106 protein-coding genes and 8 pseudogenes (2 of these 114 only partly in view) are annotated in these 111,876 nt (G+C 72.0%); 55 read left to right on the top strand and 59 right to left on the bottom strand.

What is annotated here, in order from left to right:
* From ACFYQA_RS13085 to ACFYQA_RS13095, 3 genes are all read right to left on the bottom strand, one after another.
* Window position 1, bottom strand: partial view of an alcohol dehydrogenase catalytic domain-containing protein gene (locus tag ACFYQA_RS13085; protein ID WP_388915792.1) — a 1-nt sliver only. The gene continues 1,046 nt to the left of window position 1, outside the view; only 1 of the gene's 1,047 nt is visible here; its start codon straddles the left edge of the window (only 1 of its three bases is visible, at window position 1); the stop codon falls past the left edge of the window.
* An 88-nt stretch (window positions 2-89) separates the two neighbouring features.
* Window positions 90-1,652, bottom strand: coding sequence for an AAA family ATPase (locus ACFYQA_RS13090; RefSeq protein WP_388915795.1), 1,563 nt, complete (start codon window positions 1,650-1,652; stop codon window positions 90-92).
* Between the two features lie 22 nt (window positions 1,653-1,674).
* Window positions 1,675-2,550 (bottom strand): universal stress protein, encoded by an 876-nt coding sequence (locus tag ACFYQA_RS13095; RefSeq protein WP_388915798.1) that lies wholly within the window; start codon window positions 2,548-2,550, stop codon window positions 1,675-1,677.
* A 187-nt stretch (window positions 2,551-2,737) separates the two neighbouring features.
* Between ACFYQA_RS13095 and ACFYQA_RS13100 the strand changes: the two genes are divergently transcribed.
* The gene (locus ACFYQA_RS13100) at window positions 2,738-3,547 is read left to right on the top strand and encodes a universal stress protein (protein WP_388916137.1); all 810 of its coding nucleotides are present in this window, start codon (window positions 2,738-2,740) and stop codon (window positions 3,545-3,547) included.
* A 159-nt stretch (window positions 3,548-3,706) separates the two neighbouring features.
* Here ACFYQA_RS13100 and ACFYQA_RS13105 read toward each other — a convergent pair whose 3' ends face one another.
* Window positions 3,707-3,952 carry a hypothetical protein gene (locus ACFYQA_RS13105; protein WP_388915801.1) on the bottom strand — a complete coding sequence of 82 codons (246 nt, stop codon included), beginning with the start codon at window positions 3,950-3,952 and terminating at the stop codon, window positions 3,707-3,709.
* 18 nt (window positions 3,953-3,970) lie between these two features.
* Between ACFYQA_RS13105 and ACFYQA_RS13110 the strand changes: the two genes are divergently transcribed.
* From ACFYQA_RS13110 to ACFYQA_RS13130, 5 genes are all read left to right on the top strand, one after another.
* Window positions 3,971-4,225, top strand: coding sequence for a hypothetical protein (locus ACFYQA_RS13110; RefSeq protein ID WP_388915804.1), 255 nt, complete (start codon window positions 3,971-3,973; stop codon window positions 4,223-4,225).
* An 11-nt stretch (window positions 4,226-4,236) separates the two neighbouring features.
* Window positions 4,237-4,521: a DUF1876 domain-containing protein gene (locus tag ACFYQA_RS13115; RefSeq protein WP_388915807.1), complete on the top strand. Its 285-nt coding sequence runs from the start codon at window positions 4,237-4,239 to the stop codon at window positions 4,519-4,521.
* Window positions 4,522-4,649: 128 nt separating this feature from the next.
* Entirely contained in the window at window positions 4,650-5,120 is a 471-nt protein-coding gene (locus ACFYQA_RS13120; protein ID WP_388915809.1) for an Hsp20/alpha crystallin family protein, read from the top strand.
* Window positions 5,121-5,259: 139 nt separating this feature from the next.
* Window positions 5,260-6,141, top strand: a complete 882-nt coding sequence (locus tag ACFYQA_RS13125; RefSeq protein ID WP_388915812.1) for a pyridoxamine 5'-phosphate oxidase family protein — start codon at window positions 5,260-5,262, stop codon at window positions 6,139-6,141.
* Between the two features lie 15 nt (window positions 6,142-6,156).
* Window positions 6,157-7,149 (top strand): Acg family FMN-binding oxidoreductase, encoded by a 993-nt coding sequence (locus ACFYQA_RS13130; protein WP_388915819.1) that lies wholly within the window; start codon window positions 6,157-6,159, stop codon window positions 7,147-7,149.
* 70 nt (window positions 7,150-7,219) lie between these two features.
* On the opposite strand, the pseudogene ACFYQA_RS13135 reads toward ACFYQA_RS13130, so the two are convergent.
* Together ACFYQA_RS13135 and ACFYQA_RS13140 are read right to left on the bottom strand one after the other, a co-directional pair.
* Window positions 7,220-7,438: pseudogene (locus ACFYQA_RS13135) on the bottom strand (TrkA C-terminal domain-containing protein); the annotation flags it as partial.
* A 199-nt stretch (window positions 7,439-7,637) separates the two neighbouring features.
* Entirely contained in the window at window positions 7,638-8,039 is a 402-nt protein-coding gene (locus ACFYQA_RS13140) for a hypothetical protein (RefSeq protein WP_388915822.1), read from the bottom strand.
* Between the two features lie 151 nt (window positions 8,040-8,190).
* Between ACFYQA_RS13140 and ACFYQA_RS13145 the strand changes: the two genes are divergently transcribed.
* The 3 genes from ACFYQA_RS13145 (at window position 8,191) to ACFYQA_RS13155 (ending at window position 10,542) form a co-directional block, all read left to right on the top strand.
* Window positions 8,191-9,501: a cation:proton antiporter gene (locus tag ACFYQA_RS13145; RefSeq protein WP_388915825.1), complete on the top strand. Its 1,311-nt coding sequence runs from the start codon at window positions 8,191-8,193 to the stop codon at window positions 9,499-9,501.
* A gap of 268 nt (window positions 9,502-9,769) precedes the next feature.
* On the top strand, window positions 9,770-10,138 hold the full coding sequence (locus ACFYQA_RS13150) for a carboxymuconolactone decarboxylase family protein (protein WP_388915828.1): 369 nt from the start codon (window positions 9,770-9,772) through the stop codon (window positions 10,136-10,138).
* On the top strand, window positions 10,135-10,542 hold the full coding sequence (locus ACFYQA_RS13155) for an SHOCT domain-containing protein (RefSeq protein ID WP_386397296.1): 408 nt from the start codon (window positions 10,135-10,137) through the stop codon (window positions 10,540-10,542). Before ACFYQA_RS13150 ends, ACFYQA_RS13155 begins: the two co-directional genes overlap by 4 nt.
* A 75-nt stretch (window positions 10,543-10,617) precedes the next feature.
* On the opposite strand, the gene ACFYQA_RS13160 is transcribed toward ACFYQA_RS13155, so the two are convergent.
* From ACFYQA_RS13160 to ACFYQA_RS13170, 3 genes are all read right to left on the bottom strand, one after another.
* Window positions 10,618-11,292, bottom strand: a complete 675-nt coding sequence (locus ACFYQA_RS13160) for a CBS domain-containing protein (RefSeq protein ID WP_388915831.1) — start codon at window positions 11,290-11,292, stop codon at window positions 10,618-10,620.
* A 130-nt stretch (window positions 11,293-11,422) separates the two neighbouring features.
* Window positions 11,423-12,058, bottom strand: coding sequence for a V-type ATP synthase subunit D (locus tag ACFYQA_RS13165; RefSeq protein ID WP_388915834.1), 636 nt, complete (start codon window positions 12,056-12,058; stop codon window positions 11,423-11,425).
* Window positions 12,059-12,309: 251 nt separating this feature from the next.
* Window positions 12,310-12,669, bottom strand: coding sequence for a SpoIIE family protein phosphatase (locus tag ACFYQA_RS13170; RefSeq protein ID WP_388915836.1), 360 nt, complete (start codon window positions 12,667-12,669; stop codon window positions 12,310-12,312).
* Window positions 12,670-12,843: 174 nt separating this feature from the next.
* Between ACFYQA_RS13170 and ACFYQA_RS13175 the strand changes: the two genes are divergently transcribed.
* The 6 genes from ACFYQA_RS13175 to ACFYQA_RS13200 all read left to right on the top strand — a co-directional run bounded on the left by ACFYQA_RS13175 (window position 12,844) and on the right by ACFYQA_RS13200 (window position 19,138).
* Window positions 12,844-13,059, top strand: a complete 216-nt coding sequence (locus ACFYQA_RS13175; RefSeq protein ID WP_326755691.1) for a hypothetical protein — start codon at window positions 12,844-12,846, stop codon at window positions 13,057-13,059.
* Between the two features lie 128 nt (window positions 13,060-13,187).
* A complete protein-coding gene (locus ACFYQA_RS13180) occupies window positions 13,188-14,081 on the top strand; it encodes an SDR family oxidoreductase (RefSeq protein WP_388915839.1) in 894 nt (297 codons plus the stop codon).
* Between the two features lie 351 nt (window positions 14,082-14,432).
* The gene (locus tag ACFYQA_RS13185) at window positions 14,433-15,575 is read left to right on the top strand and encodes a polyprenyl synthetase family protein (RefSeq protein ID WP_388915842.1); all 1,143 of its coding nucleotides are present in this window, start codon (window positions 14,433-14,435) and stop codon (window positions 15,573-15,575) included.
* Window positions 15,572-17,152: a phytoene desaturase family protein gene (gene crtI, locus ACFYQA_RS13190; RefSeq protein ID WP_388915845.1), complete on the top strand. Its 1,581-nt coding sequence runs from the start codon at window positions 15,572-15,574 to the stop codon at window positions 17,150-17,152. Before ACFYQA_RS13185 ends, crtI begins: the two co-directional genes overlap by 4 nt.
* Window positions 17,139-18,134 (top strand): phytoene/squalene synthase family protein, encoded by a 996-nt coding sequence (locus ACFYQA_RS13195; protein WP_388915848.1) that lies wholly within the window; start codon window positions 17,139-17,141, stop codon window positions 18,132-18,134. Before crtI ends, ACFYQA_RS13195 begins: the two co-directional genes overlap by 14 nt.
* Entirely contained in the window at window positions 18,131-19,138 is a 1,008-nt protein-coding gene (locus tag ACFYQA_RS13200) for a DUF5914 domain-containing protein (protein WP_388915850.1), read from the top strand. Before ACFYQA_RS13195 ends, ACFYQA_RS13200 begins: the two co-directional genes overlap by 4 nt.
* A 99-nt stretch (window positions 19,139-19,237) precedes the next feature.
* Here the strand turns inward: ACFYQA_RS13200 and ACFYQA_RS13205 are convergent, their stop codons facing one another.
* From ACFYQA_RS13205 to ACFYQA_RS13250, 10 genes and pseudogenes are all read right to left on the bottom strand, one after another.
* Window positions 19,238-20,785: an FAD-dependent oxidoreductase gene (locus ACFYQA_RS13205; RefSeq protein ID WP_388915853.1), complete on the bottom strand. Its 1,548-nt coding sequence runs from the start codon at window positions 20,783-20,785 to the stop codon at window positions 19,238-19,240.
* Window positions 20,782-21,513: a methyltransferase domain-containing protein gene (locus ACFYQA_RS13210; RefSeq protein WP_388915856.1), complete on the bottom strand. Its 732-nt coding sequence runs from the start codon at window positions 21,511-21,513 to the stop codon at window positions 20,782-20,784. Before ACFYQA_RS13210 ends, ACFYQA_RS13205 begins: the two co-directional genes overlap by 4 nt.
* A complete protein-coding gene (locus tag ACFYQA_RS13215) occupies window positions 21,510-22,733 on the bottom strand; it encodes a lycopene cyclase family protein (protein ID WP_388915859.1) in 1,224 nt (407 codons plus the stop codon). Before ACFYQA_RS13215 ends, ACFYQA_RS13210 begins: the two co-directional genes overlap by 4 nt.
* On the bottom strand, window positions 22,730-23,440 hold the full coding sequence (locus ACFYQA_RS13220; protein ID WP_388915862.1) for an SDR family NAD(P)-dependent oxidoreductase: 711 nt from the start codon (window positions 23,438-23,440) through the stop codon (window positions 22,730-22,732). Before ACFYQA_RS13220 ends, ACFYQA_RS13215 begins: the two co-directional genes overlap by 4 nt.
* A gap of 325 nt (window positions 23,441-23,765) precedes the next feature.
* A pseudogene (locus tag ACFYQA_RS13225) lies at window positions 23,766-24,083 on the bottom strand (transcriptional regulator); the annotation flags it as partial.
* 7 nt (window positions 24,084-24,090) lie between these two features.
* Window positions 24,091-24,669: a Dps family protein gene (locus ACFYQA_RS13230; RefSeq protein WP_388915865.1), complete on the bottom strand. Its 579-nt coding sequence runs from the start codon at window positions 24,667-24,669 to the stop codon at window positions 24,091-24,093.
* Between the two features lie 224 nt (window positions 24,670-24,893).
* Complete coding sequence (locus tag ACFYQA_RS13235; protein WP_388915868.1) at window positions 24,894-26,066, bottom strand: hydroxylase; 1,173 nt, start codon at window positions 26,064-26,066, stop codon at window positions 24,894-24,896.
* A gap of 28 nt (window positions 26,067-26,094) precedes the next feature.
* Window positions 26,095-26,934 carry an alpha/beta fold hydrolase gene (locus ACFYQA_RS13240; RefSeq protein WP_388915871.1) on the bottom strand — a complete coding sequence of 280 codons (840 nt, stop codon included), beginning with the start codon at window positions 26,932-26,934 and terminating at the stop codon, window positions 26,095-26,097.
* Window positions 26,935-27,009: 75 nt separating this feature from the next.
* Window positions 27,010-28,431, bottom strand: coding sequence for an MmgE/PrpD family protein (locus tag ACFYQA_RS13245; RefSeq protein ID WP_388915874.1), 1,422 nt, complete (start codon window positions 28,429-28,431; stop codon window positions 27,010-27,012).
* Window positions 28,432-28,792: 361 nt separating this feature from the next.
* The gene (locus tag ACFYQA_RS13250) at window positions 28,793-29,560 is read right to left on the bottom strand and encodes an IclR family transcriptional regulator (protein WP_388915877.1); all 768 of its coding nucleotides are present in this window, start codon (window positions 29,558-29,560) and stop codon (window positions 28,793-28,795) included.
* A 249-nt stretch (window positions 29,561-29,809) separates the two neighbouring features.
* On the opposite strand from ACFYQA_RS13250, the gene ACFYQA_RS13255 reads away from it, so the two are divergent.
* From ACFYQA_RS13255 to ACFYQA_RS13300, 10 genes are all read left to right on the top strand, one after another.
* Entirely contained in the window at window positions 29,810-30,781 is a 972-nt protein-coding gene (locus tag ACFYQA_RS13255) for an ABC transporter substrate-binding protein (protein WP_388915880.1), read from the top strand.
* Window positions 30,778-31,659 carry an ABC transporter permease gene (locus tag ACFYQA_RS13260; protein WP_388915883.1) on the top strand — a complete coding sequence of 294 codons (882 nt, stop codon included), beginning with the start codon at window positions 30,778-30,780 and terminating at the stop codon, window positions 31,657-31,659. Before ACFYQA_RS13255 ends, ACFYQA_RS13260 begins: the two co-directional genes overlap by 4 nt.
* Window positions 31,656-32,444, top strand: a complete 789-nt coding sequence (locus ACFYQA_RS13265) for an ABC transporter permease (protein ID WP_388915886.1) — start codon at window positions 31,656-31,658, stop codon at window positions 32,442-32,444. The genes ACFYQA_RS13260 and ACFYQA_RS13265 overlap by 4 nt, the downstream gene beginning before the upstream one ends.
* Window positions 32,441-33,244, top strand: a complete 804-nt coding sequence (locus ACFYQA_RS13270) for an ABC transporter ATP-binding protein (protein ID WP_388915888.1) — start codon at window positions 32,441-32,443, stop codon at window positions 33,242-33,244. Before ACFYQA_RS13265 ends, ACFYQA_RS13270 begins: the two co-directional genes overlap by 4 nt.
* Complete coding sequence (locus ACFYQA_RS13275; protein WP_388915891.1) at window positions 33,237-34,436, top strand: flavin reductase family protein; 1,200 nt, start codon at window positions 33,237-33,239, stop codon at window positions 34,434-34,436. Before ACFYQA_RS13270 ends, ACFYQA_RS13275 begins: the two co-directional genes overlap by 8 nt.
* Window positions 34,437-34,484: 48 nt before the next feature.
* A complete protein-coding gene (locus ACFYQA_RS13280) occupies window positions 34,485-35,363 on the top strand; it encodes a VOC family protein (protein ID WP_388915894.1) in 879 nt (292 codons plus the stop codon).
* A 30-nt stretch (window positions 35,364-35,393) separates the two neighbouring features.
* Complete coding sequence (locus ACFYQA_RS13285; protein ID WP_388915897.1) at window positions 35,394-36,560, top strand: hydroxylase; 1,167 nt, start codon at window positions 35,394-35,396, stop codon at window positions 36,558-36,560.
* Window positions 36,560-37,492 (top strand): alpha/beta fold hydrolase, encoded by a 933-nt coding sequence (locus ACFYQA_RS13290; RefSeq protein WP_388915900.1) that lies wholly within the window; start codon window positions 36,560-36,562, stop codon window positions 37,490-37,492. Before ACFYQA_RS13285 ends, ACFYQA_RS13290 begins: the two co-directional genes overlap by 1 nt.
* Window positions 37,493-37,562: 70 nt before the next feature.
* Window positions 37,563-38,423, top strand: a complete 861-nt coding sequence (locus ACFYQA_RS13295) for an alpha/beta fold hydrolase (RefSeq protein ID WP_388915903.1) — start codon at window positions 37,563-37,565, stop codon at window positions 38,421-38,423.
* 142 nt (window positions 38,424-38,565) lie between these two features.
* Window positions 38,566-40,035: a 4-hydroxyphenylacetate 3-hydroxylase family protein gene (locus ACFYQA_RS13300; RefSeq protein WP_388915905.1), complete on the top strand. Its 1,470-nt coding sequence runs from the start codon at window positions 38,566-38,568 to the stop codon at window positions 40,033-40,035.
* A 228-nt stretch (window positions 40,036-40,263) separates the two neighbouring features.
* Here the strand turns inward: ACFYQA_RS13300 and ACFYQA_RS13305 are convergent, their stop codons facing one another.
* Window positions 40,264-41,628 carry an MFS transporter gene (locus ACFYQA_RS13305; RefSeq protein ID WP_388915908.1) on the bottom strand — a complete coding sequence of 455 codons (1,365 nt, stop codon included), beginning with the start codon at window positions 41,626-41,628 and terminating at the stop codon, window positions 40,264-40,266.
* Window positions 41,629-42,089: 461 nt separating this feature from the next.
* Here ACFYQA_RS13305 and ACFYQA_RS13310 point away from each other — a divergent pair.
* Window positions 42,090-42,867 (top strand): annotated as a pseudogene (locus tag ACFYQA_RS13310) (aldo/keto reductase).
* A 21-nt stretch (window positions 42,868-42,888) separates the two neighbouring features.
* Here ACFYQA_RS13310 and ACFYQA_RS13315 read toward each other — a convergent pair.
* The 5 genes from ACFYQA_RS13315 to ACFYQA_RS13335 form a co-directional block, all read right to left on the bottom strand.
* Window positions 42,889-43,350, bottom strand: a complete 462-nt coding sequence (locus ACFYQA_RS13315; protein ID WP_388915911.1) for a pyridoxamine 5'-phosphate oxidase family protein — start codon at window positions 43,348-43,350, stop codon at window positions 42,889-42,891.
* A gap of 86 nt (window positions 43,351-43,436) precedes the next feature.
* Window positions 43,437-45,320, bottom strand: a complete 1,884-nt coding sequence (locus tag ACFYQA_RS13320; RefSeq protein ID WP_388915914.1) for a LamG-like jellyroll fold domain-containing protein — start codon at window positions 45,318-45,320, stop codon at window positions 43,437-43,439.
* A 372-nt stretch (window positions 45,321-45,692) separates the two neighbouring features.
* Entirely contained in the window at window positions 45,693-45,848 is a 156-nt protein-coding gene (locus ACFYQA_RS13325) for a hypothetical protein (RefSeq protein WP_388915917.1), read from the bottom strand.
* Window positions 45,849-46,158: 310 nt separating this feature from the next.
* Window positions 46,159-47,412: a helix-turn-helix transcriptional regulator gene (locus ACFYQA_RS13330; protein ID WP_388915920.1), complete on the bottom strand. Its 1,254-nt coding sequence runs from the start codon at window positions 47,410-47,412 to the stop codon at window positions 46,159-46,161.
* Between the two features lie 151 nt (window positions 47,413-47,563).
* Window positions 47,564-49,204, bottom strand: a complete 1,641-nt coding sequence (locus ACFYQA_RS13335; protein ID WP_388915923.1) for an IucA/IucC family protein — start codon at window positions 49,202-49,204, stop codon at window positions 47,564-47,566.
* 105 nt (window positions 49,205-49,309) lie between these two features.
* Here ACFYQA_RS13335 and ACFYQA_RS13340 point away from each other — a divergent pair, with 105 nt between their 5' ends.
* From ACFYQA_RS13340 to ACFYQA_RS13350, 3 genes are read left to right on the top strand one after another with little or no spacing between them, the layout of a single operon-like run.
* Window positions 49,310-50,824, top strand: a complete 1,515-nt coding sequence (locus tag ACFYQA_RS13340; protein WP_388915926.1) for an IucA/IucC family protein — start codon at window positions 49,310-49,312, stop codon at window positions 50,822-50,824.
* A 58-nt stretch (window positions 50,825-50,882) separates the two neighbouring features.
* Entirely contained in the window at window positions 50,883-52,157 is a 1,275-nt protein-coding gene (locus ACFYQA_RS13345) for a VWA domain-containing protein (protein WP_388915929.1), read from the top strand.
* Window positions 52,157-52,990, top strand: coding sequence for a hypothetical protein (locus tag ACFYQA_RS13350; RefSeq protein WP_388915932.1), 834 nt, complete (start codon window positions 52,157-52,159; stop codon window positions 52,988-52,990). The genes ACFYQA_RS13345 and ACFYQA_RS13350 overlap by 1 nt, the downstream gene beginning before the upstream one ends.
* Window positions 52,991-53,123: 133 nt before the next feature.
* On the opposite strand, the gene ACFYQA_RS13355 is transcribed toward ACFYQA_RS13350, so the two are convergent.
* Complete coding sequence (locus ACFYQA_RS13355) at window positions 53,124-53,792, bottom strand: winged helix-turn-helix transcriptional regulator (protein ID WP_388915935.1); 669 nt, start codon at window positions 53,790-53,792, stop codon at window positions 53,124-53,126.
* A gap of 89 nt (window positions 53,793-53,881) precedes the next feature.
* Between ACFYQA_RS13355 and ACFYQA_RS13360 the strand changes: the two genes are divergently transcribed.
* Entirely contained in the window at window positions 53,882-55,090 is a 1,209-nt protein-coding gene (locus tag ACFYQA_RS13360) for a pyridoxal phosphate-dependent aminotransferase (RefSeq protein ID WP_388915937.1), read from the top strand.
* 135 nt (window positions 55,091-55,225) lie between these two features.
* On the opposite strand, the gene ACFYQA_RS13365 is transcribed toward ACFYQA_RS13360, so the two are convergent.
* A complete protein-coding gene (locus ACFYQA_RS13365) occupies window positions 55,226-56,566 on the bottom strand; it encodes an MFS transporter (protein ID WP_388915940.1) in 1,341 nt (446 codons plus the stop codon).
* Window positions 56,567-56,852: 286 nt separating this feature from the next.
* A complete protein-coding gene (locus ACFYQA_RS13370) occupies window positions 56,853-57,644 on the bottom strand; it encodes an IclR family transcriptional regulator (protein WP_388915943.1) in 792 nt (263 codons plus the stop codon).
* Window positions 57,645-57,820: 176 nt separating this feature from the next.
* Between ACFYQA_RS13370 and ACFYQA_RS13375 the strand changes: the two genes are divergently transcribed.
* Window positions 57,821-58,495: a hypothetical protein gene (locus ACFYQA_RS13375; protein ID WP_388915946.1), complete on the top strand. Its 675-nt coding sequence runs from the start codon at window positions 57,821-57,823 to the stop codon at window positions 58,493-58,495.
* A 59-nt stretch (window positions 58,496-58,554) separates the two neighbouring features.
* Complete coding sequence (locus ACFYQA_RS13380) at window positions 58,555-58,977, top strand: acyl-CoA thioesterase (protein WP_388915949.1); 423 nt, start codon at window positions 58,555-58,557, stop codon at window positions 58,975-58,977.
* 250 nt (window positions 58,978-59,227) lie between these two features.
* On the opposite strand, the gene ACFYQA_RS13385 is transcribed toward ACFYQA_RS13380, so the two are convergent.
* The 3 genes and pseudogenes from ACFYQA_RS13385 to ACFYQA_RS13395 form a co-directional block, all read right to left on the bottom strand.
* On the bottom strand, window positions 59,228-59,461 hold the full coding sequence (locus tag ACFYQA_RS13385; protein WP_388915952.1) for a hypothetical protein: 234 nt from the start codon (window positions 59,459-59,461) through the stop codon (window positions 59,228-59,230).
* A 328-nt stretch (window positions 59,462-59,789) separates the two neighbouring features.
* Window positions 59,790-59,936, bottom strand: a complete 147-nt coding sequence (locus tag ACFYQA_RS13390) for a hypothetical protein (protein WP_388916156.1) — start codon at window positions 59,934-59,936, stop codon at window positions 59,790-59,792.
* Window positions 59,937-60,097: 161 nt separating this feature from the next.
* A pseudogene (locus ACFYQA_RS13395) lies at window positions 60,098-60,343 on the bottom strand (helix-turn-helix domain-containing protein); the annotation flags it as partial.
* Window positions 60,344-60,590: 247 nt separating this feature from the next.
* On the opposite strand from ACFYQA_RS13395, the gene ACFYQA_RS13400 reads away from it, so the two are divergent.
* The 4 genes and pseudogenes from ACFYQA_RS13400 to ACFYQA_RS13415 form a co-directional block, all read left to right on the top strand.
* Window positions 60,591-61,349 (top strand): right-handed parallel beta-helix repeat-containing protein, encoded by a 759-nt coding sequence (locus tag ACFYQA_RS13400; protein ID WP_388915955.1) that lies wholly within the window; start codon window positions 60,591-60,593, stop codon window positions 61,347-61,349.
* Window positions 61,350-61,453: 104 nt separating this feature from the next.
* Window positions 61,454-61,648 carry a hypothetical protein gene (locus ACFYQA_RS13405; RefSeq protein WP_388915958.1) on the top strand — a complete coding sequence of 65 codons (195 nt, stop codon included), beginning with the start codon at window positions 61,454-61,456 and terminating at the stop codon, window positions 61,646-61,648.
* 55 nt (window positions 61,649-61,703) lie between these two features.
* Window positions 61,704-61,903 (top strand): annotated as a pseudogene (locus ACFYQA_RS13410) (MFS transporter); the annotation flags it as partial.
* Window positions 61,904-62,010: 107 nt separating this feature from the next.
* Window positions 62,011-62,298: pseudogene (locus tag ACFYQA_RS13415) on the top strand (hypothetical protein); the annotation flags it as partial.
* A 93-nt stretch (window positions 62,299-62,391) separates the two neighbouring features.
* Here the strand turns inward: ACFYQA_RS13415 and ACFYQA_RS13420 are convergent.
* From ACFYQA_RS13420 to ACFYQA_RS13445, 6 genes are all read right to left on the bottom strand, one after another.
* Window positions 62,392-63,771, bottom strand: coding sequence for an 8-oxoguanine deaminase (locus ACFYQA_RS13420; protein ID WP_388915961.1), 1,380 nt, complete (start codon window positions 63,769-63,771; stop codon window positions 62,392-62,394).
* A 29-nt stretch (window positions 63,772-63,800) separates the two neighbouring features.
* Window positions 63,801-64,721: a factor-independent urate hydroxylase gene (pucL, locus tag ACFYQA_RS13425; RefSeq protein ID WP_388915964.1), complete on the bottom strand. Its 921-nt coding sequence runs from the start codon at window positions 64,719-64,721 to the stop codon at window positions 63,801-63,803.
* Window positions 64,722-64,726: 5 nt separating this feature from the next.
* Entirely contained in the window at window positions 64,727-65,134 is a 408-nt protein-coding gene (uraH, locus tag ACFYQA_RS13430) for a hydroxyisourate hydrolase (protein WP_388915967.1), read from the bottom strand.
* A gap of 13 nt (window positions 65,135-65,147) precedes the next feature.
* Window positions 65,148-65,675 carry a 2-oxo-4-hydroxy-4-carboxy-5-ureidoimidazoline decarboxylase gene (gene uraD / locus ACFYQA_RS13435; protein WP_388915969.1) on the bottom strand — a complete coding sequence of 176 codons (528 nt, stop codon included), beginning with the start codon at window positions 65,673-65,675 and terminating at the stop codon, window positions 65,148-65,150.
* 202 nt (window positions 65,676-65,877) lie between these two features.
* The gene (locus ACFYQA_RS13440; protein ID WP_388915972.1) at window positions 65,878-66,246 is read right to left on the bottom strand and encodes a helix-turn-helix domain-containing protein; all 369 of its coding nucleotides are present in this window, start codon (window positions 66,244-66,246) and stop codon (window positions 65,878-65,880) included.
* On the bottom strand, window positions 66,243-66,494 hold the full coding sequence (locus ACFYQA_RS13445) for a hypothetical protein (protein ID WP_326755635.1): 252 nt from the start codon (window positions 66,492-66,494) through the stop codon (window positions 66,243-66,245). The genes ACFYQA_RS13440 and ACFYQA_RS13445 overlap by 4 nt, the downstream gene beginning before the upstream one ends.
* 576 nt (window positions 66,495-67,070) lie before the next feature.
* Between ACFYQA_RS13445 and ACFYQA_RS13450 the strand changes: the two genes are divergently transcribed.
* Window positions 67,071-67,304: a hypothetical protein gene (locus tag ACFYQA_RS13450; protein ID WP_388915975.1), complete on the top strand. Its 234-nt coding sequence runs from the start codon at window positions 67,071-67,073 to the stop codon at window positions 67,302-67,304.
* Here the strand turns inward: ACFYQA_RS13450 and ACFYQA_RS13455 are convergent.
* The 3 genes and pseudogenes from ACFYQA_RS13455 to ACFYQA_RS13465 form a co-directional block, all read right to left on the bottom strand.
* Entirely contained in the window at window positions 67,284-67,766 is a 483-nt protein-coding gene (locus tag ACFYQA_RS13455; RefSeq protein ID WP_388915978.1) for a zinc ribbon domain-containing protein, read from the bottom strand. The two genes, ACFYQA_RS13450 and ACFYQA_RS13455, sit on opposite strands and share 21 nt — an antisense overlap.
* 29 nt (window positions 67,767-67,795) lie before the next feature.
* Window positions 67,796-67,975 (bottom strand): hypothetical protein, encoded by a 180-nt coding sequence (locus ACFYQA_RS13460; protein ID WP_388916159.1) that lies wholly within the window; start codon window positions 67,973-67,975, stop codon window positions 67,796-67,798.
* 26 nt (window positions 67,976-68,001) lie between these two features.
* Window positions 68,002-68,094: pseudogene (locus ACFYQA_RS13465) on the bottom strand (helix-turn-helix domain-containing protein); the annotation flags it as partial.
* 289 nt (window positions 68,095-68,383) lie between these two features.
* Between ACFYQA_RS13465 and ACFYQA_RS13470 the strand changes: the two are divergent.
* Window positions 68,384-70,069 carry a ribonuclease J gene (locus ACFYQA_RS13470; protein ID WP_386401982.1) on the top strand — a complete coding sequence of 562 codons (1,686 nt, stop codon included), beginning with the start codon at window positions 68,384-68,386 and terminating at the stop codon, window positions 70,067-70,069.
* Between the two features lie 92 nt (window positions 70,070-70,161).
* Window positions 70,162-70,890, top strand: coding sequence for a spermidine synthase (locus ACFYQA_RS13475; RefSeq protein WP_388915981.1), 729 nt, complete (start codon window positions 70,162-70,164; stop codon window positions 70,888-70,890).
* A 153-nt stretch (window positions 70,891-71,043) separates the two neighbouring features.
* Here ACFYQA_RS13475 and ACFYQA_RS13480 read toward each other — a convergent pair whose 3' ends face one another.
* From ACFYQA_RS13480 to ACFYQA_RS13495, 4 genes are all read right to left on the bottom strand, one after another.
* A complete protein-coding gene (locus tag ACFYQA_RS13480) occupies window positions 71,044-71,535 on the bottom strand; it encodes an AAA family ATPase (protein WP_388915984.1) in 492 nt (163 codons plus the stop codon).
* 413 nt (window positions 71,536-71,948) lie between these two features.
* Entirely contained in the window at window positions 71,949-72,191 is a 243-nt protein-coding gene (locus ACFYQA_RS13485; protein ID WP_388915987.1) for an acyl carrier protein, read from the bottom strand.
* Between the two features lie 623 nt (window positions 72,192-72,814).
* Window positions 72,815-73,843 (bottom strand): cytochrome d ubiquinol oxidase subunit II, encoded by a 1,029-nt coding sequence (locus ACFYQA_RS13490; protein ID WP_388915990.1) that lies wholly within the window; start codon window positions 73,841-73,843, stop codon window positions 72,815-72,817.
* A 103-nt stretch (window positions 73,844-73,946) separates the two neighbouring features.
* The gene (locus ACFYQA_RS13495) at window positions 73,947-75,272 is read right to left on the bottom strand and encodes a cytochrome ubiquinol oxidase subunit I (protein ID WP_388916140.1); all 1,326 of its coding nucleotides are present in this window, start codon (window positions 75,270-75,272) and stop codon (window positions 73,947-73,949) included.
* 954 nt (window positions 75,273-76,226) lie between these two features.
* Between ACFYQA_RS13495 and ACFYQA_RS13500 the strand changes: the two genes are divergently transcribed.
* The 4 genes from ACFYQA_RS13500 (at window position 76,227) to ACFYQA_RS13515 (ending at window position 79,277) form a co-directional block, all read left to right on the top strand.
* Window positions 76,227-77,096, top strand: a complete 870-nt coding sequence (locus ACFYQA_RS13500; protein ID WP_388915993.1) for a TIM barrel protein — start codon at window positions 76,227-76,229, stop codon at window positions 77,094-77,096.
* 47 nt (window positions 77,097-77,143) lie between these two features.
* Complete coding sequence (locus ACFYQA_RS13505) at window positions 77,144-78,064, top strand: 2-hydroxy-3-oxopropionate reductase (protein WP_388915996.1); 921 nt, start codon at window positions 77,144-77,146, stop codon at window positions 78,062-78,064.
* Between the two features lie 53 nt (window positions 78,065-78,117).
* The gene (locus ACFYQA_RS13510; protein ID WP_386401979.1) at window positions 78,118-78,357 is read left to right on the top strand and encodes a hypothetical protein; all 240 of its coding nucleotides are present in this window, start codon (window positions 78,118-78,120) and stop codon (window positions 78,355-78,357) included.
* A 161-nt stretch (window positions 78,358-78,518) separates the two neighbouring features.
* Window positions 78,519-79,277 carry a TIGR04222 domain-containing membrane protein gene (locus tag ACFYQA_RS13515; RefSeq protein ID WP_388916000.1) on the top strand — a complete coding sequence of 253 codons (759 nt, stop codon included), beginning with the start codon at window positions 78,519-78,521 and terminating at the stop codon, window positions 79,275-79,277.
* Window positions 79,278-79,408: 131 nt separating this feature from the next.
* Here the strand turns inward: ACFYQA_RS13515 and gcl are convergent, their stop codons facing one another.
* Window positions 79,409-81,193, bottom strand: coding sequence for a glyoxylate carboligase (gene gcl, locus ACFYQA_RS13520; RefSeq protein ID WP_388916003.1), 1,785 nt, complete (start codon window positions 81,191-81,193; stop codon window positions 79,409-79,411).
* 296 nt (window positions 81,194-81,489) lie between these two features.
* On the opposite strand from gcl, the gene ACFYQA_RS13525 reads away from it, so the two are divergent.
* Both ACFYQA_RS13525 and ACFYQA_RS13530 read left to right on the top strand, forming a co-directional pair.
* Window positions 81,490-82,278, top strand: a complete 789-nt coding sequence (locus ACFYQA_RS13525; protein ID WP_388916006.1) for a hypothetical protein — start codon at window positions 81,490-81,492, stop codon at window positions 82,276-82,278.
* A gap of 52 nt (window positions 82,279-82,330) precedes the next feature.
* Window positions 82,331-82,852, top strand: a complete 522-nt coding sequence (locus ACFYQA_RS13530) for a GNAT family N-acetyltransferase (protein ID WP_388916009.1) — start codon at window positions 82,331-82,333, stop codon at window positions 82,850-82,852.
* Window positions 82,853-82,885: 33 nt separating this feature from the next.
* Here the strand turns inward: ACFYQA_RS13530 and ACFYQA_RS13535 are convergent, their stop codons facing one another.
* Together ACFYQA_RS13535 and ACFYQA_RS13540 are read right to left on the bottom strand one after the other, a co-directional pair.
* On the bottom strand, window positions 82,886-84,556 hold the full coding sequence (locus tag ACFYQA_RS13535; RefSeq protein WP_388916012.1) for an AMP-binding protein: 1,671 nt from the start codon (window positions 84,554-84,556) through the stop codon (window positions 82,886-82,888).
* Window positions 84,553-86,232 carry an AMP-binding protein gene (locus tag ACFYQA_RS13540; RefSeq protein WP_388916015.1) on the bottom strand — a complete coding sequence of 560 codons (1,680 nt, stop codon included), beginning with the start codon at window positions 86,230-86,232 and terminating at the stop codon, window positions 84,553-84,555. Before ACFYQA_RS13540 ends, ACFYQA_RS13535 begins: the two co-directional genes overlap by 4 nt.
* 514 nt (window positions 86,233-86,746) lie before the next feature.
* Between ACFYQA_RS13540 and ACFYQA_RS13545 the strand changes: the two genes are divergently transcribed.
* Window positions 86,747-89,587, top strand: coding sequence for an AAA family ATPase (locus ACFYQA_RS13545; protein ID WP_388916018.1), 2,841 nt, complete (start codon window positions 86,747-86,749; stop codon window positions 89,585-89,587).
* Window positions 89,588-89,867: 280 nt separating this feature from the next.
* Window positions 89,868-89,996, top strand: a complete 129-nt coding sequence (locus tag ACFYQA_RS13550) for a hypothetical protein (RefSeq protein ID WP_388916021.1) — start codon at window positions 89,868-89,870, stop codon at window positions 89,994-89,996.
* 150 nt (window positions 89,997-90,146) lie between these two features.
* Here ACFYQA_RS13550 and ACFYQA_RS13555 read toward each other — a convergent pair.
* Window positions 90,147-90,485: pseudogene (locus tag ACFYQA_RS13555) on the bottom strand (DNA glycosylase AlkZ-like family protein); the annotation flags it as partial.
* Window positions 90,486-90,906: 421 nt separating this feature from the next.
* Here ACFYQA_RS13555 and ACFYQA_RS13560 point away from each other — a divergent pair.
* Both ACFYQA_RS13560 and ACFYQA_RS13565 read left to right on the top strand, forming a co-directional pair.
* Window positions 90,907-91,032, top strand: coding sequence for a hypothetical protein (locus ACFYQA_RS13560; RefSeq protein WP_350848990.1), 126 nt, complete (start codon window positions 90,907-90,909; stop codon window positions 91,030-91,032).
* A gap of 80 nt (window positions 91,033-91,112) precedes the next feature.
* Entirely contained in the window at window positions 91,113-91,553 is a 441-nt protein-coding gene (locus tag ACFYQA_RS13565; RefSeq protein ID WP_386401971.1) for an SRPBCC family protein, read from the top strand.
* Window positions 91,554-91,593: 40 nt separating this feature from the next.
* Here ACFYQA_RS13565 and pucD read toward each other — a convergent pair whose 3' ends face one another.
* From pucD to ACFYQA_RS13580, 3 genes are read right to left on the bottom strand one after another with little or no spacing between them, the layout of a single operon-like run.
* Window positions 91,594-94,044, bottom strand: coding sequence for a xanthine dehydrogenase subunit D (gene pucD / locus ACFYQA_RS13570; protein ID WP_388916025.1), 2,451 nt, complete (start codon window positions 94,042-94,044; stop codon window positions 91,594-91,596).
* Window positions 94,041-94,697, bottom strand: a complete 657-nt coding sequence (locus ACFYQA_RS13575) for a (2Fe-2S)-binding protein (protein ID WP_388916028.1) — start codon at window positions 94,695-94,697, stop codon at window positions 94,041-94,043. Before ACFYQA_RS13575 ends, pucD begins: the two co-directional genes overlap by 4 nt.
* Window positions 94,697-95,587: an FAD binding domain-containing protein gene (locus tag ACFYQA_RS13580; RefSeq protein ID WP_388916031.1), complete on the bottom strand. Its 891-nt coding sequence runs from the start codon at window positions 95,585-95,587 to the stop codon at window positions 94,697-94,699. The genes ACFYQA_RS13575 and ACFYQA_RS13580 overlap by 1 nt, the downstream gene beginning before the upstream one ends.
* A 429-nt stretch (window positions 95,588-96,016) precedes the next feature.
* On the opposite strand from ACFYQA_RS13580, the gene ACFYQA_RS13585 reads away from it, so the two are divergent.
* Both ACFYQA_RS13585 and ACFYQA_RS13590 read left to right on the top strand, forming a co-directional pair.
* Complete coding sequence (locus tag ACFYQA_RS13585; RefSeq protein ID WP_388916034.1) at window positions 96,017-97,777, top strand: PucR family transcriptional regulator; 1,761 nt, start codon at window positions 96,017-96,019, stop codon at window positions 97,775-97,777.
* 247 nt (window positions 97,778-98,024) lie between these two features.
* Window positions 98,025-98,792 carry a hypothetical protein gene (locus ACFYQA_RS13590; RefSeq protein ID WP_388916038.1) on the top strand — a complete coding sequence of 256 codons (768 nt, stop codon included), beginning with the start codon at window positions 98,025-98,027 and terminating at the stop codon, window positions 98,790-98,792.
* A 104-nt stretch (window positions 98,793-98,896) separates the two neighbouring features.
* On the opposite strand, the gene ACFYQA_RS13595 is transcribed toward ACFYQA_RS13590, so the two are convergent.
* On the bottom strand, window positions 98,897-99,772 hold the full coding sequence (locus ACFYQA_RS13595; RefSeq protein WP_388916040.1) for a GntR family transcriptional regulator: 876 nt from the start codon (window positions 99,770-99,772) through the stop codon (window positions 98,897-98,899).
* 179 nt (window positions 99,773-99,951) lie between these two features.
* Between ACFYQA_RS13595 and ACFYQA_RS13600 the strand changes: the two genes are divergently transcribed.
* Both ACFYQA_RS13600 and ACFYQA_RS13605 read left to right on the top strand, forming a co-directional pair.
* The gene (locus ACFYQA_RS13600) at window positions 99,952-100,854 is read left to right on the top strand and encodes a (2Fe-2S)-binding protein (RefSeq protein ID WP_388916043.1); all 903 of its coding nucleotides are present in this window, start codon (window positions 99,952-99,954) and stop codon (window positions 100,852-100,854) included.
* A gap of 305 nt (window positions 100,855-101,159) precedes the next feature.
* Window positions 101,160-102,203 (top strand): DUF2637 domain-containing protein, encoded by a 1,044-nt coding sequence (locus tag ACFYQA_RS13605; RefSeq protein ID WP_388916046.1) that lies wholly within the window; start codon window positions 101,160-101,162, stop codon window positions 102,201-102,203.
* A 117-nt stretch (window positions 102,204-102,320) separates the two neighbouring features.
* On the opposite strand, the gene ACFYQA_RS13610 is transcribed toward ACFYQA_RS13605, so the two are convergent.
* Together ACFYQA_RS13610 and ACFYQA_RS13615 are read right to left on the bottom strand one after the other, a co-directional pair.
* A complete protein-coding gene (locus tag ACFYQA_RS13610) occupies window positions 102,321-102,743 on the bottom strand; it encodes an ATP-binding protein (protein WP_388916143.1) in 423 nt (140 codons plus the stop codon).
* Between the two features lie 334 nt (window positions 102,744-103,077).
* Complete coding sequence (locus ACFYQA_RS13615) at window positions 103,078-103,722, bottom strand: hypothetical protein (protein ID WP_388916049.1); 645 nt, start codon at window positions 103,720-103,722, stop codon at window positions 103,078-103,080.
* Window positions 103,723-103,954: 232 nt separating this feature from the next.
* On the opposite strand from ACFYQA_RS13615, the gene ACFYQA_RS13620 reads away from it, so the two are divergent.
* Window positions 103,955-105,484 (top strand): helix-turn-helix domain-containing protein, encoded by a 1,530-nt coding sequence (locus ACFYQA_RS13620; RefSeq protein ID WP_388916052.1) that lies wholly within the window; start codon window positions 103,955-103,957, stop codon window positions 105,482-105,484.
* A 25-nt stretch (window positions 105,485-105,509) separates the two neighbouring features.
* On the opposite strand, the gene ACFYQA_RS13625 is transcribed toward ACFYQA_RS13620, so the two are convergent.
* Window positions 105,510-107,252 carry a pyruvate dehydrogenase gene (locus ACFYQA_RS13625; protein WP_388916055.1) on the bottom strand — a complete coding sequence of 581 codons (1,743 nt, stop codon included), beginning with the start codon at window positions 107,250-107,252 and terminating at the stop codon, window positions 105,510-105,512.
* Between the two features lie 76 nt (window positions 107,253-107,328).
* Window positions 107,329-108,774 carry a protein phosphatase 2C domain-containing protein gene (locus ACFYQA_RS13630; RefSeq protein ID WP_388916058.1) on the bottom strand — a complete coding sequence of 482 codons (1,446 nt, stop codon included), beginning with the start codon at window positions 108,772-108,774 and terminating at the stop codon, window positions 107,329-107,331.
* Window positions 108,775-108,962: 188 nt separating this feature from the next.
* Between ACFYQA_RS13630 and ACFYQA_RS13635 the strand changes: the two genes are divergently transcribed.
* Window positions 108,963-109,445, top strand: a complete 483-nt coding sequence (locus ACFYQA_RS13635) for a DUF456 domain-containing protein (RefSeq protein ID WP_388916061.1) — start codon at window positions 108,963-108,965, stop codon at window positions 109,443-109,445.
* A 17-nt stretch (window positions 109,446-109,462) separates the two neighbouring features.
* Here ACFYQA_RS13635 and ACFYQA_RS13640 read toward each other — a convergent pair whose 3' ends face one another.
* The 3 genes from ACFYQA_RS13640 to rsgA form a co-directional block, all read right to left on the bottom strand.
* A complete protein-coding gene (locus ACFYQA_RS13640) occupies window positions 109,463-109,984 on the bottom strand; it encodes a methylated-DNA--[protein]-cysteine S-methyltransferase (protein WP_388916147.1) in 522 nt (173 codons plus the stop codon).
* 41 nt (window positions 109,985-110,025) lie between these two features.
* Window positions 110,026-111,429, bottom strand: a complete 1,404-nt coding sequence (locus ACFYQA_RS13645) for an AlkA N-terminal domain-containing protein (RefSeq protein ID WP_388916150.1) — start codon at window positions 111,427-111,429, stop codon at window positions 110,026-110,028.
* A 127-nt stretch (window positions 111,430-111,556) separates the two neighbouring features.
* Window positions 111,557-111,876, bottom strand: the final stretch of a protein-coding gene (rsgA, locus tag ACFYQA_RS13650) for a ribosome small subunit-dependent GTPase A (protein WP_388916064.1). The gene runs 832 nt beyond the window's last position; 320 of the gene's 1,152 nt are visible here — the last part of the coding sequence; its start codon lies off the right edge, out of view — the gene reads right to left on this strand; it ends in the stop codon at window positions 111,557-111,559.

Raw genomic sequence — 111,876 nt, forward strand, 5'->3', positions numbered from 1 at the left:
TGGGGGCTCCCTCCTTCGCCGTCTCCTCTCCACCGTCGCCCTGGAAAGGCTCCCGGGCAACACGGAAGGCCCGCACCGCCTCGGTTCCGTCAGTGCGACTGCGTGTAGGGGCGGCGGAAGACGGGGGCCTGGCCGGTGCCCCACGGGCGCAGGGCTGCCAGCGCACGGACGGCCGCGGCCTCCAGGGGGCCGCTGGTGTCGACCGTGACGGCCTCGGGCCACGGTGGCTCCTCGGCCGCCATGGCGGTGGCGACGGCGAGGTCGGCATCGGACGCAGATGCTCCTGGGGCGCGAGAGGTGAGGCGCGCAGCCGACACGTCGCCGGGGACCTGGCAGTGCAGGGCCACCAGGTCGGCACTGGTGCGTTCGGCCGTGCGCAGGGCTGCTTCGCGTTGTCCCGCGTCGGACCAGGTGGCGTCGAGGACGACGGACTCTCCCGAGGACAGCAGGGCGGACGCACGGTCGAGCAGGGCGGCGTAGGTCCTGGCGGTCCACTCCGGTGTGTACAGCCCTTCGCCGTAGCCGGCCGCCGCGGGCTGCTCCGCCGGGATGCCGGCCAGCTCCTTGCGGAGGCGGTCGCTGCTGAGCAGGGTCACCCCCAGGCGGTCGGCCAGGGCCCCGGCGAGCGTGGATTTCCCGCTGCCCGGCAGCCCGCCCACCAGCGTCAGACCGACGGCGGAGGTGCGAAGGTGTCGCAGCGTCGCCGTGACAAGCCGCCGGGACGCCGCCTCGGCACCGGGCGCGCCTTGACGTGACTGGATCAGGGAGACCTTGGCGCGGACGAACGCACGGTAGGCCACGTAGTGGTGCCACAGGGAAGGGGGCGCGGGGTCGCCGGAGTACTCGCTGTACCGGGCGAGGAGGCAGGCGGCGGATTCCGGGGCGCCGAGCTGTTCCAGGTCCATGGCGAGGAAGGCGGCGTCGTCGAGGCCGTCGACGAAGCGGAGGCGGTCGTCGAACTCCAGGCAGTCCAGGATGCGGGGGCCGTCGTCGAGGCAGAAGACGTCCTCGGCCAGCAGGTCGCCGTGACCGTCGACGATCCGTCCTTCCCGGACGCGTGTGTCGAACAGGTGCTCGCGGCCGACGAGATAGCGGCGCACCAGCCGCTCGACCTCGTCGATGCCGTCGGGCAGGGGGATGTCGTCGGCCAGGGCACGGACCTGCCCGAAACTCGCTTCCCACCTCGATGCCAGAGCGTCGCGGGTTCCCTGTACGTCCACTTCCGGGCCGCGGCGCGCGTCCGCGTGGCGTGCGGCGAGCTGCCGGGCCACGGTCCGCAGGGCGTCGTCGACGGCGGCTCCCTCTCGTACCAGACGGGACAGGCGGCGGTCCGCCGGCATGCGGCGCATCACGACGAGCGGTTCGGCCGCGTCCGTATGCGGCAGCCGGATCTCTCCCAGGCCCAGGTAGACGTCCGCGGCGAAGCGGCGGTTGAGGGCGAGCTCCTGTTCGCAGGCGGCCCGGCGGGCCGCCACCGTGGTGTAGTCCAGGAACTTCAGATCGACCGGTTTCTTGATCTTGTAGGCGTGATCGCCGAAGAGGAGCACGATCGCGGTGTGCGTCTCGTGCAGCTCCGCGCGCGGAAACGTCGCACCATCGGGGCCGGGGCCCGGACGGAGTACAGACGCGTCGGTCCGGTGTGCGGCTGTCATCGCTTCCTTCGGGGCATCGGGCTCAGTCATGGGGGACGACGGCGACAGGGCGGCGTGCGTGAGGGATGGCGGCCTGGGCGACGGGGCCCGGACGAGGTGCCGGAATGCGGCGGTGCCGGCGCCGGCCGATGATCAGCAGCCCGGCGCTCCCGGCGGACCGCAGGACCGCCCTGGCGGGGCTTTCCAGCCCGATGTTGTCGGCCACCCCCACCCGCGGGTACTTCTCGAGCCAGAGGTGAAGGACCTGGTCCAACTGCTTCCTCGCGTCCTGCGTGATCCCTTCGGCGACGTCGTGGTCCGCCCTCCAGGGGACGTAGGCGTGGACGGGCAGGCTCCGGCCGTGGACGGCCCGCAGCGGCACGTTCCGCGCCGAGGCCTCGGCGAACGCGAACCCGAGCGGGCCGTCGCAGGGGCCGTGCAGCTTCAGCGCGAGCACGGCATCGCCTGTCCCCCCGGGTGCGGCCGGTGGTGCCTGCGCGCGGGATTCGGCACGGACCAGGACGACCGGCCGCTCGGCCCGGGCTACGACGGACATGCTGATGTCGCCGAGGAAGCAGCTCTCGACGAGCTCCAGCCCCCGCGACCCGAGCACGGTCGTCTCGGACTCCGACGCCGCGTGCGGCAGTGCGTCCCGGGCCTCGTCGGCGACCAGGTTTCCGACGATGGCGAGACCGGGTTGGCGCCTCTGGAGTTCCGCCTGTGCGTTGTGCACCAGCCGGTTCGCCCAGTAGTTCTGGTCGATTTCGGAGGGCACCTTGGTGGGTTCCGGCGCGAGCATGGGCCACGCGTGCAGCAGACGCAGGGTGAGATTGCGGCGCTCGGCCTCGTCCGCGGCCCAGCGGGCGGCGGAAAGACTCTCGGGTGAGCCGTCGAGGCCGACCGTGATCACTGGCTCCATGGCGCCTGCCTCCATCTCGTAAGAAACTGGACATGACGATGACCGGGGTCACCCCTCCGGAAGCGTCGGCAGACCGCGCAGCGCCGCCGCTCATTCGAGAGTTACCGCAAACCCCTCTGCGGCGCACTCGGACCCGAAGCGGGCCGGCACTCGAAGGGTGGAGTCCGGCAAGGGATGAGGTATGGCTGTGTTGGTTCCCCTGGTGGTCGGGGTCGACGGGTCGGAGTCGAGCCTGGAGGCGGTGGACTGGGCCGTCGACGAGGCGGACCGGCACACGGTGCCGCTCCACCTGATGCACGCGGCGGCGCCGGGCCAGGACGCGTCCGGCCCGATCACCGCCGCCTCGCAGCGGGCCGGAGGGGGCGCCACCGGCGTGCGGCTGTCGAGCGAGGTACTGCGCGACGACGCGGCCTCCGCCCTGGTCGGCGAGGGACACAAGGCCTTCGCGCTGGTGCTCGGGTCCAGTGGGGTCGGAGAACTCACCGGGCTGCTCCTGGGTTCGGTCAGCCTCGCCGTGGTGGCGCGGGCGGACTGCCCTGTCATCGTCGTGCGTGGCTCGCAGGAGCACCGGGCCGGCAGGTTCGGGAGCGTGGTCGTGGGGGTCGAGGACGGTGAGGGAAGCGACACAGCCGTGGAGTTCGCCCTCCGCGAGGCTCATGTACGGCGCTGCGAGCTCGTGGCGGTCCACGCCTGGAGTGCGCCGCTCGGCGCACTCTCCGAACCTCTGCCCGGGTCGTGGTACGCCCTCGAGGCGCACCGTCGCCCGCCGGCACAGGTGCTCGACGACGCTCTGCGCGGCCCTGCGAAGCAGTACCCTGACACCGCCGTGACGTGCCGGGTGGTCGAGGGACCGGCGCGGCAGGCGCTGTTGGGGGCTGCGGCGGAGGCGGATCTGCTCGTCGTCGGTGCCGGTGAACGGCACGGCCGTCCCGGCCTGATCAACCACGCGTTACTGCATCACGCACCGTGTCCGGTCGTGGTCGTACCGCAGAAGTGACAGCGCGCCGGCGGGAACCGTACCGAGGGCCGGCCCCCAAGGCCTGAAGGACCGCCCACCAGGGACCTTCGGCCCAGTGACCGGGGCCTGCCGCCGTTCGACGGTGAGAAGTGGAGCGACCAGCGGTCTGCTGGAGGCCCGACGATGAGTACCCGAAGTTCACCGTACGCGTCCGGTCCGCTGCCACCGCGCGGGGATGAGGCGCCCAAGGGGCGGAACCCCCTGATCCGGTACGTCGGACCGGGTCGAGTTCTGGTTGCATCGCGTGCTGATGATCGTCCTCGTCGTCGGACCGCCGATGGCAGGACTCGTCGCGGGCAGGACGGCGTACGAGTCGTCGATGCGCACGGTGCAGGCCCAGTCGGCCGAGCGGCAGCAGGTCAGTACCCGGGTGATATCGATCACGAGAATGTCGGCCAGACGGTGCAGGAGCAGGCGCAGGAGCAGGCGCAGGCGCAGGTCCGCTGGACCGACAGCAGCGGCACGGTGCGGACGGCAACTGCCCTCGTGGAGCCGGACACGTCCAAGGGCGCCACGGTGCGGGTGCGGGCGGACCGGGACGGAACCGTCACCAGCCCGCCGCTGACGAAGCCCCAGGCCGTGACCAATGGCTGGTTCGTGGGAGGCATGGCGGTGATCAGTGTGGCGACCGGGCCGTACCGGTCCGTCCCGAGCTGAGGAGGAGAGCGATGTCGCACACCGTGGAATGGAAGGTTCGCCTCTATCTCTTCGAGGAGGGGGGAACGACGAAGGCCCGCGCGGTGATCGACACCGGAACCACGGTGCTCACCGGTCACGGGACCGCACACCGAAATCCGGCGGACACGGAGGTGCCGGAGATCGGTGACGAGCTGGCGGCGGGCAGGGCCATACAGGATCTGGGCCGGCAGCTGGTGGAAATCGCCGAGCGCGACGTCGAGGGCACGGGCGCGACCGGGCCGGACCCCCGTCCGGCCGCCGGGTGGTCGATGTGACCGTAGTCTGCGCCTCGGCCGGGGACACCTTGTGGGTTCGACGCCCGCCCGGGTACCCGGCCTCGTGGGCAGCGGATCCGTCTCTGCGGCCGGATGCGCCGGGGATCAGGAACCAAGGAGGACGACCGATGACGCTTCCAGCACACCGCGGCAGGGATTCGGTCTCCGGATGGGCCCCTCTCCGGGAGCTCGAGGAGCTGCGCGCCCGGATGGATCAGCTCATGCGCGCCACCCTCCCCTTCCCCGGCGGCGGTTTCCCCGAGGCCGGGGCGGCCGAGGCGTGGGCGCCGCCGGCCGACATCGAGGATACCGAGGACGCCTACCCGATGGAGCTGGAGCTCCCCGGTGTGGACAAGGACCGGATCACCGTGGAGATCGAAGACGGCGAGCTCGACGTCCACGGCGAGATCAAGCAGAAGGAACGCACGGGTGTACTCCGTCGGCAGACCCGGCATGTCGGACAGTTCGACCACCGCACGAATCTGCCTCCGAACGTCGACACCGAACACATCACCGCGGAGTCGACCAACGGAGTCCTCACGGTGCGCGTCCCGAAGGCCCAGAAGGCCAAGCCACATTGCATCGAGATCACGGGCTGAGGGTGGCGGGGCCGGCCGTCGCGGTCCGTGCGGCCACGGCAGGCCGGTGCCCGCCTCTTCCATTCCGGCGGTCTTTCGTGAAGGGCATGTCAGGGGGGCCAGTTGCATTCATCGGTACCTTGCGGAAAGGGCGGCGATCATGCGAGCTCATCTCGGCGACCACCTCGTCATCGAGAGTCCGGCAACCGGCGCCACCAGGCGCGACGGCGAGATCGTCGGGCTCCACCACGAGGACGGGACCCCTCCCTACGACGTGCACTGGTCGGACACGCACGAGGTGACGCTCGTGTTCCCCGGACCCGACGCCCACGTCAAGCATCTCGGACACGAGCCCGAAACCGATGCCGGGGCCGGCGCGCCCTCACCCGCCGGCGCACCCGACCCCGGCGACATCGGCCGGCGGGTGGCCACCGAACGCCAACGACGGGGCCTGAGCCGGGAAGAGACGGCCCGCCGCGCCAGGATGGCGCCGGACTACCTCGCCTATCTCGAAGAACACCCTGGCGACCCCAGCCTGGCGACTCTCATCAGGCTGGCCGCGGCGCTGGGCACCAGCGTCCAGGCGCTGCGCGGGAGTGGCATCGATCTGCCGCCCGGCCAGGGCATGGCGCTCCTGCACCCCGAGCTTCGGGACCTCGGACCGGAGGAATGCCGCACCTTGCTGTCCACGCACGGGGTGGGGCGCGTCGCGGTGACAACGCCCGAAGGGCCGGCGGTGATCCCGGTCAACTACGAAGTCGTCGACGACGCGATCGCCTTCAGGACCGCCCCCGACTCCGTGCCCGCGGCGGCCGTGGGATCGGAGATCGCCTTCGAGGTCGATCATGTGGACGAGGCCATGAGCCAGGGCTGGAGCGTGCTCGCGGTCGGCCCCGCACAGGTTGTCACGGAGCCTGACGAGGTGCGACAGCTGGCCGAACACGCCCCCACCACACCGTGGGCCGGGGGTGTGCGCGAGATGTGGGTGTCGATCCGGCCCACACACCTCACGGGACGCCGCATCACTCCGGCCGAACAGTGAGCGGGAGGCACTCCTGTGAACCAGCAAGCACTGCCGGACGAGCGCGTGACGGCCCTCGTGTACGACGCAGCCGCCGCCCCGTCCATGCACAACGCACAGCCGTGGCGCTTCGGCTACTTCCGGGGCAGCCGTACCTTCCACGTGCGCGCGGATCTCGACCGCGTCCTGCCGCACTCCGACCCGGACCATCGCGCCCTGCACCTCGGTGGCGGCGCCGCTCTGCTGAATCTGCGGGTCGCGCTGGCCCACGAGGGATGGCACCCGGCGACCCGGCTGCTGCCCGACCCGACCGACCCGGCGCTGCTCGCCGCCGTACAGCCGACCGGTCCCGGGAGCGGTGAGAGCGGTCTCGCGGCGCTGTATCCGGCGGTCCACCAGCGGCACAGCAGCCGTTTCCCCTTCGAGGAGACGGAGATCCCGCAGGAGCTGCGCACGGCCCTGGTCGACGCCGCCCGCGGTGAGGGAGCGATGCTGACCTTCCCGTCCTCCTGGCACCTGCAACAGGTGCTGGAACTGCTGGAGGAGGCCGAGGCGCGCAATCTCACGGACCGTGGCAGCAACCAGGACCTGGCGGAGTGGACCCGGATGAATGCTCCGTCGGTGGACACGGCCCGGGACGGAGTGCCCGACTATGCCTTCGGGCCGCGCAAACGCGGCGGCAAGGCGCCCATGCGCGACTTCGCCGGGAGCAGGTCGGTGCCCGGCCGCGGCACCGCCGAGTTCGAACGGACCCCCCAGCTGGCCGTCCTCAGCACCACCCACGACCGCCCGGAGGACTGGCTGCGCGCCGGCCAGGCCATGGAACGGGTTCTGCTGCTGGCCACCCTCGAGGGCCTGTCCAGCTCCTTCGCCACTCAGGCCCTCGAGTGGAGCGACCTGCGCTGGCCGTTGCGCGACCCCGTGTCCGGGGCCGGGCACATACAGATCGTGCTGCGCCTGGGATACGGCCCCAAGGGCCCCGGCGCCCCGCGACGCCCGGTGCCGGACATCCTCGACATCCAACCCTGACCGGCACCCGGGCACGGCTGAGACCGGAACGTCGTTCCCGGTCTCCGGTCTGCTGAAAGGCCGCGTGGATCTCCTGCTCGGTGGCGGCGTGGGACACGACGAGAAGTTCATCGCCGGGCCGCAGCCGCATTCCGGGGGCGGGGACCGTGGGCCGGCCCTCCCGGACGACGGTCGCGACGACGGTGCCCGCCGGGAGGGCGATCTCGGCGAGTGTGTGGCCCGCGGCGCGGGACCGCGGGGTGATGGCGGTTTCGATGACGTCGAGACCCGCCTTGCTCAGGCGCAGCAGAGCGACGGTGTCGGTGGCGCCGGCCGCCGATGTTGCCGAGCAACGACCGCGCCGCTGTGCACGTCACTCGGCAAGGGTGACGCGGGGAAAGTTCCCTCGTGCTCAGGGGCCGAGGCGGGGTACGGCGCTCACGGCAGGCAGCGCGACGAGCATGTCCTCACGTCCTCTCGCCGTGGGTGGCGCTCCGGGCCCTGCGTCATTACTCCCGCACGACGCACAGGGCCCAGATGACGAAGGCGTACAGCGCGATCAGGGTGAGTGACCATACGGGGTAGTAAGGGATCGACAGGAAGTTGGCGATGAGCAGCAGTCCCGCGATGCCGATCCCGACGACCCGGGCCCACAGGGCGCGCGAGAAGAGGCCGACGCTCACACCCATGGCGATCACGCCGAGGATCAGCTGGATCCAGCCCCAGCTGGTCAGGTCGAACTTGAAGAGGTAGTTGGGGGTGGAGACGTAGACGTCGTCCTTGGCGATCGCCATGATGCCCCGGAGCAGATCCAGGAGACCGGCGATGAACAGCAGGACACCGGCGAACGTCACCAGCCCGCCCGCGGTCCCCTCGCCTGCCTGCGAGCGGTGGTGGGTGGTCGTTGTCATGTTCGCTTCCTCGCTTCCTCGTGAGCCGCAGCGGCCAGTGCTGCACCTCCGAGCATGTGAGGCGGCCTGCGCGGAGTGATCACCCGTGACGGGTGAGGTTCGCGAGGCGGATCGCTGGTGCTCTGGGAACCCAGGGACGAAAGGGCCGCGCATGAACAGCGATGCCTGGACAGGTGTGGCGCTGGCGGGCGTCACCGCCGCGTACGCACTGTGCTCACGGCGGCTGGCGTCGACACCGGTGTCGTCGGCGATGGTGTTCGTCGGCTGCGGGGTGCTCCTGGGGCCCGCCGTGTGGGATGTCTTCGATCTGAAGCACGACGTGGGGCAGATCCTCACCCTGCTCGAAGCCGCCCTCGCCCTGGTCCTGTTCACCGACGCCATGATCGTGCGGCCACGGGACCTGCGGTCCGGTGGCTTCCTGCCGGGCCGGTTGCTCGGCATCGGACTGCCGTTGAGCATCGCGGCCGGCTGGCTGCTGGCCTGGCCCCTGCTGCCCGGACTGACCGTCTGGGAGCTCGCACTGGTCGGCGCCGTCCTCGCGCCGACGGACGCGGCCCTCGGCAAAACGGCCATGACCAGTCCACGGGTCCCGGCACTCGTACGCCAGGGGCTCAACGTGGAGAGCGGCCTGAACGACGGCATGGTACTGCCGTTCTTCCTTCTCTTCCTGGCCGGTATTCCGGGGACGTCCGCCGCTCAGGAGGGGGTGGCGGGCGTGTTCTGGCGGGCGCTCGTACTGAGCACGGTGCTGGGCCTCCTGGTCGGCGCCGGGTGCGGCCTGCTGCTGCGGTCGGCGCAGGCACGGGGGTGGATCTCGCGGGAGTGGGAGCAGCTCTTCGTCCCGGCCGTCGCCATGGCGTCGTACTCGCTGGGCGTCGTCACGAACGGGAGCGGCTTCATCGCCGCCTGGGTCGCCGGCTTCTCCTTCGGATCCGCCCTGCGCCGGTACGGGGCCACCGGGCCGGCGGAGGGCCGGGTGGAGGGTCCCGATCCCACCGCCGACTTCACCGAACACCTCGGCGGGCTCCTGGCCTCGGTCAGCCTGCTCGTCTTCGGCGCGGTGCTGCTCGGTCCGACGCTTGAGGAGCTGAGCTGGCCGGTCGTCGGCTACGCGGTGCTCAGTCTGACCGTCGTACGGATGCTGCCGGTGGCCGTCGCGCTCGTCGGCAGCGGACTACGGCTGCCCACGGTGGCGTACATCGGGTGGTTCGGGCCACGGGGTCTGGCGTCCGTCGTGCTGGGTCTGCTCGTCCTGGAGGAGCACGTCCACGGGATCGGGCTGCTGGGCAGGGTGGTCGCGGTCACCGTCGGCCTGAGCGTCCTCCTGCACGGCGTGTCGGCGGTCGTCCTCGCCGACCGGTACGGCCGCTGGTATGAGGAAACCACGGCCACGGGCCGGGAACTGCACGAGGGGACCCCCGTCCCCGAGGTCGGCCGACGGCGGCGCGTCACCGCTCGCTGACGTCGAACGCCCCGGGCCCGGGTGACGTGGCAGGGCTCTGCCACCCGTGACGGGTGAGGCGGGACGAGCCGCCCGCGCCCACGGTGGAAGGACAACCGGGTCAGGGCCCGGGGCAGCGAGGAGAGTGCCATGGCCAAGCCCTTCCGGGGGAGGATCGCCCTCGACCTACGTGACGCGCAGCCGGACTGGGCTGGTACGGGGGCTGGTTGACGACCGACTGAACGGTGGGACACCCACGGACGGTGGACCGGAGGAAAGGAGCCCGGAGATGGCCGGGGAAACGATCGGGGCGGAGGGAGCCGGCACGACGTCCGGCGAGGCGGAAGCCCCCGTGTTCGACACTCTTGTCCAGATGACGCTCGACGCGTTCGAACGATCCGGTCTGGACCCGGAGACGTATCTGCTGACCCGCATCGCGGCGCTGGTGGCCATGGGCGCCTCTCCAGCGTCGTACCTGCTCAACGTCGGCGCCGCCGACGACATCGGCGTGCCACCGGAGAGAATCCGGGGCACCCTCGTGGCCATCGCCCCCATCGTCGGCAGCGCCCGTGTAGTGACCGCCGCCCGCGGTATCGGTGAGGCCTTCGGGCTGCCCCTGCTGCCCGGCGGAAGCGAGGAAGAAGGAGCGGTGACATGAATCTGTCCTACGACTACCCGGTCCTCGGAGCATTCTGGACGGCCATGTGGATCTTCCTGTGGGTCCTGTGGATCATCCTGCTCTTCCGGATCATCGGAGACATCTTCCGGGACGACACGCTCGGCGGGGCGGCCAAGACGGGATGGCTCGTCTTTGTGGTCGTGCTGCCCTTCCTCGGCGTGTTCGTCTACGTCCTGGCCCGCGGCAAGGACATGGGGGGCCGCGAGGTGCGGCACGCCCGGGCCCGGCAGCAGGCGTTCGACGACTACATCCGTGAGACGGCGGGCAGCGGCGCGGGGCGCGGGGACGAGGTGGAGCAACTCGCCAAACTCTCCGAGATACGTTCCAGGGGCGACATCACCGACGCCGAGTTCCAGCGGGCCAAGGAGAAGATCCTCCACTGAACCGGCGGGAACGGGCGGGGCGCCGCCCCTGGACCGGTCGGCACGCCGACACGTGGTCCACGGGCGGGGCGCAGGCTATGCGCCGGTGGGGAAGCGTCGGGGGTCGTCCGTGCGGTACGCGATGTGCTCGGAGACCGAGACCACGCCGTCGACACTCCGGCACAGCCGCTCGATGACGGGAATCATCATCTTGACCTCGACGGACCCGTCGAGGGTCACCTTCCCCTCGTGCACCTCGACTGTGACCTGCTCCGCGGCAGGACCCAGCGTCCGCCGCAGAACGTCCCCGGTGATCTCGTCGTGGATGGCGTCGTCGCGGCGCAGGAAGATCCGGAGCAGGTCGCTCCGGCTGACGATGCCCTGGAGCCGGTCGGTCTCGTCCACCACGGGCAGTCGCTTGACGTTCTGCACCGCCATGAGGCGGGCCGCCTCGACCACGGTCCATTCGGGACGCGCGCACACGGCAGGGGCCGACATGAGTTCCTCGGCACGGGTGCCCTCGGCCTTGGCCCGATCCCACGCCTCGAGGTGCGGGATCGGCGTCCGTCCGGACGGGTCGGGCTGGGCGGAGGACTTGCGCAGCAGATCGGCCTCGGACACCACGCCCATGGGCCGGTCCAGTTCGTCCACCACCGGTACGGCGGTGATGTCGTTGTCCTCCAGCAGTCTGACGATTTCCTTGAACGGCATGTCACGCGGCGCCCGGACCACGTTCCGGGTCATGAGTTCTGCGACCGTGCGGTGGTGCATGTCGCTTCTCCGTTCCGGTTGGCGGTCCGGCTGCTCGGATACGGCACCCCTGCCGGGTTGCCTCGGTTACAGCACCATTGTGGGGAAACGGGGACGCCCGTGCGAGCCGGGCTCGGCCGTCGCGGCCTTCTCACTCACCGCCCCCTCTGCCGCCCTCCCGGGTACGAGCTGCCCGGCGGCGCCTCACCGCGTCCTCGTGCTCGGCCTGCTCCAGGGCGAGTTCGACGCGGTCCGGCGCTGACCCGAGGCGGGGTGTCCAGTGCCGTCGCAGGGCGCGGACGCGTCGGCGGGTGCGCATCAGTTCGGCCTCGACGATGTCCCTGGCCGCCCGGGCCACGGCGTACTCGGCCGCTGCTCGAAGCGCCTCACGAAAAGCGGCCTCCGCGTGGATCAGGGCGGTGTCGGCCGGCGCGGCCGAGGTGGGAGTGCGGTCCGGCACGGAGCAGGTGACCGTGAACGGGTGGCGGACCCCATCGTGACGGCTTCGACGGTCATGATGCTCGCCGGGCCGGCTCCGGCTGCCGCGCCGTCGAGCGCGGGTTCGCCGCCGAGCAGGACCGCTCTCAGCAGCCATGTGCCCATCCCCCGCACGATCGTGCCACCGGCGGGCAGCGCTCTCCTCGGCGCGCCGCAGGTGCTCGTGGCGGGCGCGCAGGATGCGCAGCTTCTGTTCGAGGAGGTCGGCGCCCCGGCGGGCGACCGTCAGACGGTGCCGCAGGTGCAGGCACCCAGCGCGGGAGGGTGGGATCCGGAACGGGGCCGTCACGGGAGCGTCCCTTCTTCCTCGGGCATCTCGGATCCTTCATCCTGGTCTCCCGGGGCCTCCCGCGCGCCGTGCTCGTCGAGCAGGGCGGCGGGCAGCCGGCGGCCGGAGTACCGGTCTCGTGCCCTCCTCCGGAGTCCCGGACCGCTTCCACGGTCCGGTCCTGCCTCGGCGATCGTCCGAAGGCGGGCGGCCTCCTCCGTCAACCGGCTCGCGGTCGCGGAGCGCCGCGGGTCGCTTGCGGCGGTCATCAGCTATCGCTTCGTACGGCCGGGTGAGGCCTGCCGGATGTCCGCACCGGAGCTGACGTGCCGCTGGATCTCCTGGGGACCGTGCCAGTCCAGGCACATCACGGTGGCATCGTCTTCGAGCCGGCCGCCGGGGGCTGCGTCCCGTACCGCGGACGTCAGCATCAGCGCGGTCTCCCGCGGGTGCAGGTTCCGGGCGCGCTCGAGCAGGTCGGGCAGCTCGACCTGCTCCCCCTGACGTTCGAGCATGCCGTCGGTCAGCATGAGCAGACGGTCACCGGGCCGCAGCTCGATGTCCTGGACCCGGTAGGGGCGGGACGCGAGCGCGGACAGCCCGAAGGACTGGTCCACCTCGCAGGTGATCACCTGCGCAGCCCCCTCACGCAGAGTGGGACCGTCCCGGGTTCCCCCCGGCCGGTGGCGGGTTCAAGCGGGTGGATTCGTTGGGCCGCATGGCCGTCATCCGGGCGCGTCGCTCGACGCGCCCGGATGGGATGGACAACAGCTCCTGTCCCCGTATGCCGAAAGCAGAGGTCCCTCATGATCGTCAAGAAGCTGCACGAATCCGGCATCCGTGCCGAGCACGCCTACACCGCCGGCTTCATCTCCATCGGGATGTCCGTCATCGCCTGGTGCGCTTCCCTGAGTGTGGAGAAGAAGGGCGAAGAACGCGCCGACCGCCTGGGCATCTTCGTCGGTGAGTGGGCCCCCACGTTCTTCGCCCTCGGTCTGGCCTTGTCCACCTACGAAAAGTGACGGCAGACATCGCGTAGCGGCTTCGCAGGCCGTCGTGCGGTCGGTGCGACGGTGCCCCGCATGCCGACGGCGGCGGCCGGCCCTACCGTGAGTGCAGGGGGACGCCACCGCGGGAGAGGAACCGTTCCATGCCGGTCACCGAGAGCCCGCTGCACGGACGGACCGCTGTCGTGACCGGAGCGGCACGCGGTCTGGGGGCGGCGATGGCCCGGGACCTGGCCGGCCGGGGTGCGCGGGTGGCGCTGCTCGGTCGTGAGGAGAGAACACTGGCCCGGGTCAGGGATTCCCTGCCGGCGGGTGTGTCCGAGTGCTGGGAGGTCGACGTCACGGACGACCGGAGCATGGCCCGGGCAGCCGCGGACATCCGTGCGCGGCTCGGGCCTCCTTCCGTCGTGGTCGCCAACGCGGGAGTGGCCGAGGGCGGCCCGTTCGCCGAGTCCGATCCCATGAGCTGGCGTCGGGTGGTCGAGGTGAACCTGATCGGCAGCGCCGTCACGGCCCGGACGTTCCTCGGGGATCTGTTCGAGAACCGGGGCTACTTTCTCCAGGTCGCGTCGCTCGCGTCCATCGGCGCGGCCCCGATGATGAGCGCGTACTGCGCGTCGAAGGCGGGGGTCGAGTCGTTCGCCCACGCGCTGCGGGCGGAGGTGGCCCACCGGCGTGTGGGTGTCGGGATCGCCTACATCAACTGGACGGACACCGACATGATCCGCGACGCCGACGCGTACGCGGTGCTGCGGGAGCTCCGGGGCCACATGCCGCCACCGGCGCGCAAGGTGTACCCCGTCGAGTACGTGGCCGGCCGGCTGGTCACCGCGATCGAACGGCGCCGGCCGTCCGTCTACGTGCCCCGCTGGCTGCGATCGGCCCAGCTCGTGCGCGCCGCGATGCCCCCTGTGGTGACGATGCTGTCGCGGCGTGAACTGCCTCGTCTCGCCGCCGAGGAGCCGTTCGAGGCCACGGGGCTGCTCGGCGCCGGCGGCCGGGCCGACCAGTTCGGCTCCCGCCCTCCGCACCGTTAGAGCCTCCCGTTCGCATCATGCCGGGCTCGCGGGCGCGGCCGGCCGAGAGCGGCGGGCCACCGACGTGTCCGCCGGGATCGGCGTCGGCGACCTCGTGTCGCGGACCGGTGGCATCCGACCAGTGCCGCCCGACCGGTACCGCCGACCGGACCGGCTCACCGGCCTCGCACGGGCGCGCCGTCGGGAGCGCGCCCCGAGATGACATACCGCCATGCCGCCCACGCCGCTGGGCCGGTGGAGTGACTGTCCTCTGGGACGGACCCCGTAACGGGAAGGAATCAGCGCATCCACACAAGGGCACCCGGCAGAAGCACTGGTGTGCAGGTGACCGAGAGTGAGAAGAGGTTGTGTATGTGGGGACTCGGGCCCACCGTGGCCGAACCGATCGGGCCCGTCGACGGTCCGCTCACGGCTCTCGACACCGTCCGCGCCGTCGAGGCGGAGCTCGGGCACGTCCTCGACGAGGAACTGTGCCGGGCCCGTGACGTGGACCCACTGTTCGCGCGTGACATCGCCGGCCGGGTCACCGCGTTCGTCCGGCAGGGCGGGAAACGGCTGCGCACGGCGTTCGCGTGGTGCGGCTGGCGGGCGGCGGGCGGCTCGGGCGACGCGACGGCGCTCCTGCGGACGGGAGTCGCGCTCGAGCTGGTGCAGGCGTGCGCTCTCGTCCACGACGACGTCATGGACGGTTCGCCGCTGCGCCGGGGCGCGCCCGCGGTGCACGTCGACTTCGCTACCATGCACCGCGCCGCGCGGATGACGGGTCCGCCCGAAGCGTTCGCGGCATCCGCCGCGGTACTCGCCGGTGACCTGGCCCTGGTCTGGGCGGACGATCTGCTGACCGAGACGGCACTCGGCTCGCCGTACGGCCCGCAGCTGTACCGCGAGTGGCGGGCGATGCGCGGCGAGATGGTCGCGGGGCAGTACCGGGACATCCACGCGCAGGCCGCCGGATTGTCCGGCGTCGACGAGGCGGTGAGCATCGCCACGCTCAAGAGCGCCCTGTACACGGTCGAGCGCCCGTTGGCGCTGGGCGCGTCCCTGGCCGGCGCCGACGCGCAGACCCTGGACGCGCTGCGCTCCGCCGGGCGGTGTGCGGGGCTGGCCTTCCAGCTCCGCGACGACCTCCTCGGCGCCTTCGGCGACCCGGACCTGACGGGCAAACCGGCCGGTGACGACCTGCGGACCCGCAAGCTGACCTACCTGCTCGCCGTCGGCCTCCGGCTCGCGGAAGCCTCCGGGGACCAGGAGGCGGCCGACGCGCTCGGCCCGCACGCCTGCGCCCGGTCGGACGAGACCGTGGAGCGGATGAGGGCGGCACTGGAGCGGACCGGTGCGTGGACGGTCGTGGAGGGCAGGATCACGGAGTTGGCGGCGACGAGCCTGCGGCACTTCGCGGGGGCCGGTGCGGACCCCGCCGTACGGCGGGAGTTCGCCGCGCTGGTCGAACGGGCGTCGGGCGTTGCTCCGGAGCGGACCGGGGAGGCCGCGTGAGAACCGTGCCGGGGACGACGGATCACGTCGTCGTGGTGGGTGCCGGGCTGTCCGGCCTCGCGTGTGCCCTGCATCTGCTGGGGGCGGGCCGTCGGGTGACGCTCGTCGAGCGGGACGCCGGTCCGGGCGGCCGGTCCGGCCGCGTGCGCCTGGGCGGCTACGAGGTGGACACCGGTCCCACGGTGCTGACCATGCCGCACCTGGCCGACGAGGCCTTCGCCGCCGTCGGCGACAGCCTCGCCCGGCACGTCGAGCTGACGGCCCTGCACCCGGCCTACCGCGCGTGCTTCGCGGACGGGACGTCGCTCGACGTCCACACCGACGGCGAGGCCATGGAGGCGGAGGTACGACGGTTCGCCGGACCGGCCGAGGCGGCGGGCTACCGCGGGCTGCGGGAATGGCTGGAGCGGCTGCACCGGGCGCAGATGCGCCGGTTCATCGACACGAACTTCGACTCGCCCTTCCAGCTCCTGCACCCTGACCTGGCCCGGCTGGCGGGGCTGGGCGGCTTCGGACGGCTGGACCGCCGCATCGGCCACTTCCTCTCCGACCCCCGGCTGCGGCGTGTCTTCTCGTTCCAGGCCCTGTACGCCGGAGTCGCCCCGGCCAGGGCCCTCGCGGCCTATGCGGTGATCGCCTACATGGACACCGTGGCCGGTGTCTGGTTTCCCAGGGGCGGCATGTACGCACTGCCCCGCGGCATGGCCGACGCGGCGGCCGAGGCGGGCGCCGACTTCCGCTGGTCGTCCGAGGTGACCGCGCTGGAGCGCTCGGCCGGCCGGGTGCGTGCCGTACGGCTGGCGTCCGGCGAGCGGATCCCCTGCGACGCGGTGGTGCTGACCTGCGAGCTGTCCACGGCGCACGAGTTGCTGGGGCGGGCCCCGCGGCGCCCGGTGCGGCTGCGCCACTCGCCGTCCGCCGTGGTCCTGCACGCGGGGACCGACCGGACCTGGCCCGGTCTCGCCCACCACACCCTCTCCTTCGGCGCGGCCTGGGAGCGCACCTTCCACGAGCTGACCCGTTCGGGGCAGCTGATGAGCGACCCGTCCCTGCTGATCACCCGGCCGACGACGCACGATCCCGCGCTGGCCCCACCGGGCAGGCACCTCCACTACGTGCTGGCCCCATGTCCGAACACCGCCGTCGGGCCCTCGGCCGCCGCCTGGCGGGAGCTGGGTCCGCGCTACCGCGACAGCCTGGTCGCCGAGCTGGAGCGCCGGGGCCTGGACGGGTTCGCGGACAGCGTCCGGGAGGAAATGCTGGTGACGCCCCTGGACTGGGCCGCGCAGGGGCATGCGGCGGGCAGCCCGTTCTCGGTCTCCCACACGTTCGCCCAGACGGGCCCGTTCCGCCCGCGCAATCTGGTGCGCGGTCTCGAGAACGTCGTACTGGCCGGCTGCGGGACCACCCCGGGCGTGGGCGTGCCGACGGTACTCATCAGCGGCAAGCTCGCCGCCGCGCGCGTCACCGGCGGCGTCCGTGGCGGTCCCGTCCGCACGGCCCGCACCCGTCCGGCACCGCGCGTCGTACGTGCCGCCGCGACCCCGGCCGAGGAAGGCCTCCATGACCCGTCGTGAACTGGACGCCGCCGGGATCACCGATCCCGCGCTGCGCGCCGCCTACACCCGGTGCAGACGGCTCAACGCCCGCCACGGCAGAACCTACTTCCTGGCCACCCGGCTGCTCCCGGTGGAACGCCGCTCCGCCGTGCACGCGTTGTACGGCTTCGCCCGCTGGGCGGACGACATCGTGGACGACCTCGACCGGCCCCGGGCGCCGAAGGAACGGGACCTGCTGCTACGACGTCTGGAGAGCGACCTCGCCCACGGACTGCGTACCGGCGGCGGGGACGAGCCCGTGGTCCGGGCCGTGGCCGACACCTCCGCCCGGTACGACATCGAGCACACGCTGTTCGCCGACTTCCTGGCCTCGATGCGCAGCGACCTGCACGTCACCGACTATCCGACCTACGCCGACCTGCGGGCCTACATGCACGGCTCGGCGGCGGTGATCGGACTGCAGATGCTGCCCGTGCTCGGCACGGTCACCTCACGCGAGGAGGCGGCACCGCACGCGGCGGACCTCGGCGTCGCCTTCCAGCTCACCAACTTCCTGCGCGACGTCGGCGAGGACCTGGACCGGGGCCGCGTCTACCTGCCGGCGGACCTGCTCGCCGCCCACGGCGTGGACCGGCCCCTGCTGGAGTGGAGCCGCCGCACCGGGCGCCGCGACTCGCGGATCCACGAGGCGCTCGTCGCCGCCGAGGCCATGACCAGGAAGGTGTACCGGGCGGCGGAGCCGGGCATCGCCATGCTCGACCCGCGGGTGCGCCCCTGCATCCGTACCGCGTTCACCCTCTACCGCGGCATCCTCGACGCGATCGCGGACCAGGGGTACACGGTGCTGCACCGCCGGGCGGTGGTGTCGCGCGGGCGTCGTGCGGCCACGGCCGCCGCGGGAGCCGTCCACATCATGCGGGCGCGGCGGCGCGCCCGCGCCGCGGACGGGGTGCCCCGTGCGTCCCGCGCGGAACTTCGGGGGAAAGGATCCGTGCGGTGAGGGACCGAGCGAACCGGACCGGCTGGACACCGCCGTTGCGACGGCGGCGCAGGTCCGGCTGGACGGAACAGACGCCGACCTGGCGGGAGGCGCGCCCCGCGCTGATCGCCGACGTCCTCAAGCGGGCGTCCGCCCGTCCGTCCGGAAACTGGTTCGTCGTCGGTGCCTCCCGGGACGTACGGGCCGGTGACCGACCGTACGGCAGGACGGTGGGCGGGGCCGAGGTCGTGCTGTGGCGGTCGGACACGGGTGAGCTGCACGCCGGTCCGGGGGCCTGCCCGCACCTGGGCGCGCCGCTGCGCGACAGCCGGGTGGTGTGCGGCACGCTGGTGTGCCACTGGCACGGACTGGCCCTGGACGGCGGCCCGTTCGCCGGCTGGGATCCGTATCCCGTCCATGACGACGGCGTACTGGTGTGGGTCCGGCTGGACCGGGTCGGCGGTGAGGAGCCGACGGAGCGGCCCTCGGTGCCGGTGCGGCCGGCCGCGGGCAGCGGGGTGGACGCCGTGTTCACGGCGGTGGGAACGTGCGAGCCGCAGGACGTGGTCGCCAACCGGCTGGACCCGTGGCACGGCTCCTGGTTCCACCCCTACTCCTTCGTCGATCTGATGGTCGCCCGGCCGCCACGGGGCGAGGAGGACGACGCCTTCGTCGTCGACGTCTCCTTCCGGGTGACCGGCGGACTGGTGGTACCGGTCCGGGCGGAGTTCACCGCTCCCGGACCGCGCACGGTCGTCATGCGCATCACCGAGGGGGAGGGGACCACGTCCGTGGTCGAGACCCATGCCACGCCGCTGACCGGCGAGGCCGACGAGCGGCCGCGTACCGCCGTGGTCGAGGCACTCGTCGCGGCCTCGGACCGGCGGGGTTTCGCGCTGGCACGGGCCGCCGCACCCGCGCTGCGCCCGTTGATGCGCCGGACGGCCGGCCGGCTGTGGCGCGACGACCTGGCGTACGCGGAGCGGCGCTGGGCGCTGCGCAGCACCGGACGGTTCCCGGGGTGAACGGCCGGTGAGGGCCGGTGGGGACGGGGTGGCACCACCCCGCCCCCCACCGGCCGCTCGTGCGCCCCGCCCGAGCACGTCTCCTCGCGGGGCCCGGCCTCAGCGGCCGGCGAGGGCGCCGAGTGCCCGCAGCGCGGGCGAGCGGCCCGACCGGGGGACCGTCCACAGCACCTGACCTCTGACGCCCCGGTCGGCGAGCAGGGTGTTGGCCGCCAGGAAGCCGGTGGTGGCGGCGCGTTCCATCAGGGCCACGGGCAGGTCGCAGCGGATGGCGTCACCGGCCAGGGCCACCCGGGGATCGGGAGTGCGGACGGTGGGCCGCCGGGAGTGGGAGCCGACCGGGAAGAGCGGGCAGTCGGCGCGCCGTTCGTGCCGGGCGTCCACGATCCGCGCCGGCCGGGTCTCCGGGTAGACCCGGTGCAGGCTTTCGATCAGCCGGCTCTGCACCGCCTCGGGCTCCGCGTCGGCGGCGTAGGCGTGCAGTTCCACGACCGAGCCGCCGGTACGGGCGGCCCACCGGGCGGCTTCGCCCTCGTAGCGTTCCAGGACGCTGATGTTGTCGAGGCCGTCGTAGCCGCTGGTGCCGAGGAACCCGGCGCGGTGGGCATGGACCGGCCGGTCGAGCCAGAGCCGGGAGACGGTGAAGGGCGGGGCGGTGCGCAGGGCGGCGATGTCCTCGCGCCAGGCGGGGGTGCCCAGACCGGGTGACGCCGCGACGACGCCGCGCAGAGCCCCGGCGTCGAGGGCGAGCACCACCGCCTCGTGACGGTCCGCGGCGGTGCCGGCCCGCACCTCCACTCCCCCGTCGTCGCACGGGTGGACGCCGTGCACGGGCGTGCCGGTGCGCACGTCCGCCCCGAGACGCTCCAGGTAGTCGCCGAGCGGCTCCCACAGTGCCTGAGGGAAGGGCTCGTTCGGCACGTCGAAGAGCAGGCCCTCGGCGGAGCCGAGGAAGTAGATGTGGAACATCAGCAGGAGTTCCGCGGCGGACAGTTCGCGCGGGTCGGCAAAGAAACTGCGCGAGAACACCTCGAACGCCAGATGGTGCGCGGCTTCGGGGAAGCGGACGCGTTCCAGGAACCGGGTCGCGCTCAGGGAGTCGAAGCGCTCGTAGACCTCGGGCACCCGGACGTCGAGGAGGGGCAGCGCGGCCCGGGGGTCCATGGCGGTGAGGTCGCGCCAGCCGAACGTGGGGCTGAGGGCGACGAACCCGAGAGCGCTGAACGGTGGGGTGCGCGGGACGCGGGCGAAGCTGTCGGTCAGTCCTGCGCTGTGCCGTAGCGGGTAGTCGGGCAGCGGGCTGAGACGGTCGAGCGCGGGATCGGTACGCCGCAGAAGGCCGCGCAGGTTGTAGTACTGGCGGAAGAAGGCGTGAAAGCCGCGGCTCATGGTCGCCTCGCTGCCGTCGGCGAGGCGGGTGCGCCATCCCGCGAGACGTCCGCCGAGCGACTCCTCCCGTTCGTAGAGGGTCACGCGGGCGCCTCGTTCGGCCAGGAGGGTGGCCGCCGCGAGACCCGCGATGCCCCCGCCGATCACGGCGACACCCGGTGCGTCCGCGCGGGCGAACCGGTCCCGGCCGGGCGCGGGCATCAGGACTTCGGCCTTGCGGTCCCGGCCCCGCCGGGCGGCACGGTGCGCACCGCTCATCGGTCGTCCTCCGCTGTCGTGGCGGAGCCGTTGCGGGCGAGGAAGGTGTGCACGATCCCGGTCTGCCATCCGGCGACGGGGACGGCCCGCACGCCGGCGAAACCGGCGCCCGTGAGGCGGTCGGTGAAGCCGGGGGCCGTGTCGAAGTCGAGGACGCTGTGCCACAGGTGGTGGTAGAGGGCGCGGTGGCCGCCGAGGGCGCCCGCGGGAATGATCACGGTCCGGCACACGGCCGTCCACAGGGCGCGGTGGGCCACGGAACCGCTGAGGCTGTACTCGTGGACGGCGAGGCGCCCGCCCGGTCGCAGCAGACTCCGGACGGCGGACAGGACGCCGTCCGGGTCGGTGACGTTGCGCAGCAGGTAGGCGGCGAACACCGCGTCGTACGGTCCCTCTCCGGCCGTAACCACTTCCTCGGCGGTCAGGTGCCGGAAGCGCACCCGGGCCGGCCACGGTTTGGCCCGTGCGCGCCGGAGCATTCCCGACGAGGCGTCGACGGCCGTGATCCGGGCGTGGGGCGCGGCCCGCAGGAGGGCCCGGGTGGAGGCACCCGTCCCGCACCCGAGGTCGAGGAGGTGCAGTCCGGCCCCGCCCCGGGGCAGCCGCAGCCGTCGCGCCGAGCGCAGGAGGTCGGTGCGGTAGCCGGGGTTGAGGGCGGTGAGGCGGTCGTAGGTGTGCGACGCGTGGTCGAAGGCGTGTGCCAGGTCGCGGTCGCGCAGCAGTGTCATCGCCGGCTCTCTCCGATGTGTGGGACGGGGTGGGTACGACGGGGCAGGAAAGGGACTTCGACGGCGGTCCGGAGCATGGGGCCGATGGGGGTGCGCAGGCCGATGCCCCACTCCTCCCGGGGGGAGGTGCCGCCGTCGAGGAAGCGCAGCAGACGTTCCGGCGGAACGCGGCGGAACAGGCCGGTGAAGAAGCCGGGGCCATCGATCCGCCCGGTGTCCAGGGCCCGCAGCAGGACGGCGTCCATGGCCAGGGCCCGCCGCCCGTACGGCCGGGGCACGAGGGCCCGGCCGTCGCGCAGGGCGGCGGCGATGGCCCGGCTCTGCCGTTGCACGGCGGCGAAGGTGTAGCCGGTGGCCGGGCGGGTGGCGCCGCCGGCCGTCCCGATGCGGAAGACGGCACTGCCGGTGCGGCGGGGGAAGCGCGCGTCGGTCATCGGGATGGCGCCCTGCTCCGCCGTCTCGACGGTGAACGTACCGAGCTCGAGGATCTCCCGGCTGTAGTGGTCCAGTGCCGCCTCGTACGTCGTCGTGGTGAGGGGGGTCCGGGAGAACTCGGTGTACTCGACGAGTGCCCTGTCGGGTGCCAGCGGCAGTACGTAGCCGAAGGCGAGCCCGTGGCGCGGCTGCGGCACCCGGAAGTCCATCAGGTCGGCGGTCCCGGGATCGAACCGGTCGGTGTCCGTGCGTACGAACCAGCCGCGGAAGTGCTGGAGGAGTTGTGTCCGGGCGGGGGGCAGGGCGGGCAGGGGGCGGGAGTCGAACACGTGGCGGGCGCGGAGGGTGAGGGCCCGTCCGTCGGGGGCCGTGCACCGGACTTCCGCTCCGTCGGCCGTGTCGCACACCGTGTCCGCCGTCGCGCGCAGGACGCGGGCGCCGGGCGAGCTGTCCAGGCGGGAGTACACCAGCCGCTCGAACGCCGTGGAGCGGAGCATGCGGTAGCGCAGCGGGGACGGGTCCACGGTGATCCGGTCGCCGTCGGCGTCGTGGATCCGCAGCCGGGGCCAGGAGGCCGCGACCGCTTCGTCGAAGTCGCCGGTGCCGTCGTCCCAGTAGCACCAGGTCCGTTCGGGCGGTCGCCGCGGACCGTCCGGTGGTTCCACCAGGGTCACGGTGGTGGAGGGGGTCTCGGTCAGACGCTGCGCGAGGCTGAGTCCGGACGCCCCTCCGCCGACGATGACGACATCGGACACCTCGTCGGGGGCGTCGCCGCGGCGGCTCACCGGGCGCGCTGTTCGACGACGGGGGTGCCGTCCGGGGCGGTGCGCAGCAGTTCGGCGTCCACCGCCATCGCGTCGGCGACGGCGGTGACGACCCGGCGCGGGTCGCCTCCGGCGGGCATCGGCGGGGCCGTGCCGGCGACGGGCCGGTCGGCGAAGCCGGTGTCCAGGTGTCCGGGCCGGATGTCCAGGACCCGGATGCCGGCGGGCCGTGCCTCGCGGCGCGCGGCGGCGAGCCAGGCGCTCAGCGCGGCTTTGGAGGCGCTGTAGTCGGCCATTCCCGCCTGCGGGTGCTCGGCGACCACGCCGGTGAAGGCGGCGATCAGGGAACCGGGTGCCATGAGGGCGAGCGCGGCGCGGAAGAAGGCGGCGGGTGCGAGGACGTTGACCGCCATCAGATGCTCCGCGATCTCGTCCCCGACCTGCGCGGCCCGGCCGAAGGCGACCGATCCGAAGGCCGTCACGACCGCGTCCGGTCCGCCCAGGGCATCCGCCGCACCCTGCACCACGCGGGCACAGGAAGCGGGGTCGTACGCGTCGAAGAGGAAGGCCGGAGCACCCGGGTACGCCCGGGCGGCCTCGGCGAGACGGGCCGGGTCCCGGCCCGCGAGCGCCGGGCGCGCTCCGCGGCCGGCCAGTTCCGCGGTGAGGGCACCGCCGAGGACGCCGGTGGCTCCGGCCACCAGCACGCGCGCGCCGTTGATGTCCACGTCTCACTTCCGGTCGCAGGGGCAGGTCGGCCGCTCTCTTTTCCGCACTGCTGTTTCCGTGGGCGGGCCGCCGGTGGATGCGCCGGAGCCGGCCGAACCGGTGTCATCCGTGCCGCCAGGTCGTTCAGCACCTCCCCGGCGACCCGTGTGCTCGAGGCCCGGCCGCACCCGGTCCGCCGCGCCCGCCTCGCCGCGAGGCGGAACACGTCGTCGGCGGGGCGTCGCGAGCGGTGCCGGGACCGACCGCGTCCCACGTCCACCCGAGCACGTTCCGTCCAATGAGGCCAGGCGCCACCACGACCCGGTACCCACCGAGCCCGCCGGATCACCTGAGCGCGACCGACTCCACCGCCGTGACCGCCTCCGCGAGCCCCGACGGACGCGGCAGCCCCTGCACGGCTTGCCCGGCCCAGCCGGGTCCCAGCGTGAGGACGACCGGCTTTCTGCGCGCGCCGCGTACCCCCCATTCCATCGCGGCCACGTGCTGGGCCAGGGGTCTGCTCGCGGTGGTCCGCGACTGGGCCCACAGCCCCACCGCGACCGGCCCGGTCCTGCGTACGGCGGCCACGAGCGACTCGACGGGCAGCGCGCCACCGAACATGCGTACCGGGAGGCCCCGTTCGGCCAGTGCGGCGGCGAGTACCGACCGGTCAGGGCTGGGTGCGTGCCTGGTCCGCCGCCTGCCCCGCGGCCCCGCTCTCCGTGGAGGCACCGCGGGTGCTGAGCTTGCCGCCGCTGGATTCCAGGTGTGCGCGGACGAACCACTGGAAGAGTTCCAGACCGCGCAGCTGCTCGATGAGCATGTCCTGGGTGACCGGGTCGGACGTCTCGGTGGACTGCATGGCCTCCCGGTGGTCCTTGATGACGGAGGTGTACACGAGGTCGAGGGCCCCGAGGTGCTCGATGGCTTCGGCACGGCCGATCGAGTAGTCGTTCCAGGTGCGCTGGTTCACCAGCGCACCCGGGGTGCCGTCGGGTTCTCCACCGAGTGTGGAGATCCGCTCGGCGAGGTCGTCGGTCATGTCGCGGACCTGGTCGACCTGAGGGTCGATCATCTCGTGCACGGCGATGAAATGCGGTCCGACGACGTTCCAGTGGACGTGCTTGAGGGTCAGGTGGAGGTCGTTGAGGGAGTGCAGACGCATCTGCAGCACCTCGATGATTCCCAGGCTGTCCTGGGTGTTCATCCCTGGCACGGTGTACGAGATGTCCGACGGCCGTGACGGCATGGGGCGGCACTCCTTGTGCGATCGGATGCTGAGATGACCACACAAGCACTGGTCACCCCGATCCCGGCGCTCGACCGCAGCCTGCCCCTCTCATGTCACCGGTTCGGGGGAAGGCGCACCGGAAGCCCGTGGCCGCTCTCGGTTCGAACGGCCCGTCGACGCACGTGCGCCCCTCACGGCCCCCGGGCGTCCGTCCGGTCCCGCCCCCGTCCCCGCCCTCACCCTCAGAAGAGCACCGACGCCGGCAGCGGGTGTCCGTAGGTGTTCAGGCCGTAGGCCTGGTAGATCGGGTCGGCGTTGTTGCTGGCGTGGTTCATCGCGGCGTGGATATCACGCCAGCAGCGCTGCAGTGTGGAGTCGCTGCGCAGCGCCGAGCCGCCGGCGTGCAGGAACAGCTCGTCGACGGCGTCCACCGCGCGCCGGGCGATGCGGACCTGGTTGCGGCGGACCCTCAGCCGTTCCTCGGGCGAGAACCGCTCGTCGCGCCGTGCCTGCTCCCACATCCGCTCGATGTCGCCGAAGAGCTGGACCTCGCCCGCCTCCAGGTCGGAGATCGCCCGGCCGAGCACGGCGAGCTGGTGCGGGTCGTTGGCGGTCTTCACTCCGCGTGCGGTGACCCGGCCCCGCATCGAGGCGATGAACGCGGCCAGGGCGCCCTGCGCCATGGCGACCGTGGCGGTGGTGATGCCCGCGGTGAACATCGGGTGGAAGGGCATCCGGTACAGCGGCGAGTCACCGCGGCCGACCCGGTGGGCCAGGCCACCGTCCTCCATCGGGGCCGGGTCGAGGATCCGGTGCTCGGGGATGAACTTGTCCTCGATCACGATGTCCTTGCTGCCGGTGCCGCGCAGCCCGACGACGTCCCAGGAGTCCTGGACGATCTCGTAGTCCTCGCGGGGAAGGACGAAGTGGCGCAGCCCGCCCGGGACCGGCTTGCCGTCCTCGTCCACGATCAGGCCGCCGAGGATGATCCACCGGCAGTGATCGGTGCCCGAGGAGAAGGGCCAGCGTCCGCTGAACCGGAACCCGCCCTCGACCGGGGTCGCGCGCCCCAGGGGGGCGTACGGCGAGGCGATCCAGGTGTCCGGGTCCTCGCCCCAGATCTCCTTCTGCAGGGCGATGTCCATCTGGGCCACCTCGAACGCGTGGACGCCGACCACACCGGCCACCCAGCCCGCGGAGGAGGAGTGGACGCCGATGTCACGCAGGGTGCGGAAGAAGTCGACCGGGCCGGCCTCGTGGCCGCCGAACTCGGCCGGCTGGAGCATCCGGATGACGCCGCTGGAACGCAGCACCTCGGCGGCCTTGTCGGTCAGCCGGCCCAGTTCGTCGCTGGGTGCGGCCTCGGCGGCGATCTCCTCGGCGCGGGCCAGGATCCGCTCGTGTACCTCGTGCATGGCAGAAGCCCTTTCTTCCTCTTCTTCCTCAGTTGTGGAGGAGGAAGTCGGTGACGGTGCGGTTGAATTCGTCGGCGTGCTCGAGCTGGGCCCAGTGGCCGCAGCCTGCCAGCAGCACCATCCGGGAGCGGGGCACCAGCGAGACGAGCTTCAGCGAGCTCTCGTAGTGCACGACCCGGTCGTCGCGGCCGTGGACGAACAGGGACGGTGCGGTGATGCCGGCGATCTGGGCGTGGGTGGCCATGTGCGGGCGCGGCCGGCCGATGCCGTCGGCGAAGTTGGCGAGGTGGTCCGGGCGCTCGACCGCGGCCCGGTGGCGGCGGCGGACCAGTTCCGGCGAGGCGTGCGCCGGGTCGAAGGTCATGACGTCGACCAGGTCGCGGAAGTTCTCCTCGGTGGGCTCCCGGTAGGTCCGCTGCAGCACCTTCACACCTTCGCTCGGCCCGCCGCCGGGGACGAAGAGGTGGGCGCCGCCGACTCCGGCGCCCATGGTGACGAGGTGGCTGGTCCGTTCCTGGTGGGTCGCGGCGAACAGGACCGAGGTGGCGCCGCCCATCGAGTTGCCGACGAACGCCGCCTGCTCGATCCCCAGGGCGTCGAGGAACTCCAGCGCGGTCGCGGCGTGGTCGCGGTCGTCGTAGCCGACGGGGTCGGACTTGCCCCAGCCGGGCATGTCGACGGCCAGGCAGCGGAACCGCCTGCCCAGCTCGCGGATGTTCGCCGCGAAGTTGTTCCAGCCGGTCGCACCGGGGCCGGAGCCGTGCAACAGCACGAGCGGCTGGCCCTCGCCGTACTCGTGGTAGTGGACGCGCCCGCTCGGCAGGTCCACGAAGCGGCTGGTCGCTTCCTCGGTGAAGGTGTCGGTCATGGTCCGGTTTCTCCTGGTGTCGGGTACGGCGGTGCGATGCGGGTCGCGGCCCGGGGAGGCAGGTGGGAGGCCGGGTCAGCCTTGTGCGGGCGGGCCGGCGAGGAGTCTCTGGAGGTCTTGGGGCTCGTCGGCGTCCGGGACGGCGTGGAGCGCGTCGAACCAGGACGCCTTCGCGGGTCCCCGTCCCACGCACTGGTGGAACTTGGCGGCCAGCTCGGCGGGCGAGAGCGGCCGGTGCGAGTCGCCGCGGGAGTGGTGAACGTCGCGGACCAGGAGCCGGCCGTCACCGGTGTGCAGCCGGACGACGGTGTGGCCCGGCTCCTCGGCCGGTGGCCGCTCGGCGAGCTCGATCCGGGCCATCAGCTCGGCCACCCCCGGACGTTTCAGGGCCTCGTCGGTGAAGTCGCCGAGCAGTACGTTCCCGGTCAGCAGGGCGACGGCGAGGGTGTACTCCAGGGAGAACTTGGCCTCGAGCCCGTTGCCCGGCCCGGTGTCCCGCAACGGGCGGGTGCCGCCGTGCTCGAGGGTCACCTCGATCCGCGAGACCCGGCCGGCGTCGGCCCCCAGCTCCTCACGCAGGGAGAGTCCCGCGTCGATCGCGCGCTGGGTGGCGAAGCAGGAGGGATAGGCCTTGATCACGTAGTCGTCGACCCAGCCGGTCACCCAGTGCTCCAGCCGCTCCCCCAGGACCGCCGTGCGCCGCGGGTCGTGGTCGCCGAAGAGGTCCAGGAAGCCGCCGCGCGCCTCCAGCTGGGCGGGGTTGGCGGTGAAGCCCCGGCGGGCGAGCCCCACGGCCATCACGGCGTCCCGGGACGCCAGGCCGGCGTGCATCGGCTTGGTCATCGTGCCGAAGTTCGCCAGGCTCCCGGACGCCTGGGAGGCGGCGATGCCCAGGGCGTGGGCGGTCACGTTCCCGTCCAGGTCGAGCAGTCGGCAGCCGGCCGCGGTCGCGGCCAGCCGTCCGGTGGTGGAGGTGTTGTGCCAGCCCCGGCCGTAGTGGACGGCGTGCGGGAGCACCTCGGAGACCGCTCGGAAGACGGCGGAGCCGACGCTGTAGGCGGCGTCGAGCTCGGCGCCGGTCACCGGGCGGCGGGCGGCGAGCGCGAAGAGCGTCGGCAGCAGGACCGCGGCGGGGTGCATGGCCATCGAGGGAGCGGCGTCGTCCCAGTCCAGGGCATGCGCGGCGGTGCCGTTGACCAGGGCGGCGGCGGCGGGCCCGAGTCTGCTCGTCGAACCCCACACGGCCGCCGTCCCGGCCGGCGCGACGGCGTCGGACGGTGCGCCGGTACCGGACGGTGTTTGGTCCTCGACCCAGTCGCGCACCAGCACGGCCGCCGGTGTGCTGAGCCCGGCGACGGCGACCCCGACGGTGTCGACCGTCAGGCCGCGCAGGGCCGCCCGGGTGGCCGGCTCGGCGCGGCGGTCCCTCCGGCCGATGAAGTCGACCAGCTGCGCGGTCGCGCCGACCTGCTGCGGCGTGGGGGAGGCGACGCTCACGGCTGTCCTCTCGGTGGGGGTCCCAGGGTCTGTCCGACACATACCGTCGTCCGCTCGCTGAGCAGGCGGGGATGTGCCGGACAGACCCTGCGGGCCGCCCGGCGACCCGCGGTGACCAGTCTCGGAGCAGCGGGCGCCGAGCGGTTCGTGGCTCGCATCCAGCGGAAAGCGAGTTGGCGACGGGGTCACGACGGGGACGCGTGGCGGCCGGCCGAAACGGGTCGCGGACCTGCCTGATCACCGGCCGGAGCGGCCCGCGGGGGCGCGTGGCCGCCGGCCGGGTCGCCGACGTACTCCGCGGCTCGCCCGGGTGACGAGGTCGGTCGCCCGGGTGGCCTCGGCGGTGCGGGAGCCCGACCTTTCAGGCGTGCGTTCTGCCGAGGGTGGGTTCCTCCAGGCCGGCGCGCAGGCCGGCGGAGATGTCCCGGGCGGTGGCCCGGGCCTGGCGGCCCAGTGAGATCGGCGGGTGCTGGCCCCGGCGACCGCCGATCATCACACAGGTGCTCACCGTCTGGTCCTCAGCGAAGACGGGGGCGGCCGCCCAGACCAGCGGGGAGGTGTGCTGTGCGCCGGTGGGGGAGTGCGCGAAGCCGATCTGCCGGATCTGGGCGAGCGCCTGCCGCCAGGCGAACTGCTCCTCGCTGCGCAACGGGCGCGACGCGGGCCGGCGGTCCGGATCGTGTCCCCAGGCCAGGAGGACCAGACCCGCGGGGTGTTCGTCCAGCACCGGCGATCCGAGCTGTTCCCAGACTCGGACCGTGTTGCGGCCGGCGATCTTGTCGATGATGTGCAGCCGGTCACCCTCGCGGGTCACCAGGGCGACCGGCAGCCGGGTGCTCGCGTGCAGGTCGACCAGGGCCGGGCGGGCGCAGTCGCGCAGCAGCCGGATGTCCGGGACATCGTGGCCGAGTCGCCACAGGCGCGGGCCGAGCCGGTAGCGGCCGCGGCCGATCCGCTCGATCGCGCCGTGCTCGGAGAGGGTGGCCAGCATGCGGTGCACGGTCGCCGGCGGCAGGTCGGTCACCGCGCAGATGTCGGCGACCGAGCGCTCGGGCTCGCCACCGGTGAAACAGCCGAGGATGTCGAAGGCCCGCGCCAGCACGCCGCGCTTGCCGTTGATCTCACTCATCTCGGCTCCGTCCCGCCCACGTCCGGCGTTGTCCGTCGGCCAACCATTTTCAGCCAGAACGTATGTGTATACGGAACGTACGCGACGCCCTGTGTTACGTCGAGGTTTCCATGAGAGCCGAGTTGAAATTCCGATTGGTGAGGGATCGGGCCACTTGAGGGCCCCGTTTTGCCACTGTCGTCATGCCCGCCACGGACACAACTTCCGAACGAGCCGCACTGCCGGGCACGACAGAAGGACTGGACCCTCATGGCTTCCACTCGTTTTCGCGCTCTCGCCGCGACCGCCGTCGCGGCGCTGGCCCTGTGTACCGCCTGTTCCTCCGACGGCTCCGGCTCGGACGCGTCGGCCGACGGGCCGCTCAAGCTCGCCGTCTTCGCCTCGCTCAACGGTGTCCCGGCCTTCGCCGCGGACGAGGAGGGCGTGTTCGAGAAGCACGACCTGGACGTCAAGATCAGCACGGCGAAGACGTCCACCGAGATGGTGCCTCAGCTGCTCGGCGGCAAGGTGGACCTCGCTCTGCTGGACACCGCCACCTCGCTCGTCGCCGCGGGTCAGGGCGTCGACCTGGTCTATGTCGCCGGTGCGACCGACGGGGGAATCCCCAAGGGCCAGGAGGAGTTCAGCTTCGCCAACGTGTGGGTCAAGAAGGACTCTCCGGTCAAGTCGCTGGCCGACCTGACCGGCAAGACCGTGGGAGTGCCGCAGATCAAGAGCGCGCCCTGGGTCGACCTGCGCGGATCCGTCGACGAGGCCGGCGGCGACAGCTCCTCCATCAAGTTCGTCGAGTCCCCGGACCCCCTGGCCGCCCTGAAGTCCGGCCAGGTCGACGCGACCACCACGCCCGAGCCGGTGGGCACCGTGGAGCGCGCCAAGGGCGACCTGCGTCCGCTCGGGCCGGTCAACTCCGGCGGCGGCGGGGTGGCGTACGTCTGGGTCACCACCCGGGACTTCGCCGAGGCGAACAAGGAGACCGTCAATGCCTTCGCCGAAGCGGTGCGCGAGGGCAACGCGTTGGTCAACGACGACCGCGAGCTGCTGGTGAGGACCGCCGCCGAGGTCCTCGACGCGGACGCCGGCCTCCTGGAGAAGGCCGCGTTCCCGGTCTACGCCGAGAAGCCGCTGACCACCGAGGACGTCGAGTTCTCGGTCGAGTACATGAACAAGTACGACATGTTCGAGAAGGCCGCGCCGGACGCCGGGAAACTGGTCGGGCCGTGACCGGCGCGAAGACCGAACCGAGCGTGACCGGCACGAAGTCCGAGCGGGCCGCGACCGGCGGGAAGACCCGGCCGGCCGCGGCCGGTGCGAGGTCCGGGGCCGTGCCCACCGGCGTCCGGCGGCTGGTCAACCGGCTGCTGGCGATCCTCGTGGCGCTCGTCGTCTGGCACCTGTTCGCTCTCGGGCCCGGGGCCTCCAGCGACTTCCCGACACCGTTGGAGAGCTTCCGGACCGCCATCGACCTGGCCGGAACCGGCGCCTACTGGTCGAACATCGCCACCTCGGTCGAGACCGCCCTGCTGGGACTGGCACTCGCCGTACTGGTCGGCGTGCCGGTGGGTCTGCTGATCGGCGCCAACGAGCACGCCCGGCGCAGCACCCAGCTGCTCCTCGACTTCGGCCGCACGGTTCCCGCGATCGCGCTGCTGCCGCTGTTCCTGCTGCTCTTCGGCGCGACCCGCGATCTGGGCCTGGTCCTGATCCTGGTCTCGGCGGTCTGGCCGATCATCATCCAGACCTCCTACGCGGTCGGGGAGATCTCGCCCCAGTTGCGCCGGGTCGGGCGGGCGTACCACCTGACGCGGTGGCACCTGCTGCGGCATCTGATCGCGCCGTCGATGTTCCCGTTCGTCTTCGTCGGCCTGCGGATCGCCGCGACGCTCTCCCTGCTGATGGCGATCAGTTCGGAGTTCCTCGGCGGTTCCGACGGTCTCGGCTACGTCCTGCTGCAGGCGATGCAGATCAACGACACCGAGCGGGCGTTCGTGTACTCGTTCACCGCGGCGTTCCTCGGTCTGCTGCTCAACCTGGTCTTCGTGCTGCTGCAGCGCCGCGTGCTGTGGTGGCACCCCTCGGTCCGCAAGGGAGGTGCGGCATGAGCAGGGCACTGAAGGCCGCCACGCTCGTCGCCCGGGAAAGCTGGCTCCCGGTACTGCTGGTCGCCGCCTGGTGGTGGCTCAGCGCCGGCAGCACTTCGCTCTACTGGCCGGCTCTCTCGGAGATCACCGACCGTTTCGTCGACCTGTGGTTCTTCGACCACCTCATCGAGGACGCCCTGCCCAGCGTGGTCCGGCTGGTCGCCGGCTTCGGGATCGGGTTCGCCGCCGCCGTGGTCCTCGGCCTGGTGCTCGGCTCCGTTCCGGCGCTGGAGGACGCGACCCGGCCGCTGGTGGAGTTCATGCGGGCGCTGCCCAGCGTGGCACTGCTGCCGATCATGATGCTGCTGCTCGGCACCGACGACGATATGAAGGTGGTCACCATCGCCTTCGTCTCCACCTGGCCGATCCTGCTCAACACCGTGGAGGGCGTCCGGTCCGTCGATCCGGTCCTGCACCAGGTCGCGTCCGGCTACCGGCTCAGCACCTGGCACCGGATCCGTTACGTCGTCGTCCCCGCCGCCCTGCCCCAGGTCTTCGCCGGCGCCCGGGTGGCGCTGTCGATGTCGGTGGTGGCGATGGTGCTCACGGAGATGGTCGGCAGTCCGGGCGGGCTCGGCTACTTCGTCCTCAACTCGCAGCGCACGTTCGACATCGTCGCGATGTGGACCGGCCTGATCGTGCTGGGTCTGATCGGCTACGCGGCGAACAAGGCCTTCGGACTCGTGGAGGCCCGGGTGCTGGCCTGGCACCGCGGTTATACCAAGCAGAAGGAGGACCAGCGATGAAGACGCAGACCACCCTGAACAAGGGGAAGCCGGACGGCGGTGCCTCCGACCCGATCATGCGGATCCGCGGGCTGGGCCACAGCTACGGCGAGCGCCAGGTCCTCAAGGGCCTGGACTTCGAGGTCGGCCGCGGCGAGCTGATGTGCATCGTCGGCCCCTCGGGCGTCGGCAAGACCACGCTCCTGGAGTGCCTGACCGGGCTGCGCCGCCCCAGCGAGGGCGAGGTGCTCTTCGACGGGCAGCGGATCGAGGCGCCGCCGCGCGGGCTGGCCATCGTCTTCCAGGACTACAGCCGCTCGCTGATGCCATGGCTCAGCGTCCTCGACAACGTGGTGCTGCCGCTGCGTTCGGCGGGCCTGGCCAAGGCCGAGCGGGAGAAGACGGCCCTGGAGGCACTGGCCGAGGTCGGTCTCTCCGACTTCACCGGCCACTACCCCTGGCAGCTGTCCGGCGGCATGCAGCAGCGGGTCGCGATCGCGCGGGCGCTGGCCTACCGTCCGGCCGTCGTGGTCATGGACGAGCCGTTCGCGTCGGTGGACGCCCAGACCCGGGCGGACCTGGAGGACCTGCTGCTGCGGGTCCGCGAGCACCTCGGCATCACGGTGCTGCTGGTCACCCACGACATCGACGAGGCCGTCTACCTCTCCGACCGGGTCCTCGCCCTCGGCGGCAAGCCGGCCGGGATCCGCAGTCTCCTCACCGTCGACCTGCCCGCCCCGCGCGAGCAGGTCTCCACCAAGGCGCTGCCGCGGTTCGCCGAACTGCGCAGCCAGGTCTACAGGCTGATCCGCAATGTCTGAACCGACCACGGGCGCGGCCCTGACCGCGATAGACCCGCACACGTTCCGCGAAGCACTCGGGCACCACCCCACCGGGGTGGCCCTGATCACCGCGACCCTGGACAGCGGCGAGCACATCGGGATGGTGGTGGGCACCTTCAACTCCGTCTCGCTCGACCCGCCCCTCGTCGCCTTCATGCCGGACCGCAACTCGCGCACCTTCGCCCGGCTGCGGGAGGCGAACACGTTCTGTGTCAACGTGCTCGCCGCCGACCAGGCCGACCTCGTCACGAGCTGGCGCGGTCCGGAGTCGTTCGCCGGCGTGCAGTGGCGGCCGTCGCCGTCCGGCGCGCCGATCCTCGAGGACTCGGTCGCGTGGATCGACTGCGCCTACCACCAGCTGGTGGACGCCGGTGACCACTACATCGTGCTCGGTGAGGTCCGCTCGCTGGACGTGCAGCGGCCGACGTGTCCGCTGCTCTTCTTCCAGGGCGGCTTCGGCGGCTTCGCGTCCTCGTCGTTCCTGGCCCCGGCCGACCACGACCTGATCCGGGCCGCCCGGCTGAGCGAGGCGGCGATGGAGCCGCTGGCCGCGCTGGCCGCCGAGGAGTCGGCCGACGTCTCGCTGCTCGCGTCGATCGGTGACCACGATGTGGTGATCGGCACCGAGCGGGGCTCGGCGACGCCCACCTACTTCGAGATCGGCCTGCGGCTGCCGCACCTGCCGCCCATCGGCGCGGTCCACCTCGACCCCGCCGACGAGGCGGGCCTCGCCCGCTGGCTCGACCGGCTGCCGCGCAAGGACGAGGCGTCGCGCAAGCGCTGCCGGGAGATCGCGGAGCGGGTCGCCGCCCAGGGCTACTCGCTCTGCCTGGTCGGCCACGCCCCGGACCAGGAGATCTGGCAGGACGTCACCCGCTACATTCACGGCGAGCCGACACCGCGACGCCGGCGCCAGGTGCTCAGCATGCACCTGGACCGCCTCGACTACTACGAGCCCGACCTCGATCCGGACGGCACCTACGACGTCCGCTCGATCACCGTCGCGGTACCGATGGCCGGTACCCCGCGCCTGGCGGTGCGGATGTCCTTCCCGCCGGGAGGCGCCGACGGCGCGACCGTCGCCCGGTGGGGTGAACAGGTGCGCGAGCGGGCCGCCGAGGTCGCCGACCTGATCCAGATCCGGTTCGGCCAGGACCGTGTGCTGGGCTGAGCCCGGCCACAGAGAACGACTGCGCAGAGAACGACCGCGAGGAGAGACATGACCGCCCGAGTCACCGCCCTGGGGTACCTGCAGTTCACGGCCACCGACCTCGACCACTGGCAGGACTTCGGCCAACGGGTGCTCGGGCTGATGGCCGACCGCAGAAGCGACGACCGCCTGCTGTTCCGTGTGGACGAGAAGAGCTACCGGCTCGAGGTGCGTCCCGGCGAGCGGGGCGGCGTGAGCGCGGTCGGCTGGGAGACCAGGGGGCCCGCAGAGCTCGCCGAACTGGAGGCGCGCCTGGTCGCCGCCGGGTACGAGGTCACCCGGCCCGGCGAGGCGGTGGCCAAGGAGCGGATGGTCTCGGACCTGATCCGGTTCCGTGACCCCGACGACTGCTACGACCACGAGATCTTCTGGGGCCTCGGCACCTCCTCGGCACGGTTCGCCTCCCCGGTCGGCGCGGAGTTCGTCGCCGGGACCGAGGGACTGGGGCACGTCCTGCAGGTGGTCTCGGACCGTGCCCGCTACGAGTCGCTCTTCCTCGACGTGCTGGGCTTCAGGCTCTCCGACCACATCGACCTCGCCCCGGACCTGGCAGCAACGTTTCTGCACTGCAACCCCCGCCACCACTCCTTCGCCTTCACCCCGCAGGTGGGGGGCCGCCCGCTGGGCGTGGGCCACTTCATGCTCGAGGTCACCGACCTCGACGTGATCGGCCGGGCGATGGAACACATCGAGGACGAGCCGCACAGGCTGCTGAAGACGTTCGGCCGGCACAGCAACGACCGGATGGTCAGTTTCTACCTGCTGACCCCGTCCGACGTGGGGCTCGAGTTCGGCACCGGCGGCATCAAGATCGACGACGAGACGTGGACGCCCACGCGGTACGACACCGCGCACTTCTGGGGCCACCACTCCGTCGACCACCACTGACCCGACCGCCCCACCAGAGAGGAAGGCGCCATGAACGCCGTGCTTGACCACGTGATGGAACACGCCGAGCTGCTGGAGAGCGACGGACCCGTGTCCGAGGAGCTCGGCCGGGTCAGCGACGAGGTCGCCGCCGTGCTGCGCGAGTCCGGGGTGATCCGGATGCTCCAGCCCCGCGACTTCGGCGGCCTCGAGTCCCACCCGACCGAGTTCCTGCGCACCGCCTACGAGATCGGGCAGCGCAACGGCGCGGCCGGCTGGATCACCGGCGTGGTGGGCGTGCACCCGCACGAGCTCGCCCAGGGCGATCCGCGGATGCAGCGCGAGATCTGGGGCGAGGACCCCGACACCTGGGTCGCCTCGCCCTACGCCCCGATGGGCCGGGCGCGGCCGGTGGAGGGCGGCTACGTCTTCAACGGCCGCTGGCCGTTCTCCTCGGGCACCGACCACTGCCGGTGGGTGATGATCGGCGGCCTGATCACCGACCAGGAGGGCAACGTCACCGACCGGGAGACGATCCACTTCGTCATCCCGCGCAGCGACTACGAGATCCTGCACGAGTCCTGGGACGTCATCGGGCTGCGCGGCACCGGCAGCAAGGACATCGTCGTCAAGGACGCCTTCGTGCCGGAGCACCGGCTGATCCGGACCAACCCGGTCACCGACGGCAGCGCCGGGTCGATCGCGGGCCGGGACGCGCCGCTGTACTCGATGCCGCGCAACGTGGTCTTCTCCGGCGCCGTCACCACGGCGACGATCGCGCTGGCCCAGGGCACCCTGGCCGCGTACGTCAAGTGGACCCGGGAGCGCAGCAGCCGGTTCGGCTCGGCCAGCCGCGACCCGTTCCAGCTGTCCGTGCTGGCTCCGGCGGCCGCCGACATCGACGCCAGCATCGGCCACGTCCTGCACGACATGGACCGGGCGTTCGACATCGTCTCCTCCGGACGGCTGCTCACCCTCTCCGAGCGGGCCGAGATCCGCCGCAACCAGGTCTCCGCCTCGCACCGCGCGGCCGCGGCCGCCGACGAGATCTTCAAGGTCAGCGGCGGCTCCCAGCTGCACGCGAAAAATCCGATGCAGCGGATGTGGCGGGACTGCCAGAGCGCCCTGCACCACGTGCAGAACTACGCGGGCCCGCTGTACCAGGCCTACGGCATGAACTACTTCGGCGGCGAGATGCCGGCGGCGGTGAAGGTCTGATGACGGCCGACACCCACGAGCGGCTCCCCCGGGAGACCCCGGAAGCCCCGGAACCCCGTGAGCCGCTCGCCCGCGAGCCGTTCACCCGCGAGTCCACCTCCCGGTTCGTCACGGTCGGCGGCACCCGCATCCACTACCACGAGGCGGGCACCGGCCCGGAGGTCCTGCTGTGTGTCCACGGCGGGGCGCCCGGGGCGTCGGGCTGGGGCAACTTCGGCACCAACCTCGCCGAGCTGTCCCGGCACGCCCGGGTCCTGGTCGTCGACCTGCCCGGTTACGGCCGCTCCGACGCCATCGAGCTGTCCGGCGGCAAGTACCGGCCCTACGCCGACGTGTTCGCCGCGATGCTCTCCGAGCTGGGCATCGAGCGGGCGAGCGTGGTCGGTCTGGCCACCGGCGGCGCGGTCGCGATCGCGATGGCCCTGCACCACGCCGAACGCGTGGACCGCCTGGTCCTGGTCTCCAGCGCCGGCGGGGTGCCGCTGTTCAGCACGATGCCGTCCGAGGGCCAGAAGGCGATCCGCTCCTACTACATGGGTGAGGGCCCGTCACGGGAGAAGATGCGCTCCTACCTGCGGATGATGATGTTCGATCCGGCGCTGGTCACCGACGAACTCGTCGAGGAGCGGTACCTGGAGTCGGTCGCCGGCGGCGAGGAGCGCCGGGCCGGTGCCGAGTCGGCGGGCGTGCCGGCCGAGCCGCTGTGGCAGGAGCTGGGCCGGATCAAGGTGCCGACGCTGATCGTCTGGGGCACCGAGAACCGGGTGCAGGGCTTCGACAACGCCCTCTTCCTGCTCAAGCAGATCCCCGACGCCCAGCTGCACCTGTTCAAGCGCACCGGCCTGTGGGTGCCGTACGAGCGGGCCTCGGAGTTCACCCGGCTGGTCCTCGGCTTCCTCGCCGAGCACCCGGTCGGCCCGGCCGCCACCTGAGCCCGGCCGCCGCCCCGAGCCCACGAGCCGATCCGGGCCCGGCCGAGATCAGAGTCCCAAGGAGAAGATGATGACGTACACGAGCGTGTGGTCCGACCTGGCGCAGGTCGAGTTCCGGCAGGGATACCTGGAGACGGGGCCGTACCGGACCCGGTTCCTGCAGTCGGGCAGCCCGGACAAGCCGCTGCTGCTGATGCTGCACGGGATCACCGGGCACGCCGAGGCGTACGTGCGGAACCTGGCCGCGCACGCGGAGCACTTCAACGTCTACGCGATCGACTTCATCGGCCACGGCTACTCGACCAAGCCGGAGCATCCGCTGGAGATCCCGCACTACCTCGACCAGGTCCAGCGGGTGCTGGACGCACTGGGCCACGAGCGCGCGTACTTCAGCGGGGAGTCGCTGGGCGGCTGGGTGACCGCGCGGTTCGCGCAGCTGCACCCCGGGCGCACCCAGCGGATCGTGCTCAACACCATGGGGGGCACGATGGCGAACCCCCAGGTGATGGAACGGCTGCTGACCCTGTCGACGCAGGCCGCCGAGGACCCCTCCTGGGAGCGGGTCAAGGCCCGGCTGGAGTGGCTGATGGCCGACCCGTCGATGGTCACCGACGATCTGATCAGGACCCGGCAGGCGATCTTCGAGCAGCCGGACTGGAAGACAGCCTGCCGGATGAACATGGCGCTGCAGGACCTGGAGACCCGGCGGCGCAACATGCTCACCGACGACGACCTGCGCGCCATCGAGGCGGAGGCGCTGGTCGTGTGGACCACCAAGGACCCGTCGGGTCCGGTGGACGAGGGGCGCCGGATCGCGGACCTGATCCCGCGCGGCCGGCTCGCGGTGATCGAGAACGCGGGCCACTGGCCCCAGTACGAGCAGACCGAGACCTTCAACCGGATCCAGCTCGACTTCCTCCTCGGCCGCTGACCTCCGCCCCGCCTCCGCTCCCCCGGCCGGACCGTCACCGCGACGGTCCGGCGGCCCCCCTGCGCCGACGTCCGGGAGCCGGGCCACCTCGTCGCGTCCCGCTCGGACGCACTCACCAAGCCTCAGCACAAGGAGTGACCACGTGGGACTTCGTTCGGGTGCCGCGTACCTGGAGGGCCTGAGGGACGGGCGCAGCCTGTACATCAACGGTGAGCGGGTCGACGACGTCACCGCCCACCCCGCCTTCCAGGGCGTGCTGACGACGCTCGCCGGACTCTACGACGCGCAGCTGGACCCGGAGTTCGCCGACGTCCTGACAGTGTGGGACGAGGCGTCCGGGGAGGCCCACAGCACCACCCTGCTCGAGGCGCGCACCCACGACGACGTGCTGGCCAGGCTGCGCTGCGACCGGCTCCGCACCGAGCTGACCTACGGCATGATGGGCCGGCTCCCCGACTTCATGAACGCCTACCTGCTCGACGTCCGAAGCAGCCTCGAGCACGTCGGCAAGCACGAGGAGGCGGCCCGCATGGGCACCTACCTCGCGCGGCTGCGCCGGGAGGACCTCGCGGTCACCCACACGCTGGTGGACCCGCAGAGCGACCGCTCGACGCAGGACGCCCCGCCGGAGGCCGTGCGGATCGTGGAGCGTCGCGAGGACGGCATCGTGATCCGGGGCGCCCGTCTGCTGTCCACCCTCGCCCCGGTGGCCGACGAGGTCTTCGTCGGCCCCTACGTGCCGCGCCGGCCCGGCCAGGAGGACTACGCCCTGGTCTGCACGCTTCCGCTCGACGCGCCCGGCCTCAAGATCGTCTGCCGGCAGGCGTACGACCGTGGGGACAGTCTCTTCGACACCCCGCTGAGCGGCCGGTTCGACGAGGGCGACGCGATCCTCGTCTTCGACGACGTCTTCGTCCCCGAGGAGCGGGTCGTCGTCGCCGGCGACCTGGACGCATACAACAACGTGGTGCGCAACGCGGTCGGTTACGGCCCGCTCCAGGGCGCGGCCCGCAGCACCTCCAAACTGAAGTTCCTGGCCGGGCTCGCCACCGTGGCCGCGCGGACCACGGGCCGGGCGACCTCGCCGCGCTATCAGGAGGAACTCGGCGAGGTCATGGGCCTGTTGAACGTCGCCGAGGGCATCCTCGACGGAGCCGCGGTCGATCTGAGCCGCCGAATCGGCGGGCGTCGCGAACCCGGGTCGGCGGTGCGCGGCCACGGCTGCCCGACGGAGGAGTCGCGGGTCGGTATCGCGGCGCTGACCTTCTTCTTCCCGCACGCGATCGCCAGGGCGGTCGAGGTGCTCCGGCTGGTCGCGGGCAGCGGCGCGATCGTGATGACCGAGGGCGAGCTGCGGCACGAGGAGATCAGTCACCTCGTGGAGAAGTACGTCCACGGCCCGGAGGTCGGCGCCGAGCGCCGCCTCCAAGTCATGCGGATGGTTTGGGACATGACCTGCAGCCCGTTCGCCGCCCGCCAGGCACTCTACGAGCGCTACTACACCGGCGACCCGGTCGTCGGCAGGGTCCTGTTCTTCAACGCGCCGAAGACCCGCGAGGCGGAGGCCCTCGCCGAACGCCTGCTGGAGGCCGCGCCCGGGAACCCGGCCTGAGCCGTCCCGGTGAGACCGGCTGATCGGAATTCGTGACGATCGGATCGATCGGATCGCCGAAGCTCCGCGTGAGGGTCGGCTCGGCGAGGTTGAATGCCTTGAGATCAGCCTGGCCTGCGCCGAGGACACGCCGGCCCCACTCGAAGCCGCTCTCAAGCCCACAGTCACCCACCCGGGCTTGCCGGCCTTCGGCAGATCGCCGGACGGTCCGGCGGCCCTGGTCTGTTGTCATGAACCGGTTTCAGTGGCTGCGCCATGAGCCGCCTCACTGTCGCGGGCGGCCGTCTCGTGGGCTTCGGAACGGGCAACCGCCGGCGGCGCGTCCTGCACGGCCGGAAGCTCCCGTCCCAGGCGTGCGAGCGGGGACAGAGCCATCACCACCGGGGACAACATCATGCCCGCGGCCGTCACCAGGAGGCTGGTGCGCAGCCCCCACTCCATCGCGAGAAACCCGCCGAGCAGGGAGCCGAGCGGGGCCATCCCCATGCCGACAAACGTGATCGTCGCGGCCGCGCGGCCCTGCATCCCGTCCGGAGTGACGGCCTGCCGCACGGCCATGACCGTGACATTCACCAACTGGCCGGCGGCCCCGAACACGAAGTTGATCGCCAGGAGCGCGGAAACCGTCACCGCCGAGGAGCCGTGCAGCGCGAGCACGCACAGGAACACGCCGTCACCGAGTGCCGCCGCGGCCACGAGCACCGGGCCGTAACCGAACCGGCCCGGCAGGCGAGCGGCCAGCAGCGCGCCCGGCCCCGTCGCCGCGAGCGCCAGCCCGACGGTGGTGCCGGACAGGTGCAGTTCCCGCGGCAGGAAGAGCAGATAGACGGTCATCATGGCCGCGAAGGAGAACTGGAAGGCGGCAGAGGCCAGACACACGGTCCGCAGCGAGGTGTCGCCGACGACGAAACGGAGGCCCTCATGGATCCGTCGCCAGACCCGCGGGGGACGTTCCGAGCGTTCCGGGATCGATTCGGTCCGACGGATCCGCCGGATCGACAGGAACGACAGCGCGAAGAACACCGCGCTGGAGACGGCAGCGAGCGGCGCCGACAGCAGGGACACCAACGCACCGCCGAGGGCGGGCCCGCCGATCTGCGCCGCGGACCGGCTGCCCTCGAGCGCGCTGTTGCCCTGCAGCAACTGATCGCGTTGCACCAGTCGTACGAGAGAGGCCTGATAGGCCACGTCGAAGAACACGGACAGCGCCCCGACGGCGAAGGCGACCACGAGCAGCGCGGGCAGACCGAACCAACCGAGGAGACCGGCCACGGCGGCGGCGCCCAGTATCAGGGTCCGGCCGGCGTCCGTCACCACCATCACCGCGCGGGTCCGCCACCTGTCCACCCATGCGCCGACGAAGAGCGAGAGCAACAGGATCGGCGCCTGCCCCACCGCGCGCAGGACGCCCAACTCGCCGGCGCCGGCGTCGAGCGTCAGGACGGCGAAGAGCGGGAGAACGATCAGAGTGGTGTGTTCGCCGAGTTGGGAGGCCGTCTGGCCCACCCAGAGTCTGCGGAAGTCGCGATCCCGCCACAGACTCGACGGAACGGGTCGACCGGAATCGGGCACAGCGGAGGAAGTGGACGGCACGAAGATCCCTTGAATTGCCGACGACGAGGCCCATCACCCGGCGCACACCGGGTGCGCCTGCGATTCAGGCAGGGGAAGGCTCGCTGTGCCGCAACATCAAGGGCAGCACGCGATGACAGGCCGGTCACGGCCTACAACGTCAACGCGCGCTCGGACGACCGGGCATGTCTTAGCTCCTCGTGGGTGACTCACCGCGCCCAAACCCTAGCCCGCGGCGGCCCGACACGAAAGGCGGCCTCGCTCGTCGGCAGGCAGTGAAAGGCCGCCACTGAACTGCTGGAAGATGCCTTGACGATCGGCAACCATGTGCTGGCCGGGGGCCGATCCCCGTCAAGGGTGATTTCCGTGGCCAACTGCGCTGCTGGTATCGCCCTTTGAACGAGGGGGGAAGACACCACGTGACATCGACCGAGTTCCGTATCGGCGGGGATCTGGGCGTACGGCGGCTGGGATTCGGGGCCATGCACCTGTCGACGGAACCGGGGCCGGCTCGCGAGGCGCGCTCGCGGTCGCCCGGCGGGCCGTCGAACTGGGCGTCACGCTCATCGACACCACGCATCTGTACGGCGGCGGAGCCAACGAGGAACTCCTGGCCGAGGCCCTGCACCCCTACCCGGACGACCTGCTGATCACCACCAAGGTCGGGGTCGCCCGCACCGGCCCCGGGGGCGAGTGGAAGCTCGACGGGCGGCCGGCCCTCCTGCGCGACCAGGTCGACCAGGCCCTGCGCCGACTGCGCGTCGCAGCGGATCGAGTTGCTTCAGCTTCACCGCATCGACCCCGAGACCCCGCTCGCCGACCAGGTGGGCACCCTGCGGGACCTGCGGACCGAGGGGAAGATCGGCAGGATCGGGCTGTCCGAGGCCACCGTCGACGAGCTCGGCCGGGCACGGGAGATCGTCGACATCGCGAGCGTGCAGAACCGGTACAGCCTGCTCGACCGTGAGTACGAGCCCGTGCTCGCGGCCTGCGAAGCGGCGGGAATCGCGTTCCTGCCATGGCGCCCCGCCGCCTGGGGCGGAAGCGGGGGCGACGGCCGAAATCGCCGCGGTCGCGGCCGAACTCGAAGCCGCCCCCACACAGGTCGCGCTGGCCTGGCTCCTCGACCACTCGCCGGTGATCCTCCCGATCCCCGGCACCGCCCGGATCGACCACCTGGAGGAGAACGTCGCCGCAGAACGTCTCGAGCTGACCCCGGTCCACCGCGAACGCCTCGGCCGTCTGCACGAAGCGGGATAGGAATCGGTTTCTCCGGCCCGCCTACCCGGCGATGTCGAGCGCCGTTCCGTACAGCCGGTCCACCTTCAGGCGGATGACCACCCGGCGTTCGGCGACCAGTTGCTCCAGGAACGCGGCTTCGTCCTTCGGCTTCGCGGCTTCCGGAACCAGCGCGAGCAGTTCTCGCCCCACCGCGTCGCCGGGGACCGTCGTGACCTCGGAGACCTCCGCCTCGCCCTCCGCGACGGCGAACGACCACACGTCGCCACCCTGCACATGCAGCGCCGCACGCGGGTCTCGCCGCAGGTGCTTGGGTTTGGCGCGGTCGGCCGTCGTCGAGAACCGCGCGACACGGGCCTCGGCGTCCCAGCTGTAGACCATCGTGGTCAGATGCGGGTGGCCACTGCTCCTGACGGTGGCGAATGTGCCGAATTGCTGCGTACCGAGCAGACGGGAGAGGGTTTCGTCGGACAACGGGCTTGGTCCCGGGTGGTCTTCAGTCATGCTGCGGTCAACGTCAGTGTCCCATAAGGGTGTTCCCTGAGGTGGCGACGGACGTTGACCGAAGCATGGCGGCGGACAGCGGGCGATCACCTGCCGCGTTGCATGAAGTCCTCCGGACGCAGGGCGCGTTCGACGATGCGGGTGTCGCCGATCCAGCCGTAGAAACCCTGCCCGAACTTCTCGGCGAACTGGGTACCGCCGATGACGAACGGCTTGCCGAGCGTCTCGATGCCGGTGGCGGGCCGGGTCGGGTTGCGGACGATCTTCGAGCCGTCCACGTACATCACCGTGCGCCGGCCGTCGTTGACGACGGCGATGTGGATCCATCGGCCGACGGGCAGCGTGTGGCTCCAGGAGGTGGGGTCGGCATCCTGTACGTCCGGGTAGAGGACGAACTGCAGGAAGCGCTCCGGCGAGACGTTCAGACTGCAGGTGGGCTCGTCCTTGGACCAGCCCGTGGTCTTGCCGGCGTCCCCGTTGCGGCCCTCCCAGCTGAGGATGCCCATCCAGGCGTGGTCGCCCTCGAACGGGTCGGGCAGCTTGATGAACGTCTCGATGGTGAAGCCGGAACGGAACGTCGAACTGTTCAGCGGTGCCCCGGACTTCGTGGTGAGTACGGCACCGCGGTCGGGCTGCTTGCCCCCGTCGAAGCGCAGGCTGGCGTGGGCGGGCTGGTCGCCGTGGTGGTCGGCGGACCAGGTGACGATGTCGGCGGCGCTGTCGTGCAGCAGTTGCAGGGACAGGTCGTTGCCGTTCCCCGTCAGGTCGCGGACCGTCGTCCCCTCGGGCACCGGGAGGCCGGGGCGGACGGGGCCGGACGAACCGTCGGCGTCGAAGCGCCAGTAGGCCACCGTCCCGCGGGGCATGACCCGGTGCGCGGGGCGCGGCTTCGGCGGGGCCACGGGAGCGAAGCTCCCGAACCGGTCAACGAAGTCGATGTCGAGGCTGAACCGGTCGGTGTAACCGGTCAGTTCGAGGGTCTCTGCCTCGAGCGGCGTCCTCTTCCCCGGGTCGCGGGCGAGGAACCAGGGCGCGAAGGTCTCCACATCGATGACATTGCGCACCAGGTCGAAGGCGTACATCCGGATCATGCCGGCACCGCCGTAGTAGCGGTCCTGGTAGTTGGTGATGTGGACGTGCACGTCGTGGCCCGCGTCGTTGGTGAGCACCGTGCGGCCGGGCGGCCAGTAGTGGCCTCCCAAAGCGAGGAAGATCTGGTCGTTGCCCCGGATGATGCTGTCCCACAGACGCTGCCCGTTGCCGGACAGGTGCGCCTCGCCGTCGTCTCCGGCCGAGGCGATGTCATGGGTGGTCAGGATGGCAGGGCAGGTGGGGTGCGCGTCCAGCACACACTGCGCCCAGGCGAGGCCCTTGTCCGAAGCGCGCCAGTCGAGCGCCAGCACCAGCCACTTCCGGTCCGCTGCCCGCAGCACGTGGTAACTGTTGTAGCCGTCGGGAGAGGCACCGCCGAACGTGGGCATCGTCCGGAAGCGGCGGGGCCCGAAGGCGCGCAGGTATGCACTGTCACCGCGCTGGTCGTCGCCCGACGCGATGTCGTGGTTGCCGGCGAGGACGCTGTAGGGGACCTTGCCGTGGAGGGCCCGGAAGGTGTCGGCGGCGAGTTCGATCTCGTCCTCCGTACCGTGCTCCGTGACATCACCGAGGTGCGTCATGAAGGCGATGTTCGCCTCGCCGCGCTCGGACGCCAGGTACTGGAAGGTCGCTCTCAGTGGCTCCGGGTCCGCGCTGTCGGCGTCGAACAGGTACTGCGTGTCGGGCAGTACCGCCACCGAGAAGCGGGGACTCTCCTCGTCGAAGCGGCCCCGCCGGGAGCCGGTGTCCCTGGAGGGTGCGGCGTCCGCCGTTCCTGTCCCGAGCACCGTCGTGGTGGCCCCGGCCGCGGGGACCACGACCGCCGCCTGCAACAGAGACCGGCGTCCCGGTCCGGTGTGGTTCGTGTGCTCGCTCATACGATCTCCCTGTGCGCGAAGGACCCGGTCCGCGAGGATCATGAACGCAGAGGGCAAGCACGGAACGAACCGTCCCTGAACGCAGGACACACGGCACCGGTCCGGACCACCGATCGGTGTCCGCAGCCGGGCCGCACCCCGCCCCTCGGCTCAGTGCGGCCCGGCTTCTGGTCCTGCGGCGCCGGTTTCGCCCTCGGGGCGGAACGCGATAAGTGTGAGCCCGTCGAAGTCGGCAGGAACACGGCGGCGTTCGTCTGCTGTGCGAAGGGTGTAGCCCTGCTCGTTGGATTCCGGGTGACTGAACCGTTCCGGGTTTGATCGAAACCCCAGGACACAGTCACGACCTAGAGTCTCGATCAAACCCGGAACGGTTCACAGCTCCGCCACGCAGCGAGCGAAGTCCTGCCCGAAGCGAACCGTGTCGCCATGGCGGGGCAAAGTGGTCCGGTCGATGAACCAGGTGGCAGCGGCGCGCATGGACACGCTGCCCGGCGGGCCGCTCCCCGTGTCGGGCGAGGTGGTGCTCATCTCGTCCCCACCCGTCCGGTGCAGCAATGGCAGCGACACGGCGGAAACACGCTGCGGACGGGCGCCTGTCCCCAGCGGTCCGTGACGTTCACGCTGCCCCGGTCGTCGATGACGGTCCCGTTCCGATCAACCCGGTAGACGTGAATGGTCATCCTGACCCGCGGCCTTCTGCGGGCTGTAGCGTTCATGACGTCGGTGCTCCTACGCAGCGTTGGCACCCCGGCGTGGTCTCACCATCTCGTCAGGGACTGACGCTTACGAACGTAGAAGCACCTGCGCCCCACTGCCGACCGTAATCCGGTCGCTACTCTCAGGCAGCGAGAACGCCTACCTTCATGGCCAGGTCAGCGGCACGACGGCGACGGGCCGCCTGGGTCGACTCGATCTCTTCGAGAAGGATCGACTGGGCGTAGCCGTTGTATCGGATCGTCTCCGGGGCGGCCTCGAAGGCCTTCTCCAGAGAGGCGACCGCCACGTCCGGCCGGCCGTCGAGCCGGTAGCCACGCGCTTCCTCGATGCGGTGCCGGGCCCGACGGGGCCTCGACTTGATGACGGCCTTGTCCGCCTTCGCCGACTGCCGCACCGCCTCCCCACCTTGATGCAACTCCACGGCCACCGTCACCGCGTGGACCCTCATGATGGCCTGCGAGAAGCTGGTCACCGGGTGGAAGTAGTCCGCGGGCAGCCGGGCCGCCATGACATTGGCCCGGTCCCGGTGCCGCCACGCCGTGCCCGTCTCCCGTCGGTGGGCAGCGGTGTAGCCCAGCTCGAACTCCAGCGCGCCGGCGATGGCGCGGACATCGGCATCGGCGTCCGGCAACAGGCTCCGCAGGTAGGCCAGGGCTTCGCGGTTCACGGCATCGGCGGCGTCGAAGTGGCGGATGCCGCGGTCACGGTGCGCTTGTGCCAGCAGCCAGGATGCGACTCCGATCGCGTGCGGGTCCTCGCTCTCCTGGGCGGCGATCATCCCGCGCTCGGCGACCCGCCACAGCAGGTCGCTGTCGGGCTGGTAGGCGACGAAGAACTGCGACAGGGAGTACGTCTGGGACAGCAGGCACTGCGCCGCGCGCCTGTCGGCGGCCGTGTCCGCGTGCCGTACGAGCGACTGAGTGTCCCGGATGAGGTCGGGCAGCAACTTGCCGATCGCCTCGCGGTGGTTGGGCGACTGGTGTCGTTCCCGCCGGGCCGCGTGCAACCTTGCTTCCACGTGCGCCACCGGCGGCGGCTCCGCGTCGGAGGTGAGCGGAGAGGCGTCGACCGCGGCTTTCACAGCAGCCAGGCGAGGATGGCCGGGCCCGACGAACAGATCTACGTGCCCATCCGGCCGTCCCGTCAGATCCGCCAGGTCGCGGACCCGTAGAGCCTCAGCGATCCGTATCACCATGCCGAGAGCCGGTGCCTTCTGCTGTCCGTTCTCGATCTTCCGCATGGTGTGGGGCGAGAGGCCCACAAGGTCGGCGAGTTGGGCCTGCGTCATTCCACGGCGCTCGCGAAGGATCTGCACCCGCTGGCCGAAGCGCAGCGGGTCGACGTACGGATCGGGGGATACCTCTGGAGGCTTCACGGCCTTGCCCCTCTTAGCAACTTCGTCACTACAAGGGTAGGCGCAAGGCCGGTTCTCGTGTGGGTTGCTGTGTCATGCGGTGGAAGTGAAGTGCCTCCATCTGGGGGGAGCTCGCATCGCGCGACGCAACCGGCCCCTCGCTTGCCGGTGCCTACGGCTCCGCCAGTGGATTGCGCACCGGCAGGTAGCGGGCCGCTGCTCCGTCGGCGGCGGTCCAGCGCAGGAGGAGGTTGGTCTTGGCGGGGAGGGTGGGGGTGGTGAGGAGGGCGCGGGCTTCCGGGAGGGGGTGGCGGGAGAGTTCCCGGCGGGCTGCGGGCCAGGGGGTGAAGCCCGGGTGGTGTTCGGTCAGGGCTGCTGCGATTTCCGTCAGGTGGTTGACGATGAGGCAGTAGACGAGGCGTTCCCAGCCCGCTTCCCTCGTCACCTCCGGCAGTAGTTTCACGCCCTCGGCGTCCCGGTACAGGGCCTGGACGGGCATGCCCTCGGTGTCGACGGCGATCAGGGTGTTCTGCAGGTGGGCCTCGACGACGACTCCGTGCCGGGCGAAGGCCGTCAGCACCGGGGGGACGGCCTGGGCCAGGTAGGCCTCCCACCAGGTGGCGGGGGCGGTGGTGGTGGCGAGGGGGTTGCCCTCGTAGTCCTCGGTCAGGGCAGCGGCGAGGTGCGGGGTGGTGCCGGGCATCAGGTGGCGGTGCAGGCCGTCGCGGACCAGTACGGCCAGTTCCTCGAAGGCGAAGTCCGCGGTGCGGTATCCGCGGTCGCTCAGCCAGGCCGCGGGGGCGTCGGGGATGGCCGAGGCGGCGAAGGCCTCGCCGGTGGCCTGGTCCGTTCTGCGAAGCTTCAGCAGGTCGTGGCGCCACAGGCGGCGGATGTCGTTGGTGATGCGCACGTCCAGGCTGAACTTCAGGAACAGGTCGTGTGCGGGGGTGTACACGGTGCGGATCGCGGCCGTGGGCCATACCGGGAACCCGGTCGTGCCGAGCCTGATCAGGCGGCCGTCGGCGAACGCGGGGGCCAGGCTCCGGGCCGCCAACTCCACCTGCCAGGGGTGGGCCGGCAGCAGACGGTAGCCGGGCGGGGCGGTGCCCAGCCGGTCCAGGGACGAGGTGTCGCCCTCCTCCACCACCGCGTCCTCGCGCAGTCCCAGCAGCGTCAGCGGGAAGCGGGCGTACGCCTCCGGCGCGTACGGCAGCCAGCTCGCCGTGGGGCCGGCGCCGCGCGCCTTGGGGGCGGGGTGGTGGGTGTGGCCGGTGAGCAGGGACTGTTCGGAGCGGAGGTAGGGGTCGGTGGGCGGGGTGGCGCCTGCTCGTGCGGCGAGCAGCGCGGCCACCGCGTCGCGGCTGTCGGTCATCTCGGCCGGCAGTTCCTGGTTGGGCACACCGGTGTACCGGCGCAGCTCCTCGGCGACGAGTTTCACCAGTTCCGGGTGGCCGAGGCGGCGCCAGGTGCCGTCGTCCGCGCGTACCTCGGGTGCGGTGGGGCGCCGGGTGCCGTGGACACGTAGCAGGCGGCCGGTGCCGGGCAGGCGGTAGGTCCGGGGGGTGTCCGCTTTGTTTTCCCGTCCCCGGTCCCGGTCCCGGTCCCGGTCTTGGCCTTGGCCTTGGCCTTGGCCCTGGCCCCGGCCCTGGCTCTCGTCCGCGTCCGGCACCGGTTGTGCGACCTCGCGCAGCAGGCAGTTCAGGAGCGGTACGGCCGCGTACGCGTCGGCGTGGGCGGTCAGTTGGGCTTCCTCGTGGGCGCGGGGTGCCGCGTCGTCGTCTGCGGGCGGGGGCATGAGGTCCACGCGTTCCACTGTTTCCCTACGGTCTGTCCGGACGGAGACGATCAGTATGTCCGCGTGTCCGCCACGGACCGGCAGTTCGTTCCGCAGCACCTTTCGTACCCGAGGAGCCCGCCTGTGCACCGTCCCTCCCCCGTCGAGGCCGAAATCGCCGACGAGCTGGCCGACGTACGGCCCGCGCTGGTGTCCCGGTACGCGGCAGCGCTGCCGGGTGCCCGCGCGGCCGTGCTGAGCCGGCTGTGGCGCGGTCTCGCGCACGATCCGCTGCCGTGGGTCGCGCGCCGGGAGCCGGACCGTGACGGGCTCACGTTGCGGCTGACGGACGGCCGTCGGCTGCGCGGCCCGCGTCCGGATCCGTATGCGACCGCCGCGTACGTCACCGTCGTACGGCTGGACGGGGTGGCGTACGGCGATCCGGCACGGTTGATGGGGGAACTCGCCGTACCGCACTCGGCTGCCTTCGCCGCCGAACTCGCTCACAGTGCCGCCTCGTTGGCGCTGTCTCGGGCAAACGATCCGAGGGAGGGCGGCGTGGGCGGATGGGCCCGGGACCAGGAGTGGGAGTGGGAGCAGCGGGTGGTCGACGGGCATCCGTTCCATCCCAGCTGTCGTTCCCGGCCCGGCTTTTCGGTGGCCGACCAGTTGGCGTACGGGCCCGAGCACCGGCCTGTCGTGGAGTTGGGGCTGATTCCGGTACCGGCCGGGGACTGTCTGGTGACGGGGGTCTGGCCGGAGTGGCTGCGGGACGGGGAGCGGGTGGTGATCCCGGTGCATCCCTGGCAGGCGGCGCATGTGCTCAAGCGGGAGCCGTCGGGTCGGATGGCGGCGCGTCCACTGATGGCGCTGCGGACGCTCGCGCTGCCCGACGGGCCGCATGTGAAGACCGCGTTGAGCGCGCGGCTGACGTCGTCGGTGCGGGACATCTCGCTCGGTTCGGTCGCCGCGTCGGCGGTGTTGTCGGAGTTCGGGGAGTCGATGGCGGCGCGGGCCGGCGGGCTGTTGCACATCACCCGCACCCTGGGCGCCGCGGCGGCCGGTTCCGCCGGTCTGGCGGCCGTGGTCCGCGAGTCGCCGCAGGAGTACGCGGCGGCCGGGGAGCGGGTGGTGCCGGTGGCGGCCCTGCCCGCGACCGGGCTGCCCCGCTCCCCCGCCTGGGTGGCCCGGTTCGCGCGGCTCGCCCTGACGGTGGGGCTGCGGCTGCTCGACCTGGGCCTGGCGTTGGAGGCGCACGGTCAGAACCTCCTGGTCGTGCTGTCGGCGGACGGGGAGCCGGTGCGGCTCGTCTACCGTGATCTGGCCGATCTGCGGGTCAGTCCCGCGCGGCTCGCCCACCATGGCATCCTGGCACCCGAGTTGCCCGCCCGCATGGTGACGGACGACGAACGGGTGCTGCGGCGCAAGCTGTTCGGTTCGCTGGTGGCGGGCTCGCTGGCCGGTACGGCGGGTTCCGGTCCGGCGCTGCGGGCCGTGCTGGAGAGCGTCGTACGGGATCTGCCGCGCACCCCGGACCTGGCGGCGCTGCGCGGCGAGCCGTTGCCCGCGAAGGCGCTGACCTTGATGCGGCTTTCGCCGCGGGCGGCCGGGGACGAATGGGCGGAACTGCCCAATCCCCTTCAAGACGAGTGCCTGTAGGGCCGGACCTGGAGCCCCGCCTTTGGAGCAGGGCGCCCCCGGTCCATAGGATCCGGCGATGATCAGAAGAAAATGGCCGGCAGCGGGCGTCGGTGTCCTGCTCGCCGCTCTGACGGCGGGGCTCGCCTTCCCGTCCACGGCGGTCGCCGGTGAACCCACGGGCCAGGACGCGCCCCAGGTCGACCTCGTCCTCGATGTGAGCGGCTCGATGCGGACCCGGGACATCGACGGGCAGTCCCGGATGGCCGCGGCGAAGCAGGCGTTCAACGAGGTGCTGGACGCGACGCCGGAGGAGGTCGAGCTGGGGATCCGTACTCTCGGTGCCAACTACCCCGGTGACGACAAGAAGGAGGGCTGCAAGGACACCGCGCAGCTCTATCCGGTCGGCCCGCTGGACCGCACGGAGGCCAAGACGGCGGTGGCCACGCTGAGCCCGACCGGCTGGACCCCGATCGGTCCCGCGCTGCTGAAGGCGGCCGACGACTTCAAGGACGGCAACGGTTCCAAGCGGATCGTGCTGATCAGCGACGGCGAGGACACCTGCGCCCCGCTCGACCCGTGCGAGGTGGCCCGGGAGATAGCGGCCAGGGGCATCGGCCTGACCATCGACACCCTGGGCCTGGTGCCGAACGCCAAGTTGAGCCGGCAGCTCAGCTGCATTGCCGAGGCGACCGGGGGCACCTACACCTCGGTCGAGCACCAGGACGAACTGACCGAGCGTGTGAACGAGTTGGTGGACCGTGCGGCCGAGCCGGTGGTGACGCCGGTCGCGACCGAGGGTGCCGCGTCGTGCGCGAAGGCGCCGACCCTGGAGTCCGGTCTCTACACGGACCGGGAGGAGTTCGGGCAGCAGCGCTGGTACCGGGTGGACGTGCTGCCGGGACAGGAACTGCGCGCCTCGGTGAGTGTGGCGGCGGACCGGGCGGTGAACCCGGACTACGGCGTGCTGCTGCGGGCCGTCACGGTGCACAACCGGGAGATCGTCCGCGGTGAGGCCGCGGGCACCGGCCGTACGGACGCCCTGTCCACCGGCCTGCGCTACCCGAAGTCCGAGCGGGACGACGACGACAGCGACAAGCCGGCTGCCGAGACGGTGTGCCTGGCGGTGACCAACTCGTTCTCGCCGGGCTCCGGTGTGAAGACCACGCCCGGTCTGCCGCTGGAACTGACCATCGATGTCGTGGAGGGCCCGGACGGGTCGAGCGACGTGGCCTCCTTCGGCCTGGGCCGGGGCTGGTGGCTGCTCGGCACGCTGGTTCTCGCCGGCTTCCTCGCCGGTCTCGTCTGGGGCTGGCTGTCACGCTGGCGGCTCGCGGTCTGGAGGACCAGCTGATGCGTATCACCCGCTTGTTGGGCGCCGCCCTGCTGACGTTCGGACTGTCCGCTGCCGCCGTGGCCCCCGCCGCGGCCGACTCCACCCCCTCTCCCGGCGCGTCGTCCGAGGACAGCGCCGGACCGACCCGCGCGGGCACCTCGTTCCGTACCGCGACGGAGTTCGAGCAGGGGCAGACCGCGACGGCGCGCGCGTCCGTCGGCGACTACCTGTACTGGTCGTTCCCGGCGAGTACGGGGCAACGCCCCACCGTCGAGGCGTCGGTGAAGCTGCCCGAGACGCACGCCGCCGAGACCTGGCGGATCGACGTGTACGACGGTCTGCGCCGTCGGCAGGCCTGCCAGTACGGCGCCCAGACCCGCACCGCGGCGGCCGACGCGGCCTCCGTGGAGCTGAAGTGCGTGCTGCGCACGGTCCGCGCCTGGTCGGAGCCGTGGGCCAACGACCCGCTGCCGGGCACGTATTACATACGGCTCACGGCGGTGAACCTCACGGCGGCCGACCTGGGTCAGTCGGTGGGCATCGAAGTCCGCGCCGGCTCCAAGGAGATGGGCGGTGCGGCGGCGGTCGACGGCTCGCTCTCGGAGCCGCTGGTACCGGGTATCGCGCTGCGGAACGCCGCGGACGACCAGGACGGCGACGGTGACGAGAACGACTCGCCGACCGCCGTACTGGCCGACCTCGAGCCCGAGGACGGCTGGACCTCGGGCTGGTGGTCCAGCCGTTGGGTGTGGACCGCGGTGGGCGGTGTGCTGGCCGCACTGGCCGGGGTCGCCGGCTACCGGCTGACGCGGGGAACGGGACGGCCGTCCCGGGTGCCGCCGGGCGCGTGACACCCAGCGGGGCGCCCCAGGGGACGCCCGGCACGTGACGCTCCCAGGAGGCCCGCCTTGTGCGGGCCTCCTCCCGTTCACGACCGTGCCTCCCGTTTGCGGCCGCACTTCCCCTTCGCGGCCGCGCCTCCCGTCACGCCTCCCTCAGTGCCTTGGCGAGCGTGCCGTCGCCGCTCACCGCGACCCGCCCGTCGCGTACCGCGTCGGCGACGGTCGACTCGCCGCAGCTGATCGCCGTGCAGGTTCCGGTGTCGAGGACCAGCGTGGCGTCGGGCTCGCCGGGGGCGGGCCCGTCACCGTAGACCGGCCCGTCCTCGGCCCCGACGTGCAGGTGGAACAGCCCCTCTTCCAGCCTGACTTCGACCAGGCTGCCCCCTCCCACCCCCTCACCCGCGCCCGCACCCACGGCGTCCAGGGTGTCCAGGGCGCGCAGCAGGGGCAGCGCGAACCAGTGCGCCCGCACCGCGTCGGTGGGCCGCCGCTCCCCCAGCGCCCCCTGCCCCCACGCGCCGAGTGCTTGCAGTACGGGCAGCAACGAGCTTCCACGGCCCGTGAGTTCGTACACGTGGGCCGCGCCGGGCGGGGGGAGCCTGCGCCGGGTGGTCAGCCCCTCGCGTTCCATGTCCTTCAGCCGTGAGGCCAGTACGTCCGTGCTGACGCCGGGGAGGTCCGCGTGCAGGTCGGTGTAGCGTCGCGGGCCGGCGAGGAGCTCGCGGACGATCAGCAGGGTCCAGCGGTCGCCGACGGCGTCGAGCGCGCGGGCGGCGGAACAGTACTGGTCGTAGCTTCGGCGAGGTGACATGCGACGCAGTGTAGACAAGGTGTTGGACTTTCCAAGTGGTCACTTGGTAAAACCAAGTGACACGAGATCGGCGTGAGGGGAAGCGGCGCATGGAGTTCCGGCAGTCGAGCAAGCTCAGCGAGGTCTGTTACGAGATCCGCGGCCCGGTCATCGAGCACGCGAACGCGCTGGAGGAGGCGGGGCACAGTGTGCTGCGCCTGAACACCGGGAATCCGGCCCTGTTCGGCTTCGAGGCGCCGGAGGAGATCCTCCAGGACATGATCAGGATGCTGCCGCAGGCGCACGGCTACACCGACTCGCGGGGCGTCCTCTCCGCCCGCCGCGCGGTGGCCCAGCGCTACCAGACCCTGGGCGTGGAGGTCGACGTCGACGACGTCTTCCTCGGCAACGGCGTGTCCGAACTGGTGTCGATGGCCGTCACGGCACTGCTGGAGGACGGCGACGAAGTCCTCATCCCCGCTCCCGACTTCCCCCTCTGGACGGCGGTGACCACCCTCGCGGGCGGCAAGGCGGTCCACTACCTGTGCGACGAACAGGCCGACTGGTACCCGGACCTGGACGACATGGCGTCGAAGATCACGGACCGTACGAAGGCCGTGGTCATCATCAACCCCAACAACCCGACCGGCGCGGTCTATCCGAAGGAGATCGTCGAGGGCATCCTCGATCTGGCCCGCCGGCACGGCCTGATGGTCCTCGCCGACGAGATCTACGACCAGATCCTCTACGACGACGCCGTGCACCACTCGGCCGCCGCGCTCGCCCCCGACCTGGTCGTCCTCACCTTCTGCGGGCTGTCGAAGACGTACCGCGTGGCGGGTTTCCGCTCCGGCTGGCTGGTGGTCACGGGCCCGAAGCAGCATGCGAAGAACTATCTGGAGGGCCTGACCATGCTGGCCTCCATGCGCCTGTGCGCCAACGCGCCCGCCCAGTACGCCATCCAGGCCGCGCTCGGCGGCCGCCAGTCCATCCGTGAGCTGACCGCCCCCGGCGGACGCCTGCACGAACAGCGGGACGTGGCCTGGCGCATGCTCAACGACATCCCCGGCGTGAGCTGCGTCAAGCCCAAGGGCGCCCTGTACGCGTTCCCCCGTATCGATCCGGCGGTTCACAAGATCCACGACGACGAGAGGTTCGTCCTCGACCTGCTCCTGCGGGAGAAGATCCAGGTGGTCCAGGGCACCGGCTTCAACTGGCCCTCCTCCGATCACTTCCGCATCCTGACCCTCCCCCACGCGGACGTCCTGGAGACGGCGATCGGCCGCATCGGTCGGTTCCTGGGCGGCTACCGCCAGTAGCGGCCGGTCAGCCACGCTCCGGCCGTACGCAGCTTCCCGTATGGATCCGGCCGGGCCGCCGGTGAGACTCCCCGCCCGACGAGGACGCCCCGCCTCCTGCGGGAGACGGGGCGTCGCGCCTCGCGGCGGTGGGCGTCAGGCCTGGCGGTTCGGGATGGCGAGGAGGGCCGCGGCGCTCAGGGCGGCGGCTGCGGCGAAGACGTAGAAGACCGTGGTCGGGCCGAGAGAGGCCGTCAGGATCCAGCCGCCGAGCAGCGGCGCCGCGATCGCGCCGCCGCGCCCGAAGCCCGAGACGTAGCCGAGTGCCGTGGCCCGGATCGAGGCCGGGTAGCTGGACGCCACCCAGTCGTTGAGCACGGTCAGGGACGAATGGGCACCGACACCGGCGAGCGCGGTCAGACAGAGGACCACGACGGTGTTGCCGCCCAACGACAGGCCGACGACGGCGACCGCGGAGAGCGCCGCACTGCCGATGGTGACGAAGCGCGGGCCGATCCGGTCGGCGACGGCGGCGATGGCGAACGAGCCGATCACGGCACCCAGATTGAGCACGAGCGTGAACTGCAGCGCCGAGCCGAGCGGGTAGTCCATCTCGCGCATCAGCTGGGTCAGCCAGGTGTTCAGGCCGTACCAGGCCAGGAGCACCGCGAAGTTGGCGACGACGAACAGCACGGTGGTGCGGGCTCGGCCGTCCGACAGCACGGAGCGGGCCGGTGAGGGGTTCTTCGCCTCGGCCGTCGGTCCGCCGGACGCGAGGCCTCCGCCGGACCCGGGGCTGCCGACGGACACCGTCGAGGGAGTGGCTCGAGGGTCGGGGGCGTCGGCCGCTCCGGGCCGCGAGTCCGGCAGCAGGGCGTACGCGCCGGCGAACACCAGCGTCGACAGCGCCGCGCCGACACCGAACAGGCCGCGCCAACCGAGGGACTCGCCCCACGCGGCGGCGGTGAGCGCGGCGAGCACACCGCCGACCGGAACGCCCGCGAGGACGATGGTCGCCACCAGCGCGGAGCGGCCGCGCGGCGCGTACTCCTTCGCGAGGGCCACGCAGGACGGCATCACACCGCCCATGCCGATACCGGCGAGCAGTCGGAAGAGGCCGAACTGCCAGGGCGTGGCGGCGACGGCACAGCCGACGGTGAACAGGGTGAAGATCACTCCCGACGCCAGCACGAGCCGACGCCTGCCGAGACGGTCGGCGAGGGGCCCGCAGACGATGGCGCCGATGAGCATGCCCAGATAGACGAGGCTGCCGAGAGTTCCGGCGAGGGACTTGTCGAAGCCCAGATTCGAGTCGGCGAGCATCGACGGCATCGCCACGCCGTAGACGATGAGGTCGAACCCCTCGACCGTGATCGCCGCCGTACACAGGGCGACGACCGCACGGGTCAGGGCGCGGGTGCGCCGGTCCGTCGGGTCCGGAGCGGGGGGCCGGGCGGAAGCGCGGGCGGAAGCGGGTGCTTGAACATCAGTGGTCATGCGGCCACGTCCTGTCGCGGAGAGGTGGGGGAAGGGAGCCGGGCGGGCCGCGATGCGGAGCGCCGACCCGGTGGGCGGCTCCGCAGACCCCGGTGTCCTTCCGGCGACAAGCGAATGACCCATCGGTGACCAGAATGGAAGCAGCCCTGTTGCGCAGAGAGCAACAAAACTGTCCAGTAGTTCCGCTCTGCGGTACAGGAGGGAGCATCTTTTTGCATCACGGGCCTGCCGCCGTACCATGCTCCCCCGCTTCGGCCGTGTGCGTACGAGGACGCCGGCCGCCGGCTCAGAGTGCCGCCTCCATGCGGCGCACTGCCTCTCCGAGCGCAGCGGCCGCCTCACCGAGGCGTGCGCGAGTGAAGCGCAGCGAAGGGGCCGAGACGATCATCGCCGCCACGGCGCGGCCGCCCGGCTCCCGCACGGCGGCGCCCACCGCGGAGATGCCGCGCTCGGTACCTCCGATATTGACGGCGTAGCCCCGCCTGCGGACGGTCTCGAGCGTGCGGTGCAGTGTCTCGGGGTCGGTGTCCGCCTGCGCCGCGTGCCGGGTGCCGTAGATGTCGGCGAGTTCGGAGACGCCCAGGTCGGCGAGCAGCGCCTTGCCTCCGGCGGAGAGGTGCGCGGGCAGACTCACGCCCGCGCGGCTGCCGACGCGCAGTGCGTGCTTTCCCTCGATGCTGTGCAGGATGCGCGCCTCGGCCCCGGCCCGGACCGCCAGGTGCACCGTCTCGCCGAGCTGCCCATTGAGCCAGAGCATGTGGGGGCGGGCGGTTTCCACGAGATCGTACTCGGAGCGCTGGGACATCCCCAGGCGGTAGAGCGTGGGACCGGGTCGGTACACCTTGTCGGCACCCTGCACCGCGAAGCCGCGGCCGCGCAGGGTGGAGAGCAGGCGATGAGCCGTGGACCGGGCGACACCCAGCTCGTCGGCGGCCTCGCTCAGCCGCACGCGCCCCTGCTTGCGGAGCAGAAGCAGCAGGGAGAGGGCGTTCTCCACGGATTCCAAGCCCTTGGCGGGTTTACCGCCCGCGCTCCGCGGTTCCGCTCCGGGCTGCGGTGTACGAGCCGATTTCTCCACAGTGGAACTCTACGACCAGGGCGTGGAACGTCACGCGTCATGAGCGGCTCGGCCTCCGCCCCGGACGACTCCGGCGGGGGTGAGACGGCGGAACGCCGGGAGTGTCAGTGTTCGGTCGTAGTCTTCGAAAGGGTCGGAAAGGCCGGCCGGGCGGTCGGGGACCGGGGGTGGGTGCGGTGACGAGAGCGTTGGGCGCGGGGCTGCGGCGGGTGGTGGAGGCGGCCGATCCGGTCAGTGGGCGGCTCAAGGGGACCGAGGCCCAGCTTGCGGGGCTGGTCAAGCGAGGGCTCGCGTTCCGGCACCCCCGTGCGCCGCACGGTCACTTCCTGACGCCGGCGGGGCACCGGATACGGGAGGGGGAGGACGACGCAGAGGGGAAGAGCGGCCCGGAGCCGGAGGACGGGGCCTCCGGTAGCGGGGCCTCCGGTAGCGGGGCCTCCGGCGGGGTGTTCGCCGCTCGGGTCGGCGGGGAGGAGGGCTCGGTCGAGGGCGGGGCCGCGCGGGTGCGTGAGGTGCGGAGTGCGTGGCAGGGGCTGCTGGAGTTGCGGCGCATGTCGCACACGGACGGTGCCACCGACCGGCCCTGCGGCTGGGAACGCGGCCATCTCGTACAGGCCGCCGCGCTCGCCCTGGAGGCTGCCGGGCACCGTCCCGCCGGAGAGGGTGCCGGGGCCGGCGGTTACCGGGTGCGGGAAACACCGCAGCCGGAGGCCGTCGCCGTGTACGAGACGGACGGCGAGGCACTGCGGGCCTGCGCGGCCACCCTGGAAGCGGCCGGCTGGCAGGTCGGGGAGTACACGGAGCCGCGGACGCGGTCCCGGTACCTGCTGGCCTCCCCGCGCCGCGCATGAGGGGGCGTGCCAGGATCAATGGCGAGTTCGGCCGATCGAGCAGGTGTGGAGGGGCAGAAGTGAGCGAGCCGTTTTCCGTCCGGGTGACCGTGCGCGGATACGAGACCGATGTGCAGGGCCACCTCAACCAGGCGGTGTACCTCAATTACGCGGAGCACGCGCGCTGGGGGCTGCTGCACGAGGCGGGGATCACGCAGTCCGTGCTCGCCGCGCGGGGCGTGGGACCGGTCGCCCTGGAGACGACCATCCGCTACAAGCGCGAGCTGCTCGCCGGCGACGAGGTCGATGTGAGCTGCGTCTTCGCCTGGAGCACCGGCAAGACGTTCCGCATCGAGCAGGTCATCACGAAGACCGACGGCACGGTCTCGGCCGAGATCACGGCCGTCGGCGGTGTGCTGGACCTCAAGCGGCGCACGCTACTGCCGGACCCGCGGGACATCTTCCGCGAGCTGGCCAAGGACCCGAGTCTGTTCGGGCTGTGAGCAGTTTTGGTGATATCGACGCGTGCCGCGAAGAGCTCCCGCAGCACGGTCTGACGATGGACGATCAATGACCGTCGGAACTCGACCTCATGGCCCGGCTCGCAGGGTCGCGACTGCGCGAGCGGGGGGGGACCGGGAGACGCGGGAAGCCCTCGCGAGCGAGAGCCGTCAGTATGCCTCGGTCTGGGAAGAACCCGCCGTCTGACCACGAATCGGCCGCCCTTTCTGCCGACGCCGAGCCAGGTCGCCGTCACCCGCGCCCGATCAGGAACACCTGGGGGTCGCTGTCCGCGTTCCCGGCGGTCGTCGGGTCCGAGCAGACTTCCACCACGGCCGCCGCGCCCGTCTCGTCGGCGTCACGGTGGATGCCGACGCACATCCCGTCGCCCGTCTCGGGGCGCAGCCGCCAGCCGTCGGTGTCCTCGGCTCGCTCGATGCCGAACCGCTGGGAATCGGCCGCACAGTCGTTCCAGGGTTCGGGCATGCTCTTGAAGGTTCCGTCACGCAGGACGGTGAGGCAGCCCTTGCCGTGCCGGGGGGTGATCCCACTGGACGCGGTAGAAGCCGTCGTCCACCCGCAGGAGGTGGGTACTCGGGGGAACGGCCTGATCACAGGGCCGCTGAACCGCCACCACCTTGACTTCGCCCCGCCTGCGCACCTCCCCTTCGGTCAGACACCACTCCGGTGCCCGTGCGGGTCGTATGCGTGCCGGGCCTGGCGCGGGGCCCGGGAACACCGGGGTGGTCACCGGGTTCGTGAACGTCTCCGACGGCTCCTTGTCCTTGTCGTCGGAGGCTGGTGTGCCTCCGTCCTACGGCAGCAGCACCAGGGCGCCGACCACGAGGAGGGCGACCGCGCCGAGAGAGGCGACGGCGGCGAGGTGGGTCCTGCGGAAGCGGCTGCCGCCGCCGGTCGGCGGATGCCCGTTCCGGCCGTCGGCCGTGGCGGCGCCGGACACTTCCCGGCCGTGCCGATCCGAGACGGAGGCGGACTCGGACCCGAACCGGACGGACCGGAGCCGGACTCGGAGCCGGACTCGGAGCCGGACTCGGCGGCGGGCGCGGCGGCGGGCGCGGGCTGGGACGCGATCCGTTCCCGTGCCTCCAGCCATGCGGCCACGTCCTGTCCGGCGCCGCACGCCCGTACCAGCACCGCGACGACCTCCGCGCGGGGCAGCGTGTCCCGTCGCAACATGTCCGCCACGGTGCTGCGCGCCAACACGTCTCCGTGCTCGGCAGCGCGCTGCTCCAGCCGGCGGAAGGTCAGTCCGCTGTGCTTCTTGAGCCGACGCAGCAGGGCGACGCACTCGGCCCTGGTCCGCGCCGTCCCGGGATCCAACTCCCCCCATGATCGCCATGTGGTCATGGTGATCCCGGCCTTCACGGACGACACCCCCGCCCCGGCCACACCGAACGCCCGGCCGGAAGATCCGGACAAGCCGCTGACCAGCCCGGACAGCCGTACGGCTGTCCGGGACACCGAAAGCCATTGCCGGAAGGGATCCCGTCCCTCCAGGCTCGGTTGCTGTCGCGGCGGCCGGCCTCACGACGGGGGAGGAGGACCGGCCGCCGCGCCCTGCCACCCCACCCGACCATCGGACAGGAGTCGTCCCATGCCCACACCCATGCCCATGCACCGCCCGCGTGCCCGTCGGCTCTTACCGGCCACCACCCTCACCACCGCCATCGGCACCGCGCTGCTGCTCGCCGGCATGGCCGAGCCGAGCTGGGGCGCCACCGCCGCCAAGTACCCGGGACAAGTCAAGTGTCCCAAGGGCGACTACCAGTTGTGCATCACCGGCGGCCCGGGCGGCTTCACCATCAGCGGCAGGACGTTCTCCGGCCGCGCCAACGCGATCCTGCTGAGGAACGTCTCGAACGTCACGGTCAGCGGAAACACGTTCAAGAACCTCAGCGGTTCCACCGGATACGCCGGCGTCCATGTGAAGAACTCCTCCGGCGTCGTGATCCGGAAGAACACCTTCTCCGGGCTGCGCAACGGCGGGAAGATGCACGGCGTCTACTTGGTGCAGACCTCGGGCAGCAGTATCACCGGCAACAAGTTCTCGTCGATCACCGGCGACCCCGTACGGATCAGGGACGGCAGCCGGAACAACACCGTGAGCGGGAACACCTTCACCAAGTCCGGCCAGTACGCCATGTTCAGCGAGTGGGGCCGGCTGGAGAAGGGCGAGGCCTGCGGTCGCGGCAACGTCTTCAAGAGCAATAAGTACGGAACCGGCTACTCCGGCAAGCGGCTCCCGCTGATCAAGTGGGGTGGCAGGGGCGGCGGCAGCACCGGCCTCAAACTCACCTGGAACCACTGCAAGAAGGCAAGCATCGTCAACAAGGGCGGCAACACCAAGCTTTAGAACCGATGTTGACGGCGCGCATACGATGGAGAGGAAACGCATCAACGCCCCGCCCCAGGCTGTGCGCCGGGTGGGCCGGACGGGGGAAGAAAGGTGCGTGCCCGATGATGGTCGGGCTCCTCTCCACGGTTACTGCCGCGCTCTACGGGGGCACGGTCTCGGTCCTCGCTCTCACCGCCACCTTCGCCCGGCGCCGCACACTGCGGCATGAAGCGCGCCGCACCCTGGCCGTCCTGGTGCCGGGGAGGGCCGTGGAGCCGCCGCACGCAGGCGAGGTGACGGCAGACCCGAACGGCTAGGAGACGCGGGGCCACCAGGTTCTGGGAATCACCGGCCGTCGCGGCGGCGGCGCCACGGCGAACGTACTCCCGCCGGGCGGCCCTCGCCGTCCTGTGCGCCGGAACGCTGATGACGGCCCTGCCGTCACCGTCGCCATACCGGCCATCCAGAACGACCTCGGGTTCAGTGCCACCGGGCCGGCGTGGGTCGTCAACGCCCGTCTCGTCCCGTTCGGCGGCTTGCTGCCGAACGGGCGGCTCGGTGATCGCGGTGGAGCCGACGGCCGATCCCGTCGGCTCCACCGTTTCCCCCGCCCTCTCCCCCAAGGAATGCTCTCGTGAACGCCGAGAACGCGCCGCGGCTCCACAGTCACAAGGACTACCCGGCACTCCAGATGGGCCAGTACTCCACGGACGGCGTCTCGGGCGGCATGACTTTCAAGCGGCGGTACACCGACGGCGGCACCGACAGCTTCGCGCTCGTCACCCTGACCAGCTCGGCGACGTGCACGGGCGTCCCGAACGGCACCTACCGTGATGCCGTCACCGGTGACACCAGGGCCGTCTCGAACGGTTCCCTGACCGTGAGGGCCCCGGGCAAGGGCAACCTCCGGGTGTACGTCCTCGACGGTCCCGGAAAGATCGGAACGGACGGGCCTTACCTGAAGTAGGCGGCATCGGGGACCGACGGGGCCGCCCGGGACAACTCGGTTGGGTCCGCGCGCCGTTCAGGATCTGCGCTCAGCCCCGCGTAGCGTCCGCGCTCAGCCCCGCGCCGCGATCGCGGCCAGCCGCCGGGCCTGTGCGCGGGTGGTGCGGGCGATCTCGTCCTCGTCGGCCGTGCGCAGCCGGCCGCCCTCCACGATCTGGCGGCCGTTGACGAACGACGCCGTGACCGGCGCCGGCGCGCCGAGGACCAGCGCGGCCACCGGGTCGGCGATGGAGGCGTGGGCGAGGGTGTCCACCCGCCACAGCACCAGGTCGGCGAGCTTGCCCGGCTCCAGTGAGCCGATCTCCGCAGTCCGGCCCAGGACCTGGGCGCCTCCGTGGGTTCCCAGACGCAATGCCTGACGTACCGTCAGAGCGGCCTCGCGGTGCGGGCCGAGGCGGCCCACGAGCAGGGCGTTGCGCAGTTCGGTGTGCAGTTCGCCGGACTCGTTGGACGCGGTGCCGTCCACGCCGAGGCCGACCGGGACTCCGGCGGCCAGCAGGTCGGGAACGCGGGCGATCCCGGCGGCGAGGCGGGCGTTGGAAGAGGGGCAGTGGGCGACGCCCGTCCCGGTGCGGGCGAAGGCGGCGATGTCGGAGTCGTTCATGTGGACGCAGTGCGCCATCCACACGTCCTCGCCGAGCCAGCCGGTGGACTCGAAGTAGTCGGTCGGGCCCATCCCGAACAGTTCGTGGCAGAACTTCTCCTCCTCCACGGTCTCCGACCCGTGCGTGTGCAGGCGCACACCGAGGCTGCGCGCCAACTGTGCTGACTGTCGCATCAGTTCGGTGGAGACGGAGAACGGGGAGCAGGGTGCCACAGCGACCTGGGTCATGGCGCCGAAGGAGGTGTCGTGATGCTGCCGGACGGTCTCCTCGGTCGCGGCGAGGGCGTCCTCGATCGTCTCCACGGCGAAGTCCGGGGGCAGGCCGCCGTCCCCCTCACCGCGGTCCATCGAACCGCGGGCCAGGGTGAAGCGGACGCCCATGTCACGGGCGGCGCGGAGGACGGCGCCGGACAGGTCGCCGGAGCCGCGCGGGAACACGTAGTGGTGGTCCATGGCGGTGGTGACACCGCCGCGGGCCATCATCGCGAGGGAGCCCCGGGCGGCGGCGTGCACCATCGGCTCGTCGAGGCGCGCCCAGGTCGGGTACAGCGCGACGAGCCAGTCGAACAGGTTCCGGTCGGTGGCCAGGCCCCGGGTGAGCCACTGGTAGAAGTGGTGGTGGGTGTTGACCAGACCGGGCGTGGCCAGGTGCCCGGTGGCATCGATGCGGCGGACGACGTTCTCCAGGCCCTCGGGGGCCCTGCCCTCACCGAGCGACTCGATGCGGTGGCCGGCGAGGACGAGGTACCCGGAGGCGTACTCGGTGTCCTTCGCGTCGACGGTCGCGATCGCGCAGTTCTCGATGACGATGCGCTGGACTGCTTCCATGGGTCCGTCTCTCCAGATCGTCCTTGTTCTCAGAGGTTGGTGAGGTCCGCCGGGATGAGCGCCTCGCAGCCGTCGCGCAGGATCGTGGCTTCGATCAGGCCGTAGGGGCGGTCGGCGGCGAAGTACACGGCGCCGTCCGCGCTGTCGTTGTCGAGCCCGAAGGGTTCCAGGTCCACCTGGAAGTGGTGGCTGTTGGGGAGGGAGAAGCGGACCTCGTCTATCTCCTCACGGTGCTCGATGATCTGCGCGCCCATCCGGTACATCGTCTGCTGCAGGGACAGGGAGTACGTCTCGGCGAAGGCCTGGAGCAGGTGCTGCTTCGTCCGCTCGTAGGACGTCTCCCAGTCGGGCATCGGGTGCCCGTCGTCGGTCCAGTTGAACCGCCATCGGGCGGCGACCGAGGTGGCGAGGATGCGGTCCCGGGTCTCCTTCAGGGTCGTGTACCCGTCCTTGACGAAGCCGTGGAACTCGGAGTCGGTGGAGTTCAGCACCGTCAGGTCCTTCAGGCCCGAGACGACCTCCCACCGCCCGCCGTCGTAGGTGACCTGCGTGAGCCGGGTCTCCTGGCCCTTGCGGACGAAGGAGTGCTCGCCGCGCTCCCGCCGGTGGGCGGGGGAGGTCGCGATCCTGTCCCAGGCGTACTCCTCGACACGGATGCGGGCCCGGTGGATGGGCTCCTGGGAGGTGACGAAGTGCCGGGCGAGGTGGATGCCGAACTGCTCGGCGGACTCGATGCCGTGCTCCTTGGCGAAGGCGAACACGGTGTTCTTGGTGGTGTCGGTCGGCAGGACGTTGGCGTTGGAGCCGGAGTGGTGGACGTCCTCCATGTCTCCGGACAGGGCGACGGAGACGTTCAGGTCCTTGATGTGGTGGGTGGCACCGTCGCGCGTGATCCTGACGACGCGGTTCTCCGCTTTGCCGTACTGGTTCCGGCCGAGAATCGTGGGCATGTCTGCTAGCTCCCTCGGTATACGGAGTAGCCGAACGGGTTGAGCAGCAGCGGTACGTGGTAGCGCTCGCCCGGTACGACGGCGAACGTGACCGCCACCTCCGGGAAGAACGCTACGGTGCCGCTGTCCCGATGCGCGGGGGCGTCCTGCTGTGCCTCGGCTCGCCCGTCGGTGACCTGTGGCTCGAAGTACGGCTCCACGGCGAAGTCGAGCCGTACGTGGGTGGTGCCCTCCGGCAGCGCCGGGAGGTCCTTGCAGCGCCCGTCCGCGTCGGTCGCGGAGCCGCCGAGCGCCTGCCAGTGCGCCTCCCTGCCCGAGCGGGCGGAGAGCTGGACGGCTACGCCCCCGGCGGGGCGGCCGACGCTGGTGTCCAGGATGTGCGTGGAGACGGAAGCGGTGGTCTCGGTGCTCATACGGGCACTGCTCCTAGGGATGTCGGGGCTGTCGGTCCGCTTCGACCAGCCGGGCCAGGCGTATGCGGTTGATCCTCCCCAGCTCGGTTCGGGCGGTCTCGCGTTCACGCTCCGGCGTGTTGCCCAAGCGTTCTTTGGCCGCGTCGCGCATCTGCTCGCCGGTCCGGCCGGTGGCGCAGATGAGGAACACATGGCCGAACTTCTCCTGGTGGGCGAGGTTCAGCTCGAGCATCTCCGCCTTGAGGCGGTCCGGCGCGGAGGCCATGCCGCTCTGCTCCCGTGCCGAGGCCGGGTCACCGGGCCGGGGTCCGCCGATCGGCGGGTGCCCGGCCATCGCCTCGTCGAGGTCCGCCGTGGTCAGCCCGCTCGTGGCGGCGTCGGCGGCGGCGTACAGATCGCCGACGGTCGGGTACGGGCGGCCGGCGAGCAGTCGCCGGGCCCACGCCGTGGAGGCGCACACCTCGTGGAGGGCGGCAAGGGCCGCGCTCTCCTCCAGGTCGTTGAAGCGGGCCAGGCCCTGCGGTGTGGAAGCGGATGTCACGGAAGCCTCCCCCGGCCGGGACCGGCCATCCTGTGGAACGAGCGTGCGAACAGCTAACGCCGCCCCGGGCCGCTACGTCAACAGTTTGTTGAAGAACGGGAGGGGCAGGCGGCCCTCGCAGACCGGCCGCAGGCCCGTCCGGCCCCATCAGGAACCAGGCAGAAGCTCACCGGAAGCCCTTCAGGGGGCTTCCAGGGGACTTTCAGGAGCTCTTCTCCCGGTTGAGGTAGTTGTAGACGGTGAAGCGGCTGACGCCGAGCGCGCCCGCCACCGTCTCGACGCCGTGCCGGACGGCGAAGGCGCCGCGCGCCTCCAGACTCCGTACGAGCTCCTGCTTGGCCCTGCGGTCCAGGTCGGCGAGGGGCCTGCCCTGCCGGCGCTCCAGGGCGGCGAGGATGTGATCAAGGGAGTCGGCGAGCTGGGGCAGGCGCACGGCGACGACGCCGGCGCCCTCCCAGGCGAGGACGACGTCGTCGGGACCGGCCTCGTCGGGCGGGAGCAGTCGCCCGCCCATGGCGTCGACGAGCGGCTTGACGGCGGCGATGAACGCCTCGTCCGCCCTGCCGCTCATCCCTCGGCCTCCGCGATCACGTTGACCTGGAGCGAGACCCGGGTCGCGCCGGCCTCCAGGCTTCGGCGCAGCAGGGCGTCCACGGCGGCGAGGACCACGTCGGCACCGCCCTCCGCGGTGTTCCCGAACGGCCCGACGTCCACCGAGTCCAGCGCGGCCCCCTCCACGACCTCCCGGGCCACCACCGCATGCGCGGGCGCCTCGTCCAGATCGAAGGGCTCGGTCGTGAACTCCACTCTCAATCGCACTGCGCCCCCAGAAAACGCCTCTGACCTGCATTTTTACCCGGATCACCCACCGCGGTGGCACATCAGGGCACAACAGGGATGCATCAGTCGACTGCTTCACCACCGCGATGCACCCCGGGCCCATCAATTTCACCGGGACGGAGACACTTCGTCCACCACGAGGTGACCCTAACCGACCAGCACATCCCTCCACCCTGCACGTGGCCAAGCCGCCCGCGCAGCGCCACAGCCCAATAGCTGGTCGTCCTACGTCCGGCCGCCCAGTCGAGCGCGCACCGGCCCGTCGGCTCAAAGGGTCGTGCGCCAGGCGATCTGCCCGCTGGAAGGGCCATCGCGTAATCAGTGAGAGTCGGAGCGCCTGCTCCTCAGCACGAACGGAACCCCGGCTGGAACACGACACCCGGGGGCGGGACGCCGTGGGCACCCGGTTTCAGGACGTCCCCAGGGCCCCCGAGGTGGCGGTCGTCGTGAAGCCGCGTCCTCACGCGCGAGAACCCGACGGCGTGCACCGGTGCGCCGAGGCGATGAGACAGCCAGGACTGCGGGTCGATCCTTACCGGCCGTTTCTCCGCCAGGATGATCGCTCTCCGGACGCTGACGGACGAGGCGGCCTTCCCCAGCAACGCCACCTACTACCGAAGCCTGGCCCAGGAAGCCCTCGGCCCGCGGATCGACGAGCGCTACCAGTTGCGGTTCGTCGACCACGTCCATGTCGCCCGGCCGCAGGAGCCCGACTCCCACGTCCTGAGTACACCCAGAAATGGAGTCGACCTACAACCGGCACCGGCCTCAGCCCCGCAATGCGGGTGAGAAGCCCGTATAGCGGGGACCTACAGGAACTCGTCCTTTGACATCCTCCCCCTCTTGAAAGAGGGGGAGTCCAACCCGGGTGGGTCGAGGTTCACGAGCGCTCGAGCGGCCGGTGGCCGCTGTCACCCCTCCGGCACCGACTGCACGCCGGGGGCGAGGGATCCCGCCCTGTCCTGCCGCGACGTTGACCGCTGCGTTCTCATCCGCGTTACAGGTGAACCCGCAGGACACACAGACGAACTCGGCTTGGCTCTTGCGCGAGTCCTTCGCGATCCATCCACAGGCACTGCACCGCAGCGAGGTGTAGGGGGCGGGCACGTCCTCGACCCGGCCCGGGGCCTTCTCCCCGGTACGGCGGCGCAGCAGGCCCCAGCCCTGGGCGAGGACCGCCCGGTTCAGCCCGGCCTTCTGGCGGACGTTCCTACCCGGCAGCTCGACGGTTCCCTTCGCCGAGCTGGTCATGGTCGTGATGTTCAGCTTCTCGAACCGGATCAGACGGCAGGTGCGGGCGAGCAGGTGCGGGCGAGCATGGTGGAGGTCTTCTCGCACCAGTCCTTGCGCCGGTCCGCCTCCCGGGCCTTGAGCCCGGCCACCTTCGCGTACTCGGCGGCCTTGGCCTCGCTGCCCCTGGGAGCGCGGGCCGCCCGGCGCTGGTGCTTGCGGACCTGCACCCCGGTTTCCAGTGCGCGTGCTGCTCAACGGCCAGGTTCCACACGTACCGGGCGTGCGCGCAGTGCCCGAGCATGACGCCCGCCTGCTCACCCGTCGGGTACATCCGGAAACGTGGCATGCCGCCCAACGTAGTCCCGCCCCTCGCTCGCCTCTTCGTATCCGGCCCTGCTCACCCGAACGAGCGACCGACCCCCGCCACCACTCCCAGCCGCGCACCATCACACCCCTGCCATCACCAAGCCCGCCACCGTCCTCTTCCGGGACGCCGCATCGCCCCGAAGGCGATGCGGCTCCTCCTGCCCCGCTCCGCGGGAACGGTCATTCACCCCGGCCCTGAAGGACCGGGCACCCTGCCCGGCAAGAGAGGCGGAGCAGCCCGCCAGGAACGCCTCGGCTAACGTCAGGGTATGAGCCATCCGCACCCCGAACTAAAAGCCGCCCCGCCACTGCCCGAAGGAGGGCTGAGGGTCACCGCCTTGGGCGGCCTGGGCGAAATCGGCCGCAACATGACCGTCTTCGAACACGCCGGCAAGCTGCTCGTCGTGGACTGCGGGGTGCTGTTCCCCGAGGAGACGCAGCCCGGGGTCGACGTGATCCTGCCCGACTTCACGTCGATCAGGGACCGTCTGGACGACATCGCGGCCATCGTCCTGACCCATGGACACGAGGACCACATCGGGGGCGTGCCCTATCTGCTGCGTGAGCGGTCCGACATTCCCGTCGTCGGGTCGAAGCTGACGCTGGCGTTCCTGGAGGCCAAGCTCAAGGAGCACGGCATCCGGCCGCGGACGGTACGGGTGAAGGAAGGCGACCGGCGGAGCTTCGGCCCCTTCGACTGCGAGTTCGTCGCGGTCAACCACTCCATCCCGGACAGCCTCGCCGTGGCGATCCGTACCGGCGCCGGGCTGGTGCTGCACACCGGTGACTTCAAGATGGACCAGTTCCCCCTCGACGACCGCATCACCGACCTGCGCGCCTTCGCTCGCCTGGGCGAGGAGGGCGTGGATCTGTTCCTCACCGACTCGACCAACGCCGAAGTGCCCGGCTTCACCACCTCCGAGCGGGAACTGAATCCGGCGATCGAGCAGGTGATGCGTACCGCGCCCCGGCGGGTCATCGTCTCCAGCTTCGCCAGCCATGTGCACCGCATCCAGCAGGTCCTGGACGCCGCCCACCAGCACGGCCGCAAGGTGGCGTTCGTGGGCCGCTCGATGGTCCGCAACATGGGCATCGCCCGCGAGCTGGGTTATCTGAAGGTCCCCTCCGGTCTGGTCGTGAGCACGAGGGAACTGGAGAAGCTCCCCGACCACCGGATCACCCTGGTCTGCACGGGATCGCAGGGCGAACCGATGGCCGCGCTGTCGCGGATGGCCAACCGCGACCATCAGATCCGCATCGGCGAGGGCGACACGGTCCTGCTCGCCAGTTCCCTGATCCCCGGCAACGAGAACGCCATCTACCGGGTGATCAACGGGCTGACCCGGTGGGGCGCCCACGTCGTCCACAAGGGCAACGCCAAGGTGCACGTCTCCGGGCACGCCAGCGCCGGCGAACTCGTCTACTGCTACAACATCGTCAAGCCCCGCAACGTCATGCCCGTCCACGGCGAGTGGCGCCATCTGCGGGCCAACGCCGCCCTCGCCATCCGCACCGGAGTCGCCCCCGAACGGGTCGTCGTCGCCGAGGACGGGGTCGTCGTCGACCTCGTCGACGGGCGTGCGTCCATCACCGGCAAGGTGCCCGCGGGCAACGTCTACGTGGACGGCATGGAGGTCGGCGGCGCAACCGAGGCATCCCTCAAGGACCGCCTCACCCTGGCCGAGGAAGGCGTGGTCACGGTCGTGGCGATCGTGGACGCCGACACCGGCGCGCTGGCCGAGGCACCCGACTTCCTGGCCCGCGGCTTCGTCCACGACGAGACCACGTTCGAACCCGTCGTCCCCCTCATCGAGAAGACGCTGGCCACCGCCGCCGAGGAAGGTATCGGCGACGCACACCAGCTCGAACAGCTCGTCGCCCGCGCCGTTGCCAACTGGGCGTTCCGCACCCACCGCCGCAAACCCCTCATCATCCCCGTCATCATCGACGCCTGACCGGACCGCGCCCCGTATCACCACGGGCGCGGCCTGCCGGGCGCCACCTCGGCGGCACCCCTGTGCCCAACGGACATCAGAAAGGTGGACGGATGAGTCCGCGCTTCGAGGAGCTCGACTGGCAGGAGACACCGATCGGTGAGATCAGTCTGCGACGGCGCCGTCATCCGGTCTCGGGCGAGGAGGTGTACGAGGTCAAGCTCGGCGACGAGTTCTTGATGTCCAGCCTCTTCACCGCCGGCGAGATCGCGCTGGCGGAGCTGGGTCTGGCCGAGCTGGCGAACACCGAACTGGACGTCGCCGTCGGCGGGCTGGGGCTCGGATACACGGCCCGGGCAACACTGGACGACCCCCGGGTCCGCAGGCTCACGGTGATCGACGCACTCGCGGAAGTCATCGACTGGCACCAGCGGGGCCTGGTCCCCCTCGGGACCGGGCTCGCGTCGGATCCCCGGTGCCGCCTGGTCCACGGCGATTTCTTCGCGAGGGCCGGCGGCACCGACGGACTGGACCCGGAGGAACCCGACCTCCGATTCCACGCCATCCTGCTGGACGTCGACCACTCGCCGCGCGATGTGCTCCACCCGCGCCACGCCGCGCTCTACCGGCCGCCCGGGCTCCGTTCTCTCGCCGGGCATCTCCGTCCCGACGGCGTATTCGCCCTGTGGTCGAACGATCCCCCCGACGAACAGTTCCTCTCCGCCCTCACCGAGGTCTTCGCGGAGTCGGCGGCACATGTCGTCGAGTTCACCAACCCCCTGCAGGGCGGTACGTCGGCCAACACCGTCTATGTGGCCGGCACGAAAACAGGCGCGTATTAAAAGGATCCACGGGCCGCCCGGGTCGCTTTCCCCGTCGGGTGGCCTTTCCTCCGGAGGCAGCGGACCGCGGGCGAACTCGTCGGGCCGGTATGCGCAGACGCCCCGGCCCGCATACCGAAGGCCGCCTGCCCTGCCACTCCGTGATCAGCCGGGTTACCCGGTGATCCGGGGGACACGCAGCGGCTCGGCACGTACCTCGAAGCCACCGCGGCCGTCGAACCGCACCTCGTGCACCGCATCGAACCCGGCTTCCGTCGAGGGCTTGCGGAGCTGTCTCAGCGTGGCCAGGACGCCGATGTCCGGGACGCGGGCACGGCCCTCGCGTGCGGCGTTGCGCCGCAGCGAGCCGGTCACGTCCGGTGGGAACCAGTACGCCGTCGCAGTGGCACCGTGGGCGTGGGCCAGTTCCACCAGCGGGGTCCACTCCCGCGGTGACGGGTTGGTGTTGTCCACGGCCACCGGCCGCCCGGCGGCCAGGTGCTCGTCCACCAGCCGCATCTGCCGCCGCTGCTTGTTGCGGGCGCCCCGTGGGAACAGGTCCTTGCTGACCACCGTGTACCGGCCGGACAGGCGCTGGTCGAAGAAGGTGGACTTCCCGGACGCCTGAAGTCCGACGAACACGGCCACGTCCGTTCCCGTCGTCATACGGCCACGATGCCACGCCGTCCGGTGAGGTCCGACCAGCACCGGAGGCCGGCTCCTGGAAGCGGAGCTCCCGCTGGACCGCGCTCGCCGCATGTGCCGGAGGCTCTTGCCCCGGGCCACGGCGAGGGCCGCACAGACACCCACCGCCTGCCCGGTGGCCATCGAGACCGGCATGACGGGGGCGATCCGTGCGACTCGCAGCGGCGGCGCGCCTCGCTGTCGCAAAGGATCCCGCCCCTCCGAGCACGGGCACAGAAGCCGCCGGGCGCTCGGAGATGCGCTCCCTGCGCACGTCTTCCCGCCCGACGACTTCCGCATCGGGACGGATGCCGGCGTGTGTCACCGCTGACCGGCCCCCCGCGATTGCGTCGCCCCGGGTGCTCGAAGGGCGGGCCTGCAACGTGACCGGGCCGTCAGCCGACGGCAGGGCCTGCCTTCTCGGTGCCGGACAGGTGAGCCAGGAACTCATGACAGCGAGCTGCGCGTTGCGAGTCCTGTTCCATGACGTTCCGGAAGAAGTCGGCGATCTCCTTCCGGTCGGCGTTCTCCGCGTCGCGCACGTACTGCCCGTAGTCGTGTCCCGCCTTCAGCGAGTGGTACTGCACGGAGATGAGGTCGTACACGACGTCACTGAATCCTGTTTCACCCGTTGCCACGAGCCCTCCTGAACGTGTGAGAACCAGGTCGGAGGGCCGGATATCACGTCCTCTCCGACTGAAACCGGGCCCAACCCTCTGTCGGTGCGGCCTGACATTGTGCAGGTGGACAGCGTCCACGGGGGCGCCGACGTCACCTGGCCCTGGCCGGCACTCCCTTTGCTCGCTGAGACGCGCCTGTGCGGGTTCTTCCGTTCACCTCGTCCGTCCCGGCAGGCCACCCCTCGCGCAGCACACCGGTCCTCCAGCCCGGAAGGCAGGCGCCCGTTGAACACCGGCAGCTGCGTCGAGCCCCCGACGCCCGGGGCACGTCAGGCTCCTCGTCGGTCCGGTGCTCGACTCGATCGCCCTCGTGCCGGTCGTCATCGGACTGCCTGACCACACCCCGCCGGGCCCCCGCCTCCTCGGCTTCGAGTGGGGCATCGCCGACCTGGGTCGTCCTCAGCCTCCTCGCGGCCGCACCTGGCGAAACGTGTCTCGCTGTCCGGAGCGGGCAGAACCGGCCCGCCCCTGTCGGCTGAGCCTCGGATGCCCCCTCCGGGGCAGGGAAGGACACCGCCCGGTGGGGCGGAAATGACTGAGCCTCTGCCGTCAGGGGTGAGGCGGGCCGCCTCGTGAGGCCGTCAGGGTGATGTACGGCCGTGCGTGCTCGGCGCTTCGGCGGTGTGTGCCCGCTGGAAGGTCCCGTAGAGGAGCCACAGGGACGGGATCAGCAGGATGGCGCCGCAGGCGAGGACGATGAGGCAGGCGGAGAGCACGGCGGGCTGGGAGGCGGCTCGGTCCACGGTAAGGCTGCCGATCAGCATGGCGGGGTACTGGGCCGCGCCCCACGCCCACAGGATCGCGGCGACAGCCAGCGCAGCCGCTCCGCGCGCCACGACATGGCGCCGCCGGGCGAGCAGGCCGAGGCCCACGACACCGCTGACCGTGCTGAGCAGGACCAGCGGCAGCGCCCGGTGGGTGAGCCCGTGGAAGAGCTGGGGGGCGTCCGCGCGCAGCACGGCGATGCCGACCAGGGCGACGGCTCCGCTCGCCAGTCCGCTCGCCACGGCCCGTCGGGCGAAGGCCCGCGCCAGCTCGGGATCGCCCTCGCGGTCGGCGTCCGCGCACAGATAGACGGCAGCGAGATGGGCGCAGGCCAGGACCGCCAGGACGCCGCCGAGCGCGGAGGTGGGGTTGAGCCAACTGGTGATCACATCACCCCGGGCGAGCCCGGCCGGTACCCGGCCGGAGGCGACTCCACCGGCGACAGCGCCGAGGAAGAACGGGGTGACCAGCGAGGACACGGCGAAGCACGCACCGAAGAGCCGACGCTGCCACAGCTCGGTGCTGGCCTTGCGGAAGGCGAAGGCGGCGCCGCGGGCGATGATGCCGAGCGCGGCGAGGGTCAGCGGCAGGTAGAGGGTGGACATCACGGCGGCGAAGACCGGTGAGAACCCGGACCAGAGCAGCACGACGACGAAGATGAGCCAGACGTGGTTGGCCTCCCAGATCGGTCCGATGCTGTGCTCGATCAGCCGCCGTTGGGGGGCGCCCCGGCGCGCGCCGCCGGCGAGCAGGTCCCACACACCGGCGCCGAAGTCGGCGCCTCCGAACAAGGCGTAACAGGTCAGCCCGACCCACATGACGGCGAGGGCGGTGTCGGCGAGCACGGGACCTCCATGGCAGACGTCGTTCGTGAGGACGGCGGTGGAGGAGTCGAGATGAGAGCCCCGGGGACCGGATCGGTCCGGCGAGCCGAGGACGGTGTCCCGGTCAGACCACGGGATACTCCCGCACATCCGCCTCCTGGGGTGCGGCCGGAATGGCCGTACCACGTGCCAGACGGCGGAGCACGTAGACCGTGGCGGCGGTCATGGCGGTGTACACCACCAGCACCAGCCACAGCCCCACCATCAGGCCGGGCGCCGGATTGACGGCGTCCCGTACGCTCATCACCCCCCAGACGATCCACGGCTGCCGGCCCAGCTCGGTGACGCTCCAGCCGCTCTCCAGCGCGACCACGGAAGCCGGACCGGCGAGTGCGACGAGCACCAGCAGCAGGCGGCTCCCGCGCCGGTCGAGGAGTTCGCCGCCGGAGCGCCGGGTGCGCCACCACGCCAGGAACAGCCACAGGCCGAGGGCCAGCAGGAAGAAGCCGACGGCGACCATGAGGTCGAAAGCCCAGTGCACACCGGTGACGGGGGGCCACTGGCTGCGGGGCACCTGGTCCAGTCCTTTCACCACCGTGTCCGTCCGGTATCCGATCAGCAAGGAGAGCCCGTCGGGGATCTCCAGCCCGTGCTTCAGTCCGTCCTGTCCGGCGACACCGCCGATGGTGAGCGGGATGTGGGAGCCGGTGCGGTACACGCCCTCGATGGCCGCCAGTTTCACCGGCTGGTAGTCGGCCAGGAATCGGGCGACCCAGTCGCCCACGACGATCTGGAAGGGCGCGACCACTGCCCCGACGGTGAACGGGATGGCGAAGCCCGCCTTGTGGTAGGCGTCGCGCCGGCCTCGCAGCAGGGCAACGGCGTACACGGCGGCGGTCAGGAACGAGGCCACCATGAACGCTGCGAGGATCATGTGCACGGTCTGCGGCGGGCTCGCCGGGTTCAGCATCGCCGCCCAGGGATCCACATGTACGACCTTGCCGTCGCGCAGGGTGAATCCGCGGGGCTGGTTCATCCAGGCGTTCGCGCAGACGACGAAGAACGCGGAGGCGGTGCCCGCGATCACGATGGGGATGCCCGTCAGCAGGTGCCTGCGCGGCGGCAACCGGTCCCAGGCGTACAGATAGATGCCGAGGAAGATGGCCTCGATGAAGAACGCGATGCCCTCCAGTGCGAAGGGCAGCCCGATGACCTGACCGAAGCGTCCCATGAGGCCGGGCCACAGCAGCCCCATCTCGAAGCTGAGGATCGTACCGGACACCGCGCCCACCGCGAACAGCACGCCCATGGCCCGCGCCCAGCGCCGGGCCAGCAGTTTCAGCGCCGCGTCGTTCCTGCGGATGCCCAGCCACTCGGTGAGGAGGGTGAGCGCGGGCAGGCCCACGCCGAGGCAGGCCACCACGATGTGCCAGGCCAGGGAGAAGCCCATCTGCGCCCGCGCCGCCGACAGGTCCCCCTCTGTCGCAGCGCGTGCCAGGACCACTACGGGCCACGGAGCGGAGCCAACAACAAGGGCGTTCACAAGCACTCTCCCGCGTGCTTGAAGGACTATCACCGCAGGCTGCCCCCAGCATCGCCGGCACCGGCCCACGGCCATTCCGGGATACCCCTCACACTTCTCGGCAAACCAGCCAGAGGCATGAATGGCCGGCTGCCCTGAACGCGCCGCCCCCACTCGGACGACGTGGCGTCGTACGCCATGAGGGGAGCTCGATCCGGAATTCACCCGGCCACGGCGCGAGCTCGGCCTGCCGCGCCACCGCACGCAGAACCCCCGCCGTAGCAGACCAGCGGGGGATTCCTCGTCCCACGCGCTCGCACAGGCCTCACCAACTGTGCCGACTTCCTCGGACAGCAGGGCCCTGACCTGCGATTAAGCCCCTGGCCTGGATCAGTCGAACCGCACAGGACGCCGCCTACAACCTGTGCCGAGTCGGACCGATGCCGCATCGGCTGCAAGGCGTCCCTCACTCACCTCCCCACAGGGCACATCCAGGGCACACGTGCCTGGAAAACGCCGCGAAGCGACGAGAGCAAGTGAGGGGAGTTTCTGCAGGTCAACACGGATCGGGGCGCGTTTCCGCAGGTCAGAGCCGCGCCACAGGACTTCACTCGCCATCGCACACGCTCAACCCAGCCACTCCGATCGCTCCCCCGCACGGGCCGGGAGCACCCCGGCCCGAGCCCCGGGAGCCGGGCGGGGGCGAACGGGCAGGGGCGCGCAGGCCGGGCCCGGCAAGCCTTAGGCCTCCCCGCACTCTTGCCGCCCGCTCCCCTTGACAGCCCCCGAGTTCCACGGGCAACCTTCCATCAGATAGAAGAAACTTTCCATAATGCGGAATCCAAGGACCGATTGACGTGATCGGAAGGGAGTGCGGCCCCGATGCCACCAGGTGCTGAGTGGAGTGCCGCCGCAGACCAGCGCTTCGCCGTCAACCTGTCGATCCTCTTCACCGAACTCCCGCTCCCGGAGCGCCCCGCGGCAGCCGCCGCGGCCGGCTTCACCGCGGTCGAGCTGTGGTGGCCCTGGACCGACCCGCCGACACCCGCACGGTCCGAACTCGACGGGCTGAAAAAGGCGATCGAGAACGCCGGCGTCCGGCTCACCGGCCTGAACTTCTACGCCGGACGGCTCCCCGGCCCCGACCGCGGCGCCCTGTCGCTCCCGGGTGAGGAGTCGGAGCGGTTCCGCGCCCATGTCGATGTGGCCGCGGACTTCGCCGATGCCCTCGGCTGTACGGCCCTCAACGCGCTGTACGGCAACCGCGTCGAGGGTGTGGATCCGGCCGAGCAGGACGCGCTCGCCCTGGAGAACCTCGTCCTCGCCGCCCGCGCCGCCGACCGGATCGGCGCGATGCTGCTGATCGAGGCGCTGAACCGGCCCGAGTCGCCGCGGTACCCGCTGGTGTCGGCCCCGGCGGCGGTGGAAGTCGTCGACCGGGTGAACGCGGCCACGGGGCTGGGCAACGCCCGGTTCCTGATGGACCTGTACCACCTGGCCATGAACGGCGAGGACCTGCCGGCGGTGATCGAGCGGTACGCCGCGAGGACCGGCCATGTGCAGATCGCCGACAGCCCCGGCCGCGGCGCCCCCGGCACGGGCGTGCTCCCGCTGGAGGACCTCCTCGGCCGCCTGCGCACCGCGGGCTACACGGGCCGGGTCGGCCTGGAGTACAAGCCCGGCGACCGGCCGAGCGCGGAGGCCTTCGACTGGCTGCCCCGCGAGGCCCGTGCGGCCCGTGCGGCCCGCTGATCATCCCTTGTACGGACGTGTGACGTGTTACGGAGAGGCACTCCCTCATGAGCCACACCCCCGGCACCCGCGAGACCCCCGGCACCCTTCCCCGGATCGCCTGGATCGGCCTCGGCATCATGGGCTCCCCCATGTCCGAGAACCTGATCGGGGCGGGCTACGACGTCACCGGCCACACCCTGGAGCAGGAGAAGCTGGACCGGCTGGCCGCCGCGGGCGGCACCCCTGCCCCTTCGATCGCCGAGGCGGTCCGGGGCGCGGACGTGATCATCACGATGGTGCCCGCGTCCCCGCAGGTCGAGGCCATCGTGTACGGGCCCGACGGCATCCTCGAGAACGCGCGGCCCGGCGCCCTGTTGATCGACATGTCCTCGATCACCCCGCAGACGTCCGTCGATCTGGCCGCCGCCGCGGAGGACAAGGGCATCCGTGTGCTCGACGCCCCGGTGTCCGGCGGTGAGGCGGGCGCCGTCGAGGCGGTGCTGTCCATCATGGTCGGCGGTGAACAGGCCGACTTCGACGCCGCGAAACCGCTGTTCGAGGTGCTCGGCAGGACCGTCGTCCGGTGCGGCCCGCACGGCTCCGGGCAGACCGTGAAGGCCGCCAACCAGCTGATCGTCGCCGTCAACATCCAGGCGTGCGCCGAGGCCGTGGTCTTCCTCGAGAGGTCCGGCGTGGACCTGGCGGCCGCGCTGGACGTCCTGAACGGCGGCCTCGCGGGCTCGACCGTACTGACCCGCAAGAAGGACAACTTCCTCGGCCGGAACTTCGAGCCCGGCTTCCGGATCGACCTGCACCACAAGGACATGGGCATCGTCACCGACGCCGCCCGCACCGTCGGCGCGGCCCTGCCCGTCGGCGCCGTGGTCGCGCAACTCGTCGCGAGCCTGCGCGCGCAGGGCGACGGCGGACTGGACCACTCCGCGCTGCTGCGCGCGGTGGAACGCCTGTCCGGCACCCGGACCTGAGTGCGCCGGGACCTCCGGGTGCGGATCCGCCCGGCGGGCAGCAGCCTGGAGGCATGGCAGATCCCACGAAGCATCCGCACATCGTGGTGCACTCCCCGGCGTTGGACGGCTCGCGCCGGGTCACCTCCGGCGACGAGACGCTGGGCGTCGCCTCGCACCTCGACGACGTGGGCGAAATCCTGCGGCTCGCCGATCTCTACAACACCGACGTCGAGGGGGCGGACCTCATCGAGTGGCAGGGGGGCGGCCCCGAGGACTGGCCGGGCCTGTCGGAGGAACACCACGAAGCCTGACCGCCACCGGTCTACGGCAGCGGCCGTAGACCCGCTACGACACCCTCAAATCAACCTCCGAACCATGCCCCGGAGGCTTCGGGCACCCCCGTCGCCGGGCAGAAACCCCTCACGCGGGGCCCGCCGGCACGGGGGCGGCGGGCTCCGCTTCAGGGGGAAGCATGGGCGACTGCACCCGCTGCACCCACTGCACTCGATGCACCGACGCCCGGCGGACGCCGCACGAGATCGCGCTGCTCCGTGACGGCCCGCGTGCCGCGGTCACCGTCGCCGTCGTCGCACTCCATCTGCGGGGCATCCTCGAAGCGGGCCCGCCGGGCACCCTGCGGGCCTCCCGGCCGACGGAGAACAGTGACGCGGAGCACCCCTTGCCGACCCTGCCGCCCCTCCCTCCCCTCGGAGTCCCGCTGGACCCGCCGACCTCGGACGGCACGGGCCCCGCGGAGCCCGCGGAGCCCGCCGACACCGCGCACCGGGCCCTGATCCTGGAGAGTGCGGTGCACGGCGCCCTCGACGAACCCACCGGCCTGGGCGGGTTGGTCCGCCACCCGGAGGTGCGCCGGGCGGTGGCCGAGGTGCGCGTCGGCCTCGCGGAGGCCGGGCTGCTGACCTATCCCCTGTTCAGGCCGACCCGCGCCGCCCGCCGCCAGGTACGGGCCCTGCGGGAACAACACCCGCTCCCCGCCGTCCGGGGCGGCCTCACCCCTGACGACACCCTGCTCGCCGTCGCGCTCCACGGTGAGCAGGGCCTGCGGGTGTTCGTGCCACGCTTCGCCCCCCGGGCGGGACTCACCGCCCGGGTCAAGATCGGGAACAAGAGCATGCTCCGGCCTCCCCGCAGCTCCGGGACCTACGGCGGATCCGGCGGCTACCACTACTGCGGGGGCGGGGGCGGGGGCGGTTGCGGCGGCGGGATGTGAACGCTCTTCCCCGCGAACGAGGGAGAGTCCTGGCTCACGCTGCTCGATCGCAACAGGAGATCCACTCGGTGGTGCGCGGCTACCGCACCACCGGCCTGCACACCGGCACACCGGACTCGCCGGTCCGTCCGTCAGACCTTCAGCGTCCTGATGGACGTCGGCGCGTGCCACGGCTCCGTGGCGGTCTCCTCGAACTCGACGACACTGCCTATGTCGTTGGTGGTCGACATGGCGATGTCGGTGACCCGCTCGAGGATGGCCTCGACGACGACCGGCACCCTGTGCTCCGCGGCGAGTTCCTTCGCCCGTTCCAGTGCCGCGCCCAGCTCACCGGGGTCGGTCACCCGGATCGCCTTGCAGCCGAGGCCCTCGGTGACCCGGACGTGGTCGACGCCGTAGACGCCCAGTTCGGGCGCGTTGATGTTCTCGAACTCCAGGCTGACCTGGAAGTCGATGTCGAACGCCCGCTGTGCCTGCCGGATGAGGCCGAGGTAGGAGTTGTTGAGCAGCACGTGGATGTACGGGATCCGGTGCTGTGCCCCGACGGCCAGCTCTTCGAGCATGAACTGGAAGTCGTAGTCGCCGGACAGGGCGACGACCTGGGCTCCGGGGTCGGCCCTGGCCACGCCGAGTGCCGCCGGGACGGTCCAGCCGAGGGGGCCGGCCTGGCCGCAGTTGATCCAGTGCCGCGGGCGGTGGACGTGGAGCATCTGGGCGCCGGCGATCTGGGAGAGGCCGATGGCCGAGACGTACCGGGTCTCGGGGCCGAAGGCCCGGTTCATCTCCTCGTAGACGCGCTGCGGTTTGATCGGGATGTCGTCGAAGTGCGTACGCCGCTGGAGGGTGGCCCGCTTCTCCTGGGCCACCGCCGCCCAGGCGGAACGGTCGGGCAGCCTGCCCTCGGCCCTGTGTTCCTTCGCGACCCGGACGAACAGCTCCAGCGCGGCGCGCGCGTCGGAGGCGATGCCGTAGTCGGGGGCGAAGATCCGCCCGATCTGAGTGGGATCGACGTCGATGTGGACGAAGGTCCGGCCGGCCGTGTAGACGTCGAGCCGGCCGGTGTGGCGGTTGGCCCACCGGTTGCCGATGCCGAGGACGAAGTCGGCTTCCAGGAAGGTCGCGTTGCCGTAGCGGTGCGAGGTCTGGAGGCCGACCATCCCGGCGTTCAGCTCGTGGTCGTCGGGAAGGGCACCCCAGCCCATCAGGGTCGGTACGACCGGCGTGCCGGTCAACTCGGCGAATTGCACGAGCAGTTCGGACGCGTCGGCGTTGACTACTCCGCCGCCCGCCACGATCAGCGGGCGCTCGGCGGCGTTCAGCATGCCGAGTGCCTTCTCGATCTGGGCGCGGCTCGCGGCGGGTTTGTGGACCGGCAGCGGCTCGTACGTGTCGGGGTCGAACTCGATCTCCGTCTGCTGCACGTCGATCGGCAGGTCGATCAGGACGGGGCCCGGCCGGCCGGAGCGCATGAGATGGAAGGCCTGCTGGAGGACGCCGGGAACCTGCGCGGCCTCGAGGACGGTCATCGCCATCTTGGTGACCGGCCGCGCGATGGCGGCGATGTCGACAGCCTGGAAGTCCTCCTTGTGGATCACCGCGGTCGGGGCCTGGCCGGTGATGCACAGGATCGGGACGGAGTCGCCGGTCGCGGAGTACAGGCCGGTGATCATGTCGGTCCCGGCCGGACCGGAGGTGCCGACGCAGACGCCGATGTTGCCCGGCCGGGTGCGGGTGTAGCCCTCGGCCATGTGTGAGGCACCCTCGACATGGCGGGCGAGGGTGTGGGTGATGCCGCCGGATTCCCTGAGTGCCGCGTAGAACGGGTTGATCGCCGCGCCGGGGACACCGAACGCGTCAGTGACGCCCTCACGCTTGAGGATCTCAACTGCCGCGCGGGCAGCGGTCATTCGAGCCATGGAGCACTCCTGCTTCGACTGTCGGATACACACTCCCGTCGCGCCCTGCGGCAAGCCCCCTCCCCGCCGCATCGACTTCCACCCGATTTTCCGCATTGCGGAAAACAATTTCTGTCATATGGAATGAAGGTAAGTGGGCCCCATAAAGGACGTCAAGAGAGCGGTGTGCGTGCGGTCCCCGTGCCGGATGCGGGCGTCCGGGAACGGCAACTGCCGGACAGACCGGGGACCGCGGGAGGACGATGGGGCCCAGGCCTGAGCTGAGGACGTCGTCCGGGAACGGAAGTGGTGGGCCCATGCCCGAGAGCGGGTCCGTACGCTGTCCGGCCTGTCGGAGCGAACACCGCTACACGGCGCCGTCGTACCCGTGCGCGTGCGGCGCGCCGGTCGTGCCGACGCTGGATCCGGACGCGGTGCCGACACCGGTCGTCCATCGCGTCTGGCAGGAGGAGTGGGTCACCGTGTGCTGCGGACGCTGCGGGCGGCCCGGCGAGTGGCCACGACCGGAGTTCGGCTGCCCGTGCGGGACGGTGCTGCGGATCCCGGTGGCCGGCCCGGACACCGCTCCCACCCCGGACGGACCCCCCTCACCTGCCTCGAACACCGCACCCGCCTCGTACGGCACACCTGACGCGCACGCCGCACCCACACCGGACGGCACCCCTGCACCGGCGTCGCCGACGGCCGCCGGACCCGCTCCACGCCGCCCCGACATCCCTTCCGTGCCGATCCGCACCGCGCGGGACGCGGTCACGGCGACCGTGCTGTATCTGCGCCTGCTCGGCCACGACGACATCCGCCGCGCCCACCGGCGTTCCCCGTCCGGCATCGGGCTGGCCGGCCGGGGTGTCCTCGCCCTGGTCGACCCGTCGGCGCGTCCGGTGACGTCGCGGGACGTGGAGTGCCTGTGGCTCATGTCCATGTCGGAGTCCGCCCGGTGCCTGTACCTCACCCTCACCGGGTACACCCCGGACGCCCGGGAGCGTGCCGACCGCCTGGGTGTCCCGCTGTTCCTGCTCGACCTCACCGGCACCCCGCAGCCGGTGAACGCCCCGGCCGACGCGCTGGACGCCACCCGCTCCTGAGAAGCCCGAAAACCCGGGGACGTCCCCGCCCCCGCCGTCCGATACTCGGCGCATGCGTACGCACATCCGGCCCGCCGCCTTCGACGAGTCGTCCGCCCTCCAGGACATCGAACGGGCCACCGGCGCCCCCTTCCACGCCCTGGGCATGCCGGAGATCGCCGACGACGAACCGCCCGCCCTCGACACCCTCGACCACTACCGGCGGGCGGGCCGCTGCTGGGTCGCCGCCGACGAACGGGACCGGCCCGCCGCCTACCTGATCGCCGAACCGGTGGACGACGCGTTCCCTCTCGAGCAGGTCTCGGTGCACCCGCGCGCCGCCCGCCGTGGCGTGGGCCGGTCCCTGATCGCCCACGCCGCCGAGCAGGCCCGCGCGCAGGGCCTGAGCGCCCTGACCCTGACCACCTTCGCCGACGTCCCGTGGAACGCCCCGTACTACGCCCGCCTCGGTTTCCGCACGCCGACCGAGGCCGAACTCACGCCCGGCCTGCGCCGGATCCGCGCCCAGGAGAACGAGCACGGGCTCGACCGGTGGCCACGCGTGTGCATGGCCGCAATCGTGGGACAGCCATGACTCCCCGCTCAGCCCCCTGAGCCCTCAGCCCTCTCAGCCCTCACCGCCCTCTGTGGCATACCGCTCCCGCAGTTCCACCTTGCGCACCTTCCCCGAGACCGTCATCGGGAAGGACTCCAGGAGCTGGAGCCGGCTCGGGATCTTGTAGTGGGCCAGCCGGTCGACGCAGAAGGCGCGCAGGTCCTCCAGGGTGACCGGGTCACCGGCGTCGCGCGGGACGACGCAGGCCAGGACCTCCTCGCCGTACCGCTCGTGCGGGACACCGACGACCTGGACGTCGGCGATCTTCGGATGGGTGTGGAGGAACTCCTCGACCTCGCGAGGGTAGATGTTCTCCCCACCCCGGATGATCATGTCCTTGATGCGGCCGACGATCTCGACGTACCCGTCCTCGCGCATCACCGCGAGGTCCCCGGTGTGCATCCAGCGGTTGGCGTCGATGGCCTCGGCGGTGCGCTCCGGCTCGTTCCAGTAGCCGAGCATCACGCTGTAGCCACGGGTACACAGCTCACCGGCGGCGCCGCGGGGCCGGGTCACGCCGGTGGCCGGGTCGACGATCTTGACCTCGATGTGCGGCAGGACCCGGCCGACGGTGCCGGTGCGGTGCTCGAGATCGTCGTCCATGCGGGTCTGGAGGGAGACCGGGGACGTCTCGGTCATGCCGTAGCAGATGGAGACCTGCTCCATGTGCATCTCGGCGACCACCCGCTTCATGACCTCGACCGGGCAGGGCGATCCCGCCATGATCCCGGTCCGCAGGGAGCGGAGGTCGTAGGCGGCGAAGCCGGGGAGGTTCAGCTCGGCGATGAACATGGTGGGGACGCCGTAGAGCGAGGTGCAGCGCTCCTGCTGGACGGCGCCCAGGGTGAGTTCCGGGTCAAAGGAGGGGGCGGGGATGACGATGCAGCCGCCGTGCGAGGTGATGCCCAGGTTGCCCATGACCATGCCGAAGCAGTGGTAGAAGGGCACCGGCAGGCAGACCCGGTCCTGCTCGGTGTAACCGATGGTGCGGCCCACCCAGTATCCGTTGTTGAGGATGTTGTGATGGGAGAGGGTGGCGCCCTTGGGGAAGCCGGTGGTGCCGGAGGTGTACTGGATGTTGACCGGGTCGTCGCAGCTCAGCACGGCGGCGACGGCGTCGAGCCGGTCGTGCGGCACGGCGACTCCGCCCTCGGTCAGTACGGCCCAGGACGGGTCGCCGATGTACACGGTCTCCCGGAGTTCGGGACATTTCCCGCGTACCTGGTCCACCAGGGCCCGGTAGTCGCCGCCCTTGTGGGAGAGGGAGGCGATCAGCACCACGACGCCGGCCTGCCGCAGGACGTACTCCAGCTCGTGGGCGCGGTAGGCCGGGTTGATGTTCACCATGATCGCGCCGATGCGGGCGGTGGCGTACTGCGTCAGGACCCACTCCGGACAGTTGACCGCCCAGATGCCGACGCGGTCACCGGTCGTGATCCCCTTCGCCAGTAGCCCGCGCGCCACCTCGTCGACCGCGGCGCCGAACTCGGCGTAGGTCCAGCGCCGGCCCGAGGGGACGTCGACGAGGGCCTCGCGGTCCGGGTACGCGGCGATCGCGCGGTCGAGGCCGGCGCCGACGGTGTCGCCGAGCAGCGGGGTGGTGCTCGTCCCGTGGCTGTACGACGGGGAGGGCGCGGGGGCCGGGGCCGGGGTCGGGGCCGGGGTCGGGGTCGGCGGTGTCACCGGAAGTCCTCCTCGCGGTACTCGGCGTCGGAGCCCGCCGCCGTGGCCTCGCGCAGCTCGATGCGGCGGATCTTGCCGGAGACGGTCTTGGGCAGCTCGCCGAACTCCAGCCGGCGGATCCGCTTGTAGGGGGCGAGCACCTTGCGGGAGTGCTCGAAGAGCTCCCTCGCGGTGTCCGGGCCGGGCCGGTGGCCCTCCGCGAGCACGATGTACGCCTTGGGCACGGCCAGGCGCAGCTCGTCCGGGGCGGGCACGACGGCGGCCTCGGCGATCGCCTCGTGCTCCAGCAGGGCGCTCTCCAGCTCGAAGGGGGAGATCTTGTAGTCGGAGGCCTTGAACACATCGTCGGCGCGGCCCACGTAGGTGAGGTAGCCGTCGGTGTCGCGGGAGCCGATGTCGCCGGTGCGGTAGTAGCCGCCGGCCATGGCCTGCGCGGTGCGGTCGGGGTCGCCGTGGTAGCCGGTCATCAGGCCCACCGGGCGGTTCGACAGGTCGAGCGCGATCTCTCCCTCGGTGGCGCCGGGTGCGCCGGAGACGGGGTCGAGGAGCTCGACCCGGTAGCCGGGCCCCGGGCGGCCCATGGAACCGGTCCGCAGGGGCTGACCGGGGCTGTTGGCGATCTGGACGGCGGTCTCGGTCTGTCCGAAGCCGTCGCGGACGGTGACGCCCCAGGCGCGCCGGATCTGTTCGATGACCTCGGGGTTGAGCGGTTCGCCGGCGGCGACCACCTCTCGCGGCGGGGTGCGCAGCCCGGTCAGGTCGGACTGGATGAGCATGCGCCACACGGTGGGCGGGGCGCAGAAGGTGGTGACGCCCGCACGGTCCATCTCGGCCATGAGCCGGGCGGCGTCGAACCGCGCGTAGTTGTGCAGGAAGACGGTCGCCTCCGCGTTCCACGGGGCGAAGAGGTTGGACCAGGCGTGCTTGGCCCAGCCGGGCGAGGAGATGTTCAGGTGCACGTCGCCGGGTTTGAGCCCGATCCAGTACATGGTCGCCAGGTGCCCGACGGGGTACGAGGTGTGGGTGTGCTCGACGAGCTTGGGTTGTGCGGTGGTGCCCGAGGTGAAGTACAGCATCAGGGGGTCGTCGGCGAGGGTGGGGCCGTCGGGCGCGTAGTGCTCGGCGGCACCGTAGGCGTCCTCGTAGGGCAGCCAGGCGTCGCCGGCGCCTCCGCCGACGGCGATACGGATGTAGTCGCCGGGCACCTCGTCGAACTTCGCGGTGTCGGCGGCACGCGTGATCACGTGCCGGACGCGGCCCCTCTCGACGCGGTCACGCAGGTCGGCGGGGCCGAGCAGCGGGGTGGCTGGGATGACCACGGCGCGCAGTTTCATCGCGGCGAGCGCGGTCTCCCAGAGTTCGGCCTGGTTGCCGAGCATGACGAGCACCCGGTCCTCGGCGCCCACGCCCTGCTGCCGGAGCCAGTTGGCGGCCTGGTCGGAGCGGCGGGCCAGTTCGGCGAAGGAGAGCCTGGTCTGCCCACCGTCCTCCTCGACGAGGTGCAGGGCGGTGCGGTCGTTGCCGTCCGCGATCACGTCGAACCAGTCGAGCGCCCAGTTGAAGCGGTCGGGGCGCGGCCAGCGGAAGCCCTCGTAGGCCGTGGTGTAGTCGTCGCGGTGTTCCAGCAGGAAGTCCCGGGCCCTGCGGAACTCCTCCGTCGCCGTCGCCGTCGTCATGTGTTCCCTTCCGTCGCCGTCGTCATGGCTGCTCCGTCCTCCTCGGTCCCGGACCTTGCCGGGTGCCTCTGTGCCATCGTCTAATCCGTGACGCAGGTCTCCCTACCCCCGAAAGGGGGTGTGGGCTCACTCGGGAGCCGCGACGGAGAGGCGAACAGGTGACAGCTGACCCGGGCGGGGGCGACCGACGCGGGGGCGGCCGAGCGGCTGGGGGCGGCGGCCGGGACCGTGAAGGCGTCTCCGCGCCCGGCGATGCGCGAGCCGGGTCCGCGGATGCGGGGGGGAGGCGGTGGTCTCCGCACGCGGGGTCTCCGCACGCGGGGCGGGGTGGTTGCCGTAGGTTTGCGGTGTTCTCGCGGGGTCGGCATTACCGGCGGTCCGGGGTTTTCGACCGGTGTGCCGGGACTTTGGGTTTTATCCCGGCGTCCGCTGTTATTTGCCTCACGACGTCGCCCCTCCGAATTCAACTGACCCATTGCCTAATATTGGCCAGGACACGACACAGGAGGGAGCGGTGACCGTGCGCCGGGACTTCAAGGATCCTGCCCGATGCCGTCCCGACCTGGTCATCGGCAGGGAGGAGCCGTTCGCCCAAGCGCGCGAGCAGCTGGCCCGAGGGGGCAGCGTGCTGCTGCACGGGCCGGCCGGAATAGGTAAGTCGACCGTGCTGCGGGCACTTGCGGCGGAAAACGCGGGCGGGGCGCCCACGGTGTTGCGCTGCTCCGCCACGGAGTCCGAATCCCACCTTCCGTTCCTGGCGCTGGCGGATCTGTTCGGTCTGGTCCTCGAGAGGGTCTCCGGTGCGCTGCCCGCCGCGCAGCGCACCGCTCTGGAGTCGGCGCTCACCGGACGCGGCGAGTCCACGCTCCAGCGGGACGGGCTCGCGCTGCGCCTGGCGGTGCTGTCCACCCTGCGGGCGCTGGCTGCCGAGGGGCCCGTCCTGGTCGTCGCCGACGATCTTCAGTGGCTGGACTCGGCCAGTGCGGAGCTGCTGGGCTTCGCCGCCCGGCGCCTCGGTGACGCGCCGGTGCAGATGCTGTGCGCAGTGCGGACCGAGGGCACGGAGGGGCAGGAGTACGACCGTCATCTGCGGGCCTGCCCGCCGGACACACGGGTGGTCCGGCTGGGCCCGTTCTCCCGTACCCAGGTGTCCGCGCTGCTCGACCACCGCGGTTACACGGGTCTGTCCCGCACCACGGTCCGCGACATCCACCGCACCAGCGACGGCAACCCGCTGTTCGCGCTCGAACTGGGCCGTGCTCTGGCCGAGAGCCCGGCCCGGCCGCGCCCCGGTGAGCCGCTGCCGGTGCCGACCTCGCTGCGTGCCCTGGTGCTCAGCCGGCTGGAGATGCTGTCGGACGACGCGCGCCGCACTCTGCTGGTGGCCAGCGCCGGTGCCCGCCCCACGCCGGCGCTGCTGCACGCGGCCGGCCGGGACCACGCCGAGGAGGAGACGGCCCAGGCCGCCGCGCTGGGGCTGCTGGCGACGGACCCGGAGGAGCCGGGGCTGCGGTTCGCGCATCCGCTGATCTCGGCCGCGTTGTACGCGGAGGCCCCCGCCCACGAGCGGCGGGCCGCGCACACCGCGCTGTCCACGGCTGCCTCCGATCCCATCGAGCGGGCCCGGCATCTGGCCCTCGCCACGACCGGCACCGACCCGGAGGTGGCGGCCCGGCTCGCCGAGGCCGCCGCGCTGGCCCGCGACCGCGGGGCTCCCTCGGTCGCCGCCTCGCTGGGGCTGCTGGCCGCCCGTCGCACCCCTGCCGACACGGCCGACGGCGCGCCGGGCCCGGACGAGCGGCGGCTGCAGGCCGCCGAGGACGCCATCACCGCGGGGGAGGCGGATCTCGCCCGGGACATCGCGCGCGAGGTGCTGACCCGGGCCACGGTGCCCGCGGAGCGGGTGCGGGCGTGGATGGTGGTCATCGAGGCGGCCGGGCAGGCCCTCGGTGAGGTCGACGCGGTCTTCCCGCAGGTGCTGGCCGACGCGGGCGACGACCCGCGGCTGCTCGCCCTGGTCCACTACCAGCTGGCCTGGCGGGAGATCGTGGTCGACGGCGACTTCGACAAGGCCCGGCGGGAGGCCGCGCACGCGGCGGACCTGGCTGCGCGGGGCGCGGACCGGCGCACCGAGCTGATGGCGCTGGCCTTCCAGTCGTCCACCGAGACCCTGATGGGCCACCCGGACGCCCCGGCCACCATCAAGCGGGCCCTGAGGGAACCCCAGGACCCCTACGTGGCCTGCCACCACAACGGCGCGGGCATGGCCAGGTTCCGCTGGCTGCTCATGAGCGACCAGCTGCCCGAGGCCCGCAAGGGCATCACCGGGCTGCTGCGGGAGGCACGGCGGCGCGGCATGGTCGAGAGCGAGGTGCACTTCCTGCGCTTCCTCGCCGACACGGAGCTGCGCTCCGGGCACTGCGGCCGCGCCCTGGACCTGGCACGGGAGAGCCTGCGGCTGGCCCGGGACTCCGGGACCGGGGAGGGCGCCTCGGCGATGCTCGCCTCGCTCGCGGAAGCCTGTGGCGGGGACGTGGAGCGGGCGCTGGCACTGGCGCGGGAAGCCGCCGACCACGCCGAGGTGGACGGCGACCAGATGTACCTCTCGCGCGCCCTGGCCGCCTTCGGCCATGCCCAGTCGGTCGCCGGGGACGCGGCGGGTGCGGTCCGTTCGCTGCGCCGGGTGCGGGAGCTGGAGCAGGGCATGGGCATCACCGACCCGGCGCGGGGCCGCTGGCACGGCGATCTCGCCGAGGCACTGGTCCGGATCGGTGAGCCCGGCGAGGCGCAGGAACTCATCGACCTCACCCGGGTGCACGCGCTGCGGCTGGACCGGGCGGGCGTCCTCGCCGTACTGGACCGCGCGGAGGCCCTGGTACGGGCGGCCCGCGGAGAACACGAGGCCGCGCGGAAGCAGCTGACGTCGGCGCAGGACCGGCTGGGCCGGCTGGGGTATGGGCTGGAGGAGGCGCGGGCCGCGTTCGCGCTGGCCCGGCTGCGCGCCCGCCTCCCGGGGGCGGCCCCGGGTCATGCCCCCTACGACGAGGCCGCCCGGCTGTTCCGGCGCTGCCGCGCGCTGCCCTGGCTGCGGCAGGTGGACGCGGCCGTGGCCGCCGGTCCGGTGGAGCCGGAGACGGTGCCCGCGTCCGCCTCGGCGGCACTGGACGGCCTCGCCTCGATGGAACGGCAGGTCGCCTCGCTGGTGATGGAGGGCGCCACCAACCGGGAGATCGCCGCCCGGCTGTTCATCAGCGTCAAGACGGTCGAGGCGACGCTCACCCGGGTGTACCGGAAACTGGGTATCCGGTCGCGGGTGGACATCGTCCGCCTGGCCGCGGGCCGCCGCACCAAGTGACCCTGGGGGCGAGGGGTACGGCGGGCGCGGGGTACGGCGGGCGGGGGGTACGGCGGGCGCGGGGCGGCGGGGGTGCGACGACCTGGGTCGGGGTGCGCGTGCGGGCCCTCGCGGGGCCGGCGGGGAGCGCGGTACCGGGCCGTACGGGGCGAGCGTGCGGGACCGAGGGTTTTCCCTGTCCAACTCCCTTAGGGGGTTCCCTCATTGGGAGCTCGCGCTCCGGCTCGTAGCGTAAGGGTGTGCCGCTCGCCGGGCACACGAGGACCGGTAGCCCGGCCTCGTGCTGAACCCCCCACCCCGCGCGCCCCCACCGGCAACCGATGAGGAGAGACCGATGTACGGGCTCACCCGCCGCACGAAGACCGCCGCAACCACCGCCGCGACCACCGCCGTGATCGCCGCCACCTGAGTTCCTGAGTACCCCTCAGGTGAATGCCAGGGGGCGTTGCGGGCTTCCACGAGCAGTCCGCAACGCCCCCTATCCATGCCCCCGTCGACCGCGTTTCCCCCGTCTCCCCTTCGCCCGTCCTGCCGTCCCGCCGTTCCGCCGTCACTGCCGTCACTGGCGTACGGCTCCGAAGCGGATGTCGTACGGCGTGTCCGGGTGCATCACCCGGAGCATCCGCTCCCCCTCGGCGGTGATCTCGTCCCGCTGCGCCCTGGTGAGCGGACCGAACGGCTCGACCACCAGGGCGTGTTCGTCCAGTCGCCACACTCCCGCCAGGAAGCCGTCGACGAGGAGGGCGCGGTAGGGGATGTTTCCCTGCCAGGTGCTGCCCCGCAGCTCGTGGGGCACGACGCGGGTGCGGTCGGCGTGGGAGAGGAGCAGGTTGTCGAACTCGGGCAGGAACCGCGGCGGGGCCGGGGTGCCCGGGTCGGGCCGGGGCGCGTCGGGGAGACTGCCGGGCAAGGGTGGCACGGTTCAGGGCCCGGGTGCCGAGCACGGCGACCGGACCCCGCACCGGGGTGACGCTCCGCTTCGTCTTCGTCATTCCCGCACGCTACCGAGGCTTGCGGCCACCCCCTGTCCGCAAGGCCCGGGACACCGCTACGAACACGACCACTGGTGCACGCCCGCCGTTCCAGGACCGCCGATTCAGGACCGCCGATTCAGGACATTTCCTCAAGACGTGTAACACCCCGGCGGGCACCGGACGCTGAGTGCTACAGGGCGCGAGAAGCGGCCCCTTTTGCATGTCTCAGGCCAGTACCAGGAACAACCCCCCGACCGAAGGGCCTTCTCAGTGACTTCCCATCCCACCGGCACCGATGGATCCGCCGCGTCCGGACACGTTCGTCTCCTCGTCTACGAAGGCCTCGTGCGCGAGCTCGGGGACGTCCTGGCGGAGACCCGCGAGGTGGCCGAGCGCATGGAGCGCCAGATGCGCCAGGTACTGCCGGTACGCCCCCACACCCGGCCCGCGCCCGCGCCGGCCCCCCGGTGAGCCCCCGCGCCGACTGGGCCGGGCGGGTGACGCGCTCCCGGCGGGGCCATCGGCCTGTCCTGATTCCCTAGGATCCCCCCGTGGCCATCTTCCATCTCCAGCGCACGGCACCCCTCCCGCTCGACGAGGCCTGGCGTCGGCTCACGGAGTGGCCCCGTCACGGGGCGGCGGTCCCGCTCACCCGGGTCACCGTGACCACTCCCCCGCCCACCGGTGAGGGCACGGTGTTCGTCGCCCGCTCGGGCCTCGGCCCGGTCGTCTTCGACGACCCGATGGAGGTGACCGTCTGGCAGCCCCCGGTCGACGGCTCTCCCGGCCTGTGCCGGCTGGAGAAACGGGGTCGCCTGGTCAGGGGCTGGGCGGAGATCGAGGTCCGCCCGGGACCGGGCGGCCGGACCCGTGTGCTGTGGCGCGAGGACCTGCGGGTCCGGTTCCTGCCCGGCTTCTGCGACCCGGCCCTGCGGGCCGTCTCGCGCAGGGTGTTCGGCCGGGCGGTGAACTCGCTGCTGCGGCAGCCGTGACGGAGGTGTCACCGGGCGGGTGCCCGGGGGCGACGGTGCGTCACCCGGTTCCGGTGAGGTGTTCCGGGCGGACCGGTGTGCGGTTCAGTTCCAGCCCGGTCGCGTCCCGGACGGCCGCGAGGACCGCCGGGGTGGACGACAGGGTGGGGGCCTCGCCGACGCCGCGCAGTCCGTACGGCGCCTGGTCGTCGGCGAGTTCGAGCACGTCGACGGGGATGACCGGTGTGTCGAGGATGGTGGGGATGAGGTAGTCGGTGAAGGAGGGGTTTCGCACCTTCGCCGTCCTCGGGTCGACGACGATCTCCTCCATGACCGCCACGCCCAGGCCCTGGACGGTGCCCCCCTGGATCTGGCCGATGACGGACAGCGGGTTGAGCGCCTTGCCGACGTCCTGCGCGCAGGCCAGTTCGATCACCTTGACCAGGCCGAGTCCGGTGTCGACCTCGACGACGGCCCGGTGTGCGGCGAAGGTGTACTGGACATGGCCGTCGCCCTGGCCGGTGCGCGGATCGAAGGGTTCGGTCGGCCGGTGCCGCCACTCCTCCTCCACCTCGATCACCTCGTCCCCGAGGACGTCCACCAGGTCGGCCAGTACCTCGCCGCCGTCGGTGACGACCTTGCCGCCCTCCAGCAGCAGTTCGGCCGTCGCCCACGCCGGGTGGTACGAGCCGAACCTGCGCCGGCCCAGCTCCAGGACCTGCTCCCGGACCAGTTCGCAGGCGTTCCTGACCGCTCCTCCGGTGACGTACGTCTGCCGGGAGGCGGAGGTCGAACCGGCCGAGCCCACCCGGGTGTCGGCGGGATGGATGGTCACCTGGCCGATGCCCAGCTCGGTACGGGCGATCTGGGCGTGGACGGTGACTCCGCCCTGCCCGACCTCCGCCATCGCGGTGTGCACGGCGGCCACCGGCCGGCCGCCGGCCACCTCCATCCGGACGCGTGCGGTGGAGTAGTCGTCGAAACCCTCGGAGAAACCGACGTTCTTGATGCCGACCGCGTAGCCGACGCCGCGCACGACGTCTTCACCGTGGGTGGTGTTGGACAGGCCGCCGGGCAACTGGCGTACGTCGGCCCCCTCACTGCTCTCCCACTGCCGCTCGGGCGGCATCGGCATCGCCTTGACGCGGCGCAGGAGTTCGGCGACCGGTGCCGGGGAGTCGACGACCTGCCCGGTGGGCATGACCGTGCCCTGTTCCATCGCGTTGAGCCGTCTGAACTCCACCGGGTCCAGGCCCAGCCGCTTCGCCAGTTTGTCCATCTGGGCCTCGTAGGCGAAGCACGCCTGGACCGCGCCGAAGCCGCGCATGGCGCCGCAGGGCGGGTTGTTGGTGTAGAGGGCGAGGGCCTCGATCTCGACGTCGTCCACGACGTACGGCCCGACACCGAGGGAGGAAGCGTTGCCGACCACGGCCGGAGAAGCGGAGGCGTACGCTCCGCCGTCGAGCACGATGCGGCACGTGACGTGGGTCAGTTTGCCGTCGCGGGTGGCACCGTGCTCGTAGTGGAGCTTGGCCGGGTGGCGGTGGACGTGACCGAAGAAGGACTCGAATCGGTTGTAGACGATCTTGACGGGTCGGCCGGTGCGCAGGGCGAGCAGGCAGGCGTGGATCTGCATGGACAGGTCCTCGCGGCCGCCGAACGCGCCGCCGACGCCGGCCAGGGTCATCCGTACCTTGTCCTCGGGCAGGCCGAGCACGGGCGCCATCTGGCGCCGGTCGGAGTGGAGCCACTGGGTGGCGATGTAGAGGTGGACGCCGCCGTCCTCCTCGGGGACGGCGAGCCCCGACTCGGGGCCGAGGAAGGCCTGGTCCTGCATGCCGAAGGTGTACTCGCCCTCGACGACGACGTCGGCGCGCTCGCGGGCCCGTGCCACGTCGCCGCGCACGATCGGCTGGCGGTGGACGATGTTGGGGTGGGCGACGTGGCGCATGTGGTGGTCGTCGCGGTGCTCGTGGACGAGGGGCGCGTCGGGGGCGAGCGCGGAGGCCTCGTCGGTGACGACGGGCAGGTCCCGGTACTCGACCCTGATCTTCGCGGCGGCGCGGCGCGCGGTCTCGGGGTGGTCGGCGGCGACGACGGCGACCGGTTCGCCGTGGTGGCGGACCTTGCCGTGGGCGAGAACGGGGGTGTCCTGGATCTCCAGGCCGTAGTGGCGCACCTCGGTCGGCAGGTCGTCGTAGGTGAGGACGGCGTGCACGCCCGGCAGGGCGAGGGCCTCGGAGGTGTCGATCGAGACGATCTCGGCGTGCGCGACCGTGGAGCGCAGGATCTGGCCCCAGAGCATGTCCTCGTGCCACAGGTCGGAGGAGTAGGCGAACTCGCCGGTGACCTTGAGGGTGCCGTCGGGGCGGAGGGTGGACTCCCCGATTCCGCCGCTGGCCGGGGCGCTCTGGGTGAGGGTGGAGGGCGCGCCGAGGGGGGTGCCGGCCGGTCCGGGACCGGTGGCGGCCCGGGTGGGGGTGCGGGAGGGCCCGGGGCTGTGCTCGGTCATGGCCGGGTCCCCTCGGACTGGCGGGCGGCGGCGAGGCGGACCGCGTCCATGATCTTCTCGTAGCCCGTGCAGCGGCACAGGTTGCCCGACAGCGCCTCGCGGATGTCGGCGTCGCTCGGGCTGGGGTTGTGCTCCAGCATCTCGTCGGCGGCGACCAGCAGGCCCGGGGTGCAGAAACCGCACTGGACGGCTCCGGCGTCGATGAACGCCTGTTGGATCGGGGCGAGTTCGGCTCCCTCACCGGTCTGTGAACCGGCACCGTGGGCGCCGTCGGCCGCCTGGGCCGCGTGGGCCTGCCACCGCTGGGCCGCGTCGAGCGGGGTGCCCGTGGCGAGCGGGGTGCCCGTGGCGTCCTGGGCTCCCGCACCGCCCCGCGCAGCGCTCCCGGCGGTGCGGGAGCGCTGCCGGGCGAAGTCGGCCAGTCCTTCGACCGTGACGATCTCCCGTCCCTCGGCCTGCCCGGCCGCGACCAGGCAGGAGCACACCAGGGCGCCGTCGAGGCGCACCGTGCAGGAGCCGCACTCGCCCTGTTCGCAGGCGTTCTTGGAGCCGGGCAGGCCGAGCCGCTCGCGCAGCACGTACAGCAGGGACTCGCCCTCCCACACGTCGTCGGCCTCCTGGGGCCGCCCGTTGACCGTGAAGTGGATACGCATCACGCGGCTCCCTCGGTGGTGCGGCGGGTGCCGCGGTACGACTCCCAGGTCCAGGTCAGCGTGCGGCGGGCCATGACGCCGACCGCGTGCCGGCGGTAGCTCGCGGTGCCGCGGACGTCGTCGATCGGATTGCAGGCGGCGGAGCACAGGCCGGCGAACTGTTCGGCCACCGACGGCGGGACGGTCTTCCCGTTGTCCCAGAGGCCGCCCTCGTCGAGCGCCGCGTTCAGGAACTCCTCGGCGGTGGTGGCCCGTACGGGGGTGGGCGCCGCCGAGCCGATGCCGGTGCGGACCGTGCGGGTCCCGGGGTGCAGGGCCAGACCGAACGCGCACACGGCGATGACCATGGCGTTGCGGGTGCCGACCTTCGAGAACTGCTGCGGCCCGTCCGCCTTCTTGATGTGGACGGCGCGGATCAGCTCGTCGGGCGCCAGCGCGTTGCGCTTCACGCCGGTGTAGAAGGCGTCGATCGGGATGCGGCGGGACCCGCGCACCGATGCGACCTCGACCTCGGCCCCGGCTGCGAGCAGCGCCGGGTGGGCGTCGCCGGCCGGGGAGGCGGTGCCGAGGTTGCCGCCGACCCCGCCGCGGTTGCGGATCTGCGGGGAGGCGACGGTGTGGGAGGCGAGGGCGAGGCCCGGCAGTTCGGCCCCCAGGTGCTCCATGATCCTCGTGTACGGGACGGAGGCGCCGAGCCGTACGGTGTCCTCGCCGACCTCCCACTCGGTGAGGTCGGCGATGCGGTTGAGGTCCATGAGGTACTCGGGCCTGCGGTGGTCGAAGTTGATCTCGACCATCACGTCGGTGCCGCCCGCGATCGGCACAGCGGTGGGGTGCTCGGCCTTCGCGGCGAGCGCCTCCTCCCAGCTGGCGGGGCGGAGGAAGTCCATGACCGGCTCTCTTCTTCGTCTCGTGGATCGTACGGATCGAGCCAATCCGTGTGTGGGGGCCCGGCTCCTTATATGGGGATTCACGCGGAGTGGGCCCAGTACACCGCCCGCTGCTCCACCCGGGTCAGTCACGAAAGACCCGAAGGAGTTGGCTGGCCAACGGGGGCATCTTGTAGATTCATATGAAAAGAGGACCTCAATAACCTCCTTGCCTTCCTCCGGAAACAACGGACCCGGAAGACACGGAGGACACAGTCCGGGAGACGGCCGGCCGTGCCGGATCGGCCACTCACCCGGACACCGCACGGAAGGCCGCCCGGACACCGCACGGAAAGCGCCCAGGCGCTGTGTGGAAGGCCCTCCACGGGCCCTTCCACGGCCCATCGTAGACATCGGTACACATCGAGACAGGGAACGGCGGCGACGAGAATGCGGCTGCGCGCACTGCTGGAGACCGACGCGCTGGGGCTCGCGCTGCTCGGCGGCGAGGACGAGCTGGACCGCACCGTGCACGGGGTGATGACCACCGACCTGAGGGACCCCAGCCGCTACCTCTCCGGCGGGGAACTCGTGCTCAGCGGTCTGGCCTGGCGCCGGGACGCCGCCGACTCCGAGCCGTTCGTACAGCGTCTGGTGCAGGCGGGGGTCGCCGCCCTGGCGGCCGGCGAGGCGGAGCTGGGCGCCGTCCCGGACGACCTGGTCGTGGCCTGTGCGCGGCACCGGCTGCCGCTGTTCGCGGTGCACGAGTCGGTGGCCTTCGCGACGGTCACCGAGCATGTCGTACGGCAGGTGTCCGGTGAGCGGGCCGGGGACCTCGCGGCCGTGGTGGACCGGCACCGGCGGCTGATGACGTCGGGCCCGGCGGGCGGCGGCCCGGACGTGGTGCTCGACCTGCTCGGCAGCGACCTGGACCTGCGGGCGTGGGTGCTCTCGCCCACCGGGCGGCTGATCGCCGGTTCGAAGGCGGGGCCGCGGCTGCCCGACGACGTGTGCGTGCGGATCGCGGCGGAGCATCTGGCGGCCGCCCGCAGCGGCCGTCCCGGACCGCACCGGGTGACCCTGGACGACCGGACGACGTACAGCCTCTTCCCGGTGCACGGCGGCGGATCCACGGCCCCGACGGTGGCGGCCACCCCGCAGACCGCACAGGCCCCGCAGGCCCCGCACGGCGGACCCGGCGGGCACGGCACACCGGCCTCCCCGGAACTGCGGGACGGCCGGGAGACTGTGCTGTCGGACTGGCTGCTGGTGGTCGAGGCGGACGCCGGGGACTGGGCCGAGGAGCGGCTGGACCTGCTGTACGGGGTCACCCAGCTGATCGTGGTCGAGCGGGACCGCCGCAACGCGGCACGCACGGTACGGCGCCGGCTCGCGCAGGAGGTGCTGGAGCTGGTGCAGGCGGGGGCCGCGCCGGCCGAGGTCGCGGCCCGGCTGCGCGTGGCGGCGCCGGTGCTGGTACCCGGCCTCGGGGCCGCGCCGCACTGGCAGGTGGTCGTCGCACGGGTCGACCGGGACGGCGGCGGGGCCGAGGGCGGCGCGGCGGCACAGGCGCTGCTCGAGGAGATCCTGGTCGACCCGGCGTCGACGGGGCCCGAGCACTCCGACCGGATCGCGGTGGCGCACACCGGGGACGAGGCGGTCGCGCTCGTCCCGCTGCCCGCAGTGGCGAGCGAGCACGACGGTGCCGACGAGCGGGGACTTCTCGCCGACGCCCTGCTGGAGTCCATACGGGAGCCGCTGACGGCCGGTCTGGAGGGCGACGGGCGGCTCACCCTCGGGGTCAGCGCGGCCGTGCACTCGGCGGAGGGGCTGCGCGGGGCCCTGGAGGAGGCGCGGCACGCGCGGCGCGTGGCCGCGGCGCGGCCGGGCCGGGTCTGCGCGGCCGGCCACCACGAGCTGGCCTCGCACGTCCTGCTGCTCCCCTTCGTCCCCGACGACGTACGCCGGGCCTTCACCGCCCGTCTCCTTGACCCGCTGCGGGACTACGACCGGCGCCACCGCGCCGAGCTGATCCCCACCCTGGAGGCCTTCCTGGACTGCGACGGCTCCTGGACCCGCTGCGCCGCCCGGCTGCACCTGCATGTCAACACCCTGCGGTACCGGGTGGGCCGCATCGAGCAGTTGACGGGCCGTGACCTGTCCCGTCTGGAGGACAAGCTGGACTTCTTCCTGGCCCTCCGCATGAGCTGACGGCCCGGCGGCCGCGTGGCGGGGGTGGTGAGGGTCGCGCGGGGCGGGGGTTGCGCGTGTGGGGGGTGTGCGCCGGTGGGGTGTCGCGGGCGCCGTCGGGCACTCCACCATTCGTGCCCGTTGATCCACGACTTTGTGAAATCCTTCACCCACCCTCTTGGCCCGACCCCGTTGTTCGTGCTGAGATGCGGCCACCACTCAACAGCTCGATGGCGTGCTCGGGGAGGGCAACGTGGCGCACACCGCCATGTCTGGTAACGGAACGACCGCTGGTGACGATCCCCTCCAGACCGCGGTATGGCGGCTGCGCTCGCGCGCTTGCTGGGCCGACGCCGCCGCCCTGCTCACCCCGGACACCGCGGCCGCCGCGCTGCAGCGGTCGTCGCTCCTGGTGGAGCGGTGCCTGTACACGGAGACGGGCTGGGCCGAGGCCGAGGACGCGCTGCGTACCGCCGAGGCGCTGGCCGACACCGACGACGAACGGGGCGCCGCCGCTTGTGAACGCGGGTACTTGGCCTACGCCGCCACCCTGTTCGTGGTGCGCGACCGGGCCGACGAAGCGCGGGCCGCGCTCGGGCGCGCGGCGGCGCTGATCCCTCCGGGTGCCCCGGCGCGGGCGCTGCTGGACTTCCGGCGCGGACTGATCGCCGAGAACCTGTCCCGCTCCCCGCAGTCGGCGCGCGCCGCGTACCTCCGCGCGCACGCGGGTGCCACCGCGCACGCCGACCCGTTGCTGCTCTCCGGCACCTGGCGGCACCTCGCCGGACTCGCCCTGCGGGAGGGCGAGTTGGTGGAGGCGCGGCACGGCTTCGCCGAATCTCTGCGAATCCGGGAGGAGTTGGGCTACCTGGTCGGCACGGCCCCGGCCCTGGTCTCCCTCGCCGACACGGAGACCGAGCCGGAGGCGTCCCGCCTGCGCGAGGAGGCCCGCCGGCTGCTGCGCCTGCTCGGCGGCGTCCCCACCTGGCTGTCCCGTCAGCTGGCCCCGCCGGCCCCGGGAGCGGCGACGGCGTAGGAGCGCCCGCGGGTCCGGACCCCGTACCCACGGCCCCCCGTACCCACGGCCCCCGCACGCACGGGCTCCGTACCGTGCGCCGAGTACTGCGGGGCGGCCGCCGTTCAGACCGCGCCGGTGAAGTGTTCACCCACCAGTGACCGCACCGCGTCCCGGTCGCCCGCGATCAGCGCGTCCAGCAGGGCCGTGTGCTGGTGGGCGTCGGTCACCAGCCCCACCCGGCCGAGAGGGCCGAGGGCAGTCCCGACCAGGGGCCACTGGGCGCGGCGGTGGAGGTCCTCGGCGATCCGGACCAGTTGTTCGTTGCCGGCGAGGGCGAGCACCGCGCGGTGGAAGGCGCGGTCGGACTCGGCGTAGGTGGCCCGGCAGCCGGAGGAGGCGGCGCGGATCGTGGCCTCGGCGAGGGGACGCAGTTCGGCCCATCGTTCGGCGGGCACCGTACGGGCCAGCCGCAGCACCACCGGAACCTCGATCAGTGACCGGACCTCGGCCAGTTCGGCCAGTTCCCGGGCGCCCCGCTCGACGACCCTGAAGCCCCGGTTCGGCACGACCTCGACCGCGCCCTCCAGGGCGAGTTGCTGCATGGCCTCCCGGACGGGTGTCGCGGAGACCCCGAACCTCTCGGCCAGCACCGGCGCGGAGTACACCACACCGGGCCGCAGGTCACCCGTCACCAGCGCGGTGCGCAGTGCGACGAGGACCTGCCCGCGCACGGAGGACCGCTGGACGGGCGTCCGGGGCCGGGGAAGGACGGCAGCCGGTTCGCTGTGGGTGTGCTCACCGCGTACGGCGTCGTCCCGACCGGGTACGGCGTCGCCTTCCCGGCCCCGTACGCCGGACTGGGCGGGCATCCTGGCCCTGCCCGCGCCTGGGCCCGCACCCGTGCGCGGGTCCACGTCCGCGCCTGGGCCCGGTGCCCTGCCGTCCTGCCCGGTCGCGGTGTCACCCGCCCCTGCGAAGCCCTTCGTGCCCTGCCTCACGGGGTCCTCCTCCGGATGTTTCGGTACTTGGGGTCATTACGGCGGCTTGTCAGCCGCTCGTCAAGCACCTTACGGGCACGGGCCCCACGGTTCACACCTCAACGATCTTGGGTAAGGTGAGGCTTACCTTTGCCATTCCGGTGTCGGGCCGGTTCGGCGAGACGTGAAGGGGTGGTCCCATGGCAGTACCCGGTTCGGCCGTCGCGGACGCGTACGCCCGCCTGGCGGACGCCTTCCCGGCACTCGCCGTCACGGAACTCGCCGCCGACGAGGAAACGCCCCGGGGCGGCACCTGGGTGTCCGCCGACGCTCTCGCCGAGGGGGAGAACGGCTCCGCCCTGGACGCCTTCCTGTCCTGGGACGACAGCCAGGTGCTGCGGGACTACGGACAGCAGGCCCGCCCCGACGTGGTCGCCAGCTTCGGCCTGCACCGCTACGCCTGGCCCGCCTGCCTGCTGATCACCGTGCCGTGGTTCCTGCACCGCCGCGTGCCCCGCTACCCCGTGACCCACGTCTCCTTCGACCGCTCCGCCGCCGGGTTCGCCGTGGGCCGCATGGCCGTACGCCCCGAATCGTTCGCCTGCCTCCCGGACGATCCGGCGGCCGCGCTGCCCGGCGCCCGCGTGGTGGTGGACGAGGAGGCCCTGCGGGCCGAAGTGCGCGTCTCCGTCGCCGAGCACCTCGAACCCGTCCTGGCGGGCTTCGGCCCGAGGATGCGCCGTCGCGGCCGTGCCCTGTGGGGCATGGCGACCGACGAGGTCGTGGAGAGCCTGCGGTACATCGGTCAACTGCTGGGCGAGGAGGAGCGGGCCCTGCGGGAGCTGGAGTTGCTGCTGCCCGGTGCGACCAAGCCGTACGTCGGCGCGGCGGGTTTCCGCCCGGTCACCGGGCCGGGCGGCGAAGCCACGCACACCCGGGACCGGATCAGCTGCTGCATGTTCTACACCTTGCGCCCCGACGACATCTGCGCCAACTGCCCGCGCACCTGCGGCGCCGGAAAGGCGAGCGGCAGGGCGGTCGTCGGCAAGGTCGTCAGCATGACCACCGGAGAAATCAACATGCAGGTGGCGAAGGCCAGTTGACGCTGCGTCGGGCACCGGCGCACCCGCGTTCGCCCGTCGGCCCGCCCGGCTCCGAGTCACCGCGAAGGTCACAGAGATTTCAAAATTTCCTCACCTTCCGCAAGGTGCATTCACGGAACCACCCGTGCGGGTAGTTTCACTCGAACTCAACTTCCGCACCTCACACGTCAGTTCGAGCAGAATGCCGCCTTGGGTACCCCCTCGCGCTTCAATGGCGGCCACTTGCCCCGAAATCCCCTGCAGGACGGCGACATTGGGCCACTATGGCGGGCGTTACGCCCTATCCCAATGCAAGGGACCCCTGGATGAGACTGACCGACATATCGCTGAATTGGCTGCTTCCGGGCGCCGTGCTGCTCCTGGGCATGCTGGCGGCGGTGGCGGTGCTCGCGCGCGGCAAGCGCTCCTCGGTCAAGGACACGAGCGGGGACGACTCGTGGGAGCGCAGCGAGGAGCGCCGCAGGCGCAAGGAGGCCCTGTACGGCACCGTCTCCTACATCCTGCTGTTCTGCTGTGCCGCTGTGGCGGCCGCGCTCTCCTTCCACGGTCTGGTCGGCTTCGGTGAGCAGAACCTCGGCCTGTCCGACGGCTGGCAATACCTCGTGCCCTTCGGTCTGGACGGCGCGGCGATGTTCTGCTCGGTGCTCGCCGTGCGCGAGGCCAGCCACGGCGACGCCGCGCTCGGCTCCCGCATACTCGTGTGGACGTTCGCGTTCGCCGCGGCCTGGTTCAACTGGGTGCACGCCCCCCGGGGCATGGGGCACGCGGGCGCTCCGCACTTCTTCGCGGGTATGTCCCTGTCGGCGGCCGTGCTGTTCGACCGCGCGCTGAAGCAGACCCGCCGGGCCGCCCTGCGCGAACAGGGCCTGGTGCCGCGTCCGTTGCCGCAGATCCGCATCGTCCGCTGGCTGCGGGCCCCCCGGGAGACGTACCGTGCCTGGTCGCTGATGCTGCTGGAGGGCGTACGCAGCCTCGACGAGGCGGTCGAGGAGGTCCGCGAGGACCAGCGTCAGAAGGACGAGACTCGCCGGCGCCGGCGCGGCCAGGAGCGAGCGGAGCGGGCCCGGCTGAAAGCCATCAGCCGGGGCCACCGCGCCCTCGTGGGCGGCGGTGGCCGTCCCATGGAGGCCCCGACGGTGGAGCGGGCTGACGACGTGGTGCCCACGGAGCCTGCCATACCGGCGCCGGAGGCCGTCCTGCCCGTACGCTCGCGTCCCTCTCTGCAACCGGTACGCGGTGGTCCCGATGCGATGACCGTCGACCTCACCGCGGAGGACGACACCCAGGCACTGCCGCGCCTGGACTCCCTCGAGCGCAAGCTCAAGGACCTGGAACAGCAGTTCGGCTGACGTCGGCGGGACGGGAGGCGCACTGAACGGGACGGGGCACGGCCGCACAGGCCGTGGCCCGCCCCGTTCAGTGTGCCGGTGCAGGTGTCCGTGTCTGTGCCGGTGCTGATACCCGTGTCAGGCGGCGTCCGCGTCGAGTTCGAACCAGACCGCCTTGCCCACCCCGTGTGCCCTGATCCCCCACGCGTCGGCGAGGGACTCGACCAGGACCAGTCCACGGCCGTGCGTACCGTCGTCGGCGTCCGGTACCCGTGGCCGGGGCTCGTGGTCCACGAAGTCCCGTACCTCGACCCGTAATCCCCGCGGCCCGACGGTGGCGGTGAGGACCGCCGCCCGGTCGGTGTGGACCAGCGCGTTGGTGACGAGCTCGGTGGTGAGCAGTTCGGCCGTATCCGACTGTCCGGGCCTTCCCCAGTGTCTGAGCAGTTGTCGTAGGTCGTGGCGGGACTCGGGCACCGCCCGCAGGTCCGCGCGCCCCAGCCGGCGGCTCAGCTGCGCCTTCGGTGCCCGCCCCCCGTCCCCGTCGGCCGTCCCTTTCACGGCCGTCACCGAGCCGGTCCCCGCCGTGCCGGGACAACCCCCTTGTACCTGCATTCTCATGGCCCCCGCCCGCGTTCCGGTGTCGATTCCCCCTGCGGCTCGAACACGTCCGTGGGAATCCATGCCCCGTCACCCACGCGCCAGTCATGCGACATCGTCAAGGCCGGTTATTGGCCGAACTTCAACGGCCACACACGTGTACGGGGTCGTCCTCCCGACCCCCGTGGCGAGAGGACGACCCCGGATTCGCGGTGGTCGTGCGGTCCGTTGCGGACCATGCCCTTCCGGGCGGTTCCTTTGAGACAGCGGCCTTGGGGACAGCGGCCTTCCGGCGTCAGTACAGCTTGTTGACGGCCTTGGTCGTCGTCTTCTTGAAGGCGGCCACCGGAGCGTCGCCGAAGTCGCCCATCTGTCCCCAGCTCACGAGGGTGACCGTCCTGCCGTCCCGTCCCACCGACAGCAGGTGGATGTCGGTGGCGCCCCAGGAGGCATTGGTGTGCAGCCCGTGGACCTGCGCGCCCTCCTCGACCGGCAGCGAGCCGTAGTACCGGCCCTCGGCCTCGATCTCCGGGTCGGACCGCTCGATGCGGTCCGCGCAGGAACGGATCCTCTTGTTGATCAGGGCGGCCAGCGCCTTGCCCTTGGCTGCCGAGCCCGTCACGATCGTGGCCTGCACGGCGCCCGTGTCCAGCTCGGTGTGGAAGACCCGGTGCCGGTAGTCGTAGGCCGGGATGCCGTCTTCGCCCAGACAGTGGGCGAGCTCGATCGGGAAGCCGTCGGTGACGGGTCCCGCCGTCCACGCGGACGACGGGTGCGGCGGCAGCTGGGACGCCGCGAGGAACTTGGGCGCGGCGGCCTTCGCCTTCGGGACGGCGTCCGTGGCCGGCGCGGCTCCGGCCGGTCCGGTGAGCGACGTGACGGCGGCGAGGGTGAGGACGGTGATGGCGGAGAGCGCGGCGGCCCGAATGCGCATGGACATGGGTGTCCCCCGTGAGGAGTGTGGTGGGATGCGGGTGCTGCCGGGATGGTCCGGATGGTCCCTCCGGTGGCCGTCGGGGCGACGCCAGGAGCATCCGCCGTCCCGGGCGGCCGGCGCAAGCCTCGGCGGCCCGCCCCAGGGCATGGAACCGTCCCAGCCCGTCTGACGTGCAGGTATATGGGGTGCCTGGGATACCGTCCCGGGCCCGTTCGGCCCAACGAGTGTGTGCGGGGTGAAGGTGTCGGCACAGGACGACGTGGCGGAGTTCGCGGCTCGGCTGCGGGAGCTGAAGGAACGCACGGACCGCAGTTACGGCTCGCTGGCCCGCCGCCTGAACATGAACATCTCCACGCTGCACCGCTACTGCGCGGGCGAGGCCGTCCCCCTCGACTTCGCCCCGGTGGAACGCTTCGCCGCCCTGTGCGGGGCGTCGGGCCCGGAACGCCTGGAACTCCACCGCCACTGGCTCCTGGCCGTCGCGGCACGGAAACGACCGCGAGCGGGAGAGACGGCGGGGGCCGGGGCGGGGGCCGGGGCGGGGGCCGGGGCGGGGGCCGAGCCGGAAGCGAGGGGCGACGCGGACACGGCCGCGGGGGCGGAGACGAGGGCCACGCCCGAAGCGGGGGCGAGGGCTGCGGCTGAGGGCGTGGCCACGCTGTCCACCACCGGCAGCGGCAGCGGCAGCGGCAGCCGCAGCGATCGACCACTCCTGGACACGGGCGTCGTCATCGGTCCCCACCCTCCGGCCGGCCGCCCCCTCCCCCGCCCCTGGTACCGGCGCAAACGCGTCGCGGGGGCCCTGGCCGTCGCGTGTGCGTTACTCGCCACCGTGGGCACGCTGGCCGCGCTGCCCGACGGTCACCGTTCCTCCCCCGACGACCGCGGCCGGGCCACCGCCGACTCCGTGCCGACCGCCTCCGCGGACCCCACGGCACCGGGCCTGCGTGCCTCGTCGCCGCCCGCCTCCGCGTCCCCCTCGTCCGGCCGCCCGGAGCGCACACCGGACGGCCCCGGAACCGGGCGCGGGCCGGCCGGCCCGGCCGCTCCCGGTGACCCCTCCGGGAGGGCCGGAGGGAACGACTCCGAAGCCTCGTCCAAAGGTTCCTCCGGGGGCTCCTCCGGGGGCTCCTCCGCGCCCGCCGGTACGCCCCTCGCCTGGACCGTCGACTCCCAGGCCTGGGCTCTCGGCTGCGGTCACGACTACGTCGTCGCCAAGCCGCCCGCCCAGGTGCCGCCGCCCCCGGTCCCGCAGGACGCCGGTACCTGGGCGGCGACGCAGGCGGCGGTGCACGGGGGCGAGACGATCGTGAAACTGTCCGTACAGGGAACGTCGGACACGGCCGTCGTCCTCACGGCACTGCGGGTCCGGGTGACCGGCCGCACCGATCCCGCTCCGGGGAACGCGTACGCCATGGACCAGGGCTGCGGCGGCGCCCTCACCCCGCGGTACTTCGCGGTGGACCTGGACAAGGACCGGCCGATCGCCCGCGCGGTCGCCGGGAACGACGCCGGTACGCCGATTCCGGCGGTTCGCATGCCCTACCGGGTCTCCGTGAAGGACCCGGAGGTGCTGGAGGTCACCGCCACGACCACGGGCTGCGACTGCCGCTGGTACCTGGAACTGGACTGGTCCTCGGGCGGCCGCTCCGGCACCGTCCGGATCGACGACGACGGCCGTCCGTTCCGCACCAGCGGCATCGAGGGGCTGCCCCGCTACGAGTACGACACCTCCCACCGCCGCTGGGCGCCCCGCCCGGGCTGAACGCCCGTGCTTTCGGCCGCCGCCGTCACGGGCGCGGAACGTGGCGCAGGTTGGACCGTGCCATCTGCGCCATCCGGCCGACCCCTCCGTCCAGCACCATCTTGGAGGCGGACAGGGCGAAGCCGGTCACCATCTCCTTGCTGATCTTCGGCGGGATGGACAGCGCGTTGGGGTCGGTGACGATGTCCACGAGGGCCGGCCCCTTGTGCTTGAACGCGGCCTTCAGCGCCCCGGAGAGCTCCTTCGGTTTCTCCACGCGCACCCCGTGGGCACCGCAGGCGCGGGCGACGGCGGCGAAGTCGGGGTTCTTCATGGCGGTGCCGTGCGAGGGCAGTCCGGCGACCAGCATCTCCAACTCGACCATGCTGAGGGAGGAGTTGTTGAACAGGACCACCTTCACCGGCAGGTCGTACTGGACCAGGGTGAGGAAGTCCCCCATCAGCATGGAGAATCCGCCGTCGCCGGACATCGACACGACCTGCCGGCCCCGGTCGACGAACTGTGCTCCGATCGCCATCGGCAGCGCGTTCGCCATCGAGCCGTGGGAGAACGAACCGATGATCCGGCGGCGGCCGTTGGGCGAGATGTAGCGGGCGGCCCAGACGTTGCACATCCCGGTGTCGACGGTGAACACCGCGTCGCCGTCGGCGATGTCGTCCAGGACGGCGGCCACGTACTCGGGGTGGATCGGCACGTGCTTGTCCACCTTGCGCGTGTACGCCTTCACCACCCCCTCCAGCGCGTCCGCGTGCTTCTTCAGCATCCGGTCGAGGAACTTCCGCTTGTCCTTGGCCCGGACCCGCGGGATCAGGCAGCGCAGCGTCTCCCGCGCGTCGCCCCACACCGCCAGGTCCAGCTTCGAGCGCCGGCCCAGGTGCTCGGGCCGCACGTCGACCTGGACGATCTTCACGTCGTCGGGGAGGAAGGCGTTGTACGGGAAGTCGGTGCCGAGCAGGATCAGCAGGTCGCACTCGTGGGTGGCCTCGTAGGCGGCGCCGTAGCCGAGCAGCCCGCTCATGCCGACGTCGTACGGGTTGTCGTACTGGATCCACTCCTTGCCGCGCAGCGCGTGCCCGACCGGGGACTTGATCTTCTGGGCGAACTCCATGACCTCGGCGTGCGCGCCCCTCGTCCCGGCGCCGCAGAACAGGGTGACCTTCTCGGCCTCGTCGATCATGTCGACGAGGCGGTCGATCTCGGCGTCGCCGGGGCGGACCGTGGGCCGGGAGGTGACCAGGGCCGTTTCGACGGCCTTCTCGGGGGCGGCCTGGTCGGCGATGTCACCGGGCAGGGTGACGACGCTGACACCGGAACGGCCGACCGCGTGCTGGATGGCGGTGTCCAGCAGCCGGGGCATCTGCTTCGGACTGGAGATCATCTCGCTGTAGTGGCTGCACTCGCGGAACAGCTGGTCGGGATGGGTCTCCTGGAAGTAGCCGAGGCCGATCTCGCTGGACGGGATGTGCGAGGCGAGGGCGAGAACCGGGGCCATGGAACGGTGGGCGTCGTACAGTCCGTTGATGAGGTGGAGGTTGCCGGGCCCGCAGGAGCCGGCGCAGGCGGCGAGCCTGCCGGTGATCTGCGCTTCGGCGCCGGCGGCGAAGGCGGCGGTCTCCTCGTGCCGGACGTGGACCCAGTCGATGGCGGAGTTGCGGCGCACCGCGTCGACGACGGGGTTGAGACTGTCGCCGACGACGCCGTAGAGACGCTTGACTCCCGCGCGGGTCAGGATGTCGACGAACTGTTCCGCGACGTTCTGTTTGGCCATGGCTCCCAGGTGCCCCTTCGGTGTCCGTGAATCCCCGGATCTCCGTTCGGGTTCCATGGAGTCACACTCGGAGCGCTCACGCCTCCCAGACTGCGGCGGCCGTACGGTCGTCCGCGTATCCCTTGACCCGTACCTGGGTGTCGGCGAGGAACGCGGCGAGGCCGGGCGGTTCGGGACGGGACCACCGTGTGGCCAGGTGGGCGCCGAGTTCGGCCTCGCCGCGCAGCGGGTCGGCGAGGCCCGGACTGCACAGCAGCAGGGTGTCACCCCGGCGGGCGACGGACGTACGGAAGCGGAAGGGTTCACGCGGAGGTTCGGGGGCGGGCTCGTACGGGCTCGGGGGTGTCGGTATGCCGAGGTCCATGGTGAGCCGGTCACCCTCGGGGGTCTCGGAGGGCGGCGAGCCGAAGCCGAGGACGGCCCCGCCCCTGGCCTGGGCGGCCTTCGGTTCGATGTCCTGCCACGCCCCGTCCCGCAGCCGGAACAGCCCGCCGGTACCGACGCCGAAGAAGACGCGGGTCCGGCATTCGGGGTCTGCGGGCAGCAGCAGGCAGCGCAGGGTGGCCGCGTACGCCTCGGGGCCGAGGCCCTGCTCGGCGGCGCCCGCCCGGAGCCTGCCGAGGGTCCGGTCGGTGAGGCGGTGCAGCCCCGACTTGAGGTCGCCGCGCCGGCCGGCCCTGATGTCCTCGGCCAGGCGTGCGTGGCTGAGGCCCACCGCCTTGCCGATCCACCGGCAGGCCTCGGCGGCCGCACGGTGTGCCCCGGGGGTGCCCCGTACGCCGGTGGCGACCGCCACCAGCACCAGGGCCCGGTCCCCGCTGCCGAACCGGGCGGTCAGCAGGGCGTCCCGCCGCAGTTCGCCCCGGTACCGCGCGGAGTCGCCGCGTACGGAGGCGGCCCGCAGGGTGCAGGCCCCGTACCGGGCTCCGTCGAGCACGGTGTCCGGGACCAGATCGTCCAGTTCGTGGGGGTCGGCGGCGGGCAGCGTGGTGGGCTCGGTGTCGTAGGTGGGCGGCCGGGAGCCCACGTGGCCGCGCGGCGAGGGCAGCGGCTCCACGGGCTGGACGGGGCCCGGGGCGCGGGGGTCGGCGAGAACGTCGGTGAGGGTGGGGTCGGGGGCGGGCACAGGCGTGGGGGCGTGGTCGGGTGGGGCGGGAAAGCCGGTCGCCGAGGTCGTACGGCCCAGCGGGGGCCATGGCGGCGGTGGCCCTTCCGGCGGGCGGGGCGTGCGGCCACCGGACGGCCGGGGGCCGGACGGCCGCACGGGAGGCGTCCCGCCGCCGGGCACCGGCCTCGGAGCGGGTAACGGGGTGCCGGAGGAGTTCCCCGCGGAGCGCTCCACGTCCGCCGGACCGTCCACCGGGCCGCCGACCGTCTCGTTCACCGTGCCGGCCGCCGAGTCGAAGCGGTCGTCCAGGGAATCGGGTACGGGTGCGGAGCCCGTGTCCTCGGTGGCGCCGTCGTACAACTGCCCCCACCAGTCGTCCTCGTGACCGGTGGACCTGCCTCCCTGCTCGCTCATACCTTGAATTGTCCACCGCGCGGGCCCGATGGAAACGGAGCATCGGAAAATCGGTTCCCGGCACCGCGCGACACACGGCACACCGGCCACTCGGAACACGCGGGGGCGTATCTGTTCGATGCGAGGGATCGGTGCGCGTCCCCCGCACCTGATCTGCGCCTCCGGCCGTCCTCCGGCACCCTGGACAGATGGGAGCGTGGGATCTCCTGCTGACCGGACTGGTGATCCTGTTCGGTCTGTGCGGAGTACTGCTGCCCGGGGTGCCGGGATCGTGGCTGGTGTGGGCCGCGATCATGTGGTGGGCGCTGAAGGACCCGCGGCCCGTGGCGTGGGGGGTGCTCGTCGGGGCGACGGTCGTCCTGTTCCTCTCCCAGGTGGTCCGCTGGACCCTGCCACCCCGTCGGCTGCGGGCCGGCGGCGTCGACGGCCGGGTGCTGGCGTACGCGGGCACGGGGTCGCTCCTGGGCTTCGTCCTGGTGCCCGTGCTGGGCGCGGTCCCCGGTTTCGTGGCCGGGATCTACACCTGCGAGCGGATCCGCCTGGGCCGTCACGGCGAAGCGGTGACGGCGACGCGTACGGCGATGCGCTCGGGCGGCTGGAGCGTACTGACCGAACTGTTCACCTGCCTGCTGATCACGGCGGCGTGGCTCGGCGCGGTGATCTGGGGCTGAAACCCACCGGCCCCCGGCTACGCACGAAGCACCCCTTCGTGGGTGAGCAGGTGGACCTTGCGGTCCAGGCCGCCCGCGTAGCCGGTCAGTGCCCCGTCGGCGCCGATCACCCGGTGGCAGGGGCGCACGATCAGCAGCGGGTTCGCACCGATCGCCCCGCCGACGGCCCGTACCGCGGCCCTGGGGGCACCGATCCGCGCGGCGATCTCACCGTAGGACACGGTCGCCCCGTAGGGGACGTCGTCGATCGCGGCCCAGACCTTCTCCCGGAAGGGGGTGCCGGCGGTGTGCAGCGGCAGCCTGAAGTCCTTGAGCTCACCGGCGAAGTACGCGGCGAGCTGCTCCTCGGCGGCGCGGAACGGTCCCGGGTCCTGCCGCCAGGCCTCCCGCACACTGCGCCCGCCCTTCTGACCGGGCACGGAGAGCGAGGTCAGCGCCCCGTCCGGGCCGGCGGTGAGCAGCAGCGTCCCGAGGGGGCTGTCGACACCGGTCCAGTAGGTGTCCACAACAGCCGCGCCGCCGGCCGTCGCGCTCGTCATCGTGCCCGTCGGGGTGTGTGTCGGGGTGTGTTTCGTGGTGTTCATGAGTACTCCAACTCCCCTGCCGCGCGCAGGTGGTTCAGGGCGTATGAGCGCCAGGGGCGCCAGTTGTCGGGCAGGTCGGGGCCGGGCGGGGCCACGTCCGGGTCGCCGAGGGCACGGGTGCGGATCCCGGCGATGGTACGGGCGTCCAGACCCGGAACGGCGCGCAGGGCGTCCGCGGCGTCGTCCCGGTCGGCGCCGGGGTCGAGGCGTACGGCGCCGTCGGCGAGGGCGGCGGTGAGCGCGCCCAGGGTGCCTTCGGGTTCGGCGCCGGCGAGGGCGGCCGGTTCGGGGAAGAGGTGGGTGAGGGTGCCGCAGGGGGCGTCGAGCGTCTTGCCGTACCGCTGGACCAGCCGTGCGGCCTCGTCACGGCCCACCAGGGCCCGTACCGCGAGTTCGTCGGGGTCGGCGGTGCCCGGCGAGCGCAGTCCCGGCCGGGCGGCGACCAGCGGGGCGAGCCGCGTGTCGGCGCCGAGCCGTTCGTCGACGGCGTACGGGTCCGCGTCCAGGTCGAACAGGCGGCGCAGCCGCTGTACGGCGGTGGTCAGGTCGCGGAGGTCGGTGAGGTGGATCCGGGCGTCGAGCCAGCCGCCGGGGTGCGCGCCGCAGCCGGTGCGCGCGGTGCCGGGGTGTTCGTCGACGGCGGCGATGCCGGTGCCGTACGGGAGCCGGAGCGTACGCCGGTAGGTGCGGGTGCCCGGGGTGCCGGTGACGTCCTCGACGCCCTCGACGGCCTCGCGTTCCAGCAGGTCGAAGACGGGGCCTGGCCGGTACGGGCCGCGGTGGGCGAGGCGCAGGGGAATGCCGGCGGTGGGGGTGGCGGTGCGGCGGGCGGCCCGGCCGCCGCGGGGCGCGGCGGCCCGCAGCTCACTGGGCGTGGCGGCGTACACGGCACGGACGGTGTCGTTGAACTGCCGCACGCTGGCGAACCCGGCGGCGAAGGCGATCTCGGTGACCGGGAGCCCGGTGGTCTGCAGGAGCACGCGCGCGGTGTGCGCGCGCTGCGCCCGTGCGAGCGCGACGGGCCCGGCGCCGAGTTCGCCGGTGAGCTGGCGCTGCACCTGCCGGGCGCTGTAACCGAGCCGTGCGGCCAGTCCGGCGACGCCTTCGCGGTCGACGACGCCGTCGGCGATCAGCCGCACGGCCCGGCCCACGACGTCGGCGCGTACGTTCCACTCGGCGGAGCCGGGAACGGCGTCCGGGCGGCACCGCCGGCAGGCCCTGAACCCGGCGCCCTGCGCGGCAGCGGCGGTCGGGAAGAACCGCACGTTGCGCCGCTTGGGCGTGACCGCGGGGCAGCTGGGACGGCAGTAGATCCCGGTCGTCCCCACGGCGAAGAAGAACGCCCCGTCGAACCGCCCGTCCCGGCTGCGCACCGCCTCGTACCTGCTGTCCTCGTCCATCACACCGTCCAGTCTCCGCCGGCCGGAGGACCCCGACCGGCGGAAATCGGACATGAAGGTGAGCGGCCGGCGGGCAGGCCACGAACGGAGGTGCGCCGCAGGAGCCGGAACCTGCCGGTGGCAGACGTCAGAACTGCCTGCCACCGCCCCTCTTCGCCTCCATGGCGGCCCTGCCGATCGCCCCCTTCCGCTTCCAGTCCTTGCGGATCTCCGCACGCAGGCGTACGTCGGTCTTGGCGACGATGCGCCGGTTCTCCCGGAGCAGCTTGCGGTAGCTCTCCAGCCGGCGTTCCGCAAGAGCGCCGGTCTCGACGGCCTCGAGGACCGCGCAGCCCGGCTCGCTCTCATGGGCGCAGTCGTGGAAGCGGCAGCCCTCGGCGAACTCCTCGATCTCGGAGAACACCTGGCCGACACCGCTGCCGGCGTCCCAGAGCCCGACGCCCCGCA

The organism is Streptomyces sp. NPDC005774, from assembly GCF_042871645.1.
GTDB lineage: Bacteria > Actinomycetota > Actinomycetes > Streptomycetales > Streptomycetaceae > Streptomyces > Streptomyces pratens.

Coding starts and splice junctions, on each gene's coding strand:
- ACFYQA_RS13195 (WP_388915848.1), top strand. CDS start 17,139: ATGACCCGTCGTGAACTGGACGCCGCCGGGATCACCGATCCCGCGCTG.
- pucL (WP_388915964.1), bottom strand. CDS start 64,721: ATGCCCACGATTCTCGGCCGGAACCAGTACGGCAAAGCGGAGAACCGC.
- ACFYQA_RS13290 (WP_388915900.1), top strand. CDS start 36,560: ATGACGGCCGACACCCACGAGCGGCTCCCCCGGGAGACCCCGGAAGCC.
- ACFYQA_RS13160 (WP_388915831.1), bottom strand. CDS start 11,292: ATGCACCACCGCACGGTCGCAGAACTCATGACCCGGAACGTGGTCCGG.
- uraH (WP_388915967.1), bottom strand. CDS start 65,134: ATGAGCACCGAGACCACCGCTTCCGTCTCCACGCACATCCTGGACACC.
- ACFYQA_RS13455 (WP_388915978.1), bottom strand. CDS start 67,766: ATGACCAGCTCGGCGAAGGGAACCGTCGAGCTGCCGGGTAGGAACGTC.
- ACFYQA_RS13235 (WP_388915868.1), bottom strand. CDS start 26,066: ATGCACGAGGTACACGAGCGGATCCTGGCCCGCGCCGAGGAGATCGCC.
- ACFYQA_RS13495 (WP_388916140.1), bottom strand. CDS start 75,272: ATGGGCTTCTCCCTGGCCTGGCACATCGTGGTGGCCTGCCTCGGCGTG.
- ACFYQA_RS13250 (WP_388915877.1), bottom strand. CDS start 29,560: ATGAGTGAGATCAACGGCAAGCGCGGCGTGCTGGCGCGGGCCTTCGAC.
- ACFYQA_RS13255 (WP_388915880.1), top strand. CDS start 29,810: ATGGCTTCCACTCGTTTTCGCGCTCTCGCCGCGACCGCCGTCGCGGCG.
- ACFYQA_RS13635 (WP_388916061.1), top strand. CDS start 108,963: ATGGGAGCGTGGGATCTCCTGCTGACCGGACTGGTGATCCTGTTCGGT.
- ACFYQA_RS13350 (WP_388915932.1), top strand. CDS start 52,157: ATGCGTATCACCCGCTTGTTGGGCGCCGCCCTGCTGACGTTCGGACTG.
- ACFYQA_RS13210 (WP_388915856.1), bottom strand. CDS start 21,513: ATGACACTGCTGCGCGACCGCGACCTGGCACACGCCTTCGACCACGCG.
- ACFYQA_RS13205 (WP_388915853.1), bottom strand. CDS start 20,785: ATGAGCGGTGCGCACCGTGCCGCCCGGCGGGGCCGGGACCGCAAGGCC.
- ACFYQA_RS13505 (WP_388915996.1), top strand. CDS start 77,144: ATGAGCCACACCCCCGGCACCCGCGAGACCCCCGGCACCCTTCCCCGG.
- ACFYQA_RS13145 (WP_388915825.1), top strand. CDS start 8,191: ATGAACAGCGATGCCTGGACAGGTGTGGCGCTGGCGGGCGTCACCGCC.
- ACFYQA_RS13140 (WP_388915822.1), bottom strand. CDS start 8,039: ATGACAACGACCACCCACCACCGCTCGCAGGCAGGCGAGGGGACCGCG.
- ACFYQA_RS13400 (WP_388915955.1), top strand. CDS start 60,591: ATGCCCACACCCATGCCCATGCACCGCCCGCGTGCCCGTCGGCTCTTA.
- ACFYQA_RS13500 (WP_388915993.1), top strand. CDS start 76,227: ATGCCACCAGGTGCTGAGTGGAGTGCCGCCGCAGACCAGCGCTTCGCC.
- ACFYQA_RS13150 (WP_388915828.1), top strand. CDS start 9,770: ATGGCCGGGGAAACGATCGGGGCGGAGGGAGCCGGCACGACGTCCGGC.
- ACFYQA_RS13185 (WP_388915842.1), top strand. CDS start 14,433: ATGTGGGGACTCGGGCCCACCGTGGCCGAACCGATCGGGCCCGTCGAC.
- ACFYQA_RS13440 (WP_388915972.1), bottom strand. CDS start 66,246: ATGAGCGGCAGGGCGGACGAGGCGTTCATCGCCGCCGTCAAGCCGCTC.
- ACFYQA_RS13590 (WP_388916038.1), top strand. CDS start 98,025: ATGTCTGGTAACGGAACGACCGCTGGTGACGATCCCCTCCAGACCGCG.
- ACFYQA_RS13270 (WP_388915888.1), top strand. CDS start 32,441: ATGAAGACGCAGACCACCCTGAACAAGGGGAAGCCGGACGGCGGTGCC.
- ACFYQA_RS13230 (WP_388915865.1), bottom strand. CDS start 24,669: ATGCCGTCACGGCCGTCGGACATCTCGTACACCGTGCCAGGGATGAAC.
- ACFYQA_RS13095 (WP_388915798.1), bottom strand. CDS start 2,550: ATGGAGCCAGTGATCACGGTCGGCCTCGACGGCTCACCCGAGAGTCTT.
- ACFYQA_RS13120 (WP_388915809.1), top strand. CDS start 4,650: ATGACGCTTCCAGCACACCGCGGCAGGGATTCGGTCTCCGGATGGGCC.
- ACFYQA_RS13630 (WP_388916058.1), bottom strand. CDS start 108,774: ATGAGCGAGCAGGGAGGCAGGTCCACCGGTCACGAGGACGACTGGTGG.
- ACFYQA_RS13090 (WP_388915795.1), bottom strand. CDS start 1,652: ATGACAGCCGCACACCGGACCGACGCGTCTGTACTCCGTCCGGGCCCC.
- ACFYQA_RS13320 (WP_388915914.1), bottom strand. CDS start 45,320: ATGAGCGAGCACACGAACCACACCGGACCGGGACGCCGGTCTCTGTTG.
- ACFYQA_RS13645 (WP_388916150.1), bottom strand. CDS start 111,429: ATGGACGAGGACAGCAGGTACGAGGCGGTGCGCAGCCGGGACGGGCGG.
- ACFYQA_RS13405 (WP_388915958.1), top strand. CDS start 61,454: ATGATGGTCGGGCTCCTCTCCACGGTTACTGCCGCGCTCTACGGGGGC.
- ACFYQA_RS13115 (WP_388915807.1), top strand. CDS start 4,237: ATGTCGCACACCGTGGAATGGAAGGTTCGCCTCTATCTCTTCGAGGAG.
- ACFYQA_RS13265 (WP_388915886.1), top strand. CDS start 31,656: ATGAGCAGGGCACTGAAGGCCGCCACGCTCGTCGCCCGGGAAAGCTGG.
- pucD (WP_388916025.1), bottom strand. CDS start 94,044: ATGACCGAGCACAGCCCCGGGCCCTCCCGCACCCCCACCCGGGCCGCC.
- ACFYQA_RS13470 (WP_386401982.1), top strand. CDS start 68,384: ATGAGCCATCCGCACCCCGAACTAAAAGCCGCCCCGCCACTGCCCGAA.
- ACFYQA_RS13385 (WP_388915952.1), bottom strand. CDS start 59,461: ATGCCCGAACCCTGGAACGACTGTGCGGCCGATTCCCAGCGGTTCGGC.
- ACFYQA_RS13155 (WP_386397296.1), top strand. CDS start 10,135: ATGAATCTGTCCTACGACTACCCGGTCCTCGGAGCATTCTGGACGGCC.
- ACFYQA_RS13615 (WP_388916049.1), bottom strand. CDS start 103,722: ATGTCCATGCGCATTCGGGCCGCCGCGCTCTCCGCCATCACCGTCCTC.
- ACFYQA_RS13175 (WP_326755691.1), top strand. CDS start 12,844: ATGATCGTCAAGAAGCTGCACGAATCCGGCATCCGTGCCGAGCACGCC.
- ACFYQA_RS13605 (WP_388916046.1), top strand. CDS start 101,160: ATGAGACTGACCGACATATCGCTGAATTGGCTGCTTCCGGGCGCCGTG.
- ACFYQA_RS13325 (WP_388915917.1), bottom strand. CDS start 45,848: ATGAGCACCACCTCGCCCGACACGGGGAGCGGCCCGCCGGGCAGCGTG.
- ACFYQA_RS13515 (WP_388916000.1), top strand. CDS start 78,519: ATGGGCGACTGCACCCGCTGCACCCACTGCACTCGATGCACCGACGCC.
- ACFYQA_RS13450 (WP_388915975.1), top strand. CDS start 67,071: ATGATCGCTCTCCGGACGCTGACGGACGAGGCGGCCTTCCCCAGCAAC.
- ACFYQA_RS13240 (WP_388915871.1), bottom strand. CDS start 26,934: ATGACCGACACCTTCACCGAGGAAGCGACCAGCCGCTTCGTGGACCTG.
- ACFYQA_RS13275 (WP_388915891.1), top strand. CDS start 33,237: ATGTCTGAACCGACCACGGGCGCGGCCCTGACCGCGATAGACCCGCAC.
- ACFYQA_RS13285 (WP_388915897.1), top strand. CDS start 35,394: ATGAACGCCGTGCTTGACCACGTGATGGAACACGCCGAGCTGCTGGAG.
- ACFYQA_RS13280 (WP_388915894.1), top strand. CDS start 34,485: ATGACCGCCCGAGTCACCGCCCTGGGGTACCTGCAGTTCACGGCCACC.
- ACFYQA_RS13125 (WP_388915812.1), top strand. CDS start 5,260: ATGCGAGCTCATCTCGGCGACCACCTCGTCATCGAGAGTCCGGCAACC.
- ACFYQA_RS13575 (WP_388916028.1), bottom strand. CDS start 94,697: ATGCGTATCCACTTCACGGTCAACGGGCGGCCCCAGGAGGCCGACGAC.
- ACFYQA_RS13625 (WP_388916055.1), bottom strand. CDS start 107,252: ATGGCCAAACAGAACGTCGCGGAACAGTTCGTCGACATCCTGACCCGC.
- ACFYQA_RS13525 (WP_388916006.1), top strand. CDS start 81,490: ATGCCCGAGAGCGGGTCCGTACGCTGTCCGGCCTGTCGGAGCGAACAC.
- ACFYQA_RS13640 (WP_388916147.1), bottom strand. CDS start 109,984: ATGACGAGCGCGACGGCCGGCGGCGCGGCTGTTGTGGACACCTACTGG.
- ACFYQA_RS13600 (WP_388916043.1), top strand. CDS start 99,952: ATGGCAGTACCCGGTTCGGCCGTCGCGGACGCGTACGCCCGCCTGGCG.
- ACFYQA_RS13475 (WP_388915981.1), top strand. CDS start 70,162: ATGAGTCCGCGCTTCGAGGAGCTCGACTGGCAGGAGACACCGATCGGT.
- ACFYQA_RS13180 (WP_388915839.1), top strand. CDS start 13,188: ATGCCGGTCACCGAGAGCCCGCTGCACGGACGGACCGCTGTCGTGACC.
- ACFYQA_RS13315 (WP_388915911.1), bottom strand. CDS start 43,350: ATGACTGAAGACCACCCGGGACCAAGCCCGTTGTCCGACGAAACCCTC.
- ACFYQA_RS13585 (WP_388916034.1), top strand. CDS start 96,017: ATGCGGCTGCGCGCACTGCTGGAGACCGACGCGCTGGGGCTCGCGCTG.
- ACFYQA_RS13345 (WP_388915929.1), top strand. CDS start 50,883: ATGATCAGAAGAAAATGGCCGGCAGCGGGCGTCGGTGTCCTGCTCGCC.
- ACFYQA_RS13420 (WP_388915961.1), bottom strand. CDS start 63,771: ATGGAAGCAGTCCAGCGCATCGTCATCGAGAACTGCGCGATCGCGACC.
- ACFYQA_RS13360 (WP_388915937.1), top strand. CDS start 53,882: ATGGAGTTCCGGCAGTCGAGCAAGCTCAGCGAGGTCTGTTACGAGATC.
- gcl (WP_388916003.1), bottom strand. CDS start 81,193: ATGGCTCGAATGACCGCTGCCCGCGCGGCAGTTGAGATCCTCAAGCGT.
- ACFYQA_RS13580 (WP_388916031.1), bottom strand. CDS start 95,587: ATGGACTTCCTCCGCCCCGCCAGCTGGGAGGAGGCGCTCGCCGCGAAG.
- ACFYQA_RS13510 (WP_386401979.1), top strand. CDS start 78,118: ATGGCAGATCCCACGAAGCATCCGCACATCGTGGTGCACTCCCCGGCG.
- ACFYQA_RS13355 (WP_388915935.1), bottom strand. CDS start 53,792: ATGTCACCTCGCCGAAGCTACGACCAGTACTGTTCCGCCGCCCGCGCG.
- ACFYQA_RS13295 (WP_388915903.1), top strand. CDS start 37,563: ATGACGTACACGAGCGTGTGGTCCGACCTGGCGCAGGTCGAGTTCCGG.
- ACFYQA_RS13480 (WP_388915984.1), bottom strand. CDS start 71,535: ATGACGACGGGAACGGACGTGGCCGTGTTCGTCGGACTTCAGGCGTCC.
- ACFYQA_RS13530 (WP_388916009.1), top strand. CDS start 82,331: ATGCGTACGCACATCCGGCCCGCCGCCTTCGACGAGTCGTCCGCCCTC.
- ACFYQA_RS13540 (WP_388916015.1), bottom strand. CDS start 86,232: ATGACGACGGCGACGGCGACGGAGGAGTTCCGCAGGGCCCGGGACTTC.
- ACFYQA_RS13365 (WP_388915940.1), bottom strand. CDS start 56,566: ATGACCACTGATGTTCAAGCACCCGCTTCCGCCCGCGCTTCCGCCCGG.